This window comes from Streptomyces sp. NPDC002138, assembly GCF_040296485.1.
Lineage (GTDB): Bacteria > Actinomycetota > Actinomycetes > Streptomycetales > Streptomycetaceae > Streptomyces.
On the sequence record NZ_JBEOXE010000021.1, the window covers coordinates 1 to 113,351 of the forward strand.

Consider the following 113,351-nt stretch of genomic DNA (forward strand, 5'->3'; position numbering starts at 1 on the left):
CCCGCGCCCGCCCCGGCGCCCGCGGCCGCCCTGCCGCAGGCGGGCACCGCGCCGTCCTCCGTCGCCGTGGAGAGCGGCGCGCCCGCCCGAGGCTGAGGCCCTTCACCGCGCGCACGGGACATCGGGCCCGAGCGAAGAGCGGGCCGGTGCGGGGTCGGGACACCACGTGCGGGGTCAGGACACCGGGACGCGGTACGGCTCCTCGGCGGGCCGCGGGCTCGGCGTCCCGTCCTTCGGGCGTCCTGGCCGTACGGGCCACCACGTGGCCCGGCCGAGGAGAGCGGCCAGCGCGGGCACCAGGACGACCGACAGGACGGAGGCCGAGAGCAGGATGCCGAGCGCCGTGGCGAAACCGACCTGCCGGGAGCCCGGGTCCGGCGCGACCGCCAGGCCGGCGAACGACCCCGCCAGGACCAGGCCCGCCGTGAGGATGGCGGGCGCGGTGCTGCGTACGGCGCGGGCCACGGCCGCGCGGGCCGGGCCGGGGCGCTCCATCTCCTCCCGGATCCGGTCGCTGATCAGGATGTTGTAGTCGGTGCCGAGGGCGACGACGAAGAGGAACAGCACCAGCGGGAGGGTGAAGGCGACGCCCGGCTTGTCCAGCAGGTGCTGGAAGACCAGGGCGGAGGCGCCGAGCGTGGCCGCGAAACCGAGCCCCACGGAGACCATCAGGATCACCGGGGCGATCAGGCTGCGCAGCAGGACGACCAGGATCAGCGCGATCAGCGCCGCCGCGACCGGGAACACGATCCGCAGGTCGTGGTCGACGGCGGTGGCCACGTCCACGAACACCGCGGCGGTGCCGCCCACATGGGCCACCGTGCCCTCGGGGGAGTGGGCCGCGACCGCGCCGCGCACCGGACCGGAGACCAGGTCACGGGCCCGCCGCGTCTCCGGGTCGACCGTCAGGTACACATCGATACGAGCGGCACCGTGGTCCCCGTTCAAGACGGTCGGCCCGACCCGGCCGACGCCCTCGACCGCGCCTAGCGCCCGGGAGAGTCCGTCGAGCCGCCCGGTGGTGAGGGCGCCGCCGTCCCGCGCCGTGACGTACACGGTCGTCGGCTCCCACGCGCCCGTCGGGAGCGCCCGGCCGATCTCGTCGGCGGTCGCCGTGGCCGCGGTCTTCCCGCCCGCCCCGCCCCGCCCGTAGTCCATGGTGAGCCCGGCCAGGCCGGTGGCCAGCGCGCCCAGCAGGGCCACGGAGGCCAGGGCCAGAGCCACCGGCCGGCGCGCCACCAGCGCGCCGAACCGCCCGGCCGCGTCCTCGCGCGGGGCGCGCTTCAACGCCTTCGAGGGCCAGAACATCGCGCGCCCGGCCACCGCCAGCATGGCGGGCATCAGCGTCAGGCTGCCGACCAGCATCACCAGGACCGACACGGCGATCGCCGGGCCGAGCAGCCGGAACTGGCCGAAGGAGGCGATCCCGAGGGTCGCGAAGGCGGCCACGATGGTCAGCGCCGCCGAGGTGATCGCCGTACCCACCCGGACCGACACCTCGGCGGCGACGACGCGCGCGTCGCACTCCGGCCGGTTCCGCAGCCGCTCGCGGTAGCGGAAGAGCAGGAACAGGAAGTAGTCGATCCCGATGCCCAGCAGCACCACCGGGATCAGGCTCGGGGTGGAGCCGTCCAGCGTGACGCCCGTGAGCATCGCGGTACCCGTGACGGCCCCGCTCGCCGCGCCGCCGATGAAGGCGATCGCGAGCAGGGGCAGGATCACGGCGAGCACGCTGCGGAAGGCGAGCACGTTCAGCAGCACGATCAGGGCCGTGGTGAGGATGCTCACCACCAGCGTCCTGGTCTTCTCGGCGTCGGTCACGTCGGCCGTCGAGGCGATGCCCCCGGTGAATCCCGTACGGAACCCCGCGTCGGCGAACTCGGCGCGGGCGTCGTCGCGGAACGCGCGGAAGAGGTCGAGCAGACCGGGGTCCATGGAATTGCCGGTCAGCTGGACGGACAGCAGCTGAAAGCTGCGGTCCGGCGCCGTCATGGCCGGAGCGATCCGCGGGGTCTGCGCATGGTCGATGCGCAGGAAGGAGGGCGTGTCCTCCTTGGGCGGCGGCATCGCCACCCGGCGCTGCCCCAGCTTCTGCGCCCGCGCCCGGACGCGCTCCTCGTCGGCGGCGCTCAGCAGCGCTCCGTCGGACCGGGCGACCAGGACGGTCACCGTGTTCGCGTCGGGCTTCACCCCGAACCGCTCCTCGGCGACCTTCAGGGCGGCGGCCGAATCGTAGGTGGCGGGGAGGAAGTCCGCCGGCTGGGTACCGGTGACCCGGTAGACGAGGGCCTGATTGAGGAACATCAGGGCTGTTCCCACCACCGCCCAGACGGCGATCACCTTCCATGGGTTCCTGGTCGAGAAGCCGGTCAGGGCGCGGATCACGAATGTCCTCCGGTCGTACGGGGCGGGCGCTCCGGGTGGTCCCGGGCCCGTATCCAGACCATCAGCAGGAAGCCGCCCGGGCGTCCGGGCGCGGGATGAGAAGCGGGTGGGGACCCTGGTCCGGCGCGGGCCGCCGACCAGGACCCCGCTCCTGGTCGGCGCCTCCCCCCAGGGTCCGTGGCCCGTGCACGCGCCCGGTGCGAGAATGGACCGGGCGCGGTCGAGGCGCACCGGCACCGGGCCGGAAGGTCCGGCGGCCGGGGGAGGACCACCATGACGAGCCGTGACACCGGTACGCCGCTGTGGACGCGGGAGGACGGGCTCGTCGCCATCGGCGCGGTGGCCGTGGACCTGGTCGCCTACAGCATGGCGGGCCAGTCCCACGGGTGGCCCGTCACGGCGAGCGGCATGCTGCTCCTCGTCCTCTCGGCGGTCCCGTTGCTCGTCAGGCGCCGTCACCCGGTCGCCGTCTTCGCGGCGGTCATGGTCATCGAGACGGCGCTGCGCCTGGGCCTCACGGTCGCGCCGGGACTCAACACCAGCCTCGTGGTCGCCCTGTTCACGGTCGTGCGGACCGGTCGGCCGATGGCCTCGGCCGCGGTGACCCTCTCGACCGTGGCACTGGCCCTGCTCGGGCCCGTCCGCGGGCTCTCGCTCGGCTGGGCCGTGCTGGGGTACACGACCTCGGCCCTGCTCGTCGTCGCCACCGCCCTGTTGGTCAACCGCTGGCGGCGGGACGTCGAGGCCAACCGCAGGCTGCTGGCCGACCGGGCCGTCGCCGACGAACGCCGCCGCATCGCACGGGAGCTGCACGACATCGTGGCCCACCACATCACCGTCATGCAGCTGATGGCGGGCGGCGCCCGGGCGAATCTCGCGCACGCCCCCGAGGCCGCCCGCGAGGCCCTGATCACCCTGGAGGACTCCGGACGGCTCGCCCTCGGCGAGATGCGCCAGCTCCTCGACGTCCTGCGGGCCGACGACACGGCCCACGAGCCGCGGCGGCCGGGCGCTCCGGGCGCCGCGCCGGAGCCGCGGTCCCCGATGGCCGCGCCCGAGGCGCCCCAGCCCGGCGCCGATGACCTGGACCGGCTCGTCGCCGAGTCCCGCCAGGCCGGGCTGCCCACCGAACTGATCGTGCGGGGAACGCCGTACCCGCTGGCGCCGACCGTCGGCCTCACGGTCTTCCGGCTCGTCCAGGAGGGGCTCACCAACGCCCGCAAGCACGCGGGGGACGCGCGGGCCTGGGTATGCCTCGCCTACCACCCGGACCGGATCACCGTGGAGGTCCGCGACGACGGGGCGGGCGGTGGCTCGGCGGGCAGTGGCGGGGCGGGCAGTGGCGGCGCGGCGGCCGCGGCGCCGTCGGGCCGCTCCGGCCGGTCCGCGCGCGGTTACGGTCTGATCGGCATGCGCGAACGCGTCGCGCTGCAGGGCGGCACGCTGGAGGTGGGGGCCCTCGATGGGGGCGGGTTCCGGGTGGCCGCGGAGCTGCCGGTGGGTGCGGGTGCGGGTGCGGGTGGAGGTGGGAGCGTGGGCGTGGCTTTGGACGGGGGCGCGCGTGCGTCCGTACGAGAGGAGGCGCGCCGATGAGCACGGCCGCGCACGGGGTGTCGCCGGAGCCGATCCGGGTACTGATAGCCGACGACCAGCCCCTCGTGCGGCGTGGTCTGGCCCTGATCCTCGGGCCCGACCCCTCCGTCGAGGTGGTCGCCGAGGCCGGTGACGGCGAGGAGGCCGTCGCCCTCGCGCACCGCCACCAGCCCGACGTCATCGTGATGGACATCCGGATGCCGGTCCTCGACGGGGTCGGGGCCACCGAGCGCATCGCCGCGGAACTCCCCGGCTGCAGGGTCCTCGCCCTGAGCACCTTCGACCTGGACGAATACGTCGTCGCGGCCTTGCGCGCCGGTGCCTCCGGCTTCCTGCCCAAGGACGTCTCGCCCGAGGAACTGCTCGCGGCGATCCGCACCGTCCACACCGGCGAGGCCGCCGTCGCGCCGCGCCTGCTCACCCGGCTGCTCTCCGCCTACGTCACCGCCCCCGCCCGGCCGCGGCCGTCCGCCCCGGTGCCGCCGGCAGGCACCGGCGACCTCACGCCCCGGGAGGCCGAGGTGTGGCGGCTGATGGCCACCGGCCTCGACAACGCGGAGATCGCGGCGGAGATGGACATCAGCGGGTCCACCGTCAAGAACCACATCACGAACGTCTTCGGCAAACTCGGCGTCCGGGACCGCGCCCAAGCGGTGATCGCCGCCTACGAGTCGGGTCTCGTCGAAGCCGCCCGCACGGGCGACTTGGCTTAATCGTCGCGGCGATCCGGTGGGTTCGGGCCGTCCTGCCCCCTTCGTATGGCCGGAAATCGGCTGCCCGCTCCCGGGATTCCGCCCGGCGGATACGTTCCGTCCCCTGAGGGAGAGGGTGATCGGCGATGACCGAGACAGCGGCGGACCCGGTGGGCCGGGCGGACGGGAACATTCACGAACGGCCGTTGGCCGAGCTGTTCTTCGAGCGGGCCCTGCTGCACGCGGAGCGGACCGCGGTCGACGAGCCCGGTGGCGCGCGCTACACGTACGCCGAACTAGCGGACCGCGTAGGGGTGTTCGCGGCCGGGCTGCGCGCCATGGGGGTCACCTCCGGCGCGGTGGTCGCCGTGGCGGGCTCCCGAGGCCCGCAGGCCTGCGTGGCGCTGCTGGGCGTGGTGTGCGCCGGAGCCACCTACCTGCCGCTCGATCCGACACTGCCCGCCGCCCGGGTGACCGGCATGCTGGAGGACGCCTCTGCCGTCGCCGTCGTCCGGCTGCCCGGAGCGGGGTCGGTGGACCCCGAGACCGCTCCGACCTGGGACTACGAACGGATCCTGACCGCCGGACGGGCACAGTCGGGGGGTGCGGGCGAGGTCCTGGCTCCGGTGTCCGCCCATGTGCCGGCCGACGTGCCCGCCTACGTCATGTTCACCTCCGGCACCACCGGTCGGCCCAAGGCCGTCGCCGTGCCGCAGCGCGGACTGGTCCGGCTCGCCGTCGACAACGGCTTCCTGGACGTCCGCCCCACCGACCGGGTGCTGCACGCGGCCACGCTCTCCTTCGACGCCTCCGTGCTGGAGATGTGGCCCGCCTTGCTGAACGGCGCCTGCCTGGTCCCCGCCGACGCGACGCTGCTCCTCGCCCCGTACGCCCTCGCCGCCTTCCTGCGCGAGCAGGACATCAGCATCGTCTTCGCCACCACCAGCGTGTTCCACCACATCGCGCACGAGCGCCCCGAAACCTTCGCCGGCCTGCGCTACGTCCTCACCGGCGGCGAGGCCCTGCGCCCGGAAGCGGCCCGCCGCGTGCTGGAGCACGGGCGCCCGCAGCGGCTGGTCAACGCCTACGGCCCCACCGAGACCGCCTGCGTCGCGGTCGCCCACCGGGTGGAGACCGTCCCCGAGGGCGCGACCGGCGTCCCCATCGGCCGCCCGATCGCCGACACGGTGTGCGTGGTGCTCCGCGAGGACGGCACGCGGGCCGGGCCGGGGGAGGAGGGCGAGCTGTGCATCGGCGGCCCCGCCGTCGCCGCGGGCTACCTCAACAACCCGGCCGAGAGCGCCCGCCGTTTCGTCACCCTCGATGCGCTGGATGCCCTTGATGCCCCGGAGCCCGTCGATTCCGTCGCCGGGGCCCGGAAGTTCTACCGCACGGGTGACTTCGTACGCCACCACGCGGACGGGGTGATGGAGTTCCGCGGCCGCCGCGACGACCAGGTCAAGGTGCGCGGCTTCCGGATCGAGCCGGACGAGATCCGCGACGCCGCGGCGGCGCACCCGGAGATCACCGACTCCGTCGTCCTGGCCCGCGAGGACGGCGCCACCCGCCACCTCGCCCTCTTCGCGGCCGCCACCCGGCCCGGACACCACCCCGACGTACGGGAACTGCGCGCCCACCTGGCCGAGCGGCTCCCCGCGTTCATGGTCCCGGCGACGATCACCGTCCTCGACCGGCTGCCGCTGGCCGCGAACGGCAAGGTCGACCGGGGCGCGCTGCTCGCGCTGGCCCCGGCCCCGGCACCGGCGGCCGAGTCGGCGGCCCCGGCGGTGGCGGACGGCGAGGGGGAGACCATCGCCGCGCTCGTCTCCCGGATCTGGGAACGGACCCTCCCGCAGGACGTCGCGCACGCCCCCGACGACGACTTCTTCGTACGCGGCGGCAACTCCCTGATCGCCGCGCAGCTCGTCAACACCGTCCAGGCCGCCCTCTCCATCGGCGGCGCGCACAGCTACCGGCTGGTCGGCGATCTGCTGAACCAGCCCACGCTCAAGGCCTTCATCAGCGCCGTCGAAGCCACCGTCCTCGACCGGCCGACCCCGCGCAGGGCCCCCGTCGCGGGCCGCTGGCTCGCCGACCTGGAGCGGCCGGTGCCGCGCGTCACGCCCGTCCCGATCACCGCGCACGACCGGCCCGACTGGCGGGTGCCCCGCCATGTCCTGCTCACCGGGGCCAGCGGTTTCCTCGGCGCCCACATGCTGCGCGCGCTGCTCGACCGTACCGACGCCGAACTGCACCTGCTCGTCCGCGCGCGGGACCTCGCGCACGCCCACCGCAAGCTCGCCCGGGCGCAGCGGCGCCACGGCATCACCCGGCCCCTGCCCGTCGAGCGCGTCCATCCGCTGCTCGGCGATCTGGCCCGGCCGCGCCTGGGGCTCTCGACGGCCGAATTCGACCGCCAGGCCGCCCGGGCGGACGTCATCCACCACTGCGGCGCCGACGTCAACTTCCTCTACCCGTATGAGCAGTTGCGCCCCGCCAACGTCGACGGCACCGGGGAGCTGATCGCGCTCGCGGCGCGTCGGGGCGTACCGCTGCACTACGTCTCCACCATCGGCGTGGTGCACGGCTTCGGTGCGGCCGGGGTGCGCGAGGTGGCCGAGGACACCCCGCTCGACCACGTCGAGCTGCTCTCCATGGGCTACACCGAGAGCAAGTGGATCGCCGAGGAACTGCTGCGCAAGGCCGGGCGCGCCGGGCTGCCGGTGGCTGTCCACCGGCCGCACGAGATCACCGGTGACGCCCTGAGCCACACCTGGGACAGCGGGGCCGCCCTCTGTGAGCTGTTCAAGATCATTACGGAGCTGGGGCTGGCCCCCGACCTGCCCGTGGCCCTCAACCTCGTCCCCGTGGACCACGTGGCCGCATCGATCGTCCACCTCGCCGCGCACCAGGAGGCGCGGGGGCAGACGTACCACCACGTCAACCCGCGCGAGGCCCTGCTCGACGACCTCGTCCAGCGGCTGCGCGCCCACGGGCACCGGATCGAGACCGTCGCCCACCACCGCTGGACCGAGGCGATGCAGGCCCATCTGGCCGAGCGCCCGGGGCACTCCTTCGCGCCGTTCGCGCCCCGGTTCACCACCCTGGCGGCCGGCAGCGACCTCACGCTCGAGGAACTCTGCACGGCCGATCACTTCCCCGTGCTCGGCCGGGAGCGGATCGAGGCCGACCTCGAGGGCAGCGGGCTGAGCTGCCCGCCCGTCGACGCCGCGTTCCTCGACGCGTGCATCGGCTACTTCCACTCCTCGGGATTCATTCCCTCACCTGCGGGCTGACCCCCTCGCGGCGGCCCCGCGCACGGCAGTTGGGCTCCGGGCGGGGGCGTGGGCGAGGTAACGGGATGCCAACGGAGCGTGCGCCGTCGGCGCGCACCCCGTAAGGTCGGACGACTTGCAGGCCAGGCCCCTGGGGCCTGGCCTGAATTCACGTGCCGTTCACTTGCGCGGTTCCGGGGCTTTGGTCCGGATTGGCGGGGTGTTGTGCGTGAGGGGGGATATGTAACGCATGCCCCATGACCTGGGTGACATCGGTTCTGTGGAAGCTTGAGGGGTTCGGTGGTGGGGACAGCCACGTGGGCGCCGGCCGTGACGGGCGGCGGGCCCGGTGACGACGCACGCGGTGACGCGCGCGGCGACGCGGCGGGCGGGGCGGAGCGCGCCGGTGGGGTTTCGGCCGGTGCGGAGTCGGTCGGTACGGCGCCGGCTGGTACGGCGCCGGCTGGTACGGAGCCGGATGGTGCGGGACCGGTCGGTACGGCGCCGGTCGGTACGGCGCCGGTCGGTACGGCGCCGGACGGTCAGGTCGCGCCGAACGCGGCGCCGACCTATCAGGTCAAGCTGCTCGTCGACCCCCGCCGGATCCTGGGTGCCGACGGCACCCCGCTCGACCGGGCCGCCACCGCGCTCGGCCTCGGGCAGTCCAGCGGCTTCCAGGTCGCCCAGTACATGGACGACGCCGAGCTGAGCTTCGCCGGGCAGGGGTGGATCATCCGGTTCCGCCACGACGGGGCCGAGGACCGGCTGCGGCTGACCTACAAGACCCGCTTCGACATCGTCGGCGACGGGACCGACCGCGCGGCCGTCGAGGAGGCCCTCGACCGGGCCAACGCGCACAGTTTCGACTGCCGCGACACCAACTACGACCCGCAGGTCAACATCAGCTACTCGCGGGCCACGCTCGACTTCTCCAACAAGAAGCGCGAGCCCGCGCCGGACCTCGCGCCGGGCGCGCTGCCGGATCCGGACGCGTCCCGTGCGATCGCCCTGGACCGGCTGCCGGGCAAGATGAGGAAGTGGCCGGCCAAACCGGCGGGCTGGGCGGAGGCCGTCGCGGCCGCCCCGCTGATCCACGGGCCCGTACGGCAGACCAACTACCCCGGCGAGATCCTCGGCCACCTGATGGAGATGCAGATCACCCCGCTGTGCGACGCGGACGGCCGGGAGTCCTGGTTCACCGAGATCACCGCCAAGGCGGAGACCTTTGGCGAGTGCATGCGGCTGCGCGCCGACCTCATGCGGACGCTGCGCGCGGAGGGCTGGCTTCTGGAACGCAACGCGTTCAAAACGGACCTGGTCCTGGGCAGACACCGCGCCCGCTGACCGGGCCGGTGCCCCACCCTGGGTCCGGGAGGCAGCCCGATGCCGTGGCCGGTACCCCGTCCCCGGGGGCCGGTCGCGCGCCTGGTTACCGGCCCGCGCGCGCGGCTCGCCGTGCGGCTCGTGTTCGCCTCCGGCGGCGCCTCAATCGCCGGCGGGGCTGGGTGTGGCTGGGGTGGTGCGATGCGGCTCGCCCGGGGGAGCGATTCAGCCTGCCCGGCGTTTGAGGGCCCGCCGGAGGCGCGTCGCAGCGTGACCGGCTCCGGCCTGGCATGGCTGCGGGGGCCGATCCGGCCTGTTCTAGCTGGCCCCGCGCGTGGCTTGCCGGTGCGGCTCCTGTTCGCCTCTGGCGGTGCCTCAATCGTCGGCGGGGCTGGGTGTGGCTGGGGTGGTGCGATGCGGCTCGCCGGGGGAGCGATTCAGCCTGCCCGGCGTTTGGGGGCCCGCCGGAGGCGCGGTGCGGGGGGACCGCTCCAGCGCGGCACTGATCCGAGGGTCGGGACGGCATGCCCTGGGTGGCCCCGGAGCCCCGCAAGGCGGGGGTGGGTGGCCCGGTGTTCGGGCGCCGGGGCACGCCCGGTGAGCCGGGGCCGTGGCTCGGCGCGGCCGAGGGCGGCGTCGCGTCGCGGGTCGAATTCTGCCCGGGCCGTCCGTCGTAGGCTCCGCTCGGCCGATGGCTGTCCGGCTCGCCGCCCCGATGTCCGGGATCCGACCGCGCGAACCCCGCACCGCCGTTCGCCTCGGCATGCTGGCGACCATGACATCGCCGTTCATACCGGCCCTCGCAGCGCCGGGCTCCATCCGGGACGCAGGACGCGCAGATCAGCAGCCCCCCGCCCGTGCGGGCGACGTCGCGCCGCGCGAGGCCGATCCACCGCTGACGGGCGCGGCCGTCCGCGCCGGCGTCCCCACCAGCTGCGGCCACCACGCCCTCGTGACCGTCGCCGTCCCGGACCCGCGCGCCCCGGCCCGCGCGGAGCCGTCCGCAGGCCGCCCGCTCCCGCTCCCGCGCCGGTGGTGGGGGACCGGCCGCCTCCGGGTCTGCCGCGGGACCCGGCCCGCTGGACGCCGTACCACCCGCCGGAGCAACGTCAAGCCGGGGAGACGGGTTTCGGTCGGATGGGGCGGCCCCGCCGACCCCGCGCCCGCAGCCCCGGTGTGCCGCGGGCGAACCCCCGGCCGGAGGTGCGCGTGACACCCCGGGCCGGCTCCGCCCCCGTACCCCCCACCCCGGAGGGGCGGGTCCGGGTGGCGCATCTGGCCGATCTGCATGTCGGGTCGCCGCTGCGCGGGCTCGCCGGGTACCCCGGGGCTCCCGCGATCGACCCCGAGCAGGCTCCGTACGACGCGCTGGAGGCGCTCGTGCGGAGGGTACGACGGGGTGCTCGTCGCCGGGGACGTCTTCGACCGGCACCAGGCGGACGCGGCCGCGTTGGCGGCCTTCCAGGACGCGCTGGGCCGCTTCCACGACGCGGGTCTCGCGACCGTCGTCGTCTCCGGCAACCACGACGCCGAGTCGCCGCTGCCCCAGAAGCTGTACCTGCCGCCCTCGGTGCGCTGGCTGGACGCCCACGCGTCGGAGACCGTGCACTGGGAGGACCTCGGGATCGCCGTCCACGGCCAGTCGATCGCGGAGGCCCACGACCTCCGCGACATCGCGGCGGGCTATCCGCGCCGGATCCCGGGGCTGGTCAACATGGGTCTGCTGCACACGAGTCTGCACGGTGCGTGGAGCCGCAAGACCTGCGCCCCGACCGGTGTACGGACCCTGGCGGCCGCGGGCTACGACTACTGGGCCCTGGGCCACGTCCACCATCGGCTGGCGCCCGCGCCCGGTCTCCGCGCCGTGTACGCGGGCAACGCGCACGCGCGCGGCCCCGCCGAGAGCGGCGGACGCGGCTACGCCGAGCTGCTGATCGCCCCGGCCGGCGACGGAGGCGAGGGAAGCGGGGGAGCCGTGGCCGTGCGCCACGTGGACACGGCCCCGGTGCGCTACGAACCCCTGCGCGTGAGCAGAGCGGAGACGGCCGAGGCGGAGATCCGGGCCCGGTTCGCCGCGGTCGCGCCCCCGTCGGGGGCCGGGGCCGTCGTGTGGACCCTGTCCGGGCCGGCCGGCGAGGACCTGCTCCGGCTGGCCCGCGACCTGGCCGATGAGCTGGGGCGGCCCGAGTTCATGGTGTGCGACGGCCCCGCCGAGCGCCCTCGGTAGGCTCGGGCGCGAAGGCGATCACACGACGACCGGGGCGAGGCAATGACGGACGACCAGCAGGACGCGGGCGCGGGCGTGGTATCGGGAGTCGGAGCGACAGACACAGAGACCGGGCCCGCGACAGCGACAGCCACAGCCGTCGTACGGGGGTACCCGGCCACCGCCGACGGCCATGCCGCCCTCGCCGCGCTGCGCGCCCTGGCCGACCGGCGGCCCGACGACGTCGAACTGCTCGACGGGTTCCGGGATGCCGACCTCGACGCATGGCCCGTGCACGTTCCGGAAGCCGTCCGTATCGTGTTGCGCGAGACCGGCGGGCTGGAAGTGGACGACGTACGGATCGAGTTCGGCCCCCACGGCAAGCCCCACTTCACCGACGGGTGCTGGATCCTCGGTGAACTCGACGCCGGAGAAGGGTCGTTGATCGTCGGCGTGCCCGAAGCCGACGGACGCGATGAAGTCGGGGGTGGCGGGTGCGACGACTGGGGGCCCGTCCTCGCCGTCTACACCTGGGGCGAGCAGGAGATCACCGTCGAGGCGCCCGGCTTCACCGGCTGGCTGACCGGCCTCGCGACCCGCCTCGCGGAGGGCGCGGACCCCGAAGACCGGCCCGCGCCCCGGTTCTTCGTCCCCGCCCGCCCCAGCATCGAGGCGGCCGAGGGACCCGACGCCGAACTCGCCGCGCTCGTCGGGCGCGGCGACTCGCTCACCGATGTCGCCGATCTGCGCGACCTCCCCGGCCATCCCTGCGGAATCGGCTGGGAGCCGTACTTCTCCACCGCTTTCAACACCGCCGACACCGGCAGCAGCGAAGTCCAGTTCCGGCTGGCCGGAGGCGGCCGCGCCCTGCTGCTGCGCAGCGTGGTCTCGGGTGACTTCCTGGGCCGCCCGGTCCGACGCCACCGGGTACCGACCGATGCTGCGAGCCGGGCCGTGCGCGAACTCCGCTCACTGGCGGCGGAGTTGCCGGAGCTCGTGCGGCTCGACGAGGGCTGCTCCGACGCCGCGATGGATGCGTGGGAGGTGCCGGTGCCGGAGGAGATCCGTACGGTGCTGCGCGCGATCGGGGGCGTACGGATGGCCGGAGCGCCCCCGCTGCGCCTGCTGCCCGGGGGCGAGGCCGACACGGCGCACGCGGTCGACCCCGAGGTGCACCGGATGATGGGCGGCGACGGCACGTACCACCCCATCGCGCGCGTGGACTACGCCCGCAGCTCCGCCCTCGCGCAGATCCGCGTCGACCCGAAGAGCGGCCACTGGGGTGCGGTGGTCTCCATCCCCACCGACCTCCGGCAGCTGCGCACCTATCCCGAACTCTGCCTGCTCGCCGAGTCGTTGCCGGTGTTCCTGCTGACCCTGGTCCGGCTGGCGCGCCGGTCCGCGCGGACGGCCGACTTCGCGAGGGCGCTGGCCGGGGCCACGCACTGGATGTTCCCGAACACGGGGGAGGCCTGGACCCGGCCGGTCCCGGTCGCCGAGTGGGCCGGCTCCCCCGACCCGCTGCGGGCCGCGGTCACCGCACTGCCGGCCGGTGCGCACGCCGCCGACCTGCGGGATTCCCCGGCTCCCAGCGACCTGTGCTTCCACCGGGCCGCCCAGTGGCCGCGGCGCGGGATCCTGGACCGGCTGTACTTCCCCGGCGCCGGGCTTCTCGCGGCGGCGGTCCCGGTGGCCGCCCCGGCCGCCGCCCCGGTGGTTCCGTAGAGCCCGCCGACCGCGGGGCAGGCCGGGCGGTCCCCGCCCCGCCCCCGCGCGTGGCCGGAACCGGATCACTCGCCTCACCGTCTGAGACCCCGTGTGGAGGAAACGAAGAATTCTCGCCGTGCTGCTCGCCCTGCTCGCGACCCAGCTCGGCTCGCTCATCAGCCCTGCCTACGCCTGCGGTTGCGGTGCGATGATCCCCGACGGCCGGTCCCGGATCGGGGTCGGTCAGGAGAGTTCCGTGCTGCGCTGGGACGGCGGCACGGAACAGATCGTGATGCGGTTCACCGTGAGCGGCGACGCGCACCGGGCCGCCTGGATCATGCCGGTGCCCGGCCGGGCGACCGTCGAGCTGGGCAACCCCGCTCTGTTCGACGACCTCGCCCGGCTGACCCGGCCCGAACAGCGGACCCGGACGTACTTCTGGCCCCGGGAGGGCGACTGGCCGTTCGACGGGCACGGGGACGGTGTGGGCGGCGCCGCGCCCTCGGCCGGGGCGCCGCAGGTCGGCGTCGTGGGCCGCGAACAGCTCGGTGACTTCGATGTGGCACGGCTCACCGCGACCGATCCGCAGGCCCTGCGCGGCTGGCTGAAGGACAACGGCTTCGAGCTGCCCGACGGCCTCGCCACCGAACTGAAGCCGTACGTCGACCAGAAGTGGGAGTACGTGGCGGTGCGGCTCGCGCCGAAGGACAAGGGCCGGACCCTCGGCGGTGATCTGGACCCGCTCCGGATCCGCTTCGCCAGCGACCGGCTGGTCTACCCGATGAGGCTGTCCCGGCTCGCGAAGAGCCCGCAGTCCCTCGGCCTGTACGTCCTCGCGGAGCACCGGATGGAACCCGGCTCCGCCATCGGCGGGTCCGCCCCCGAGGTGTCCTTCGCGGGCCGTATCGACCCGCAGAGCGATCCCAGGAGCGACCCGAAGAGCGAGGCGGCGCTGGCCGAACTGACCGGTGGCAAGCCGGTGTTCCTGACCGCCATCGACCAGCGGTTCCCGCAGCCCGCCCGGATCAACGGGGATCACGAGCTGCGGGCGGCCGCCGCGGACACCCCCTTCCGGCGCGTCGTCTACACGGACCGGCTCCTGACCGCGGACGACGGGACCCCCGTGTGGCTGCTGACGCTGCTGGGCGCGGCGGTGGCCGTCGCGGCGGCGGGGCTGGTGGTGGCCCTGGGGGTACGACGGCGCCGACGGAACGCCGTACGCGCCCGGGCGTGAGGGAGCCCCGGGGGCAGCCCGCGGCCGCCCCCGGGGCCCACGTCCGTGGAACGGGGCCGGATCAGGTCAGCGGCGCCTTGCCGCGCAGCACGGTGAGGAACTCCCGCATCCACGCGGAGTGATCGGGCCAGGCCCGGGCGGAGACGAGCATGCCGTCGACGACGGCCTCGGAGTCCTCGAAGGTGGCGCCGGCGGCCGCCATGTCCGGGGCCAGCGCCGGATAGGCGGTCACCCTGCGGTCGGTCAGCCCGCCGCCGACCGCGGTGATCAGCGGACCGTGGCAGATCTGGGCGATCGGCCGGTCGGAGTCGGTGAAGGCGGCCACGATCCGCTGGACCTCGGGGTCGTTGCGCAGGTACTCCGGCGCCCGTCCGCCCGGGATGACCAGAGCGGCGTACTCCTGCGGGTCGACCTCGGAGAACGCGAGGTCCGCGGGCCAGGAGTAGCCGGGCTTCTCCGTGTAGGTGTCGAAGCCCTCCTCGAAGTCGTGTACGACGAAGCGGAGTTGCTTGCGGGTGGGGGCCGCGACGTGGACCTCGTACCCCTCCTCGCGCAGTCGCTGGTAGGGATAGATGACTTCCAGTGATTCCGCAGCGTCGCCGGTCACGATGAGGATCTTCACTGCCATGGGCTGCTCCTGGGAGGGCTGTTCACGGACCGCGGCCCGGGTGGGGCCACCGCCACCGTGCCCGCGCGGCGGGGTTCTGCCAAGAGGGCGTCACCCGCTCGGAGGCACGGCGCCGGCCCCGGTGGGGCCGCCGGGAAGATCCAGGCTCCCGACATGTGTTCTTCATCTGTTCGGCACATGACAATGTGAGCCTCGCTCTGCCACCTGATATCCCGCCAATTCCCCGGGCGGGAGCGGTGCGTGTGGAGAGGTACCCCCCACATGATCAGAACTTCGCGCCTGGCGCCGCTGGCCGCGGGCCTCGCGGCGACGGCCCTGCTGTTCGCTCCGGCCCACGCCTCGGCGGGTCAGGTGCCCGTCGCGGCCGCGCCCGCCGCCGCGCCCCTCGCGGGCTCCGTCTCGGTCGACGCGTACTACGCCTCCGCCGAAGGCAAGACCGGCCCCGCGCTCAAGAGCGCGCTCCACGAGATCATCAAGGTCCAGTCCAAGGTCACCTACGACCAGGTGTGGAACGCCCTCAAGGTGACGGACGAGGACCCGGCCAACCACAACAACGTGATCCTGGTCTACTCGGGCCGCTCGCAGTCCAAGTCCACCAACGGCGGCGGGGCGAACGACTGGAACCGCGAGCACGTGTGGGCCAAGAGCCACGGCGACTTCGGCACCGCGACCGGCCCGGGCACCGACCTGCACCACCTGCGGCCCGAGGATGTCACCGTCAACAGCACCCGCGGCAACAAGGACTTCGACAAGGGCGGCAGCCCGGTCGCCGAGGCCCCGGGAAGCTTCACGGACTCGGACTCCTTCGAACCGCGGGACGCGGTCAAGGGCGACGTGGCGCGGATGCTGCTCTACATGGCCGTCCGCTACGACGGCGGTGACGGCTTCGCGGACCTCGAGCTCAACGACAAGGTCAACAACGGCACGGCTCCGGCGATCGGCCGGATCAGCGTGCTGAAGCAGTGGAGCCAGCAGGACCCGCCGGACGCCTTCGAGCAGCGCCGCAACCAGGTCATATACGACACCTACCAGCACAACCGGAACCCGTTCATCGACCACCCGGAGTGGGTCGCCCAGATCTGGTAACCGGCCTCGGGCGCTGGGTCTCGGGCCTCGGGTCTCGGGCCTCGGTCCTTGGCCCTTGGGCTCCGAGCACCGAGCGTCCGGCGCCGGAGAGTCCGGTGGATGCCACCGTCTCCCCGGCCCGGACGCACGGGCCGCTCCCGCTCACGTCGTCGGTGCGTACGTCCCGACGGGTCGTGACGGTCAGCCGCAGGTGAGCCGGGGAGCGGCCCAGTCCGCGTGGTCGGAGTTGATGCCGTCGCCGCCGTCGGTCACGACGAGCTTGAGCGTCTGGCCGCCGGTCAGATCGGCGGTGAGCCTGCGGGCGGAGTCGGCCGTGGTGAGCAGACCGCTGTCGGCGGCCTTGACGGTGTCCCGGTAGATCTGGAAGACCACCGAGCCGTTGCTGCTCTTCTCGTCGTCGACGCCCACGTCCACCGTGAGCGTGCTGCACCTGCCGCCCAGGTGGTAGGTCACGGTGCTGGCCGCGTGCACGCCCAGGCCCTTGGCGTACGTCACCCCGCCCACGGTGAGCGTGCGACCGTCCCCGGCGGCCTGCTCGCCGTTGCTGCGGTCCTTCTCGGCCGGGCCCCAGCCGCTCGACGCGCCGGTCCAGGAGAGGTCGGAGAGCTGCGAGGTGCCGGCGGGCGGGACCGGGAGGGCGCCGGGGGTGATGCGCAGGACCGTGGTGGCGTGCGCGGCGACCGAGGCGCTCAGGCCCGGGCCGCTACTGGTCGAAGTGGCCTTGGTCCACAGGTCCTTGAGGGCGTAGGGGGCGCGGCCCCCGATGCCCAGGGCGTCCATGGTGGTGGACACCGTGGCGGTGGATCCCGTCTCGTTGGTCAGGGACACGGCCCGGTCGCCGTTCTGCAGCTCCTTGACCATGACCACCAGACCCCCGGTGGAGGAGACCACGGTGCCCTGGCGCCCGAGCGGGTCCTGGTCGACGGCGATGACATCGGTGTTGGACAGGGTCGCGAGGGTCTCGGCGCTCGCCTTGCGCAGATCGCTGCCGATCAGGAGCGGGGCGGCCATCATCGACCAGAGGCTGAAGTGGGTCCGGTACTCGGTGGCCGTCATCCCGCCGTTGCCGACCTCCAGCATGTCGGGGTCGTTCCAGTGGCCGGGCCCGGCGTACTGCGCGAGGCCCTGGTTGGTGTGCGCGATGTTGATCATCGAGGACCAGCTGTCGCTGATGTCACCCGTGGTGCGCCACAGATGGCCGACATCGGCCGCCCAGGTCCAGGGCTGGTTCTGTCCCCATTCGCAGAGGGAGAAGACGATCGGCCGCCCGGTGTTGCGGAGCGCGTCCCGCATGGCGGTGTAGCGCTTCCTGGCGTCCACGCCCTGGTTGTTGCAGTTGTCGTACTTGAGGTAGTCGACCCCGAAGGAGGCGAAGAGGTTCGCGTCCTGCTGCTCGTGGTTGAGGCCGCCCGGGAAGCCCACGGAGTCGCAGGTCTTGGTCCCGGCACTGGTGTAGATGCCGAACTTCAGCCCCTTCCCGTGGACGTAGTCGGCGACGGCCTTGATGCCGTTGGGGAAGCGGACCGGGTCGGGGACCAGGTCGCCCTGCGCGTTGCGGTTCGGCAGCGCCCAGCAGTCGTCGAGATTGACGTACTGGTACCCGGCGGCCTTCAGCCCCTTGGAGACGAACAGGTCGGCGATGCCCTTGACCATGCTCTCGTTGAACTCGGCCCTGCAGTGGGTGGAGTTCCAGTTGTTGAACCCCATCGGCGGTGTGAGCGCCTGGCCGTCGGGCAGGGCGGCCGCGGGTGACGCGGCGGTGACCACGGCGGCTCCGGCGAGCGCGGCGGCTCCGGCCGCGGGCAGCAGGAGCGGCAGCGCCGAAAGGGCCGCGACCAGGCGCCGGACGGCGGAGCCGCGTAACCGGGGCGAAGGAGACGAGGCAGGCGAAGGCGAAGGGGGTGACACAGGCACGGACGGCTCCTGGGGGCGAGATGTCGTATGTGTGAACGCGTCTCGGAATCCCGGGAGAAATCATCAGGATCGAACGGAATCCAACGAGACGGCACACATCACACTGCCGTTTCGTGAGCATGTCAATACAGCGGACGCTGGAAACAACAGCTCCGCTCGCCTCCAGGCCCGCCACCGCCCCGCCATCGCCCGCCTTGGCCGCCCGCCAGCCGCCCGCAGTGTTCTGTTGGAATCTGTTGACGCTCGAACAGGCCGTCAGGGTGCTCGCTCTACGGTCCGACCTCCTCGACCCCCGGGCCCACCTCCCGCCGCTCCGTTCGCGGGTACCACCGGTGCCACCAGTGCCGGCGCCGCGGGTGCACCGCCCGGCCGAGTCGGCGCCCGAGCAGCAGGTACCCGAGCAGCGCGCCCGACGTGTTGAGGATCACGTCGTCGATGTCGAAGGCCCGTCCCGTGACCAGGGCGCCCTGCACCAGCTCCACCAGCAGCATCACGGCCGCCGTGGCGAGTGCGACCCGCGCCAGCCCCCGGGCCCTGGGCAGCAGGACGGGCAGCAGGACGCCGAACGGGACGCCGAGGAGGAGGTTCCCGCCGAGCTGGCGCGCGGCCTCCCTCGCCGTGCCGTGGTCGATGTACGCGCGCATCGATCGTCCCGGATGCACATTGCTGTAGATCAGCCCTTCCGAGGCGGCCGAAGGCTCCAGCGTGAGGCGGGCCAGCAGCACGCTGAACGCGACCATCGCGGCAAAAGCCAGGAGCATCACCGCTGTCCGCATGATGAGACGTCGAACCGACCTGCGTTCCGGCTCCGCAGGGGCTTCTTCCGAGGGCTTGGCGCCCCAACTCCACTTCAGGGTCCGTGTCATGGCGCCCGTCTACCCGCGACCCGGTTCCTGACGCGGCCTCGCCCGCCGCTCGCCCCAAACGTGAACTGGATCACCATTGTGTTTGCACATTCGCAGACAGGGCATTTGCGCCCCTTGAGCGAACCCCGGTCCGGTGCTGTCTGCCGGTCCGGGACGAAGCGGGCGGATCCCGCATCGCTCCACGGTCCGTCGGCCTTCCGGCCGGTATGCCGTGCCCACTACGACCCGCGAGGTACATGTGTCCAGGCTCCAGACCGAACACGTCTACAAAGTGTTCGGAAGACGACCCGAAGAGGCGGTGCGCTCCCTCGAGAGCGGCGCCGACCGCGACGATCTGCGCGCCGACGGAACGACGGCAGCGGTGATCGACGCCTCCTTCAGTGTCGAGCCGGGCCAGATCTTCGTCGTCATGGGCTTGTCCGGATCAGGAAAGTCCACTTTGCTGCGCATGCTGAACGGGCTGTCGGAGCCGACGGCGGGGCGCGTGCTCTACGACGGCCAGGACCTCACGGCGCTCAGCCCGAGTGAACTGCGCCACGTCCGCTCCACGAAGATCAGCATGGTCTTCCAGCACTTCGCGCTGTTCCCGCACCGCGATGTCCTGGAGAACGCCGCCTACGGCCTCGAGGTCCAGGGCGTCCCCCGGGCCGAGCGCGAGCGCCGGGCCACCGAGGCCCTGGCCCTGTGCGGTCTGGAGGGCTGGGAACGCTCCTGGCCCGACGAACTCTCCGGCGGCATGCAGCAGCGCGTGGGCCTGGCCCGCGCCCTGGCCACCGACGCCGACCTGCTGCTGATGGACGAGTCCTTCAGCGCGCTGGACCCGCTGATCCGCCGCGACATGCAGGACCAGCTGCTGGAGATCCAGGCCCGGCTGAAGAAGACCATCGTCTTCATCACCCACGACCTGAACGAGGCGATGCGCCTCGGCGACTCCATCGCCGTCATGCGCGACGGACGCATCGTCCAGCTCGGCACCGCGGAGGACATCCTCATGCGGCCCGCCGACGACTACGTCGCCTCCTTCATCCAGGACGTGGACCGCTCCCGCGTGCTCACCGCCGAGGCCGTGATGACCGGACCGGGCCGCCCCGGCGGCACCGAGGACCGCCACAGCGGCGCCGAGGACCGCGCCGGCGGCGCCGAGGACCGCGCCTGCGCCTGCCCCACCGTCAGCACCGACACCCCGCTCGCCGAGCTGTGCGCGGTCAGCGCCCGGGTTCCGCATCCCGTCGCCGTCACCGGCGCGGACGGCGCCGTCGTGGGCCGCGTACCGCAGTCCCGCCTGGTCGCCTTCATCGGCGACGAGCAGCGGCCGCCGCTGAGCTGTGACCGTACGGCCGTACCGCGCCAGAAGAAGGAGGTGACCGTCTGATGCCCCGCCTCCACCTCGGCGTGTGGGTCGACCACGCGGTCGACTTCCTCCAGAGCCACCTCTCCTGGCTGTTCGACGCGATCAGCACCGTCGTCACCGGCCTGTACGACGGCATCGACGCCGTCCTGTCCTTCCCGCACCCGCTGCTCTTCGCCGGCATCCTCGCCGTCGCCGCCTGGTGGCTGCGCGGCCTGCTCGCCGCCCTGCTCGCCTTCGCCGGGCTCGCCCTCATCGACTCCGTCGAGCTGTGGGACGAAGCGATGTCCACCCTGTCCCTGGTGCTCGTCGCGACCCTGGTGACCCTCGTCATCGCGGTCCCGCTCGGCATCTGGGCCTCGCGCTCCGCACGGGTGAGCGGCGTACTGCGCCCGGTCCTGGACTTCATGCAGACCATGCCCGCGATGGTCTATCTCATTCCCGGGATCATCTTCTTCGGCGTGGGCGTGGTCCCCGGCATCATCGCCACCATCGTCTTCTCCCTGCCGCCCGGCGTACGGATGACCGAACTCGGCATCCGTCAGGTCGACGGGGAACTCGTCGAAGCGGCCGAGGCCTTCGGCACCACCCCGCGCAACACCCTGATGAAGGTCCAGCTGCCCCTCGCCCTGCCCACGATCATGGCGGGCATCAACCAGGTGATCATGCTGAGCCTGTCGATGGTCGTGATCGCGGGCATGGTCGGCGGCGGTGGTCTCGGCGGCGCCGTCTACCGCGCCATCGGCAACATCGACATCGGCCTCGGTTTCGAGGCGGGCATCTCCATCGTCATCCTCGCCATGTACCTGGACCGGATGACCGGCGCCCTCGGCCGTCAGGTCTCGCCGCTCGGCCGCCGCACCCTCGCCAGGGCCCGTGCCCTGGCCGCCGGCCCGAAGAAGGTGTGGAACCACCGTCCGCAGCCCGCCTACGCCCTCACCGGCGTGGTGGTCCTCGCCCTGGTCGCGGGCGGCCTCAACGCCTTCGGCGGCCCCGGCAAGAGCACCGTCGACGCGGCCGACGACATCGGCAAGGGCCGCAAGATCAGCATCGGTTACATCCCGTGGGACGAGGGCATCGCCTCCACGTTCCTGTGGAAGGAGCTCCTGGAGCGCCGCGGTTTCCAGGTGGAGGCCCGCCAGATCGAACTGGGCGCGCTCTTCACCGGCCTCGCCGGCGGCCAGGTCGACTTCCAGACCGACGGCTGGCTGCCGGTCACCCAGGCCGAGTACTGGGCGAAGTACGGCAACAAGCTCGACGACCTGGGCTCCTGGTACGGGCCGACCTCCCTGGAGCTGTCGGTCCCCTCGTACATGAAGGACGTCAAGTCCCTCGCCGACCTGAAGGGCAAGTCGGCCGAGTTCAAGGGCCGCATCATCGGCATCGAGCCCAGCGCGGGCGCGATGGGCCTGCTCAAGAGCAAGGTGCTCAAGGAGTACGGTCTCGACGGCGAGTACGAGGTCGTCGACGGTTCCACCCCCGGCATGCTCGCCGAGCTCAAGCGGGCGTACGACAAGAAGGAGCCCGTCGCGGTCGTGCTCTGGTCCCCGCACTGGGCGTACGCCTCGTACGACCTGACCAAGCTCGCGGACCCCAAGGGCGCCTGGGGCAAGGGCGACGGCATCCACAGCCTCGCCCGCAAGGGATTCGCCACCGACGAGCCCGAGGTGACCTCGTGGCTGCGCGACTTCAAGCTGACCGAGCAGCAGCTCACCGGCCTGGAGGCGAAGATCCAGCAGACGGGCAAGGGCAAGGAGCAGGAAGCCGTGCGCGCCTGGCTGAAGGAGAACCCCCAGGTCGGCGGCAAGGCGGCGGTCGCGGCGCACTAGCGGCTCACGACGACGGGGGGCGAGGCGGGGGCGCCGGGCCCGGCCCGTCCTCGGCGGACAGGATTTCCGTCCGGCCGCCGAGGACGCCGGGTCCGGGCCGCGGGGAGCGCAAGGGAGGGGCCCGATTACCCCTGACCGGCCACGTTCGGCAGGATGAGGGGCATGACCGAGATCCGCACCCCCCGACTCCTCCTCCGCCGCTGGAACGACGACGACCTCGTCCCGCTGTCGGAGATCAACGCCGACCCGGAGGTGATGCGCTGGATCGGCGACGGTTCCGTCCGTGACCTGGACGAGACGGCCGGGGACATCGAGCGCTACGAGGAGGAGTGGGACGACGAGGGCTTCGGCCTGTTCGCCGTCGAGCTGCTGGCCTCGGGAGAACTGATCGGCGCCGTCGGGCTGACCGTGCCGGTCGACCTGCCGGAGTTCGCGCACGAGGTGGAGATCACCTGGCGGCTCGGGCGGCCCTTCTGGGGCCAGGGTTACGCCTCCGAAGCGGCGCACGCGACGTTGGAGTTCGCGCTCCAGGACCGCGGCCTCGACCGGGTCATCGCCATCAACCGCGCGGGCAACGACGAGTCCGAGAACGTGATCCGCAAGCTGGGCATGGAGTCGGACCGCGACGTGACCCACCCCGCCCAGGGCCACCTCCTCCAGGTGCACACCATCGACCTGACCGAGTACGACGCCTGACGGGGCGCGACGCGCGCCGCGGTGGTCCACGCCATGGGCCGGTGCGGCCGTGACCTGCAACTAAGGTGGGCCCATGAGTGCCGACGGCGTCAGCCCCGCAACCCAGTGGCCGCCGACCCCGGCCTGGATGTCCGACTGCGCCGAATGTGTCCGGCTGCACGCGACGATGCGGCAGTTCCACGTGGTGGGCGACGGGTCGAGGGACGTGGCCAGGGTCTCGCGCACCCGGCTGGCCCGGCACCTGGCCAACATGCACCTGGAGCACATCCCGCACTGGACCCCGGGCTGCGAACCGTGCTCGGAGCACCGTCAGGCCCTCGCCCGCGCCACGGCGTCGGGGCTGCTGGGCGCGGGGGTGTCCTGGCTGGCGGCGGAACACCGGGCCTCGCACCTGTTCGCACCGCGCGTCTGAACGGGATCGCCGCGTCCTGACGCAAGTCGGATATTCAGGGGCGTATTCCAGGGAACCAATGGGTGCCCCCAGGTCTCTACATGATCGAGTGGCCCTCCCGCGGGGGCGCCACCGACACCAAGAGGCAGAGGGCGGGCTGGTGTCCCGGCCGGTACAAGCTAGGCGGCACGACGGATGAAGGCGGTATCAGTGGCGGGCGAGTCGTCCGGCACGTCGAAGAGCGCGCAGGGTTCGACCGCGGACACGGCGGACACGCCCACCCCGGAACCGGCACCCCCCGAAGCCACCCCGGCCCCTGCCCCGGCCGACCCCGACCCGTCACCGGCCCCTGCCCCCGCCCCGGGCGACTCCCGGTCCCCGGAGGATGCGTCGCCGGACCCCACCCCGGCCGACGCGGGCTCGTCGGATGCCGACGCGGTGGACCCCCGGTCTGCCGCGCCCGCGGTGGAGACGGCACCCGTCCCGGACTCGGACTCGGATACGGAACCGAAGCCTGCGCGGCGGCCGGAGCTGGAGCTGGAGCCGGGGTCCGCGGACGGCGCGGAGTCGGAAACGCTGCCCCCGCGCGAAGCCGCCCGCGCGGCGGAGCCGGAGCCCGCGTCCGGAGCCCGAGCGCTGCCCGATGGCGACGACGATGGCGATGCCGAAGACGAGGGCGACGGCCCCACCGAAGACATGCCCGCAGCAGCCGAGATCCCCGAGCCGGAAGCCGAGCCGTCCGAGCCGGAATCCGAGCCGGAATCCGTGCCGGATGCCGCGTCGGGCTCCGAGGCTGAGGCGGGTACCGAGCCGGGTTCGCGTGCCGGGGCGGACGCCGGGCCGGAGGCTGCCGGTGAGGCCGGGTCCGCGGCCGGGTCCGCGTCGCGCCCGCGCGCTGGGGCTGGATCCGGTGCCGATGTCGCGCCGGGCTCCGGGGATGAGGCGGATGGCGAGGCGGGTTCGCGTGCCGAGGCGGAGGACGCGCCGGAGGGGGTCGGTAAGGCCAGCTCCGCGGCCGCCACGCGGTCCGGGGGTGAGGACGAGGGTGAGGACGGCGCCGTACCGGAGTCCGACAGTGAGCGGACGAGCAAGTTCATCACCCTGAAGCCCCTCGAGGGACCCGGGGCTCCGGCCGGGGCGCCGGATCGCGACGCCGCCCCCGCCTGGCCCAAGGTCCCGGCCTCGACGCCGACCTGGGCCAAGGGCCCGGCCCGGACCACCGCCCCGGCCCCGACCGGGCCCCCGGCGAGCCAGGCCAAGGGTTCGGCATCCGCCCCGACTGGGGCTCCGGCGACCCGGGTCAAGGGTTCGGCATCCGCCCCGACCGGGGCCCCGGCAGCCACCCCGGCCAAGGGCCCGGCCGCGCCCGCGGCCCCGGCGTGGGCCAAGGTGGCGGCCCCGGCCAAGGGAGCCGTGGCCCCGCCCCAGACCGCGCCCCCGGCATCCGCATCCGCATCCGTCTCCCCGCCGCTGCCGCCCCTCGATCTGCTGGCGCAGCTCACCAACACGCCCCCGCCGGCCGAGACGGCGGCCCGTACCGTCGTCCGCCGGTTCAAGATCTGGACGCCGGTCCTGCTCGCGCTGATCGGCGCCGCCGTGGTCGCGCAGACCGTACGGCCGCTGCCGGCGCCGACCCTGGCCACCGGCGAGGCGGCGGTCTCCTTCACCTTCGACGGTACGTACACGGCCCCCTGGCCGGCCGCCGGCCAGGGCGCGATCCGCGTCGTCGGCACCGGCGACGTCGGTTCCTTCGGGGAGCAGAAGCCCGTACCGATCGCCAGCGTGGCGAAGGTGATGACGGCGTACGTCATCCTCACCGGCCACCCGTTGAAGAAGGGCGAGGCCGGTCCGCTGATCGAGATCGACGCCAAGACCGTGGCGGACGGCACGTCCGCGGACGAGTCGCGCGTCGAAGGCCTGACCGTGGGAGCCAAGTTCAGCGAGCAGGACGTGCTGGAGATGCTGCTGATCCCGTCGGCCAACAACGCCGCCCGGCTGCTCGCGCGATGGGACACCAACAGCGACTCGGAGGGCGCGTTCGTCGAGAAGATGAACGCCGCCGCCAAGCAACTCGGCATGAAGGACACGACGTACACCGACCCCAGCGGGCTGGACGCCGGGACGCGGAGCACCGCGGAGGACCAGCTCAAACTGGCCGAGGCGGTCATGCGGATCGACGCGTTCCGGGCGATCGTGCGGCTGCCGAACGCCACGGTCAACGGCCTCAAGACGCCCCTCGACAACAACAACGGCAACCTGCTGCTGTCCGGACTCAACATCATGGGCATCAAGACCGGCTCCAGCTCGGCCGCGGGCGGCGCGCTGATGTGGGCGGCGTACAAGTCGGTCGGCGGCAAGGACCAGTTGATCATCGGGGCCACGCTGGAGCAGCGCGCCCCCGCACCCGACAAGGACGCCATCAACAGCCTGGCCCTCGTGAAGGACAACAGCAAGAAGATCATCGAGTCGGTGCGGGCCGCCCTGACGGCGGCCGGAGCCGTGAAGAAGGGCCAGGTCGTCGGGTACGTGGACGACGGCCTCGGCAAGCGCACCCCGCTCGTGGCGACGCGCGACGTCCAGGCGGTCGGCGTACCGGGCCAGAAGGTGCGACTGCGCCTCGCCGACGGCGGCAAGCCGCTGCCGCACGCGGCCAAGGCGGGTACCCAGGTCGGTGAACTGGTGCTGGGCGACGGCCCCGGGGCGAGGGCCGTGCCGCTGGCCCTGAAGGAGAGCCTGGCCGAGCCGTCGTTCGGGGCCAAGCTGCTGCGCATGCCATAGGACGTACGGCCTCCCGCCCCGGCCGGGGTGCGCCCGACGGCGTACCCCGGCCTTCCGCGTACCGGAACCGCGTACCGGAACCGCGTACCGGAACCGCGTACCGGAACTGCGTACCGGAACCGCGTACGGGAGCCCCTGGCGGGCCGGTCCACGGGCCCCGTGTCCACGGACTGGATCCGGAGCGTCCCGCGGATTTCCGGAAGCGACGGAACGGGAGTGACGTTCGCCACGGGATCCGTCGCCGCACGGCCGCGCGGGGACACCCGGGTGGTGGTGGAGATGAGCGTGGAGTGACGCCACGAGGCCCACGGGGACAAGAGGAACGTCGAAATCCGGACAGCTTACGGCCCCGCGCGGGCCACCGCGCTCCGGTGGCGGGAATCGTGTGGCAGGCCTTCCGGCCCCGCGCCGCCGCACATCGGCACCTGATCGGCCTCCGTTTGCAACCGCTGTTGTCGGGCAAGGGCGGGACGCGCGGAACCCGGCTCTCCGCCCGCATCTCCCGCACCCCGGCGCACGGCGCGCCGCGGACACCGGGGGAGGGTGTGCGGGGCTGCGGGCGCACCTGCGTGACCTGACATTCCGATCGCCGTTATCCGGACACTCCCGTATACGTTACAGAGCGCCCGAAGAGGAGCAACCGCAGGCCGCGGGGCCCTTGGTGACGGGTTCGGTTGCAGCGGGCGGCGGTGACCCATCTCACTGTTCGAAACATTGCCAGGCTTGCCGCGCTCCTCGAATATCGACCCGGGATGCAGTCCGGCGCGATCGTGATCCGATTGCCGGGCAGCTCAACGCCATTGATTCTCGGGGGAGTTCGTCATGACCACGGCCCTTGATCTTCACGCATGGGAACTTGCGGAACAGGGTTGCACTCTGCTCACAGGCATCGAATCGGACGAGCAGGCCGCCGAGGTGCTCAGCGCCTTCGGCGAACTCGTCCCGCAGTACGACGGATCGCTCCGCTACCAGGTCAAGGCGGCTCCGGGCTTCGAGGAGCGCCGTTACTCGAAGAGCGTCAACACGATCCTGGTCCACACCGAGGCGCCGGGCTGGAATCCGACGCCCAGCTACCTGGCGCTGCACTGCCGCGTCCAGGCGACCTGCGGCAGCGGCCACACCGAACTGGCCGACATGCGACGCTTCGTGGACTCGCTCGCCGAGCAGGACCGGGCCGCCCTCTACGAGCGCGACATCGACTGGGTCGGCCACAACACCGGTGGCGTCGGGACCGAGGGCGTACGCCGTCCCGTGGTCGAGCGCACCGAAGGCGGCCGGGAGATCGTCCGCTTCAGCTACAACCTGCTGACCACCGGGCAGTACGACCCGCCGGTCGACGCCTCCGTCGACCCCGCGGACCTGCCCCTCGGCAGCTTCGGCATCCACCTCGCCGAGCAGGCCGAAGCGTTCTTCCGTGAGCAGAAGCAGTCCATCCTGATCCCCGAGGACGCGGTCCTCATCTGGGACAACCAGCGGATGGTGCACGCCCGTTCCGCCTACCGCGACGCCAAGCGGCACCTCACCCGGTACTGGATCGCGGCCGAGCACTGATCGCCCGGCGCCGACGCCGGCCCCGAGCCACCCAGGACACCAACGGGGCCTATGACGTCTACGGGCCGACGCCGAGCCCCAGGGAAAGCCGCCGTCCGCCACGCACCGCCCGCCGAGCACGCGCGGTCCGGCGCCGGCCGCCCCCGGCGCCCGACCTCCGTGCTCCGCCACCGTCGGCCACGCGCCCCGCCGGTCACCCGACCCCTCGCCGCACGCCGTTCCGCCCCGCCCCGCCCCGCGCCGGAACGGCCACCGCACCGCGCACCCCGGAACACCGATCACATAAGGCTGGACCATGACCACCATCGCCCAGAACGTCCCGCTCTCGGAGAAGGAAGAGGAGGCCACCGAGGAGTTCCCCACGGGTCTGCCGGAAGAGCTGCGGGGACTGCCCGAGGGCGTGCCGCGGTACAACCCCGACGACCAGGTCGAGACCGCGGTGATCCGCCGCCTCGTCGGCAACTGGCACCGCCGGGCCACCGTGAAGCGCGACGAGCCGGACCTCGACGAGCTGTTCGAGATGGACCGGCCCGACTACCCGGAGGGCATCCTGCCCTTCCACGACCACCCCACCTACCAGGCGCTGGACCCGGCGAAGAAGTCGGAGCTGATGAGCTGGGCGTGGATCGCGTACAACCGGCACACGATCATGGCCGAACAGAAGGTGGCCAACCCGGCGTTCGCCCTCGTCATGGAGGGGGAGTACCCCATGCTCCAGGACGAGGCGCTGAACATCTCGCTGGCGCAGGCCATGGTCGACGAGCAATACCACACGCTCATGCACCTCAACGCGAGCGCGCTCACCCGCCGTCGGCGCGGCCGGGCCATGCCCGACAACGAACTGCCCGTCTCGCACACCGCCCGCGAACACCTGCGGCTGCGCGAGGGCGCCACGCACCGCTGGCAGAAGTCACTGACCACGCTCGCCTTCGCGACCGTGTCCGAGATCTCGATCAACGCCTACCTCGACCTGCTGGCCGACGACCCGCACATCCAGCCGGTCAACAGCAGCACCGCCAAGCTGCACAACCGCGACGAGTACTGCCACGCCTCGATCTCCGCCGTCCTGGCCGAGATGGTGCACGACAAGCTCGACGCGGAACAGGGCAAGTTCTTCCGCGACATGCTCTTCGAGGGCCTGGAGGCGTTCGTCGCCACCGACTACACCACCTGGCACCGGATCATGGACCTCGCCGAGGTGGAGGGCGGCCACGCGATGCTGGCCGATTGCCAGGCCGAGACCAGCCGCAAGCGCCTCGTGCGCGACTACACGGGGCTGCACACCCTCATCGAGCGGATGGGCGTGCAGGACCTCGTCGAGTTCGACTGGTCGAAGTCGCACGTCGCCACGCGCTGACCTCGAAGTCCCGCGTCCCGCGTCGCACGCCGCCGCCCCGCCGATGCCGTCGCAGCAGAAGCAGCAGAAGAGGAATTGAGACTTCCGGTGAAACACTACGCCAATGAGCGCCTCGCTCAGCTCGCACAGGACCGCGGCATGCCCGTGGAGTACGTGCGTGATCTGCGCGTGGTCGGCAGCGTGCTGCCGTTCAAGGTCAACGAGTACGTGGCGGACGAGCTGATCGACTGGTCGGCCGCGCCGGACGACCCGATCTTCCGGCTGACCTTCCCGCACCGCGACATGCTCCCGGCGCACGTCTTCGACCGGATGGCCGCGCTGCTCGACAACGGCGCCCCGCGCGCCGAACTGCGCCTGGCCGCCGCGGCCGCGCAGCTCGAACTCAACCCGCACCCGGGCGGCCAGCTCGAGGCCAACGTCCCCGAGCTGGACGGCCGCCGCCTGGACGGGCTCCAGCACAAGTACGCCGAAACCGTGCTCGTCTTCCCCTCGCAGGGCCAGACCTGCCACTCGTACTGCGGATACTGCTTCCGCTGGGCCCAGTTCGTCAGCCAGGCCGAGCTGCGCCAGGCGCTGCGCGACCCGGCCGACCTCACCGGCTACCTCGCCGGGCACCCCGAGGTCACCGACGTGCTCTTCACCGGCGGCGACCCCATGATCATGCGTACGGACGTGATCCGCCGCTGGGTCGAGCCGCTGCTGGAACCGGGCGCGAACACGGTGCGCACCCTGCGGTTCGGCACCAAGGCGCTCTCGTACTGGCCGGCCCGCTTCACCACCGGCGAAGACGCCGACGACCTGCTGCGCCTCTTCGAACAGGCCGTCGCCGCGGGCCGCCACGTGGCCGTCATGGCGCACTTCTCGCACCCCCGGGAGCTGGAGACCGACGCGGTACGGGAGGCCATCGCCCGGATCCGGTCCACCGGCGCGGTGATCCGCGCTCAGGCCCCCCTGGTGGCGCACGTCAACGACGACGCGGCCGCCTGGGCCCGGATGTGGCAGATGCAGGTCGACCTCGGCATCGTCCCCTACTACATGTTCGTGGAGCGGGACACCGGAGCGCGCAACTACTTCGGTCTGCCGCTGGTCCGTGCGCTGGACATCTACACCGAGGCCCTGCGCGGGGTCTCCGGCCTCGCCCGCACCGCGCGCGGCCCGGTCATGTCGGCCGGACCCGGCAAGGTGATGATCCACGGCACCGCGGAGGTCGGCGGCGAACGCGCCTTCGTCCTCAGCTTCCTGCAGGCCCGCCGCCCCGAGTGGGTCGGCCGTCCCTTCTTCGCCGCCTACGACGAGCACGCCCAGTGGTACGACGACCTCAAGCCGCTGTCCGCCTCCGGTGCCTCCTTCCCGCCGTTCCCGGAGCTGGGCGCATGAAACTCGAAGTCCACGAGATCCGGCTCACCGACCACGACGTCTGGCGCAGCGCCCGCGAGGCCATCCCGGTGCAGCCGGGGCTGCTGATCGAGCTGTCCGCGGGCGGCCGTTCCGGTTTCGGCGAGGCCTCGGCCTTCATGACCGACCGCTACAACTCCTCGCTCGCCGCCATGCACGACGACCTGCGGCGGGTCGCGGCCACCGTGCGCGCGCTGCCCGCCGACGACCCCGAGGGGAGCTGGGCCGTCCTGGCCCCGCTGCTCGCGGGTTCGCCCTTCCTGCTGGCCGCGCTCGACGTCGCCGCGCACGACCTCGCGGCCCGGCTGGCGGGCGTACCGCTCTGGCGGCACCTGGGCGCCGACGAGCCGCAGGCCCTGCACTCCAGCTACAGCATCGGGCTGGACGAGCCCGACGTGATGGTGCGCAAGCTCCGCGAACAGCCGGGCTGGCCCGCCTACAAGGTCAAGCTCGCCGCCCCCGGCGACCTGCACATCCTGCGGGCGCTGCGCGAGCACACCGACGCCCCGTTCTTCGTGGACGGCAACTGCGGCTGGGACCTCGCCGGTACGCTCGGCGCGCTCGACGCGATGCGCGAGCTGGGCGTGGAACTCCTGGAGCAGCCGTTCCCGCGCGAGTGCTGGGACGACGCCCGCACGCTCAAGGCGGCCTCGCCGATCCCGGTGTACGCCGACGAGAGCATCACCGGGCCGCACGACCTCGACGCCTGCGCCGAGGCGTTCCACGGCGTCAACCTCAAGCTGATGAAGGCCGGCGGGATCACCCCCGCGCTGCGGATGCTGCGCCGGGCACGCGCGGCGGGCCTGGGCACGATGCTCGGCTGCATGCCGGAATCCAGCGCGGGCGTCTCGGCGACCGCCCACCTCGGTCCGTACGTCGACCACCTCGACGCGGATTCCATCGCCCTGCTCGCGGTGGACACGGGCGTCGGGGCGCTGCTCGACGACCGGGGCCGGATCACCCTGCCCGACGCTCCGGGCACCGGCTTCGTCCCCGCGTTCGAAGGGCCGGCCTTCACCGTCCGGCCCACCCTGGCCGGGCGCGCGGGATGGGACGGCGGCGGGCTCACCGCCTACCGCGAGGCGGCCCCGGTCGCCTCCCTCGTCGAACGCCGCCGGCCGCTGCCCGGCCACGAGCCGAGCGACGCGGTGCGCCGGCTGACGGAGCTGTCCGTCGAGGACGGGACGAGCGCGGAGGAACTCGCCGCGCTGCTCCGCACCGCCGTCACCCGCGCCGTCGCCGAGGGCGCCGACACGGTGTGGATGCGCTCCGACCGCACCGTCCCGGCGTTCCCCGAGGCGGCCCGCACCACCGGCTTCGCCGCCGAGGCCCCGGTCGCCGAATCCCTCTTGGTCTGGAAGGCACCCGCATGACCAGCGTCCCCGCATCCCCGGCCGTCGAGGCCCCCACCGCCGGGGCCGCCACCGAGGCCCCCGCGCTGGTGACCGCCGCCGCCGCCACCGCCACCGCGATCGCCGCGCTCCGCGCCGCGGGCGTCCCGGAGGACGACGCCCGCGACGTGGCCGCGGCCCTCACCGAGACCTCGCTGCGCGGCATCGACACCCACGGCCTGCGCCTGCTCCCGCAGTACCTCACCGAACTCGAGGAGGGCATCGCCACCGCGCGCCCCGACATCACCGTCGTCCGGGACTCCGGCGCGGCCGTGATGCTCGACGCCGACGGCGCCCTCGGCGTGGTCGCGGGTCTTGCCGCCGCCCGGATCGCCGCCGAGCGCGCCCGCGCCCACGGCGTGGCCGCCGTCGGCGTGCGCAACTCCAACCACTTCGGCGCCGCCTCCGTCTACAGCCGCCACCTCGCGGCCCAGGGCCTCGTCGGCATCGTCACCACCTCCGCCGCCTCCCGCGTCGCGCCCTTCTCCGGCACCACCCCGCTCTACGGGACCAACCCGCTCAGCTTCGCCGCCGCCCACGACGGCGACGAGTTCGCGCTCGACATGGCCACCAGCCAGGTCTGCTTCGGCGAGATCAAGGAGCGCCGCAAGCACGGCCGGGCCCTCGACCCGGGCTGGGCCACCGACGCCGACGGCCGCCCCGCCACGGACCCCGAGGACGCGTACGCCCTCTCCCCGCTCGGCGGTTACAAGGGCCAGGGCCTCGCCATGGTCGCGACGCTCCTCGGCGCCGTCCTCACCGGATCGCCTGCGGACTGGCACCTGGAGCACATCGGCGAATCCGCGCCCGGCCGCAGCCGCCAGGTCGGGCACTTCCTGATCTGCCTGGACCCCGCCGCGTTCGGCGGCGCCGACAGCTTCGCGGCGGGCTTCGCCGACCTGGTCGGCACCACCCGGGGCACCCGGCCCGGGGTCGAGGCGACCGAGCCCGTCCAGGTCCCCGGCGACCCGCAGCGCCGTCACGCCGAGCGGCGCGCCGCCGACGGCATCCCGCTGGACCCGCACACCGCGAACGCCTTCGCCACGCTCGCCGCACACCACGGAACCGGAGCGGACGCATGATCCTGGTCCTGCTCAGCCCGCGCAACGCCGGACTGCCCTTCGCCGAATGGCTCGGCGAGGAGGCGGGCCGGCTGCTCGCCGTGACCGCGCACGGCGTCGACCCCGGCCCCGGTTTCCACGCCGTCGAAACCGTCGCCGACTACTTCGACGACGCGGCCGTACGGGAGGCCGCGCGCCGCCTGTGCGAGCGGTACGAGGTCACCCGCGTCCTCGCGCTGGCCGAGGTCGACGTGGAACGCGCCGCCGCCCTGCGCGAGGAGTACGCCCTGCCCGGGCAGCGCCCCGAGAGCGCCCGCGCCTACCGGGACAAGGTCCGGATGAAGGAACTCGCCGCCGCGGGCGGGATCCGGGTTCCCGCCTTCGCCCCCGCCGACTCCCCGGCCGATGTCCTCGCCTTCATGGAACGCCACCCCGGCCCGGTCGTCGTCAAGCCGCGCGGCGGCTCCGGCTCCACCGGCGTGGCCGTCCTGGACACCCCCGACGACCTCCCCGCCGTCGCCGACCGGATCCGCTCCGGCGGCCACGAGGTCGAGGAGTTCGTCGCGGGCCGGTTCTTCCACGTCGACGCCCTGCACGCGGGCGGCGAACCGGTCGTCTCCGTCCCCTCCCTCTACACCGACGGCGGCTGCCTCTCCCACTGGACCGACTCCGGCAACGGCAGCTGGACCCTGGAACGCGAAGACCCCCTGCACCGGCGGCTCGTGGACGAGACCTGGCGGCTCGTGGCCGCTCTGCCCGCCGCGCCCGCGCTCTTCGTGCACGCCGAGTTCTTCGTGACCGACGCCGACGAGATCGTGCTGTGCGAGATCGCGGGCCGGGTCGGCGGCACCCCGATCCCGGCGATGCTGGAGGCCGTACTCGGTCTCGATCCACGGCACTTGTGGGCCAGGATCGAATGCGCGCTGCCCGTGGACCTCGACGCCGTCCGCGCGCACGCCAGCAGCGCCCCGCTGGTCGCCAACTTCGGACTGCCGCCGCGCAACGGGCGGATCACCCGCGTGCCCATCGAAGCACCCGACGGCACCCGGGACTTCGCGGTCCTGGCCGAGCCCGGTGAGGACTGGGGCGGCGCGCGCTACACCGGCCGCAAGTCCGGCGACTTCATCGCCACCTGGCTGGTCACCGCCGCGAACGAGGGGGAGCTGCTCGCCCTCGTCGCCAAGACCGAGGCCGACACCGAAGCCGCCTTCGGCTGGGACCTGGTCACCGCAGCGGCAGAGGAGGAGCGGTGAAGTACTCCGCCAAGGTCCTCGACGCCACGAGCCGCCCCACCGCCGCGGACTTCCCCGCCCTGGAGCGGCCCCCGGTCATCTGGGACGACGACCGCTGGTGGCGGTTCACCGAGCGCACCGACCTCCACGAGACCCACTACCTCGCCGTCCACGCCGCCGACGGCGCCCTGGTGGCCCTCGCCCCGCTGCTCCTCACCCGCGACGGCGGCGGACTGCTCTTCTACGACGCGCCCAAGATGACCGGCAACCTCGGCGCCTTCGGCGACCCCGACCACCTCACCGAGGCCGAACGCGCCCGCTGGGACGAGCTGAGCGCCGCCCTCCCGGAGGCCCGGCGCGCCCAGTACCCCTCCGTGGCCCTGTCCGTCTTCGGCTCCCACCACGGCATCGTCCACGCCACCGGACGCACCGAAGCCGAGCGCCGCGAGGTCCTCGCCGAACTGCCCCGGCTGCTCGACGACGCGGCCCGCTTCCTGGGCTGCGCCAGCCACGCCCTGCTGTACGTCACCGACGAGCAGGCCGCGATCCTCGGACCGGCGGCCGCGGACCTCGGCCACGTCCCGGCCGTCCTCGGCGCCGAATCCGTACTGCGCCTCGACGCCCCCGACTGGGACGCGTACCTGGCCGGCCTGGTCAGCCGCAAGCGCAAGCGTGCCAACCGCGAACTGCGCGAGTACGCCGAGGCCGGCTTCACCACCGTGATCCGCGAGGGCGCCGACGCCCTCACCGGACCGGTCGTCGACCTCCAGGTCGCCCTGCGCGCCAAGTACGGCCTGCCCGGTGGCCGCCCGCGCGTCGAGCGGGACTTCGCGGCCCTGCGCGAGACCGTCGGCGACAGCGCCCTCGTCCTGAGCGCCGAACGCGACGGCGAGACCCTCGGCTTCGTCCTCTACCTGCGCTCGGGCGACGCCCTGTTCGGGCGCACGGCGGGCTTCGACGACGACCGGGCCAAGGGCGTCTACTTCGCCCTCACCTACCACGAGACCATCCGCTGGTCCCTGGCCAACGGAGTCCGTGACATCTGGTACGGCCTCGCCGCCTACGACGCCAAGAAGCTGCGCGGCTGCGACCTGGAGCCGCGCCACGGCTGGTTCCACTTCACCGGCGAGGGCCACCGGGTCCTCACCGAGACCGTCCGCCTCCAAGGAGACGGCGAACACGGCCGGCTGCGCGGCCTCGGCCCGAACAGCACCACCCCACAAGGAGACTGAGCCGACATGCCACTGACCCCGACCCCCTTCATCTGGATGGACGGCGAACTGGTCCCCTGGGACGAGGCCCAGGTGCACGTGCTCACCCCGAGCCTGCACTACGGCTGGGGCGTCTACGAAGGCGTCCGCGCCTACGAGACCGAGACCGGCCCGGCCGTCTTCCGGCTGCGCGAACACATCGCCCGGCTGCGCGACTCGGCCCGCGTCTACCTGATGGAACTGCCCTGGACCGACGAGCAGTTGATCGAGGCGGTCCTGGAACTCGTCCGCGTCAACGGCCAGCCCTCCTGCTACATCCGGCCCATCGCCTACCTCGGCTACGGCGAAATGGGCGTGGCGCCGAACCTCGACGCCGTCCGCATGTCCATCGCGGTCTGGCCCTGGGGCTCGTACCTCGGCGACAAGGCGGAGAACGAGGGCTGCCGCCTCATCGTCAGCAACTGGCAGCGCAACTCGAACCAGACCGTGCCCCCGCTGGCCAAGGCCACCGGCGCGTACGTGAACAGCGCGCTCGCCAAGGTCGGTGCGCAGCGCGCCGGTTACGACGACGCGCTGATGCTGACCGCGGGCGGCCACATCGCCGAGGCCTCGGCCGCCAACCTGTTCATGCTCCGGAACGGCGAGCTCGTCACCCCGCCGGTCAGCGACGGCATCCTGCCCGGCATCACCCGCGACTGCGCCCTCACCTTCGCCCGCGACCTCGGCCTGACCGTCGTCGAGCGCAGCATCCCGCGCAGCGAGGTGTACATGGCCGACGAGGCGTTCCTGACCGGGACCGCCGCCGAGATCGTGCCCGTGGCCTCCGTCGACGACCGGCCCGTCGGCAACGGGCGGGTCGGCGCCGTCACCAAGGAACTGCGCGGCCTCTTCCAGGACGTCGTGCGCGGCCGCAACCAGGCGTACGAGCACTGGCTGGAGCGCGTGTGAGCAGCGTGTACGAGCTGCCGATCGGCGAGGAGCTGCGCCTCGCGCGGGCGGCGGTGGCACAGCTGGAGACGGCCGCCCTCGCCTTCCCGGCCCCGCACGGCGTCCCCCCGGGGCGCACCTCCCTGGACGAGGAGGTGTGCGACCGGCTCATCGACCTGGCCGCCGCCCGCGCGTGGCTGCGGGCGGCCGGAGCGCGGGCGCCGCAGGACGCCGACGACATCGACGAGGCCATGCGGGGCTGCGTCCGCTGGGCCGTGCAGGAGGACGTCGTCCGGGCCCGGGCGGACTTCGGTCGCGGGGCCACCGCGACGGCCGTGCGCGAGGGGCTGGCCACGGAGGCGGGCCACCGCCTGGTCACCGTCCTGGTGGCCGCCTTCGCGGACGGCGCGTACTACGACGCGATGACCGGGCGACTGCGCGCGGCGCTCGGCCCGCGCCCCGGCGGCCGGGCCGCCGCCGCCTGGGACATCGCCGAGGAGGCCCTGCGCGGACTCGGCCTCACCCGGGACGAATGGGTGGGAGCGGACCCCGCCGTCACTGTCGCGGGCGGCTGGGTCCTCATCGAGCGCATCGCCCGGATCCAGCTGGCCGCCGCGCTGCTGGCCGAGGCCGGGACGCACGCGGACCCGGAGGAAGCCCTGCTGTGCGTCAACGCGGCCCGCCGCCACACCTGGAACCGGCTGCGCCTGCCTCCGCCCGAGGCGGCCACCGAGATCCACGTCCGGCGCACCGGCGAACTCACCGCGTGGCTGCGCGCGGCCCCGCCCGCGGCAGAGCCGGGGCGGGACGCATGACGGACCGGACCCAGCCCGCCGGGCGGCTCGCCCGCTTCCTGGTCGCGATCCTGCCCAGGACCCCCGCCGGGCGCAAGCTCGCCGCGGGCGCCGCCGTGGACTCGGTCGGCTCCGGCATGTTCCTCGCGGCGTCGACCCTGTACTTCGTCACCGTGGTCGGGTTCCCGGCCGAGCGGGTCGGCCTGGTGCTCGCCGTCGCGAGCGTCGTCGGCCTGCTCAGCCCGGTCCCGCTGGGCCGGCTCGCCGACCGCATCGGTCCGGCGAAGGTGTACGTCGCCCTGCTCGCGGCCCGCGGCATCGGCTACGCCGGCTTCGCGCTGGTCCACGACTTCTGGCCGTACGCACTGCTGACCTGCGTCCTGACCGCGCTGGACCGGGGCTGTTCGCCGCTCCAGCAGGTCGTGGTGGGACTGATCGAGGGCGGCGAGAACCAGACCCGCACGATGGCCTCGATCCGCTCGGTCCGCAACATCGGACTGACGGCCGGGTTCCTGCTGGCCGGCGCGGTGCTGGCGGTCGAGAGCCGGGCCGCCTTCGTCGCCCTCTTCCTCGGCAACGCACTGACCTTCTTCGTCATCGCCACGGTGGTGGAGCGGCTGCGGCGCCGGGCGGGGACCGAGACCGACGCGCGCCCGGCGCCCGTCACGAAGGACACCCCGCAGGAAGCCCCCCAGGACAGCCGGGAACAGCCGGACGCGGCCCCGGTCCAGCCCGTCCGCAGCCCCTTCCGGGACCTGCGGTTCATGCTGTTCACCCTCTCCAACGGCGTGCTGTCCCTGCACGACTCGGTCCTGTTCGTGCTGCTGCCGCTGTGGCTCACCACCGCCACCACGGCGCCGGCCTCGGCCGTCTCGGTGCTGCTCGCCGTGAACACCGTCCTCACCGTGCTGCTCCAGGTGTACGTCTCCAAGTTCGCGGAGAGCACCGCCCGCGCCCTCAAGCTCATCTGGGTCGCCCTGCTGCCGCTGCTGCTGTCCTGCGGCCTCTTCGCGGGCGCCGAGCACGTGTCCGTCTGGCCCGCCGCGGCCTGCGCCGTCGTCGCGGTCGTGCTCCTCACGGTCGGCGAGAACCTGCATTCCGTGGCCGTCTGGAACCTGTCCTACGACATGTCCCCGGCTCCGGCCCGGTCCCGCTACCTGGCCACCTTCAGCCTGGGCGTCACCGGCCAGCAGATCGTGGGCCCGGTGCTGATGACCTCGGTCATGCTCCCGCTCGGCAGCATAGGCTGGGCGCTGCTCGCCGGGATCTTCGCGCTGGCCGCACTCGTCGTACGGGCCACGGGCGGCCCGCGTCCGGACCCCGACGGCACGCCGCACGCCGACCACCAGGGCGACCCGGACGCCGACCGCGGGGCGACGCCCGCCGCCCCGTCCACCCCCGTAACCACCGAGGTGACCACATGACCGAGCACGTACTCATCGTCGGCGGCGGCCGCGAGGTCCCCGGGCTGATCCGGGACGTCGGCGGCCCGGACGTGGCCACCACCATCCTGTGCCGGATGGACTTCGTCCCCAAGATCCGCAAGCCCGGACAGCACGACCGGGTCCTCGCCCTCCGCAGCGACGCCCCCGACGAGGAGTGGATCGCCCTGGCCGCGGCCGTCCACGCCCGTCATCCCTTCACCCGGGTCGGCACCTTCGGCGAACGCGACCAGGACCGCGCCGCTGCCGTGGCCGAGGCGCTGGGTCTGGACTGCCACAGCCCGCGGACGATCGCCTACGTGCACGACAAGCACGCGATGCGGCGCAGGCTCGCCGAGACCGGGGTCGACGAGACCCCGGTGGCCCGGGTCGCCGACGCGGCCGAACTGCGCGCCTTCCTCGCCGAACACGGCACCCCCTGCGTGGTCAAGCCGACCCAGGGCGCGGGCAGTTTCGGCGTCTCCGTCGTCCGCGACGTCGAGGAGGCCGACGCGGCTTTCGCCCGCGCCGCGCGCGACTTCGAGGTGATCCCCGACGCCGGCGTCCTGGTCGAGCGCTTCCACGTGGGCCCCCAGTTCAGCGTCGAGGCCTTCTCGGAGGACGGCGAGCACGAGATCCTCGCGATCACCCGCAAGTACTCCGACCCGGTCGGCTTCGTCGAGGTCGGCCACGTCGTCCCCGCCGAACTCGACGCCGAACGCACCGAGTCGGTGCACACCTACGTACGCCGCCTGCTCGACGCCCTCGACATCCGCTACGGCGTCACGCACACCGAGGTCGTGCTCACCGACGCCGGGCCGCGCGTCATCGAGACCCACGTCCGGCTCGCCGGGGACGAGATCCCCTACCTCGTCCAGGACGTCACCGGGGTCGACCTCGTCGACTGCGTGGTGCGCCAGACCCTGGGCCAGTCGGTGCTCGCCGACATCCGCAAGACCCTCGCGGACCCGTCCGTGGACCGGCGCCCCGAGGCCATCTGGTTCGCCGTACCCCGCGCGCGCGGCACCCTCACCGCGATCAACGGCCTGGCCGAAGCCGCCGGGCTGCCGGACGTCGTCGTCGCCGAGGCGCTGCTCGACGCCGGGGACACGGTCGGCGACCTCGACAGCTCCGAATCCCGCGCGGCCTTCGTGCGGGTCCGCGGCGCGAACGCCGCCGAGGCGGTCGCCCGCGCCCAACAGGCCGTTGCCGGACTGGAGTTCGCCGTCCGGGTCGTCGGCGGCGACCGGGCCGGCGTCGGCGAGTGGGTCTGAGGAGGCACCGATGACGGACATCACGGCGGGCCCGGGACTGGCGGACCGCGCCCGCGCTCAACTCCCGGCCGCGGCCTACGACTTCTATGCCGCGGGCTCCGACGAACAGATCAGCACGGGCGAGGCGGCCGGGGCCTGGCGGACCCGGCGGTTCGCCCCGCGCGTGCTGCGGGACGTGTCCGCGGTCGACACCTCCGTGGAACTGCTCGGCAGCGCCCTCTCCTCGCCCGTGCTGGCCGCGCCGACCGCCTTCCACCGGATGGCCCACGACGAGGGCGAGGTGGCCACGGCGGCGGGCGTCCGGGCCGCGGGCTCGCTCATGGTGCTCTCCTCCCGGGCCACGCGGTACCCGGAGGACGTCGCGGCCGCCGCCGGGCCCTGGTGGTACCAGGTCTACTGCCTGCGGGACCGGGACATCACCCGCCGCCAGGTCGAACGGGCCACCGCGGCCGGAGCCCGGGCGCTGGTCCTCACGGTCGACGCGCCCTACGTCCCCCCGAAGCCGACGGCGGGCGCGCCGCTGCCGCTGCCCCAGGACGACGAACTGTGCCGGTCGGTCGGACTGGGCACCCGTACGCCCGGCTGGGAGCAGGACCCGTCCATCGGCCCCGAGGTGATCGGCGAGCTGGCGCGGCTCTCCGGGCTGCCCGTGCTGGTCAAGGGAGTGCTGCGGGCCGACGACGCCAAGGCCTGCGTGGCCGCCGGAGCGGCCGGTGTCATCGTCTCCAACCACGGCGGCCGCCAGCTCGACCGCGCGGCCGCGACCGCCGAGGTGCTGCCCGCGGTGGTCCGGGCCGTGGGGGACGCGGTACCGGTGCTCGTCGACGGGGGCATCCTCACGGGAACCGACGTCCTGGTCGCCCTCGCCCTGGGAGCCCGCGCGGTCCTGGTGGGCCGCCCGGTCCTGTGGGCGCTGGCCCTGGGCGGCGCCGACGGGGTGGCCGCCCTGTTCGCCTCGTACCGCGAGCAGCTCTCGCTGCGGATGGCCCTGGCCGGGGCCGCGACCATCGGCGAGATCGGCCCGGACCTGCTGCACGGATAGACCGGGACCCGCCGGAAAGCGATGAGGCCCCCTCGACGTGAACGTCGAGGGGGCCTCATCCATGAGTAGCGGGGACAGGATTTGAACCTGCGACCTCTGGGTTATGAGCCCAGCGAGCTACCGAGCTGCTCCACCCCGCGTCGGTAAACCTCACTCTACGCGAGTTTCCCGGCCCGGTTCACCACAGCGTTCCTCCAGCGGCTCTGGACCGGATCCGGACCGCTTCCGGACCGCCTCCGTATGCGTTCCGTAGGGGAGTGTGTGCAGGTCAGAGCGTTTCGTGCGGCGCGGCACCGGAGAATGCCGAGCCGCCCGGGACCGGCTCTCGAAGCGATCTCGAGGCATATCTGAGTGGCCGTCAAGTGATCGCCGTCATGGTCGGACGACCGAACCGTGCTGCACGGCCCGTCGCCCCGCTCGACGAGTGGCGCCGGGCCCGGCGGATGGAGGACGCCCCCGTGACCATGAACGCCGCCCGACCGCCCGTACTCGCCCCGCCCTTACCCGGCCCCGAGGAATTCGCCGCGCTCAGCCCGTCCCGGCGCGAGGAGGCGGTGCGCGCCACCCCCGGCAGCTCCGGCTGGGGCGAGACCGTACGGATCGCCCTGCTCCTGGGCCGGCCGCGGACCTGCGTCCCCGGGATGCTGACCTTCGCGCTCGGCTGGACGGTGGCGGGGGGCCGGTTGTCCGGGCTCTTCTTCGCCGGGCTCGGCATCTCCCTGGTGTACGGACTGCTGGCCAACACCTACAACGCCTACACCGACCTCGCCGAGGACAGCCGCAACCTCCCCGGCCGGGTCTGGCAGGTCATGCGCATCGGTCACCGCCGGCTGCTGTGGATCAGCCACGCGATGAGCGCCGCGCTGATCGGCGCCTCGCTGTTCTACAGCTGGGCATACGTGGTGCCGATGACCCTGGCGCTCGTGGGCGCGCACCAGTACTCCTTCCTCCCCGGACGGCTCAAGGCCCGCCCCGTGACCGGGCTGTTCGCCTTCAGCCTGGCCGTCTTCGGTCCGTACCTCCTCGGCTACTTCGCCGCGCCCACCGGGGTGCGGCGGCTGACGGCGGACGCGTGGGCGATCCTCGCCTTCCTGATCGTCTGGTTCGTCGCCAAGGGGATGGTCAAGAACCTCCCCGACTACGAAGGCGACCGCGACGCCGGACTGCGGACCTCCGCGACCGTCTTCCCCGACCGCACCTCCGCCGCCCGGGCAGCGACGGTCGTCACCCTGATCGGGTACCTCTCCCTGACAGGCTTCGTCCTCGCGGGCGCCCTGCCCCTGCGCACCCTGGCGGCGCTGCCCTGGGCCGTCGCCGCCTTCCAGCAGTGCCGGGCGATGATCCGGGCCGTGGACAACCGAGCGGCCAACGCCGTGCTGAAGGCGGACATGCTGCTGTCGACGGCGTTCCTCGCCTCCGTGCTGGTGCTGCGCACCCCGGGCTGGGTGACCGCCCTGTCCGTGCTGATCGGCGCCGCGATCCTCTTCGGCAGCGACTCGCTGGCCCTGGACTCCCGGCGGGGACGCGACGGCGCCCCCGCACCACGGTCCGCCTGACGGCCCTCCGTCTCCTGATCCCCTCCCGCCCCGCTGATACCTGCCCGCCCCCCGATCCCCCTTCCTCCCCCTGCGCCCGAAGGAGTTCCCGCATGCCCGCTGTCCCCGGACCGCGCACACCGGCCCAAGTGGTGCGCACCGTCAGAGCGTTCCAGCGCTCGCTGCCGGAAGGGCTGGAGCACCTCAAGGACGAATACGGTGAAGTGAGCGCCTTCGGCCTGGGCCCCACCCGCACCTACTTCCTCTTCGGGCCGCAGGCCAACGCCCTGGTGATGCGCAACCCCGACAACTTCCGCTTCGCCGGCGCCTACGACATGCTCCGCCCCATCGCCGGAGAGACCGCCCTCGTCGTCACCGACGGCGCGCCGCACGCCCGCCGCAAGCGCAAGGCCCTGCCCTCCTTCCAGCGGCCCGGCGTCGAACAGGCCACCCGGCTGATCGTCGAGGCCGTGGACAAGGCCATCGACGGCTGGCGTCCCGGGCAGCGCCTGGACATCCACGCCGAACTGCGCGAGGCGATCCGCGGCGCGATGCTCCTGCTCTTCTGCGGGGAGCGGCTCGCCGCGCAAGCCCCGTACATGATCGGCCAGTTGGACCAGATCCACGAGCTGATGGACAACCCGCTGCCGCAGCAGATGGTCGCCTGGAGCCTGCCGACCCGCGCCCGAAGGCGCGCCCTCGACGGAATCGCCGCCGTGGAGGAGCGCATCTACGAGGAGATCACCCGCAGGCGCCGCACCGGCGAGGCCGCGACGCGCGGCGGCGAGGACCTCATCTCCGTGATGCTGGCCGACGGCGGCGCCGTGATGTCCGACCAGGAGATCCGCGACATGGTCGTGAGCGCGCTGATCGCGGGCTACGACCCGGTGGGCTCCGGAATCGGCTGGGCCGTCTACAACTCCCTCGCCCACCCCGGCGTCTGGCAGCGCCTACGGGCCGAGGCCGAGGAGGTCCTGGACGGCGCCCCCGCCACCCCGGTCGCCGTCCGCGCACTGCGCTACACGGGCCGGGTCGTCCAGGAGAGCCTGCGCCTGCACCCGCCCGTGGTGATGAGCCCGCGCCGCTGCGTCAAGGCGTTCCGGTACCGCGGGCACGTGATCCCGGCGGGCAGCACCGTGGCCGTCAGCGAGTACATCACGCACCGGCTGCCCGCCGTCTGGGACGCCCCGGACGCCTTCCGGCCCGAGCGCTGGGACACCGGGCAGGAGGGGTACCAGTCCCCGTCGCCGTTCGAGTACCTGCCGTACGGGTACGGCGCCCGCCGCTGCATCGGGGCCGGGATCGCCGGCGCCGTGCTCCCCGCCGTCCTCTCGCGGCTGGCCCAGCGCACCGAACTCGACCTGCTGACGCTCCGGCCGCAGTACGGCGGCATCCCGGCCCTCATCCCGCGCGGCGGGCTGCACGTCCAGGTCGCCGAACTGCCCGCCCGGGAACGCGCCCGCGGCCGGGCCGGGGCCCGCGACACCGACTCCGGCCGTGACACCGACCGTGGCGGCGACCGCGCCCGCCACACCGACCGCACCCGTGACCTGGTGGAGGAAACCCGATGACGAGCCAGACCATCCTCCGGGCCGGGAGGGTCGCCGTCCCCGACGGCGCCCAGGCACGGCACGCCTGGCGGATGCGCGAAATGATCTACGGCCAGCTGCGCTCCCGCGCCATCGGAGCGATGGCCGAGCTCGGCCTCGCCGATGTCCTCGGCGACGGAGCGCTGACCGCGGCCGAACTCGCCGAGAAGGTCGGCGCCGACCGCGCCCTGCTGCCCCGACTGCTGCGCGCCCTCGCCTCCTTCGAGATCCTGCACCTCGAACGACGGGACGGGCGCGAAGAGTTCTCGCTGACCCCGCTCGGCGAGACGCTCCGCGCGGACGACCCCGGCTCCGCGCTGCCCACGGCCCTCCTGGTCGCCGGCACCGTGGCGCCCGCGTGGGAGCGGCTCACCCAGGTGGTCCGTACCGGCCGCGCCGCATTCCCCGAGGTGTTCGGCCAGGACTTCTTCTCCCACCTCGGCGACGACAGCCGACTGCGCCGGATCTTCGACCGCTCCCAGGAGACCGGCCTCGCCCTGGAACTGGAAGGGCTGCTGGGCGCGGTGGACTTCACCGGCCCGCTCACGGTGGTCGACATCGGCGGCGGGGACGGGGCCCTGCTCACCGGCCTGCTCGCCGACCGGCCCGAGCTGCGCGGCACGCTCGTCGACCTCGCCGCCGCCCTCCCGCCCGCCGCCCTGCGCCTCACCGGCGCGGGTCTGGCCGACCGCTGCGAGCTGCGCGAGGGCAACTTCTTCGAGGCCCTGCCGGGCGGCGCGGACCGGTACGTCCTGCGCCACATCCTGCACGACTGGGACGACGACTCCTGCGTCGCCATCCTGCGCAACGTCCGTGCGGCGATGGGTCCCGGCGCCCGGCTCGTGCTCATGGACCACCTCGCGGCCGCGGATCCGACCGGCGACGCGGGAGAGGGCTCGGGCGGGCAGTGGGGCGGCCTGATGGACCTCTACATGATGTCCCTCTTCGACGGCGGGCGGGAAAGAACCCGGGAGGAGACCGAGGACCTGCTGCGCGAGGCGGGCCTGGCGGCGCTGCGGGTGACCCGGCTGCCCGGCGGCACCGGCGTGGTCGAGGCGGTGACCGATGACGCCTCATGACGCGCTCGCACCCGTCGCGGTACTGCCCGCGGCGTGCCCGGCGTCCGACACGGCGCGGGCCGAGGCCGTGGTCCAGGACTGGCTGCGCGACTACGTGAGCCGCCCCCACGAGCAGCTCGGCCGCGGCGGGGACGTCTGCCCCTTCGTGGAACCCGCCGCGCGGGCCGGGACCCTGATGATGCACACCCGTACCGGTCTGGCCGATGCGGACGGCGCCGAACTGCGCTCCCTGGTACGGGACATGGCGCGCACCTTCCGCACCACGCACTGGCCGCGCACCAACCCCACGATGTACGCCTACGTCCTGATCCTGCCCGACCTGCCGCGCGCACAGTGGGCCGAACTGGACGCGGTTCAGGCCGCGCTCAAGGCGGAACTGGCCGAGGGCGGGCTGATGCTGGGGCAGTTCCACCCCGAATGCCCCGAACCCGCCGCCCGAAACCCGCAGTTCCCGGTGTCGCGGAGCCCCGTACCGCTTCTCGCCATGCGGAACATGGCGCTGCACGACGTGCTGTTCCTGCACAACGACAGCCGGCTGTTCGCGGAGTACCAGCACCGCTTCGGCGGCCGCTACGAGCGGGGAGCGGTCGCCGACCCGCTGCTTCGCTCCTCGTACGAGGCGGGCTCCACCGTCGGCTGACCCCTGACCCCTGACCCCTGACCCCTGACCCCTGACCCCTGACCCCTGACCCGTGCCCCGTGACCTGTAACCCATGACCCACACCCATATACCCGCACCATCGAGGAGATTCGTCATGAGGGAGTTCGACCAGCGCTTCGAGGAATACATGCGCGGGCACACCAGCGAAGCGAGCCGCTGGATGCACGTCGTGGGCATGTCCGCCGCCGCGGCGGCCGCGGTGACCACCGTGCGGCGCCGCAGGCCCAAGCTGTTGTGGACGGTCCCCGCGGCCTTCTTCGCCTTCGCCTGGAGCGGCCACTTCGTCTTCGAACGGAATCTGCCGGTCGGGTTCACCGACCCGGGAGCGGCCTTCTCCGGTGACCTGAAGATGATCTGGATGATGGCGACCGGACGCAACGGCCAGTTGAAGGAGCTGCTGGCGCGCCTCGAACAGGAGGCGGCCGCCGCCGAGTTCACCGAGGACGCCGCCGCGGCGCAGACGGCCGCCGACGCCGGATGCCCCCGGTCCCTGGACCACGCGGCCTGACGCGCGGGACGGCCCGGCCGAGGGGAACCCGGCCCCGGTGACGACGCGGATCGCCCCCCGCGCATAATGCGCAGGGCGGGCCACGGCCCCGGAGGACCGGAGCGAGGACACGAGGAAGGGACCCCCATGGCAGAGGCAGTCGGTACGGAGTTCGTCGAGGACGGCCCCACCTCGGCGGAGCGCGAGGCGTGCGACGAGGTGCGGCGGCGGGCCACCGGCATGTCCCACCACGAGAGCGCCGAGGCGCTCGAAGAGGCCGAGCGGGCCGCCGCGCAGCTCGACGGGGCCGCCGGGGACGAGGCTGTGGACGCGGCCGACGTACGGACCCGCGCCGCGCTGGCCGAGTGGGAGCGGATCACCGACGTGCTCTCCGCCCACGGAGGCCCGTACGCACCGGAGACGGACCCCTATGTCCAAGGCCAGCTGGCGGGCCGCAGGAACCGGCGCGGTGCCGGTTCGGGCCGGGTCGGCTGAACGGCAGCGGCGGCCGCGCCATGCGGCCGCCCCGCCCGCCCACATGTCAGACGGTGACCTGGCCGGTCAGCATGCCCAGCAGCTGGTCCATCTCGGTCCGCCAGAGACGGTGCACGTTCATCCGCGTCGGCTTCGGCTGACCGGGCAGCTGGATGCGGAAGGAACTCCACACGGCGTTGCGGTCGACACCGGAGACGATGCCGACGGCCTGGTTGGCCGGGATCGCGAAAGCGATCTCCTGGGGGCGGTTGCTCATCCGGCTCGCCTTGTGTATCACCACGGCCTGCTCGGTGACGGTGACGAAGTAGTAGGTCAGGAACGCCTGCCCGATCAGACCGAGCATGCTCATCAGCCACACGCTGGGTCCCGCGATGGCCTGGACCGTAACGACGGGGCGGTCGGCCGGGTTGACCTGCGCGATGGCTTCCGCCACCTGCTGCTGAATGGTGGCCTTCTTGACGGCCATGGGGTTCCTCCTGAGCGGAATGAGTGCCCCCGGTCTTCGAGGGCATCGCAGAGTACCCGCCCTGCCCCGGGTCCTCGCGCCCGGCCCCCAAAGGTGAACCGGGAGGCGGACGCGGGCGTCACACGGGCGCCGCGCACTCCCTCGGCGCCGGCGCCCTGCGCAGCGCCCACAGGCTCGGGGCGGCGAAGAGCACCGCGGTGGCGAGGGTCATCGCCAGGGCGGCGGCCCGCAGGACGGGCGCCGCTCCCCAGGAGGCCGCCGCGGCCCCGACGAGGAGGTAGCCCATCGGGACGGCCAGCCGCTCTCCGATCGAGCTGAACGAGTTGAGGCGCCCCAGCAGTTCGCGCGGCAGCTGCTGCTGCATCACGGTGTTCCAGCACACGATCGCGACATCGACCCCCGCCCCGGCGAGGGCGGCGGACAGCGCGAGGAAGGGCAGCGGAGCACCCGCGGCCAGAGCGAGCAGGGGGAGCGCCAGCGGCAGATTGGCGGCCACGCACACGATCATGATGCGGGACGGCTTCCAGCGCAGCGAGAGCACCCCGCCGAGCACGAGCCCCACCGCGAAGGAACCCTGCACGATGCCCCAACCGGCCGCACCGAGCTCCGTGTCGTGGGCGACGAGCGGGCCGAGGAGCCCGTATCCGCCCAGCCAGAAGGCGACGACGAAGGTGCCGGACAGGGTGTAGGACCACAGCCAGAACCGCCCGCGGAACTCGGTCCAGCCGGTACGGAAGTCACTCAGCGCCGACCCCTTCGCGGCGACCGGCCCGGCGATCGCGAGCCGGCCGTACAGGACCGCGGCCACGGCGAAACTGGCCGCGTCCCAGGCGAGGGTGAGCTGCGGCCCGACGAGCGCGACGAGGGAGCCGCCGAGCGCGGGCGCGAGGATCCGGACGAGGTTCGTGGGGAGGCGGAGCAGGGCGTTGGCCTCTTGGAGCCGCGGCGCCTCGACGAACTGGGGCAGCAGGCTGTTCATCGCGGGCGACGCCAGCGCCGAGGCGCCGCTCGCGACGGCCGCGAACACGGCGACCCGGGTGGTCGTCGCCGCCCCCTGGAACACGAGCAGGGCGACCGTCGCCTGGGTCAGGGCCGGGATCACGTTGCCGATCACGATCAGCCGCCGCCGGCTGAAACGGTCCGCCGCGACCCCGCCGATGAGGAGCAGGATCAGCTGGGGGGCCGTGCTTCCGGCGAGGACGATCGCCAGCGAGCCCGGGCGGTCGTCGAAGCCGAGCACGGTGAAGGCCAGCGCGACCGGGGCCATGGCGGAGCCGCTCGCTGAGATCAGGCTCGCGAGCAGGAGCGTCCGGAAGCCCTTGTCACGCAACAGGGGCGGTGGTGTGGGGATTTCCATTCGCCGGAGGCTACCGCGCGCACCGGCGGGCCCGGCGGCGGGTGCGCGGCCGGGGCCGCCGCCGGGCGCGCCGACCGGCCTCAGATGTCGCCCTCCACCAAGGCGTGCAGGTGCATGTCGTGCCATCCGTCCGCGTGCAACACCGCCTCGCGCATGGTGCCTTCTAGGGTGAACCCGGCCTTGTCCGCCACGCGGCAGGACGCCGGGTTCTCCACCGCGTGCAGCAGTTGGAGCCGGTGGAGCCCGAGTTCGTCCAGGGCCCAGCGGCAGACGCGCCGCGTGGCCTCGACGGCGAGCCCGCCCCCGCGGGCCGGGGGCAGGATCCAGTACAGGATCTCGGCGGTGCCGGACGCGAGATCGATGTCGTTCCAGCCGACCAGGCCGACCGCCGCACCGCCAGCGCACCCGCGTCCTCGGCCCGCCACGGGCGCAGCTCCATCCCGCTCGGCAGGTCGAGCACGGGCTGGTCGGTGCCGGCGATCCTGCCTTCGGGAACCACCGGGAGGACGGGCTGATGGGAGATCATCACGGCATCCTGCCGCAGGGGTTCGTGCACGCGCTATCTCCCCCCGGCCTCCGCCCCGGCCTCCGCCCCGGCCTGAGCGGCGGCCGCCGCCCCGGCCGTGCTCTCGGCGCGGGAGCGGCGCGGCCGCCGCCCCTCCAGGGACGCGACCGCCGACAGCAGCGCGGGAACGGCCACCAGCGCGAAGCACCACGCGACGGGGACCCGCTCCACCAGCAGGACGGCGACGGCGCTGCCGCCCGCAGTGCCCGCGTTGAGCGACGTGTTGACCCAGGCGCCCGCCCGGACCCGGGTGGCGGGGGTGACCGACTCGTCCGCGATCAGGTAGGCGGTGGTGATGGCGGGCGCGATGAACGCGCCCGCGAGAGCCGCCAGCGCGACCAGCGCGTACGCGTTCGGCGCGAGCCCCGTGGCGGCCAGGGTCACGGCCAGCGCCGCCGTGATCAGCGGCAGCCGCCGCCGTCCGGGCCACCGCCACGAGACGGCGCCGTAGGCCAGGCCCCCGAGTGCGCTGCCCGCGGACGACGCGGCGAGGACCCAGGGCACCGCCCCGGGCTGGTGGCGCTGATCGGCGAGGGCCACCACGAGCAGCTCGAAGGCCCCCAGCCCGACCCCCATGCCGACCGCGACCGCGACCACGCCGCGCAAGCTGGAGGACCACAACCGGGGCCGCTCATCGGCGGGTTGACCAGCAACCACATCGGGGCGCGCGCCCCGGCCCAGGGATCCGGCGGACCCCATCACGCTCCGGGCGACGGGGGAGGAGACCAGAGCGAGCGTGCCCACCAGGACCAGCGCCGCGCTGACCGCCACACCCGTGGCCGGTGTGGCCCAGCGCACCAGCAGGCCGACGATCAACGGCCCGCTGACGAAGAGCAGTTCCTCGGCGACACCGTCCAGGCTGTAGGCCCGTTGCAGCATCAGACGGTCGGGCAGCATCACGCTCCACAGCGAACGCATCACCGGCCCGAGCGGTGGTGTGCAGCACCCGGCAGCCATGGCCAGGGCCATGAGGGCGGTTCCGGAGGCGCCGGGATGCCGGCTCAGCCAGGCCAGGGCCGCCAGCAGCAGTGCGTACGTACCCGCCATCGGCACCAGGGCCCGGCGCGGCCCGTACCGGTCGACCAGCCGGGCCCGGACGGGGGAGAGGGAGACGCTCGTCAGACCGAAGAGGGCCGTGACGGTCCCCGCCACCTGGTAGGACCCGGTGGCGTCCTTGGCCGCGAGCAGCAGGGAGAGGACGACCGTCCCGTAGGACAGCCGCCCGAGCAGGGCCGAACCGAACGTACGGCAGGCGTGAGGGGTGCGCAGGACAGCGCGATAGGAAGACATGAGAACGAAGGATTTCCTCGGGAAGGCGGCGCGCGCGGAGGCGCCGCGGACGTGCGGGGACACCGGAGGACCGCCCTGGCGGGTGGTCGGCGCGGGATCCTAGGCACGGAGGAAAGACATGCCGATCATGCTAGCAGGAGCAGCGGTGCGGCGGTCGGGGAACAAAACCTTGCCGTGGAGTGCGCTCCAACTCCTAGAGTGCAGCGCCATGACCATGACCTACCGCAGCCTCGGCCGTACCGGCATCGAGGTGAGCGTGCACTGCCTCGGCACCATGATGTTCGGCGCCGTGGGGAACAAGGACCACGACGACTGTGCGCGGATCCTGCACGCCGCGCTGGACGCGGGGATCAACTTCATCGACACCGCCGACATGTACTCCGCGGGGGAGTCCGAGGAGATCGTCGGCAAGGCCCTCGGCGGTGGCCGCCGGGACGAGGTCGTCCTCGCCACCAAGTTCCACTTCCCCATGGGCGAGGGGCCCAACCGGGCCGGAAACTCCCGGCGTTGGATCGTCAGGGCCGTGGAGGACAGCCTGCGACGGCTGGGTACCGAATGGATCGACCTCTACCAGGTGCACCGCCCCGACCCCGCGACCGACATCGAGGAGACCCTGGCGGCCCTGGGCGACCTGGTCCGCGCGGGGAAGATCAGGGCCTTCGGCTGCTCCACCTTCCCCGCCGAGGAGATCGCCGAGGCCCATCACGTCTCCGAGCGGCGCGCGTTGCCGCGCTTTCGCACCGAGCAGCCGCCGTACTCGGTCCTCGCGCGCGGCATCGAGCGCGACGTCCTGCCGGTCGCGCGCCGCCACGGCATGGGCGTGCTGACCTGGAGCCCGCTGGCCTCCGGCTTCCTCAGCGGGAAGTACCGGCCCGGCGGCCCGGTCGACCTCACCTCGGGCCGGCCCGCGCTGAACCCCGCGCGCTTCGATCCGGCGATCCCGGGCAACCAGGCGAAGCTGGAGGCCGCGGAGCGGCTGATCGAGCTGGCGGACGGGATCGGGTGCACCCTGCCCGAACTGGCCGTGGCCTTCCCGGCCGTGCACCCGGCGGTCACCTCGGTGATCATCGGCCCGCGCACGATGGACCAGTTGCAGTCCCTGCTGAAGGGCGCCTCGCTGACCCTCGACGACGCCGCGCTCGACCGGATCGACGAGATCGTGCCGCCGGGCACCAACCTCTACCACCCGGACGGCGTGTGGCGTCCGACCGCGCTGACGGATCTGGCCCAGCGCCGCCGCCCGACCGCGGAGCGGGCCGCGGGGTAGGCCGTGGGGTGAGCCGTGGGGTGAGCCGTGGGGTTGGCCGTGGGGTTGGCCGTCTCCTTCGGATCCTTCCCGGCCCGCGCGGCGGTGGACGCTCGCGCGGGCGGCGGGGATCATGAAGGCCACGCCGGCCCGTCGGGGCCCGGCGCCCGCCGCTCCGCCCTGGAGGTACCTGTGTCTGCCGCGTCGAGCTATGCGTCCGGAGCCTGCGAAGTACCCCTGCTGGGCGACACGATCGGGGAGAACCTCGACCGTACCGTGCGCGGCTTCCCCGGCCGCGACGCCCTCGTCGAGATGGCCACCGGGCGCCGGTGGACGTACGCGGAGCTGGCCGCCGATGTCGACGCCCTCGCGCTCGGACTGCTGGACCTGGGTATCACGAAGGGGGACCGGGTCGGCATCTGGGCCCCGAACCGCGCCGAGTGGACCCTGGTGCAGTACGCCACCGCGAAGATCGGCGCGGTCCTCGTCACGGTGAACCCCGCCTACCGGGCGCACGAGCTGGAGTACGTCCTGCGGCAGTCCGGGATCCGGCTGCTCGCCGCGGCCGAACGGTTCAAGACCTCCGACTACGCGGGCATGATCGAGGAGGTCCGGCCGCGCTGTCCCGAGCTGGAGTTCTTGGTCCTGCTGGAAGGGCCCTTGTGGTCCTCCCTGCTGGAGCGCGGACGCGCGGGCGACCCCGCCGAACTGGCGCGCGTACAGGCGACGTTGAGCGCCGACGACCCGATCAACATCCAGTACACCTCGGGCACCACCGGCTTCCCCAAGGGTGCGACCCTCTCGCACCACAATATCCTCAACAATGGTTACTTCGTTGGCGAGTTGTGTCACTACACGGAACAGGACCGGGTCTGCATCCCGGTCCCCTTCTACCACTGCTTCGGCATGGTGATGGGCAACCTCGCCTGCACCAGCCACGGCGCCGCGATGGTGATCCCGGCCCCCTCCTTCGACGCCGGCGCCACCCTGGCCGCCGTCGAGGCCGAGGCGTGCACCTCGCTGTACGGCGTCCCCACGATGTTCATCGCCGAACTGGCCGACCCCGGCTTCGACGCCTACGACCTGTCCAGCCTGCGCACGGGCATCATGGCCGGTTCGCCCTGCCCGGTCGAGGTGATGCGGGAGGTCATCGAGCGGATGGGGATGGCGGAGGTGTCCATCTGCTACGGGATGACGGAGACCTCACCGGTGTCCACCCAGACCCGCGCCGACGACTCGGTGGCCCGCCGCGTCTCCACCGTGGGCCGGGTGGGCCCGCACCTGGAGGTGAAGGTGGTCGACCCGGACACCGGGCGCACCCTGCCCCGGGGCGAGCCGGGAGAGCTGTGCACCCGCGGCTATTCGGTCATGCTCGGCTACTGGGCCGAGCCCGAGCGGACGGCGGAGGCCATCGACGCCGCCCGCTGGATGCACACGGGTGACCTGGCCGTCATGGACGACGAGGGCTACCTGAGCATCACCGGCCGGATCAAGGACATGGTGATCCGGGGCGGTGAGAACGTCTACCCGCGCGAGATCGAGGAGTTCCTGCACACCCACCCGGACGTCCTGGACGTCCAGGTCATCGGCGTGCCCGACCCCAAGTACGGGGAGGAACTGATGGCCTGGGTCCGCATGCGCGAAGGAACGACTCCCTTGACCGCGGACGCCGTCCGCGCGTACTGCGCGGGCCGGCTCGCGCACTTCAAGGTCCCGCGCTACGTCCACGTGGTGGAGGAGTTCCCGATGACCGTCACCGGCAAGATCCGCAAGATCGAGATGCGCGAGCTGTCGGTCGCCCTGCTGGCCGACTCCGAGTAGACGGCCCGGGGGTTCCCACCCCGGCACCACTCGCCCTGCTCACTTGTGACCCTCCGCGCCACCGAAATCGAATCCCCTGCCCAGCCAGTCCAAGACCTTCGTCTCGGGCGCGTCGCCGCGCATCCCGTCCGCCAGGCGCGGATCACCCGTCATGATCTCCCGCGCCAGGCGCTCGGCCTGCGCGTGGGGGGCCTCGTCGGTGACCTGCCGTATCATCCCGAACTCGCCCGTTCGGCGCAGCGGGCCGTCGGGCGCGGGATCGGGCTCGTACTCCACGAGGAAGAGGCGCACCTCGTCCGGAACATGCGGCGACGACCATACGGCGCCGAGTTCGAACCCCCGGTCGGCGAGCCGGTCCGCGTCGGCACGCAGGAGGTCGCCGAGCACCCGGGCCACGCTCTGGGCAGGCCATTCCCAGCCGAAGTCCGTCGTGGCCCGCTCCACTTCGGCGTCGTACTGCGCCGCGGCGAACCGGTACTCGCCCTCCCACGACGGGTGGAGGTCTTCGTTCTCCTTCCACTCCCAGACCACCACGTCACCGTCGCGCCGCATCGTGACGTCGATCAGGGAATGACACCCGCACGCCGTCGCCATCTCGATGACCTGCGGCCGCCTCCCCACGGCGAACGGCCCGTCGGGGACGAGCCAGCGGCGCGCGTCGCCACAGACCGCCACGTGGTCCTGCCCGATGACGTCCACCCCGTTGATCAGCGGCCGGACCTCGGGCATCCCCTCCCCGTCGCGCTCATGGGGATCCGCGGGGATCACTCGAATACCGAAAATATCCAGACGTTCGCTCATTTCCCCACCTTCACCCGCTGCCGCGCCGACTGTCACCGCACTTTTCTCCGGCAGGGGTACTTTCCGCCACCTCCCGGGACATCCGGCCGGTATGAACCGGCCTTCGCTCAACGGGGTTACCGCTTCGCGGAGCTCGACAACCTCGGGTGGAGCCGTGGGAGCCGTGCTATGGTCTGAGTAAGTCAGCCGACTAACTCACTTAGGGGAACGCGATGATCGTAGTAACGGGCGCGACCGGCAACATCGGACGGACCTTGGTGGCGCTGCTGGCCGAGGCGGGCGAGGACGTCCTGGCCGTCTCGCGCCGTCCGCGGCCCGAAGGGCTCCCCGCCGGGGTGCGGCACGCCCAGGCCGACATCGGCGACAGTGCGAGCATGCGACCCGCCCTCGAGGGCGCCGACGCCCTCTTCCTCCTGCTGGGCGGCGAGCTCAACGGTCACGGCGAAGACCCGAATGCCCTGATCGACGTGGCCCTGGGTGCAGGAGTCAAGCGGCTCGTTTTGGTCTCCTCCCAGATCAACTCCACCCGCCCCGAGGCTCTTTCACACACCCGGCTGCGCGCATTCGAAGCCGCCATACGGGCATCCGGAGTGGACTTCACGATCCTGCGCCCGGGTGGATTCGCCTCCAACGCCTTCGCCTGGGCGGAGACGGTCCGCACCAAGCGCACGGTCTTCGCGCCGTTCGGCGACGTGCCCCTGCCCGTCGTCGACCCGGCGGACATCGCCGCGGTCGCCGCGGCCGCGCTGCGCGAGGAGGGGCACGCGGGTCGTACGTACGAACTGACCGGACCCGAGGCCATCACCCCGCGCGAGCAAGCCGCGGCGATCTCCCGGGCCTTGGGTGAGGAAGTCGCCTTCGTGGAGCTGTCCCGCGCGCAAGCGCACGCCCACATGGCGCAGTTCATGCCCGAAGAGGTCATCGACGGCACCCTGGACGTCCTCGGCGTCCCGCTGCCGGCCGAGCAGGTGATCAGTCCCGAGACGGAGAGCGTCCTCGGCCGTCCGGCGCGGCCCTTCGGGCAGTGGGTCGCGCGCAACCTCCCGGCCTTCCGGTAGTTGGTCGGCGCAGCCGGTCGCCCGCTGCCGACTGCCGACTGCCGACTGCCGACTGCCGACTGCCGACTGCCGACTGCCGACTGCCGACCGTTATCACGGCGGGCCCGCGCCCCGCCACGCCCCTTTTCCCCTTCCCGCCGCAGGGCCCGGAATAAGGACAACGGCGGCCCGAGTTTCCGGAGTTCCACCGGATCCGGTGAAGCGCCAGGCCGGACGCTGTGTGGGGGTGATGCGGGGGAGTGGGTGCCGGATCACCGAATCGAGCGTACGTACGAACGCCATCGTTCCGTTCCTGCTGGCCAGCCGCCCGGCGACCGGCGCGCGACGCGGCGTGCCGAAGAGGGGCCGGATATCGATGGCCCCTGAACCGATTGAGCACGATCTTCCGTCTCATGGCACCGACAGGCCGGTGACCGCCCGTTCGACGCCCCGTGCGCGACGCGACCCGGTAGCGCATCGGCAGTCCCCCGCGCCGCCCGGCGCGAGGGCCCACGAGGGAGGCGCGATCGTGCGTAGAGACAACCGCCCACAGAGCCCGCGGACCACGAAGACGCGACGACAGCCACGGCGGTGGATCATCGCCCTGGTCGCCGTACTGAGCGCGACGGCGGCCCTGCTGACCGTTCCGCTGACCGCCGCGCCCGCGCACGCGGTCGACCGCGACGGCAGCTCGCCGTTCGCCACGTACAACATGCACGGCTCGGACAACGGCGCGCGGTGGACTTCGGAAGTCCAATCACTCGTCGCGAACCACCCCGTGGTGATGCTGCAGGAGGCGGGCAGTGGGCCACCCGCGGCGGTGGACGACCGCCGGACCAATTACCGGGAGATGCGGATCACTCCGAGCCGTGACCCCCAGCCCAGCAGCTACACGCTCTCGACCTGGGCGGGTGGGCCGCGGCACGAGAACCGCTTCGTGTACTACCTGCAGACCGACCCCCGCAGGATCAGCGGAACCAACGACGACACCTGGGTCGGCGGCCAGATGAACCTGGCGACGGTCACCGACACCCAGGCCCATGAGGTCCACGTCCTGGAGAACCAGTACTACGACCCGGATCCCAACGCCCCCAACAACCGCTACCGGGCACGCCCCTTGCTCGGACTGCGGTTCGGCAACACCTGGTACTGGAACACGCACGCCCGCGGCGAGGACGTGACCGCGGACGCGACCAGGCAAGGACTGCTCGACCAGGTCCGCACCTTCATGGCCGGCGCCGAACAGCGCGGCCGGAACTGGGTCCTGGCCGGCGACTACAACGTGAACATCCTCAACCGCGACAACGACCAGGCCCGCCAGTCACTGCACCTGCGCGCCGGCGAGACCCTGCTGCGCACCGGCCAGCCGACCTTCATCAACGGCGACCGTCCCAGCGAGCTGGACTACGCGGTCGCCGGCGGTCTGCCCGGCGGCTTCACCGCGAGCCGCTCGGACGGCGCGGGATCCGACCACGTGGCCGTCACCTTCGCGCGGACACCACCACCCGTGGCGCAGAACCGTCCCGCACACGTCTTCGCCACCAGGCTGGCCACGCCCAACGGCAACTCGCTGCGCGAGAACGCGAACAGCTCGATGGAGATCGGCAGCCCCGGCAACGACGACCGCGACACCTGGATCCTCTCCACCAACGGCAACGGCTCCACCCACAACCTGCAGAACCGCGCCACCCACCACTGCATCGCGGCCCCGACGGGCACCCGCCGGGGCACGTCCTCCCAGGTCGTCGTCGGCGACTGCGCCGACCCGCGAGCGCAGTGGACGATCAGCCACCTCGAGGACGACCCCGCGTGGAACGGCGACAACGGGGGACCGCAGCGCTGGCAGAACGTGGCCTTCCCCGGGATGTGCCTCACCCCCTCCAACAAGCAGGTGACCGTGGAACCCTGCACCGAGGACCCCGCCCAGCGCTGGTGGGAGACCTCCGCCGCACTGCCCAAGGACTGGCCGACGACCACCGGCAACGTACGCCTGGAGAACTCGGCTCTCGGCACCCGCCTTCGACGCTCCGGCGCGGTGCCCGGCACCGGGGTCTACACGGCGCAGACACCGCCCTGGTGGTGGTGGGTCTACTGGCTGGCCTACGAGCAGAAGGACTTCGGCTGGAACATCCAGCGGATCGACACGGGCGACAACCTGGTCCGCCTCCAGAGCATGGACGGCGACAACCGGTGCCTGGGCGCCCGCGACGAGCACGCCACCTCGGCAACGGATGCCGTGCTGCGCACGTGTGACGACGCGCGCGGCGTCGACGCGGCCGGCCAGCGCTGGCTGGCCGAGACCTACGCGGGCGGCACCGTCCGCTACCGCAACGAGGCCAACCACCTCTGCCTCCTGGCCCCGCCCGCCGTCACCGGCTACGCCACGCTCGTCGCCTGCAACGACATCCCGTCCGAGCGCTGGAGCGTGGTGAACCCGTGACCCCGTAACCCCGTGGCCCTATGAACCGTGACCCCGTGGACCCCCTCTCGGACGTCCGAGAGGGGGTGCCGGGGCTACGGCGTACGCGGACCGGTCACGCCCCGGCCTCGATGCCGAGCTCGGGGAGCAGGACGCGGACGCGTCGTTCGATCTCGTCGCGGATCGGCCGGACCGCCTCGACTCCCTGGCTGGCCGGGTCCTCCAGCTGCCAGTCCAGGTACCGCTTGCCGGGAAAGCACGGGCAGGCGTCCCTCATCGCGTCCACCACGGCCGCGTTGACGCTGTCGGCCGGTGCGGAGCCGGCGGAGCGGACCTGGACGCGGTCGCCGCCGAGGTGACTGAGGAAGGCGGCGGCCATCTGGGAGCGGCCCGCGTTGTGGACGCAGACGAACAGCACGGACGGCGTGGCGGACGTGGCGGAGGTGCTCATGAGGTCAGGGCGCTTTCATCGGGGGAGCGGAGAGGAGCAGCCTGTCGCTGCCTGCCGTGGGGGAGGGGGCTCCGGCTCCGGCGCCTGCCTCGTGCACGGAGTGGGGGCGGCCGAAGCGAGATCATCCGAAGCGAGATCATCCGAAGCGGAGCTGACCATCTCCTTCGCCGCTGCTCATGTCGAAAGGCGGGGACGCCCGTACCGCGGCCGTCCGCGTCGGCGGGTCCGCGGGCTTCGAGGGCCCCGAGGCGCCCCCTAGACCTGCGGAACCGCGGCGTCCAGAGCGGCGGTGAGCCGGCGCAGGCGGTCCTGGAGGTCACGGATCTCGCCGAGCTCGAAGCCGGTCGCGGCGGCGATGCGCCGGGGGACCTCGACGGCCCGGGCGCGCAGGGCCGTACCGGCCCCGGTCAGCCGCGCGTGCACGGACCGCTCGTCCTCGGCGCTGCGCTCGCGGGAGATCAGGCCGGCCGCCTCGAGGCGCTTGAGCAAGGGGGAGAGCGTTCCCGAATCGAGCCGCAGGTGCTGTCCGAGCTGCTTGACGGGCATCTCGCCGTGCTCCCAGAGCACCAGCATGACCAGGTACTGCGGGTAGGTCAGGCCGAGGTCCTTCAGGACGACGCGGTAGAGGCCCCCGAAGGCGCGGTTCGCCGCGCCGAGCGCGAAGCAGATCTGGCCGTCGAGGCGGAGGAAGTCCTGGTCGGAGAGGGTGTCGATCGGCTGCTCGGTCATGGGACCCAGTGTACCCGGGGCCCCCCTGTCAGCAACTGAATTGTGCACAACTCAATTGTGTGCCATATTGATGGAGCGAGGTCACCGACCGATGGCCCCGCCTCCGCCTTTGAGAGGAACCACCGAGATGGACGCGATCTACACCGCTGTCGCCACCGCCAACGGCCGCGAAGGCCGTGCCGTCAGCACCGACGGTCAGATCGACCTCGCGCTGGCCATGCCCCCGGCCCTCGGCGGGAACGGTCAGGGCACCAACCCCGAGCAGCTCTTCGCGGCGGGCTACGCGGCCTGCTTCGCCAGCGCCCTCGGGCTGGTCGGCCGCCAGGCCAAGGTCGACACCAGCGACATCTCCGTGACCGCCGAGGTCTCCATCGGCAAGGACGGCGCGGGCTTCGGACTAGCCGTCGTCCTGCGGGTGGAGCTGCCCGACGCCCTGGACGGCGAGACCGGCGCGCTGCTCGTCAAGCAGGCGCACGAGGTCTGCCCCTACTCCCGCGCCACCCGCGGCAACATCTCCGTCGAGCTCGTCGTCGAGTAGTCGCCGGCCTTCGCAGTCGCCGGTCCCTCGCGGTCCTTCACGAGCGGCCGTCCCCACCGTCCGTCCGACGCACCCGTGGTGCGAGCGGAACGGGCGGTGGGGGCGGCCGCTTTGGCGTTCAGTCGCTTTGGCGTTCAGCGGCGCCCGGAGCCGGGGCCGCCGCCACGCCTTCCATCCGTCCCTCATCAGTCCCTCATCCGTCCCTGTGCGCAAGAGCGTTGGCCCCTCCGGAAGGCGCATGGCATCTGCCAGGTGAGACAGCTTGTTCTCACCGTAGATGAGCGGCTCCCTGCCCAGGTCGCGGACGGCCGTCGTCATCGGCGCGGCCGGACTCCTCGTCGCCCTGGTGGCGCCGCTCACCGCGGCCGCCGACCCCGCCGCCGCGGCCGGACCCTGCGGCCCCGCGGGCGTCTTCACCGCCTCGCCGCCCAGCTGTACGTACGCCACCCCCGGCACCGACGTCTTCACCGTCCCGGCGGGAGTGCGCTCCCTGGCCGTCGACCTGTACGGGGCCGAAGGCGGCAGCGCGGCCGGATTCGTCGCCCCGAACCCGCCGAACGCGGGCGCCCCCGGCGGTCTCGGCGGCCGGACCAGCGCGACCCTGGCCGTCACCCCCGGCCAGACCATCCAGATCACCCGGGGCGGCGTCGGCAGCTCCGGCACCTCCCGCCACGGCGAATACGCACGCCCCGGCGGCACCGGCCACGGCTCCGGCGGCGGCGGTGCCCACGGCGGCGGCGGCTCCGGCGGCGGCGCCACCGACCTGCGCACCGGTGACTTCGGAGCGGCCGACCGGATCCTGGTGGCCGGCGGCGGGGGCGGCGCCGGCGCCGGCAACGGCGGCCCCCTGCTGCGCGGCGGCAACGGCGGCGGGCTCACCGGCGAGGACGGCGGCCAGGGCGGCGGACCCGAGCTCTCCGGCGCCGGCGGTACGGGCGGTACGCAGACCACGCCCGGCACCGGCACCCGCACCTCCCCGCTCGGCGGTCCGGGCGGCAACGCGAGCGACATCGACCAGTACACCGGCCTGCCCAACCCGGGCAGCGGCGGTACGGGCGGCAACGGCGCCCGTGGCGGCAACGGCGGAGGCGGCGGTGGCAGCGGCTACGCGGCCCCGGCGACGGCCGGCGTCCAGGACGCCTCCCTGCTGCCCGGGATCCAGCACGGCGACGGCAAGGCGGTCCTCTCGTTCCGCTTCGGCACGTCCACCTCGCTCGTCGCGGACACCTCCACACCGCTCTTCGGGCACGCCGTCGCCCTGACCGCGACCGTGGACTCCGCGAACCCCCTCGCGGCCACCCCGGGCGGCAGCGTCACGTTCTCGGACGGGGCCACCCCGCTCGCCACCGTGCCCCTCGCCGCCGGAACCGCCCGCTTCACCACCAGTGCGCTGCGCCCCGGAGCCCACCGGATCAGCGCCGCGTACACGGCGGACGCCGACCACACGGCCAGCGCCACGGCCCAACCGGCCGAGCTCACCGTCGGGTTCAGCCGGCCCTGCACCACGACGGCCTCCCGCGGTCCGCTGACCGTGGCGGCCGGACAGTCGCTCTGCATCGGCCCCGGCGGCAGTCAGACCGGCCCGGTGACCGTCCGGCCCGGAGGAGCGCTCGCCGTGTCGGACGGCAGGATCGCCGGTCCGCTGTCCGCCGACGGCGCGCTCGCCGTGTCCGTCTGCGGATCGCGGCTGACCGGCCCGGTCGGCGTCCGCGCCACCAGCGGTTCCGTGCTGATCGGCGCGGGTCCGGATGCGGGGGCAGTGGACTGCGCGGGCAACACCCTCACCGGTCCGGTCTCCGTGGTGGGCAACACCGGAGGCGTCGAGCTCTCGGCCGACCGGATCACCGGACCGCTGAGCTGCGAAGCCAACGCACCGGCGCCGCGCGTCGTCGCCACCACCGTCGTCGGACCCCGGTCCGGCCAGTGCCGATGACCGGGGGAGCCGCCCGCGGCCTGTAGTGAACGCGCTGGCCGCGGCCGTCCGTTGACGGCCGCGACCAGCGCGTCCCTTCGCGGCGGCCTTCTACGGGACGCCGCCGCCCCGCGTCATCCGGGCGCCCCGCGTCATCTGCCGTGCGTCACGGGCCCGCCCGGTCGAAGAGCTGTCCGTACCCGGTGACTCCGTATCCGGCGACTCCGTGGGCCGGGCTCCTGCCCCAGTTGGCTGAGCGTGTCGTCGAACCACGGCGGATCCACGAGGGCGAGCCGCCCGGCGCCCAGGACGCGCAGCGCTTCGACGGCGGCCGCGCAGGTGGCGACCACGGGGAGCCCCTGGGTCCGCCCCTCCAGCCGGGCCGGCATGTGCGCCTCGCCCCGCGGCCCGATGGCGTACGCGGAACTGGTGAAGGCGAACGCGATCGCCGCCACCGGCGAGGCCGACAGGAGGGCGGCGGCGTCGTCCACCCGCGGGGGCTCCGCAACGCCGCTCGTCCCCCGTCGGCACCCGTCGTGGGTCAGGAATTGCGCTTGATGGTCTTGCGGATCCAGTCCGCGTAGGCGGGCACGTTGCCGTAGAGGCCCGGCCCGGCGGAGCAGACGACCCCGGGGGCGCCCGGGCCCGACGTGGTTCCGATGAGCTCCCAGCGGCCGTTCCGGCCCTTCTGGAGCTGCGGACCGCCGGAGTCCCCGAAGCACGCCATCGCGTCGGGTACACGGCTGATCGTGCACAAGCGGGTCCGGTCCGCGTAGCCAGGGGCGCACTCGGCTTCGGCGCCCCGGCGCGTATCGAGCTCCTGCATGCGCGGCGCGAAGGTGAACGAGGAGTCGACGGTGGTGCCGAAGCCCAGGATCCGGGTCGGGGTACCGGGCCGCCCGGGCCGCTCCGCGATCCGGACGGGCTGCTCGGTGACCGGGCGGTCGAGGCGGACCAGCGCGATGTCGTCCTTGTTCGCGGCCCGGCCTTCACCGTTGACGTAGCCGGGGTGGACGACGGTCCGCTCGATGGCCCGCACGGTTCCCCCGGACTTCCGCTGCTCGCTGCCGATCCGGACGGTGCCTTCCAGTTGGAGGCCGTCGCCCTGGACGCAGTGGGCCGCCGTCAGCACCCACTGCGCGTCGATCAGGGAGGCCCCGCACGTGCCGTCGAGCACCCCCTGCTCGGGGGCCGACTCCGGGATCGTCGCCATGAACGGGTAACGCTCGGTGGAATCACGGCCGTTGACGATCGCTTCGGCGCTGCCGGTCATCAAGGTGGCGCACGTCGCGACGGCGAGGGCGCCGACGAGCGTGGTGTGTGCCGTGCGGCGGCGAACCGACTTCAAGCTGAACACAAGGGTTCCTTCCCTGAGAAATCCGGACGTGTCCACCCTGCTCGTGCGTGATCCACCGGGCCATCCGGGTAACGGGCCCGCGTGCGGTGGGGCTACCCCCACCCTCCGCGGCCGGGGGATCGGGCCTGGTCCGGGCTCAGGCCGGGCGCGGCGCGGGCGCGCCGCCGAGGAGGCGGTCCACGAGGAGTTCCGGGTAGCCGGAGGCCGGCGGGTCGATGCCGAAGATCGCCCGCAGACAGAGCGGTGCGACGAGCTGGTCGAGGATCTGATCGAGCGGCGGGGGAGTCTCACCGCGGGCGGTGGCGCGCTCGCGGATGCGCTCGATCGCGCCGATGCGGCGCTCGAACTGCCGCGCGCGTTTACCCTGGGCCGGGGCGCTCCGCGGCATCGACAGGGCGACCGCCCGGATGAGCAGGCGCCCTTCGGGCGTGCGGATGCTCGCGACGCCCGCTTCAGCGTCGAGCGCGGGTACACCGTCCTGACCTTCGACGGCCCCGGACAGCCCGGCCCCCGTCACCACCAGGGCATGGTCTTCTTCCGCTCTGACTGGCAGAGGGTCATCACCCCGGTCGTCGACTTCGCCGAAACGCTGCCGGAGGTCGACAACGACCGCATCGCGCTCCTCGGCAGCAGCATGGGCGGCGTACTCGCCCCCAGGGCGGCCGCCTTCGAGCACCGCCTCGCCGCCCTGATCGGCGTCGACGGCGTCTACGACCGCCAGATATCCGTCCGCACCATCCCCGGCGACCGCGACCAGGCCGAACGGCTCCTGCGCGCGGACTCCGCACCCGAACTCGACGCGCAATTCGAGCAGATCATGCCCCAGGACGCCACCGCCCGGTGGGCCGTCAACCACGGGATGTACGTGATGGGTGTCGACACCCCCCGCGCCTTCAGCGCCTCCTACCTCGACCACACGCTCGACGGCGGCATCGCCGAGCTGATCCAGTGCCCCACCGACGGTGATCCTCAGCTACCTCCCGTGACCCCCCGCGCCCCGGCGGCGGTCACGGCCGGGCGGCGGGCAACAGGGCCGCCGCGCACTCCTCGGTGAGGTCCTCGGCGTAGGGAGGCAGTGGCTCCTCGGCGCGCAGGTGGCGGCGGACCACGGACAACGGCAGGTCGATCAGGGCCAGGACGACGCGGTCGTGGTCCCGGGGATCCGCCGCGCCGAGGGCTTCGGTGAGGGTGCGGAGGGAGCCGAACACGCGCTGGTTTCCCAGGTCGGCGCGCTGCCCGTGTTCGTCGGCCCAGTCGGCGCGGCCGAACTCCGCGGCGCCGTAGAGGAGGAGCGAGGCTTCCTGCGCGTGGGCGCGGCTCCAGGAGACGACGTGCCGGGCGGCCGCGCGGGCGGCCGCCCGCGGGTCGGGGTCGCTGCCGAGCGCGGCGAGGTACCCCTTCTGGAAGCGCCCCACGGTACGCAGCCACACCTCGGCGAGCAGCGCCGTACGGCCGGGAAAGCGGTGGTACATGGACCCGCTCGGTGCGCCGATCGCCTGGGCGACGGCGGACATGGTCACGCCCGCCGGCCCGGCGGAGGCCGCCAGTCGGACGGCGGCGTCGAGGATCTGGTCGGTGTCGAAGCGGGGTGGTCTCGCCATGAATCAGAGAGTACCCTCCAGATTATTAGAGGATGGTCTCTAATAACCTCGAAGGGAGGACGCATGGGCGTCTACAACGTGCACGAACGCCTGCTGGCCGCCAAGGAGGGTGCCGTGGGCGCGCTCATCGACGGCCTCTCCGGCGGCGAGGCGGACCGGCTCTGGCCGCACCCGGACTGGCCCGCGATGGAGTTCGACCGTCCGCTGACGGCCGGTGCGACCGGCGGCCACGGCCCGGTCCGCTACACGGTCACCTCGTACGTGCCCGGGACCTGGGTCCGCTTCGCTTTCAGTGGGCCGCGCGGATTCCACGGCTTCCACGAGTACGCGGTGGTACCCGTCGACGAGGAACGCACCGTGCTGCGGCACACCCTCGCGATGAGGGCCGGCGGCCTGGCGCGCCTGACCTGGCCCCTGGCCTTCCGCCACCTGCACGACGCCTGCTTGGAGGACAGCCTGGACCGCGCCGAGCTCGCCTGCACGGGCACGGTGGCCCGCCCGGCCCGCTGGACGCCGTACGTACGCCTGCTCCGCGCGCTCGCGCGCTAGATCGTCCCTCTCGGATCCTGCGTCCGTGGCGGCCGGCCGTCGAACCGCACCGACGTGGCGCGCAGGTCCCGCACCGTGCGGTCGAGCAGGACCATGGAGCTGATGCCGGGCGTCGCGGACAGGCCGTCGCGCTCGACGCGCGCCAGCAGCCTCGCCAGTCCCCGCTGGTGGATGCCGAAGACGCGGGGGGAGGCGAGCCGGCGGCGGGCGTGCTGTCCGGACAGGGCCTCGTGGGGACCGACGTCGAGGACCACCATGTGCACGGGACGCCCCGACCGGTTCGCCGTACGGGCGAGCCATCGGCGCAGCCACGCCCTGCTGCCGCAGTCGTGTATGAGCACGGGACGGCCACGCCTCATCTCGGCGCGTATCAGGCCCATGTGACGCAGCCGCGCCCAGGGCCGGTACGCCTTGTAGGGGAGCCAGTCCGGCATCCGCGCCTCGAAGGCCGTACGGGTCGCGCGCGGATCGAGGACGGTGGCCGCCGGGGACCACGCGCGGAGCAGGGTGCTCTTCCCGCTGCCGGGAAGTCCGGCGACGACGACCGCCGCGTTCGCCGGGTAGGCCAGCCTCACCGCGCTGTCGGTCCGGCCCCGCAGGTCGACGACTCCGCGGGGGGCCATCTCGACGTCCCGGAGCCCTGTGGTCGGTCGGCCGGCTACGCGGCGATGGTGCAAAGTGCTCACAGGTGACAGGCCGCCCGGGGGAGAGGAAGAGGAGACTCCGAGGCTACGCGACCCGCCCGCCGGGCCGTCCGCAGGCCACCTCCCCACACGGCCGGACGGTCGTCCGACGGCGACGGTTTACAGTCGGCGGATGGAACTGCGTCAGCTGAGCTACTTCGTCACCGTCGCCGAGGAATTGCACTTCGGCCGTGCCGCTGACCGGCTGCACATCGTCCAGTCGGCGGTCAGCCAGCAAGTGCGGCGGCTGGAGAAGGAGTTGGGAGCCGCCCTCTTCGACCGCTCGCCGCGCCACGTCCGGCTCACCGGCGCGGGGGAGCGGCTGCTGCCCGAGGCGCGGGCCGTGCTCGCCGCCGCCGAGCGGGCCAGGGCCTCCGTCCGGGAACGGACCACCCTGCGCCTCGGTACCAGTACGGGCCTCGGCGCACACCTGGACCGCGTGCTCGGCGACCTGGCAGTCCTCGCCCCCGGCACCGCGGTGGAGCTGGTCTCGGCCGCGACCCGCGACCGCCTGGCGCAGGTCGCGGACGGCCGTCTCGACGCCGCGTTCATCCGTTCCCTGGAGCCCGCCCCGGGCGTGCGGATCCTGCCGCTGTGGGAAGACCCCCTGGTGGCGGCCCTCCCGGCAGGTCATCCGCTCGCCCGTGAGAAGGAACTGGCCGTCGCCGACCTGGCCGGTCTGCGGCTCTGCATCACCGCCCGCCGCAACCACCCGGCCCTGGTCGACCTGGTGGTCGGGGCCTGCCACGCGGCGGGTTTCGAGCCGCTGCCCGGCCCGGTCGGCGGCTCGCTCCAGGACACCCTCGCCACCATCGGCGCCGGCGCCGTACCCATGTGGACCGTGGTCTACGCCGCCCACGCACGCGCGCTGCACAGCCCCCGGGTCGCCTTCCGCCCATTCCGTGGCGCGGGCCTCGCCCTGCCCACCGGCCTGGCCGTCCACCGCGAGCGCCCGCCCGCCACGCTCGACGTCCTTCTGAAGGTGCTCACCGCCCTCCCGACCAGCAACGATCACGAGAGCTGATCGCTGCTGTCGCGGTCTGCTCCTTGGTCGGGCAGCCCGGATCCGATGGACTGGGGTCACGCCGGTGAGCGACCCGGAAAGACCGGGAAACCGCCGCTGACAAGGGAGTTCGGTCATGCCCATCGTCACCATTCAGCAGGGTCCCCGCGGCATCGAGCTGAAGCGCGAGCTCGTCAAGCGGGTCACGGACGCCTTCGTCGACGCGTACAAGATCCCGGCGGAGACCGTCCAGGTGTGGATCCACGAGGTCCCGGCGGACAGCTGGGGGGCGGCCGGCACGCTCATCGCCGACAAGTAGGCCGGTCGGCGCCGGGCGTCACCGAGGCGATCCGGTTCCGGCAGGCGGTGGTCCCCACCGGGCGCCGCATCGCCGCCGCCGGAGACCCGCGACCTCGCGCGGGCCGGCGGACGGCTGAGGTGTGTCAGGCGTGAGGTGTGTCAGGCGCGGAGCCGGGCCGCCGCCAGGGCGTCCTTCACCTCGCGCACCACGCGCGCCGCGTCCTCGGGGTTGTTCACCACGTCCGTGTGGTTCATGTCGATGACGAGGACTTCGCTGGCCGAGTAGTGCTTGTGCACCCAGTCGTCGTAGCCGGACCACAGCGTCCGGTAGTACTCGATGAGCGTCTCGTCCTGCTCGAACTCGCGGCCCCGCAGGCCGATGCGGTGCAGCACCGTCTCGAAGTCCGCCTTGAGGTAGAGCATGAGATCGGGTGCCTTGCGGTACGGCAGGCCGTCGATCTCGCGCATCATCTCGTTGAGCAGTCCCTCGTACACCCGCATCTCGAGGGAGCTGATCCGCCCCAGGTCGTGATTGACCTTGGCGAAGTACCAGTCCTCGTAGATGGACCGGTCCAGGACGTTGTCGCCCCGCTTGTACGCCTCCTTGATGGAGGCGAACCGCGTCTGCAGGAAGTACAGCTGAAGCAGGAAGGGGTACCGCTTCGCCTGGATCTCCTCGGGGCTCGCCGTGTAGAAGAGGGGAAGGATCGGGTTGTCTTCCACGCTCTCGTAGAAGACGTCGCTGCCCAGCTCCTTCGCCAGCAGTTCGGCCACGCTCGTCTTGCCGATGCCGATCATGCCTCCGACGCAGATCACTGGCATTCCTCACTTCTCCCTGGGGGTCTTCTACTCGTGGGCGGTCGGGCGCGCGGGTGGGCTGGGCACCCCGCACCACCGAGACGGACGACGGCGGTCAGCCGGGTCCGTCGACCGGTCGGCCCGACCGTTCCACGGTGGCCGTACACAGTGACGAGCCACCGCCCCGAGGCCGCCTTGAAGCATAAATCACGCCTCGCCCGGCTCCGGCCAGAGCGCCGGCACCCACCTCACCCGCCTCACCCGCCACTCCCGCCTCCCCCGTCTCACCGCCGGATCGGGGTGAGCCACGTCTCACCCCGGCCGTGCCACTTGTCTATGCAACGAAGTGCATAGAAAGATCGCAGCATGGCGCTCGAACACGCGATCCTCGTCTCCCTGCTGGAGAAGCCCGGCTCCGGCTATGAGCTGGCCCGGCGCTTCGACCGGTCCATCGGATACTTCTGGACCGCCACCCACCAGCAGATCTACCGCGTGCTCAAGCGCATGGCGGGCGAGGGCCTGCTGGCCGTCCGCGACGTGCCGCAACAGGGCCGTCCCGACAAGAAGGAGTACGCGGTCGCCGATCCCGGCCGCGCCGCCCTCTCCGAGTGGCTGCACGAACCGATCGAACCCGAGAGCCTCCGGCACGACCTCGCCGTGAAGATCCGCGGTGCGGCCTTCGACGACCCGGCCGCGCTGGTCCGCGAGGTCGAGCGGCACCGCCGGGTGCACGGCGAACGGCTCGCCCACTACCTCGCCGGCGAGCTGCGCGACTTCACCGGACCCGAGGCCCCGGCACCGCTCGACACCGGTCAGGAACTCCAGCACGTCGTCCTGCGCGGCGGCATCGCGTACGAGCGGATGACGATCGCCTGGCTGGACGACGTACTCGCCACGGTCCACCGCCTCGGCGCGGCACACCCCCGCGGCTGAAGCCGGCCGTCACCCCCCCTCGCACCGCGCGCACCCCTCACACCTCTCGCTCCCCTCGAATCGATTCCTCGGAAGGCGGACCTCCATGGCCGACGCCCTGCTCTTCAACCCGCGCACCTACGACCCGGCACACTTCGACCCCGAGACCCGCAGGCTGCTGCGCGCCACCGTCGACTGGTTCGAGGAGCGTGGCAAGCGCAGGCTGATCGAGGACTACCAGTCCCGCGCCTGGCTGGGGGACTTCCTGGCCTTCGCGGCCAAGGAGGGCCTGTTCGCCACCTTCCTCACCCCCGCCGCCTCCGCCGCCGACGGCAACGGCGACCAGCGCTGGGACACGGCCCGGATCGCCGCCCTCAACGAGATCTTCGGGTTCTACGGCCTCGACTACTGGTACGCCTGGCAGGTGACCATCCTCGGCCTCGGCCCGGTCTGGCAGAGCGAGAACGCCGCCGCGCGCGACCGGGCGGCCGAACTCCTCGCCCAGGGCGAGGTGTTCGCCTTCGGTCTGTCCGAGAAGACGCACGGCGCGGACATCTACTCGACCGACATGCTGCTGGAGCCCGACGGTGACGGAGGCTTCCGGGCCACCGGCTCGAAGTACTACATCGGCAACGGAAACGCCGCCGGCCTGGTCTCCGTCTTCGGCCGTCGCACCGACATCGAGGGCCCGGACGGGTACGTCTTCTTCGCGGCCGACAGCCGGCACCCGGCCTACCACCTCGTCAAGAACGTCGTCGACTCCTCGAAGTACGTCAGCGAATTCCGCCTCGAGGACTACCCGGTGGCCGCCGCGGACGTCCTGCACACCGGTCGCGCCGCGTTCGACGCCGCCCTCAACACGGTCAACGTGGGCAAGTTCAACCTCTGCACCGCCTCGATCGGCATCTGCGAGCACGCGATGTACGAGGCCGTCACCCACGCGCAGAACCGCATCCTCTACGGCCGTCCCGTCACCGCCTTCCCGCACGTGCGCCGCGAGCTGGCGGACGCGTACGTCCGTCTCGTCGGCATGAAGCTGTTCAGCGACCGCGCCGTCGACTACTTCCGCTCCGCCGGCCCCGACGACCGCCGCTACCTGCTCTTCAACCCGATGACGAAGATGAAGGTGACCACGGAGGGCGAGAAGGTCATCGACCTGATGTGGGACGTCATCGCGGCCAAGGGCTTCGAGAAGGACACCTACTTCGCCCAGGCCGCCGTCGAGATCCGCGGGCTGCCCAAGCTGGAGGGCACGGTCCACGTCAACCTCGCGCTGATCCTCAAGTTCATGCGCAACCACCTGCTGGCCCCGGCCGATTACGCGCCCGTCCCGACCCGGCGCGACGCGGCCGACGACGCGTTCCTCTTCCGGCAGGGCCCCGCCCGCGGCCTGGGATCCGTACGCTTCCACGACTGGCGCCCCGCCTACGACGCGTACGCCGCGGTGCCGAACGTCGCCCGCTTCCGCGAACAGGCCGACGCCCTCTGCGCGTTCGTGACCACTGCCGCGCCCGACGAGGAGCAGAGCCGCGACCTCGACCTGCTGCTCGCCGTCGGCCAGCTGTTCGCGCTGGTCGTCCACGGCCAGCTGATCCTCGAGCAGGCGCGCCTGACGGAGCTGGACGAGGACGTGCTGGACGAGCTGTTCTCCGTCCTCGTACGGGACTTCTCGGCGCACGCGGTCGAGTTGCACGGCAAGGACTCCGCCACCGCCGAACAGCAGGACTGGGCGCTGGGCGCGGTCCGGCGTCCGGTGATCGACGCGGCGCGTTCGGCGCGGGTGTGGGAGCGCGTGGAGGCGCTGTCCGGGACGTACGAGATGGCCCCGTAAGCACGTAGCCGCAGTCGGCACCGGAGCGGGGCGGCCCCGGTCAGGGGCCGCCCCGCTCCCGGCTTTCGTCCGGCAGCGCCGTCAGGGGGACGGGGACGGGGGCGGCGGCGGGGACGGGGATGGGGGCGGGGGCGGCTTCGGCCGGGTGGTCCCGGGGAGGCAGGTGATCGCCGGGTTGTACGTCGCGAACGTCCCCGCGGGGTTCTTCTTCCAGAGCCACAGATGCAGGGCGTAGTGGATCGGCTGGCCGGGGAAGTGGCCGAGGTGCGGCCCGGTGAAGGAACGGCCGAACAGCTTGGGGCGGTCCTGGTCGGTCGTCGCGTCCTGGTCGCGGTCGTAGACGACCCATTGGACGCCGACGAGGCGTTTGCCCCCGCGCCCGTCGTCCTCGTAGAAGAGCGCGGCGGGCTTCGCCGGGTCGACGGAGTTGTCGTAGGCGTGGTTGAAGTGCGGGTAGCCGAGAGCGCCCGATCCCGCCCGGTCCTCGATGCAGTACTTGTCCGGGACGTAGCCCGCCTTCACCGCGAGGGCGTGCTGCTGGAACGGGGCGGTCGCGCGGTAGGCGGTCGCGCGGTCGGTGTCGGCCCTGCCGGTGCCGGTGCCGGCAGGGGAGGCGGAGGCGGAGGCCGGGGCGGTGACGGCCGCCAGGGCGAGGGCGGCGGCCGCCGCGAGGGCCGGGACGGGACTGCGGACCATGCGCTGACTCCTCGGTGGCGGGCTCGTAGCGAGCAGGATGTCCCCGGCCCGTCGGCCCCGCCACACGGCCGGACCGGACGGCTGACCCCCTGCCTCGAACGCACCAAGGACCGTTTCGCGAGCGGCCCCCGGGGGGAACGGTGTCCCGTCCACAGAACACCGATGTGACGCCACGGAGGACGCGGAACATGACGCAGGAGAAGGCGGTACCGGCCAGCGGCGAAACGCTGCAGGACCTCGTGTCGGCCGTGTCCCGGGGGGCGCCGGAATTCCGGGCGTGCCCCTTTCCGGCCTACGCCGCCCTGCGCGAGCAGGATCCGGTCTGCCGGCTGACGCCTCCGCACGGGGTCGAGACGTATCTCATCACCCGCTACGACGACGCCCGTGACGCCCTGTCGGACCGGCGCTTCAGCAAGAACATGCGCGGGGCCATCGACACCTACCACGCCGTCTTCGGCAGCTTCTTCGACGCGTTGGACGACAACGTCCTCTTCTCGGACCCGCCCCGCCACACCCGGCTCCGCCGCGTCCTCAGGAGCGCCTTCACCCCCCTGCGGGTGGAGGAGATGCGACCGAGGATCACGGAGATCACCGAGGGCCTCCTGAGGGAATGCCGCAAGAACAACACGGTCGACCTGATGTCCTCCCTGGCGTTCCCCCTTCCCATCGCCGTGCTGTGCGAGCTGATGGGGATCGAGGAGGCCGACCGGCCCGAGATCCTGGAACAGTTCGGGGTGGTGACGCGGTCCAGGTTCAACCCCAAGCTCAAGGCGGAACTCAAGGCGGCCGAGGCGTGGCTGCAGAAGCGGCTGGGGCAGCTCGTCTCGCACAGGCGGGCCAACCCGTCGGACTGCTTCCTCAGCGACCTCATCACCGCGGAGGAAGCCCTTGACGACGCGGATCTCGTCGCGTCGATGTGGGTGCTGTTCTTCGCCGGGCACAAGACCACGGCGTTCCAGATCGGAAACTCCGTCCTCGGCCTCCTCCTCCACCCCGATCAGCTGGAGAAGCTCCGCAGGGACCCGTCGCTGATCCCCGGCGCGGTCGAGGAATTCGTACGGTACGAGGGATCGGTGGAGACCTCGACGTTCCGGTACGCGGCCGAGGAGGCCGAGATCGGGGGAACCGTGATCCCCAAGGGCGCGCTCGTGCAGATCGCCCTTTCCTCAGCGAACCGGGACGAGGAGAAGTTCGAGTCCGCCGACGTCCTGGACGTGACGCGCGAGGGGATCCGGGGCACGCACCTGGGATTCGGGCACGGGACGCACTACTGCCTGGGGGCCCCGCTGGCGCGGCTCGAACTCGAGATCGCGCTGGGCTGCCTCCTGCGGGAGTTCCCCGAGATGGAGCTGGCAGCCGAGGAGGAGAGCGGGGGCGTCTGGCTCAAGGGCCCCGTCGCGGCGTTCCGGGGGCTCGAGCGGCTGCGGGTCGTCCTGGAACCGTCGCGACCGGCCGGCGATCTCGAAATGAGCCCGACGGTCTCCGTCAAGTAAACCCTCGGGCAAACCGTCAGGTAAGCGGTCAGGTAAGCCGTCAAGCAAACGAGACCGACGGGTGGTGGAGTGGCATGCCGAATTCCAGGAACGCCGGCGAACGCGTGCACGCGACAGGGGGTGAAGCGCCTCCCGTCCATGACCGCGGTCACGCGACGCAGCCGAAGATCGACATACACCACCACTTCTGCGCACCGGAATGGCGTGAGTGGGCCGTACAGCACGGGCTGATCGATCCGGCGCAGCTGCCCCGGTGGGCGAACCTCGGCGCCGAGGACGCGGTCCGCTTCATGGACCGCGCGGGGATCGAGACCGCCGTGCTCAAGCCCATGCTGCCGGCGCGCTACCGGTCATCGGCGCAGTTGCGCGAAGCCATCAACATCACCCTGCGCTCGATGATGAACGTGGCGCAGGCCTACCCGGCCCGGTTCTCGTTCTACGTCCCGCTCTTCCTGGACGACCTCGAGGCTTCCTCGTGGGCCGTGCGCCGCGGACTCGGCCAACTCGGCGCCGTCGGCGTGAACGTGACGGCCAACTACGGGGGCGTGTACCTGGGAGATCCCGCCTACGACCCGATCTTCGCCGAGCTGAACGAGTTCTCGGCCGTCGTGGACACCCATCCGCACCATCTGCCGGGTGGCAGGCCGGGGGCGATGACGGTCCCGGGCATCCCCAACTTCATGTGCGACTTCCTGCTGGACACCACGCGAGCCGCCGTCAACATGATCAGCAAGCGGACGCTGGACCGCTTCCCCGACATCTCCGTGATCCTGCCCCACGCCGGCGGCTTCCTGCCGTACATCGCCCCTCGTCTGCAGGCTCTCGGGCGGTTCTGTGACCCGCCGGTCGACCCGGGCGCCGTCAGCCACCATCTGCGGCGCTTCTACTACGACACGGCGGGCCCCATGGCCCCGGCCGCGACGCTCCTGGCCCACGTCCCCGCCGACCGCATCCTCTTCGGCACCGACTGGCCCGCCGCGCCCGAGGACACCGTGATGGACTTGGCGCTCCCCGCTCTGGAGGCGGACCCGGCCTTCACTCCCGAGCAACTGCGGGGGATCTACCGCGAGAACGCCCTGAGCCTGATCCCGCAGCTGGCCACGGTCTGACCTCGACGGGGCCCCGACCGGCTGCCTGACCGAACCCCGCGCCGCCATCGGGCGCGGGGTTCGGCGTGTACGGGTCCGGCGTGTACGAGTACGGGGGGCCAAGGAGCGGTTACTCCGGCCCGCCGGGCGTGGGGCCGGGGACCGCCGGGGTGGGGCGGCCGGGGAGGAAGAGGGAGCCGAAGGCCGCGCAGGCGGTGAAGAGTGCCGCGAAGAGGAAGGCGCGGCCGTAGCCGGCGGTGAGGGCCTGCACGCCGGGGCTGACGTGGCCGCCGGCGGTGTGGGAGGCGATGGCCGCGAGGATCGCGAGGCCGAGCGCGCCGCCGACCTGGCGGGAGGTGTTCACCAGGCCGGAGGCCAGTCCCGCTTCGCGCCGGTCGATGCCGGTGGTGGCCGCGGCGGTGACGGGCAGCATCGCCAGCCCCAGACCGAGGGCGCAGAGCACGAAGGGTGATGCCACGTCGGTGGTGAAGGTGCCGCCGACGGCGATGCGCGACAGCCACAGGAAGCCGAAGGTGCTGAGGGCCATACCGGTGAGCAGCAGGGGGCGCGGACCGGTGCGGCGGACCAGGTGCGTGGAGGTCCGGGCGCCGACGATGACCGCGAGGCAGCCGGGCAGGAAGCACAGGCCGGTCTTGAGGGCGCTGAAGCCGAGGACCTGCTGCGTGTACAGGGAGAGCAGGAACCACATCGCGAACATCGCGGAGCCCAGCCCGATCATGACCAGGTTGGCGATGGCCAGCGTACGGCGGCGCAGGACGGCGAGCGGGACCAGCGGGGCGGCGACCTTCGACTCGATGCCGACGAAGGCGGCCAGGAACACCGTGCCGAGGGCGAGGGCCGCCCAGACGTGGGGGGAGGCCCAGGAGGAGCTCTCCGTGGAGATGATCCCGTAGACGAGCGCGGTCAGGCCGACGGTGACCGACAGCGCGCCGGGCAGGTCCAGGCGGCTCAGGCCGCCGCGGCTGCCGTGCGCGGCGGGCGCGTAGAAGAGGGCGGCGCCGAGGATGGCGATCCCGATGGGAACGTTGACGAAGAAGACCCAGCGCCAGCCGGTGTACTCGGTCAGCAGCCCGCCGACCAGCGCGCCGGCCGCGCCGCCCACGCCGTTGACCGAGCTCCACGCGCCCATCGCGCGCGTGCGGGCGCGGGGCTCGGTGAAGGTGGTCATGATCATCGTCAGGGTGGCGGGGGCGAGGACCGCGCCCCCGATGCCCTGGACCGCTCGGGCCGCGATCAGCGTCGCGCCGTCGGAGGCGAGTCCGCAGGCGAGCGACGCGGCGGTGAAGGTGCAGAGACCGGCCAGGAAGGTGCGCCGGGCGCCGACCAGATCGGCGGCCCGGCCGCCCAGGAGCAGCAGCCCGGCGAAGCCGAGGGTGTAGGCGTTGACGATCCACTGCTGCCCGGCCGGGCTCAGGCCGAGGGAGGCCTTGATGTCCGGGAGGGCCACGTTCACGATCGAGACGTCCAGCACGACCATGAACTGGGCCGCGCAGGCGATCACCAGGATCATCGCCGTCCACGCGCCGGGGCGCGTGGACGGTCCGGGTTCGGTGCTGAGCACGGGCGGAGCACTGGGCATGGAGTTCCTCAGGGGCAGGGGAGGGATGCGGGTCGGGAACAAACCCGACCGAATATCTGCCCCCGCACAGCACCGCCGTCACAGCCGCGCGGCAACCGGGTGACCGACCGCGACCGGGTGACCGACCGCGACCGGGGAAGGGCCGTCGGCCGGAATCCCGGCCGCCGGCCCCGAGGGGCCCTGGGCACAGGGCGGTACGAGCCCGCCCGAGCCCGCCCGAGCCTGGCCCGAGGCCAGCCACTACCTGAACATGCGGCCCCTACCTGAACATGCGGTCACCGCTGGTGGCCATGCGGTGGGTGGTGCCGTGACGGTTCACCCAGTCGCGGATGAGGTTGATGGCGTTGGCGCACTGCCAGCTGTCGTCGTACTCACGCACACCGGTGAAGGCGCCGTAGCCCGCGATGATGCCGTCCACGCGCGCGTCGCCCAGCAGCTTGTCGACGTACCACGGGTCGTTGTAGGTGGTCGTCCAGGACAGGGTGGCCGCGAGCTGACCGGCGGCGCGGTCCCCGGCGCCCTTCTTCAGCTCCGCGCAGGTGTTCCAGGTGGCTTCCGTGCAGTTGCCGAACCCCTTGGTGATGTCGGAGTCGCCGTAGTCCATCGCGCGGTGACCGGCCGGGAATCCGGAACCGGACCGGTTGAAGGCGGCCTGGGCCTGATCGCGGGTCCCGGTCGTGGTGATGCCCTCCAGGCTGCCGAGCTTGCCCTCCAGGCTCTTCCAGCCCCGGCCGCCGATGTCCGGAGTGCTGCCGCCGTGGTATTCGAAGAATCCGTAGATCACCTGGATGCCGGCAGCGGTCAGCCTCTGCGCCTTGTCACGGAGTCCGGCGACGCTGCACCCCCGGTTCTCCTTCTCCCCGCAGTAGTTCGGGTCCTTGATGTCCAGCCAGACCACCGCCAGCCGGCGCCCTGCGTCGGCGTGGGCGACGATGCGGTCGATCATGCTGTCGAAGCTGGGTCCCAGCCGGTTCTCACCGGCCGAGGAGCAGTCGTGGTAGGCGCGCCATTCGTTCGGGTTCCACCACGCGCAGACGTCGATCTCGATGCCGTTGGCGCCGTGCTTGAGCGCGGCGTCCACGCCGTTCAGGGTGTCGACCCGGTGCGCGATGGCGTAGATCGCCTGGCGCTGGTCGGCCGCGGCCGCCGGTGTCGTACCGAGCGTGGTGGCGCCGAGGATCGCGCACAGCGCCGCCACCAGCGCCAGTAACATCCGCGGGCCGGAGCCCTGTCGGAGAGGAGTGGTCAAGGAAGGTGCTCCTTCGTGTCGGCGTCCTGAAGCCGGACGGTCGATCTCGCCCACCGCGTGTTGAGATGTGATGAATGGGTGATTAACGAGATACGGGCAAGGGCCATGATCGGCTGGGCCGCCCCTTCTGTGCCCCCTCGGCCGTCATCCTGGCCCGATATCACCAACCGCCCGCGCTCCTCCTCCGCTCGGCCCGAGACCGCGAAGCGCGACAAGAGCGGCGCTCACAAGGAAATCTGGAGGAACCCACCTTCCTCTGCTCCGCCGCGGCTTCCGGCCTCCGTGGTTCCGGAGAGACACCGGTGATTGGCGGGAACGGGTCATCCGGTGTGAGCGCCCGGGCCGCGTGACCGCCGAACCGCCCGGCGGCAGCCGGGACCGAACCGCGCCGTGGACTCGATCGGCCGGGACCAAGGGCGAGGATGGGCCCATGGCTGACACCTTCATCTCGCGCACCCTCGACCTCACCACCGGGGACCGGGAGGCCGTCTACGACCTGACCGCCGACTGCGCCGCATTCCTCGGGGAGGTGGCGCGGGGCCGCAGCGGGCTGCTCAACATCTTCACCCCGCACGCCACGGCCGGGCTCGCGGTCATCGAGACGGGAGCGGGCAGTGACGAGGACCTCCTCGCCGCCCTCCACTCCCTGCTGCCCGCCGACGACCGCTGGCGGCACCGCCACGGTTCCCCCGGCCATGGGCGCGACCACGTACTGCCCGCGATCGTGCCGCCCCACGCGACGCTCCCCGTGATCGACGGCGTGCTGGAACTCGGCACCTGGCAGTCCGTCACCCTGGTCGACACCAACCGGGACAACCCGCGCCGCCAGGTCCGGCTGTCGTTCCTGGCGGGCTGACCCGGCAGGGCGGCAGCGGGGATGGCGCCCGCCCGGGGCCGGCCCCCACGGCCTCCGCCGGCCGGCAGCTCACCGCGGGAGGTCTGTTCCCGCTGCCCGCCACCCTGCCCGTCACCTCGGTCGGCGTGCTCGTCCTGCTCTCACCGCCGGTCGCCGCGGTGCCCGGCGCCATCGTGCTCGGCCAGGTCTTCGGTCCGGTGCGGCTCCTGGGCTTCGTGCTCGCTCTCGCCGTGATCGTCGCGGGGACGGCTGCCCGCCCGCGGCGCCCTCACCCGCGGGCGCTCCCACGGCTGAGACCTCGCTCCGGCGTCCCGTTCGCCTCCAGATGACCACCATGCCCACGAGCAGGATCAACAGGCCCGCGGCCACGATCGCGGCCTTCGTGAGGTAGTCGAGGACGAGGTGGTGGACCAGGCCGTCCGCTTCGCCGGCCGCCGCGCCGGCCAGGGCGAGGGTTCCGGTGGCCGTCACCGCCGGGCGTCCCGTCCACGGCCGCGGGGGCGACCACGACCGGCGCCGCGCTCGGCGAGCAGCCGGGCGGTATCCCGCACGAGGGGGGTCGCGTGGCGGCGTAGGGCGTCCAGCTTGCCCTTGCGCTTGAGGGCGACCGCGACCGCGAAGACGGCCAGGGCCAGGACCACCGCGACACCGGCGATCACCGCGAAGCGGATGAGCAGCAGATCGAGGACCGTTTCCATGGTCTCTCCCGGGTCCGAAGGAAATATCACGACCGTGATAAAAAACAACGTATCACGGTCGTGATAGAAAGAGGTATGCCGAAGGTCGTGGATCCCGTCGCCCGCCGTGAGCAGGTCGTCGATGCCCTCTTCCGGATCGCGATCAGGGAGGGGCTGCAGCAGGCCTCCCTGCGCAACGTCGCCGACGAAGCCGGCTTGAACATCGGGTCGGTGCGGCACTACTTCGCCACCCACCAGGAGCTGATGATCTTCGCGATGCGGTCGATGGTCGGCCGGGTCAGCGGACGCCTGCTGCGTCACGTCGACGCGGCTCCGGACCTGCGGGCGTGCTCCCGGGAGGAGCGCCGGAAGGTGGTGGCGGCCCTGCTCGAGGAGCTTTTGCCTCTCGACGACGCGCGGCGGGCCGAGGTCACCGTATTCGTCGAATTCGCGGCGGCGGCCAGGACGACGCCCGCACTGGGCGCCCCGGCCCGGGAGGCCGCCGCCGGCACCAGGGCCCTCATCACGCGCGTCCTCACCCGGCTCGACGAGGCCGGGGACGTGCGCCCCGGTCTCGACCTGGCAACGGAGACCGTGCGGCTGTGGGCACTGCTGGACGGGCTGAGCCTCGACGCGGTGCTCCACCCGGAGCTGATGAGCGGGGCCGACTGCGTGGCGGCGCTCCGAGCCCACCTCGACGCTCTGGGACCCGCCGCGGCCGGATGACCGAGCTGCCCCAGGGCGGCGCGCACCGGCACCGCGTGCGGGCTCGCGTGCCTTCTACCGGCGGGCCGGGCCGGTATATCGCCTGGCGGCGGCGCTCCGCGTCGGGCAGGGTGCCGGGTGATGAGCGATGAATACGAGACTTACGCCCCCTTCGACTCGGTCGAGGGCCTGCTGCAACGAGGGCGCGGCCTGGGCGCCGTACGGGCACGGCAGGACCCTGAGGGCGCCGCGCCCTTCGTGTACGACGGGATCCGGCGGGACTGGCGGTGGGACGGCTGCGACGAGCGTGCCCGCTACCTCGCCGGGCTGGTCCGGGACCTGGGACTGTCGCCGACTCCGGTCGTCGAGCTGCTGGACGGGGACGACGGGCAGTTCGAACGGGCCGCCGCTGTACTGGAGTTGCTCGCCCTCGGCGGTTGTGACGAGGCGCGGGAGGCCCTCCGCGCCCACGTCCGGGAGGGGGCGCACTGGATCCACGTACTGGAATCGGTCTCCGACCTCTGGCCCGCGGAGTGGTGGGAGGACCTGGGCGAGGTCGCGCGGGCACGGATCGGCGGTGAGCCGGAGCCGCCCTGGTTCACCGAGCCGTGGACCCGCTTCGGGATCGAGGTCCAGCGGTGCGACCCGGGACCGGCATATGAGGATCTGACCGGCCTGTCGGACGGCGAGCTGCTCGATCTACTCGCCGGAGTACGGCCCGGAGCCGGCAGCAGGGTCGCCGCCCTGCGCGAACTCTCCCTCCGGGAGCCGGTCGAGGGGCTGATCCCGCTCGTTCCCTCCCTTGTCACCGGGGACGGCGGCCGCCCCCTGCCCCTGCTCGGACGGGCTGTCGGCCACCTGGGTCCGCTGGCCGTTCCGGCCGCCCGGCGCTGGGTGAACGACGAGCGGGAGTGGCTGGCCCGGCTCGGCTCGGACATCCTCGCCGATCACCTCGGCCCCGAGGTGATACCGGTCCTCGTGGCCGAACTCGCCGACCAGTGGCGGGCCCGCGCCTGGTGCGGCCCGCACGCCACGGCGCGGCGGTTGGCCCGCTTCGGACCGGCGGCCGCCGCGGCGGTGGCGGACCTGCGACGCTTCTGGCTGCGCACCCCGCACTCCTACGAGCGAACCGACTACCTGAAGGCACTGGCCGCCATCGACCCGGAAGGCGTGGCCCGCGCCCACACCGAGTCCCTCTGGGACTGCGAGGAGGAAGCGCGCCTCCTGGGCATGGCCCATGCGCCGGACGGGCCCGAAACCCTGGAGCGGATCACGGCACTGCGCGAAGACCCCATGGAGGCACCTGACGTACGACAGGCCGCCGCAGCACGGCTGGTGGCCGCCGCGGCCACTCGGATCCCTTCCACGGCGCCCGACGAGCCCAGCTGTTGAGCCGCGCCGCGCCATGCCGCCGGGAGCGGAGCGGCACGACGCGTACCCGAGCAGCGTGCGTCCTCCTCGTCTGAGCGCCCGTCAGCAGGGCCCGGGAGCCGGTCGGTGGTCGGCGGTGACGTGCTCGTCGTGCCACTGCGGCGCCGAGACGGTGCCGTCCCGCCAGTCCCGGCGGAGAATGGCATATCCGACCGCGTCATGGACCGTGCCTCCCGCCCCGGGCCAGGCGTCGCGGTAGTGGGCCTCTTTGGCGTAGCCGCACCGCTCGAAGGTCCGCCGCATCGCGGCATTGTCCTGGCGAGTGGTGCCTTCGATCCGTCGGACCCGCGGGAACTCCTCGAACACGTACGTGGTGATCCAGCGCAAGGCCTGACTGCCGAGGCCCTTGCCCCGGTCGCGGGAACGGATGCGCAGGTCGAACAGCGGGGTGTCGTCGCCCAGGTCCATCAGGCGAACCAGCCCCACGGAGCGCTCGCCCGCGACGATCCAGAAGGTCCGGCTCTCCTCGCCCTCGTACCTGCCCTCGGAGATCCATCGCTGGACCTGATCGCGTTCCAGGACGTCCGAGCTGTGGAAGGGCCACGTTTCAGCGGTCAAAAAGTCGACTAGGGCATCGCCTTCGGCAGGGACGAAGCGACGGCATGTGATCTCCATTGGCCCACTCTACGGAGCAGCCGCCCGCGGCCGGGTCGGTATACGCGGTGGTGCGGGCCATGCTCAGCGATCCGCGTCGGCCGAGTCGGGCCGCAGGCGCATGGAACGGGCGGCGCCGGACACACGTATGCCAACTGGCCTGCAGACAAAAGCAGTCGGGCCGCACATCCCTACGCCCACGGAGGAAGTGACACCTCATGCCGCTGACTTTCCGCAAGAGCTTCAGGATCCTGCCCGGCGTCCGGCTCAACATCAACCGCAAGTCATGGTCGATCACCACCGGTGGCAAGCACGGCCCCCGTCGCACCCACAGCAGTACGGGACGCCGCACCACCTCGGTGGACCTGCCCGGTCCCTTCGGCTGGCGCAAGACCAGCCGCGGCTGATCGGAGAGCTGCGCGCGGCGACCGGGCCGCCCCCGCCGGACAGGCTCCGGACAGGCTGGGGACGGCCCGGCTAGCCGAGCTGGTGGCCCGCGGCATCGCCGCCCGGGTCGTCGGCCAGTACCACCGCGACTTTGATCCGCTTGCCGACCGGCTCGCGGTGCACCTCGAGGCTCCGGCAGAGCGCCATGACGATCTCGAGCCCGTGCCGGCCCACCCGTTCAGGGTCAGGGGCCATGGGGGTCGGCAGGACCGGAGCGCTGTCCCACACCGTCACCTCGACGGCTCCGCCGCTCAGTTCGAGCGTCAGCAGATAGGGACCTGGAGCGTACGTACGGGCATTGGTCACCAGCTCGCTGACCACGAGTTCGACGACGTCCCGCGCAGGCTCGGACACCGGTAACCCGTGCGCGGCCTGCACATGGGACAGGAACGACCGCGCCAGAGCGCGGGCTTGGGCGATCTCGTCACTGCTCTCGAATGCGGCGGACACCGCGACGGGCTGGTCGAACAGGAAGTGCCGACCGTTACCGGCGTCCGCCTGTCCCATGCTTCCCGCCTCGGCTCGCGTACCCAGCTGGTCGGATCCGCCTACCCGGTCCGGCGTGAAGCATGCGGTGCGGATCGTCCGCGAAGCCGCGGCGGCGCCTACGAACTGCCCGGCAGGCCGGGCCGTGACTCCCCGGCAGCGGCAGCGGCAGCGTCAACTCCAGCGGCAGTCGCGGGGGCAGCCGCATAGCAGCGCACGGTGACCGTCTGCCCCGGGTCCCACCGCTGCTCGACCGTGGCCAGCAGCTCCCAGCCCAGACGTTCGTAGAGAGCGGCTGCCGATGTGTCGGAGGCGACGACGTCGAGCACGGGATGCAGGTCGCGTTCCCGCGCGGCACGCGTGACGTGATCCATCAACAACGCGCCGATCCCCTGGCCTCGGGCGGTCGGAGCGACGAACAGACGGTTGACCACGGCGGCCGCCGCACTGCTCTCCCCCTCGCGCCTGCTCCACAGGGCCGCCGCCGCGTCGTCCGCCGCACCGTGGGACAGGCCGATGTGCCCCACGATCCGCCCGTCGACTTCCACCACCCAGGCGCCGAACAGCGACGGTGGGGTCAGCCAATCACCGGGGGAGTCGGGCCAGTTCATCGGGTAGCCGTCCCGCGCATGGACTGCAGCGAGTACCCGGACGCACTCGTCGAGGTCGGAGTCGGTTCGCGGCCGAACACGGCGCGTCGGGCCGGGGGTCGGCTGTTGCCGGCGGCGGCTCGGGGCCAGGTGGACCAGGTGGGCCAGCAGTAGTTCGGTGAGGCGCGCGGGTGTGCGCAGCGGCAGATAGTGGTCGGCTCCGGACACCAACTCGCGTCGGGCATCCGGGATATCGGCGACGAGCCGGTCGGCGATGACCGCGATCTCGGGATGGTCGTGATCGCCATGGATGACGAGGGTCGCCGCGGAGACCTGCTCGAGGACGGCAGCCGCGTCGCGGTCCAGATCCGCGAAGTGCCCTTCGCTCACGATGCGCCGCTGCGCGTTGTCCTCGATCATCGACCTGATCAGCTCCCCGCCCGGGGCGGTGTCGCCGAGGGGTGCCCAGATGGACAGCTCCAGCTCGGCCAGCCGTGCGGCATCCCGGTCGCGGCGGGCCGCGGAGTACGCCGCTGAGTCAGGATCCCGGGGCCAGTCATGTCCGCTGACCGAGGCGGCGACCAGCACCAGGGCAGTGACCCGCCCGGGGTGGGCGAGGGTGAAGTCGAGCGCCGTCTCCCCGCCCATGCTCAGCCCGACCAGCGCGGCTTGATCGAGCCCGAAGTGGTCCAGGACGGCGAGGAGATCCTCCACGTCGTCGAACGGAGCCTCCGGTGACGTGGAGCGGCCCAGGCCGCGGGCGTCGAAGCGAACCACGCTGTGGTGAAGGGCCAGCTCGGGGACGACGTGGTCCCACAGGCGCGCGTCCATCCCGGCGCCGTGCAGCAGGACCACCGGGCTTCCCGCTCCGCGGTGTTCGGCCCACAGCCGACCGTCACTGGAGACCGGAACGCCATGTACGTCGGGGCCCTGCGCGCGAGCCGGTTCATCGGTCCTCTGCCTCATCAGGCGATCATCCCAGAGGGTCCGGTCAGGGTTCCGCCCCGGCCCGTACGGGTCGCCCGGCCCTGGCCGGGCGACTGCGCACCGTCTGAACCGGATCTTCGATCCGTCAGTACACGAGCTTGTACGTCACGTCCTTCGTCGGGTGCGGGCCCGGCACGGTGTCGGTGTAGACGAGCCTGATCATGGTGAACCGACGGACGTCGGGGTGCTGGGGCCAGGCCTGCGGATCGCTCAGCGTCACCGTTACCGGGTAGGCGCGGAAGCGGCCGGCGGCGCAGTAGGGACGGCAGTCGTTCACCATGTCGGTGCCGGTGGCCGTCGCGGTCCTCGACCCCCAGGAGTTCCACCGGAGCTCGACGAGGCGGTTGTTTCCGTCGCCACAGGCCAGGAGGTACTCCTGGGGACGCATCTGGGCCTGCGAGAAGCAGTCGACGACCACGACCGGATCCCGTGGATCCCGTGGATGCAGCGTCCGGGCCGATGTCGTCGTACCACCGGTGTGCGCGGCGGCCGGGGTCACCGCGGCCGGGATCACGGCGGCAGCCATGGCCGCCGCCGTACACAGCAAGGTGGTCATCCGTACCCTGCACCGGGATGCACGCGCGGGACGGCCGACTGCTGAATCGTTCACGACGGGCCTTCCTCGCCACTCTGCCTGCCGCGACACTGCGGCCACCCCAGCTTCCCCCATCGATGGGGACCTCGCACCCGCTGGGAACACGCCGCTGACGCTGTTGACCCGTCCCGGCGGGAGCGTCAGCGGGGCCTGCTGCCGCCCGCGCAAATGTTCACGCTAACATCGTTGGATAGACTGGGGGAGAAGAGTCTCGGAGCGGCGTCGATACCATCACGAGGGGCCACGCCCCGCCCGCTGTCAGAGCCCGGTTCGGAGGTCCGGTTCACATGCCGCGCGAAGTCGGAACAAGAGCGTCACGAGCCCGCCCGCTTCGGCAGTCGCCGTCCATGGCCGATGTCGCCGCCATGGCGGGGGTCTCCTCGCAGACCGTGTCCCGCGTGGCCAACAACCGGGAGAACGTCGACGCGTCCACGCGCGAGCGGGTGCTGGCCGCGATGAAGATGCTGGGGTACCGGCCCAATACCGCGGCGCGGGCGCTGGTCAGCGGCAGGTTCGGGACGCTGGGCGTGATCAGTTTCGACATCAGCGCGTACGGGAACGCCAGGACCTTCGCGGCGATCTCCGACGCCGCCCGCGAAGCCGACCTGTTCGTGAACTTCATGGGCGCGCGGGCACAGACCGGAGCCGCCGTCCGTCAGGCGTTCCAGCAGCTGATGGTCCAGTCGGTGGACGGCATCATCCTGATCGAGTCGCAGATCCTCGACACCCCCGAACTGCGGCTGCCGTCCGCCGTCCCCGTGGTCTTCGCGGACGGAGACACCGGCCACCGTTACGCGAACGTCGACATCGACCAGGCCGAGGGCACCCGTAGCGCCGTCGGGCACCTGCTGGGGCTCGGACACCGGACGGTGTGGCACGTGGCGGGTCCGCGCGATTCCTACGCCGCGCGACGACGGGCCGAGGCGTGGCACCGCTCGCTCAAGGACGCCGGAGCGCTCCCCCCGCCCCTGCTGTACGGGGACTGGTCCGCCGCATCGGGGTACGAGGCCGGGCGCGCGCTGGCCGCACGCCCCGAAGTGACGGCGATCTTCGCCGCGAACGACCAGATGGCCCTGGGCGTGATGCGGGCGCTGGGCGAGGCGGGGCGGCGGGTGCCTGACGACGTGAGCGTGATCGGCTTCGACGACATCCCGGAGGCCGCGTTCTTCCCCGCGCCCCTCACGACGGTCCGGCAGGACTTCGACGCCGTGGGGCGGCACTGCGTCACGCTGCTGCTCGAACAGATCGGCGGGACGGACACCACGCGGCAGGCGTCCGTGGCACCGCTGCTGGTGGTGCGCGAGAGTACGGCGCCCCCAGCGGCCTGACGGCCCGCCCGACCCCTCAGGCGTTGAGCAGGTCGGCCGCGGCTGACTCGCCAGAGGGCAACAAGAGTAAACATTTTCCCAATGACTGTGGAGCGCCCTGGCGCCGGGCGTGGCGGCCCGCCACGCTGTCGCCCCGCTCGCCGGACCGGCCGCTCGCTCGCTCGGCGGAGCGGCCCCAAGCGTCCTGCTTCGGCGAAGAAAACCCCAGCTCACATGCCTTTCTAGGGGCTGTCGGGGGGAGCGGGGCGGTCGAGCCGCGGTCCGGCCTGTCCGAGGGGGGAAGGTCACAGGGGTGCATCGATCGGAAACCTCCGGTTCACTCTGTTGACTTATGAGTGAATCAGCGCTTTTCTCTGTGGCATCAAGTGCGAAACAGGCCGACTGTGACGGAACTTCAGATGCGGACCGTCAGCCGAATCGCCCACCCACCCGCCTGCCTGCCCACCCGCTCGCCTGCCCACCCGCCCGGCCGAGGGCGGCTACGTGGCGAAGGCCGGGCCGTGCTCCCTCGCTCGCGCACCTCATCGGTCGCCCCGTGCGACCCGTCAAGCAAAGGGAATGACATGCTCACTCACCACAACCGTCGACCGGTGGCGGCCGCGGCTCTGGGCCTGGCCGCGATGCTCGTCCTTTCCGCGTGCTCCAGCGGCCAGGAGACGACGACCGGGTCTCCGCAGGTGGACAAGGTCGACGGAAAGATCACCCTGACCTATCTGCAGAAGCAGGGTGACCAGGAGTACTTCATCGGCGAGGCCGCCGGAGCCAAGGCGAAGGCGGCCGAGCTCGGCGTCGACCTCAAGGTGGTGAACCTGGGCAACGACGCCAACAAGACCGTGAGCGAGGCCCAGGCGGCCATCTCGCAGAAGAGCAACGGCCTGATCGTCGTCGTTCCCGACCCGGCCGTGGGCCCGCAGGTGGTCCAGCTGGCGAAGAGCGCCAAGGTGGCCCTGCTGACTTCGGACGACCAGATATGCAGCACCGGCCCGAACCCGTCGTCCTGTGGCGCTGACGCCCTCGTGCCGCGCATCGGCTTCAGCGGTGCCCAGATGGGCGGCGAGGTCGGCAAGCGCGCCGGCGAGGAATTCAAGAAGTCCGGCTGGAACCCGGCCGAGACCCGCACGCTCTCGGCGTGGAAGCAGGACGTCACCGTCTGCACCGACCGGGTCAGCGCCTCGAAGAAGGCCTTCACGGAGACCTCGGGCGCGACGGTGCAGAACATCGACGTCGCCACGGACAACACCCCGACAGGCGCACAGGACAAGATCGCCGCCACGCTCACGGCCAACCCCTCGGTGAAGCACTGGGTGGTGTGGGGCTGCAACGACGAGAACGTCCAGGGCGGTGTCACCTCCCTGGAGAACGCGGGCTTCACGCCGGACAACGTGATCGGCGTGGGTCTCGGCGCCTACCTGGCCTGCAAGAACTGGAGTTCGGGCAAGCCGTCCGGCATGAAGGCGGCGCTCTTCATCAACGGCAAGGACGTCGGCGCGCTGGCCGTGCAGACGATGTACGACAAGCTGAAGGACGGCAAGGAGTTCCCCAAGGAGGCCTTCGCCCCGACCAAGATGGTCGACGCCTCCACCTGGAAGGACGCCGGCGTCACCTGCGGCTGAGCCCCACCCCGCTCCCGCCGGGTGCGGCCGCCACCGCGACGGCCGCACCCGCCTCGACCACAGCCGGCCGGCGGTGTCGCCCGGTCGGCGCACGGAACCTCAGCTTGCGAGGCCCACATGACCACAGCCGAGACAGGACCGCCGGCTTCCCGTGGCTCCGCCCAGGACCCCGGCGAAGACATTTCCGTCGAGAACATCACCAAGCGCTTCGGTGCGGTACAAGCACTGAGCGGCGTCACCCTCACCTTCCCCAGGGGCCAGGTGACCGCGCTCATGGGGGAGAACGGCGCGGGCAAGTCGACCCTCCTGAAGATCCTGACGGGTGACCACCAGCCCACCGAGGGAACCGTCCTGTGGGCCGGGCGCCCGCTCCCGCTGTCCTCACCGCACCAGGCGCGCCAGGCCGGCATCCGGATCATTCCTCAGGAACCCGAGATCATCCCGCACGTCTCCGTCGCCGAGAACGTGTACGCGGGGTCCCTGCCGCACCGCGCCGGGCGCCGCCTCGACCGCACCGAGCTGCGCCGTCGCATCACCGCCGACCTGGCCCGGCTCGGCTTCGAGAAGGTCATCCACCCCGACCAGCTCGGATCCGAACTCACCCCGGCGCAGCGCCAGTTGGTGGAAATCCTGCGTGCGCTCACCGGCGAGGCCAAGGTCATCGCCTTCGACGAGCCCACCTCCTCCCTCTCCGAGAACGAGGTGGAAGCACTCTTCGGCCTGATCAGCCGGCTCCGCGACCAGGGCATCGCCGTCATCTACGTCTCCCACCGCATGAAGGAGATCTTCCGGCTCGCCGACCGCATCGCCGTCCTGCGCGACGGAGCGGTCGCCGGCGTGCTCGACGCCGCTCACACGGACGAGGGCGAGGTCGTCCGGCTGATGGTCGGCCGGGACCTGTCCACCCTGTTCGTACGTCAGGACGTCGCCCGGGAGGACGTGGTCCTGCGCTTGGAGGACGTCACGACGGACGACGTACGCGACATCAGCCTCCACGTGCGCGCCGGAGAGGTGGTCGCCCTGGCCGGCCTCATGGGCGCCGGCCGGTCCGAGCTGGCCCTGGCCCTGGCGGGCGACCGGCCGATCCGCTCGGGACGGGTGTCGGTGAACGGCCGCCCGCTGCGCCTGCGCAGCCCGAAGGACGCGATCCGGGCGAGCATCGGACTGGCCCCCGAGGAGCGCAAGGCGCAGGCGCTGTTCCTCCACCGCTCCATCCGGGACAACACCTCGCTCGTGAGCCTGGACCGGCTGCGCCGGTGGCGCTTCGTCCGCAGCGGGGAGGAGAAGGCGGTGGCACAGGACTTCTCGGACCGGTTGCGTGTGCGCGCCCCCTCGATCGAGCACGAGGTGCGCAAACTGTCGGGCGGCAACCAGCAGAAGGTCGTCCTGGCCCGATGGCTGTTGCGCAAGCCCAAGGTCCTCATCCTCGACGAACCCACGCGCGGCATCGACATCGGTGCCAAGGCGGAGATCTACCGCATCATCGCGGACCTCGCCCGCGAGGGCGTCGCCCTGCTGGTCATCTCCTCCGAACTGCCCGAGGTCCTCGGCCTCGCCGACCGGGTCGTCGTCATGCAGAACGGCCGCGTCACCGGCGAGCTCAGCCGCGCGCGGGCCACCGAGGAAGCCATCCTCAACCTCGCCATGGCCGACGACCTCGCGCCCGTGGCATCCGACCGCCCGCTGACAGACTCCGCCGATGGAGACGCTCGATGACCACCACCCAGACACCGACGACGACCGATGACGCCCCCGTGCCGGTGCGCCGCCCGACGACATCCGTGCTCTCCTCGCTGGGTGGTCAAAACCTCAGCCTCATGGGCGCCCTCGTCGTGGTGCTGGCACTGTTCGGCACGCTGAACGACAACTTCCTCAGCCTCGCCAACATCCAGGTCATCGGCGAGGCCGCGACCATCACCGGCCTGCTCGCCGTCGTCCAGACGGTCGTCATCATCTGCGGCGGCCTCGACATCTCCGTCGGTTCCCAGGCCGGCCTGGCCTCGGTCGTGAGCGCCATGGTGTTCACCTCCGCCGGCTCCAACCCCTGTCTCGGCATCCTCGCCGCGATCGGCGTCGGCATCCTCGTGGGCGTGCTGAACGGCCTCGTCATCGTCTACGGGCGGGTCAATCCCACCATCGCGACCCTCGCGGGGCTGGCCGCCTACAAGGGCGTGGCCCAGCTCGTCTCCGGTGGCCGGGCCCAGGGGTACGTCCTCAACGACCCCTTCTTCATCTTCCTCGGCCGGGGCAAGATCGCCGGTGTCCCCGCGATGATCTGGATCCTCGTGATCGTCGCGCTCGCCGTGCACGTCCTGCTCAAGTACACCGACATCGGCCGCAATCTCTACGCCATCGGAGGCAACGACACCGCCGCCCGGCTGGCAGGCATCAACATCAACAAGTATCTGGTGGCCGTCTACGCCCTCATCGGCGTCGTCGCGGCCGTCGCGGGCATCCTGCTGACCGCCCGGACCGGCTCCGGGCAGCCCGTCTCCGGCAGCGAGGGCCTCGAACTGAAGGCCATCACCGCGGCGGCGCTCGGCGGCTGCGCCCTCAAGGGCGGCAAGGGCGGCATCGGCGGCACCCTCTTGGCCGTCGCCCTCCTCGGCGCCCTGGAGAACGGACTCACCGTCCAGGGCATCAACACCTTCTGGCAGAACGTCGCCCAGGGCGCCCTCCTCGTCGCGGCCGTCGTCATCCAGCAGCGCCGCAGCGGCGAACGCGCCGTTGGACTGCCGCACTGACACGCGCGTACGACGACGACGCGCCCCAGGGCGCAGGGCCGGGTGAACAGCCCGGCCGGTCCTCAGCGTTTTGTGTCAAGGTGGGTGCGGGTACAAACAATTTCCAGCATCGAGCATGCGTGGGAGAAACACCGGGTGGAATCGTGACGGAGTCGACACCGCTGGCGGCCCAACGAAGGGAACTGATCCTCGACACCGTGCGCCGCGAAGGCGCGGTGCGCGTCGCCGTGCTCGTGGAGCAGCTCAAGGTCTCCGACATGACCATTCGCCGCGATCTGGACGTGCTGGCCAAGGCCGGAGCCGTCGAGAAGGTCCACGGCGGAGCGGTGAGCACCTCCGGCACCACCGGCGACGAGCCGGGCTTCGAAACCAAGTTCGCCCTCGAGGCGACGGCCAAGGCGGCGGTGGCCGGTGCCGCGGCCGAACTGGTGAAGCCGGGCAGCGTCGTCGCGATCGCGGGAGGAACGACGACGTACGCCGTCGCGCACCGGCTGCGCGACATCGCGGGGCTGACCGTGGTGACCAATTCCCTCCCCGTGGCGGAGCTGCTCCGCCGGCCCGGGAGGGAGGAGGGGGCCGCCGGTCCCACCCTGCTGGTCACGGGTGGCGCGCCCACCAAGTCGGCGTCGCTGGTCGGGCCGTTGGCGGATCAGGCGATCCGGTCCCTGCAGGTGGACCTGCTGATCGTCGGCGCGCACGGCGTTTCCGAACGGGCCGGCGCGACCAGCCCCAACCTCGCGGAAGCGGAGACCAACCGGGCCCTGATGTCCGCGGCGACGCGGGTGGCCGTCGTGGCCGATCACAGCAAGTGGGGCGTCGTCGGGCTGAGCCGGTTCGCCGGACTGTCGGACATCGACTATTTCGTCTCCGACGACGGTCTCGGCGCGCAGGCGCGCGCGATCCTCGAAGAGAAGGTGGGCCGCCTGATCCTGGCGGACACACGGGTGCCGTAAACGATTTCCGTACGACCTGCGGCACCGCTGCCCCCTTCGGCACGGCACGGCCGTGTGCGTTGACTTCCGTTGATTCTTGTTTACTCTTGTCGATATGTGACTCCCGGAGTCGCCGAACATTCGAGAGACAGGCACGTTCCGTGAAGACAACCACGACGAAGCTCGCGGACGGCCGCGAGCTGATCTACTACGACCTGGACGACGGCGTCGAGCGGGACGCGGTCGACCGGCGTCCGCTGGCGCCCGTGGAGAGCCGGCCGGAACTGCGCCTGGACCCCGCCACCGGCGACTGGGTGACGATCGCCTCGCACCGACAGGGACGCATCCACCTCCCGCCGACCGACGCGTGCCCCCTGTGCCCCTCCGGGGACGGGCACCACAGCGAGATCCCCGCCGCGGACTACGACGTGGCCGTGTTCGAGAACCGCTTCCCCTCCCTGGCCGGGCCCGTCGGCCGCTGCGAAGTCGTGTGCTTCACCTCCGAGCACGGAGCGAGCTTCGCCGACCTGACCGAGGACCGGGCGCGCCTGGTCCTCGACGCCTGGACGGACCGCACCGAGCGGCTGATGGCGCTGCCCGGCGTCGAGCAGGTCTACTGCTTCGAGAACCGGGGCGCCGACATCGGCGTCACCCTCGCCCACCCGCACGGCCAGATCTACGCCTTCCCCTTCGTCGCGCCGCGCACCGCCAAAATGGTCGCCGCGGCCGCCTCGCACCGGGACGTCACCGGCGGGAACCTCTTCGAGGACCTGCTGGCGCAGGCCCGCGCGGCCGCCTCGCGCGTCGTCCTCGCCGGTGAACACTGGACCGCGTTCGTGCCGTACGCCGCCCGCTGGCCCTACGAGGTCCACCTCTACCCCCACCGCCGGGTCCCCGACCTCACCCGCCTCACGGAGGCGGAACGCGCGGAGTTCCCCGGCATGTACCTGGAACTGCTGCGCCGGTTCGACCGCCTGTTCCTCGGTGAAGGGGCCACCACGCCGGCGCCCCCCACCCCGTACATCTCCGCCTGGCACCAGGCGCCGAAGTCCGTCGGCGCGGAACTGGCCCTGCACCTGGAGCTGTTCACCGTCCGGCGAACGGCCGACAAGCTCAAGTACCTAGCCGGGGTGGAATCGGGCATGGACTCCTTCGTCAACGACGTGGTGCCGGAAGCGGCGGCCGAGCGGCTGCGGGAGGTCGCGTCATGAACGCCGTCGACGCCCCGGACAACGCCCAAGGCCGCTCGGTCCGCCCCGTGGAAGAGGTCTTCCGGCGCGTCTTCGGCGCGCACCCGGAAGGGGTCTGGGCAGCGCCCGGCCGGGTCAACCTGATCGGCGAACACACCGACTACAACGACGGGTTCGCCCTGCCCATCGCCATCCCGCAGCACACCCTGGTCGCGGCGAAGCGGCGCCGGGACGGACGGCTGAGACTGCACAGCGAGCAGGGTGAGGGCCCGGTCATCGACCTCGCCGTCGCCGACCTGGTGCCCGGAGCCGTCACCACGTGGGGCGCGTACCCGGCCGGAGTCGTCTGGGCGCTGCGCGAGGCCGGGTACGAGACCGGGGGCGCCGACCTCCACATCGACAGTACGGTGCCGACCGGAGCCGGACTGTCGTCCTCGGCCGCACTCGAATGCGCGGTCGCCTTCGCCTACGACGACCTCTACGGGCTCGGCCTCACGCCCGCCGCACTCGCCCTGATCGCCCAGCGCGCGGAGAACGGCTTCGTGGGCGTCCCGTGCGGGGTGATGGACCAAATGGCCTCCGCCTGCTGCGCCGAGGGGCAGGCCCTGCACCTGGACATCCGGGCCGGCGCTCACGAGCACGTGCCGTTCGCCCCGGGCGCGGAGGGGCTGCGCCTGCTGGTCGTCGACACCCGGGTCAAACACGACCTCGGGGACGGCGCGTACGCCGCGTTGCGGGCGGGGTGCGAGCGGGCCGCGCGCCTGCTCGGCCTGGCGGCGCTGCGGGACCTCGCGCCGGAGGACCTGCCCCGGGCCGGGCGGCTGCTTCCCGCGTCCCTGGTGCCGCTGGTCCGGCACGTGGTGACCGAGAACGCCCGCGTCACCGAGGCGGTTTCGCACCTCCGGGCGGGGCGCGTCGCGGCGCTGGGTCCGATCATCTCGGCGGGCCACGCGTCACTGCGTGACGACTACGCGATCTCGTGCGCCGAGACCGACCTCGTGGTGGACACGGCCCTCGAGCACGGCGCCCTGGGAGCACGGATGACCGGTGGCGGCTTCGGCGGATCGGTCATCGTGCTGGTCGCCGAGGAGCGGGCGAGCGCCGTGGGAACCGCCGTCACCGGAGCCTTCCGGACGGCCGGGTACCAGGAACCCCACCTGTTCGAGGTCTCACCGGCGCCCGGTGCCCGGCGCATCGCATGAGAACCACCACGGGGGCCGGGGGCCGGCGACGTAGACTGTTCGTTCGTGAGGGTCGCCGGGTGTTTTTCACGTCGGACCCGGTCGGCGGAGAAGCGGGGACGAGATCGTGACGGACGTAGCGCGCCTTGCACCCCAGCGGAGGGCGCTGATCCTCGACATCGTGCGCCGCGACGGCGCGGTGCGCGTCGCCGAGCTCGTGGAACAACTGGGTGTCTCGGACATGACCATCCGCCGGGACCTGGACGTACTGGCCGGCCGAGGCTCCCTGGCGAAGGTGCACGGCGGTGCGATCCGAGCCTCCGCCACCACCGGGGAGGAACCGGCCTTCGAAACCAAGGCCGGCCTGGAATCGCGGGCCAAGGCGGCGGTCGCCGAGGCCGCGGCGGCCCTCGTGAAGCCCGGCAGCGTCGTGGCCATCTCCGGCGGGACGACCTCCTACGCGGTGGCGAGTCGGCTCCGGCACGTCGAGGGCCTGACCGTGGTGACGAACTCGCTGCCGGTCGCGGAGTTGCTGCGGCCGACGGGGGCGGAGGCCGCCTCGGCCGGCCGTACGGTGCTCCTCACCGGCGGCACCCCCACGAAGTCCGCCTCGCTGGTCGGTCCGCTGGCGGACCAGTCGATCCGCTCGCTCCAGGTGGACCTGCTCGTCATCGGCGCCCATGGCGTTTCCGAACGCGCCGGTGCGACGACCCCGAACCTCGCGGAAGCCCAGACCAACCGCGCGCTGATCGAATCCGCCACCCGGGTGGCCGTGGTCGCGGACCACACCAAGTGGGGCGTGGTGGGCCTCAGCCGGTTCATCACCCTGTCGGAGATCGACTACTTCGTGTCGGACGACGGGCTGGACGCCCAGGCCCGCTCGGTCCTCGGTGACACGGTGGGCCGACTGATCCTGGGCTCCACCCCACCGTAGCCCGGCCACCGCGCCGCCGTGGGGCTTGCCATCCTCATGATGTTTACGTAAACATAACGGCATGCCCTTGCGTACCCCGCGTACGCCCTCTTCAGTCGAGGAGCACGACCGCATGCCTCTTCTCCAGACCGATGACGAAGGCTTCCGGCTCGACGGCGAGCCCTTCCGCATCCTCTCCGGCGGGCTCCACTACTTCCGTGTCCACCCCGACCAGTGGGCGGACAGGCTGCGCAAGGCCCGCCTCATGGGGCTCAACACGGTGGAGACCTACGTACCGTGGAACCTCCACCAGCCCCGGCCGGGCGAGTTCCGCATGGACGGCGGCCTCGACCTGCCCGCGTTCCTCGACCTCGCCGCCGCCGAGGGGCTGTACGTACTCCTGCGCCCGGGCCCCTACATCTGCGCCGAATGGGAGGGCGGCGGCCTTCCGTCGTGGCTGCTGGCCGAGCCCGACATCCGGCTGCGCAGCCGCGACCCCCGCTTCCTCGCCGCGGTCGACGACTACTTCGCCCGGCTCCTGCCACCGCTGCGCAGCCGGCTCGCCAGCCGGGGCGGGCCCGTTCTCGCGGTGCAGGTGGAGAACGAGTACGGGGCGTACGGAGACGACACGGCCTACCTGGAGCACCTGGCCGCCTCGCTCCGCCGCTGCGGCGCCGACGTGCCCCTGTTCACCTGCGACCAGCCCGACGACCTGGAACGCGGCGCCCTGCCGGGCGTCCTCGCGACCGCCAACTTCGGCAGCGGGTCCGCGCGGAACCTCGCCGCCCTCCGGGCCGTCCGGCCGTCCGGGCCGCTGCTCTGCACGGAGTTCTGGATCGGCTGGTTCGACCGCTGGGGCGGCCACCACGTGGTCCGCGACGCGCAGCAGGCGGCGCGGGAGCTGGACGAACTCCTGGCGACCGGCGCGTCCGTCAACTTCTACATGTTCCACGGGGGCACGAACTTCGGCTTCACGAACGGCGCCAACGACAAGCACACCTACCGGCCGACCGTCACCTCGTACGACTACGACGCGCCCCTCGACGAGGCCGGCGACCCGACGGAGAAGTTCCACGCCTTCCGCAAGGTGATCGCCGCGTACGCTCCCGTCCCGGAGGACGCCCCGCCCGTCCGCGGGGAGCGGTTCACGAAGGAGGGGGTGGTCCTGGACCAGAGCATCGGCCTGCTGGACTGCGCACCCGTCCTGGGGGAGGCCGTCGCCTCCGCCCGGCCCCTGATGATGGAACAGCTCGGCCAGGACTTCGGGTTCGTCCTGTACGAGACGGAACTGCCGGCCGCCGGTCCGGTACTGCTCGAACTGGAGCAGGTGCGCGACCGCGCGCAGGTCTTCCTCGACGGCCAGCCCGTGGGCGTCCTGGAGCGGGAAGCGCACGAGCATTCCCTGACCTTCACCGTCCCGCGCCCGGGCTGTGTTCTGAGCGTCCTGGTGGAGAACCAGGGCCGGGTGAACTACGGACCGGGCATCCACGACCGCAAGGGGCTGGCCGGCGCCGTCCTGTTGAACGGGCTTCCGCTCGAGGGGTGGACCAGCAGGGCGCTGCCCCTGACCGGCCTGGCGGACGTGCCGTTCGGCCACGGGCCGGCCACGCCGTCCGGGCCGGCCTTCTACCGCGGGACCTTCGACGTGGCGCGGACGGCCGACACCTTCCTCCACCTCGACGGCTGGACGAAGGGCAGCGCGTGGGTCAACGGCTTCGCGCTGGGCCGCTATTGGTCCCGCGGCCCGCAGAGGTCGCTGTACGTACCCGCACCGGTGCTGCGCGCGGGCCGCAACGACGTGGTCGTCCTCGAGCTGCACGCCCCCGGCCGCGGGCGGGCGGTCGGCTTCCGGGACGCCCCCGACCTCGGCCCCACGCAGGAGTGAGCGCGCGGGACGGCCGTACCCCCCGCCGCGGCGGCAGGGGGCGGGCGTCATCAGACCGCCGTGCGGAGCCACTTCTGGTTGGCGCCGGAATTGCAGGTCCACTGGATGAGCGGCACTCCGTCCGTCCGGGCCTGGTTGCTGACGTCGAGGCACTTGTCGCTGTGCTGGGCGATCAGCCGCAGGCCGTCCGACCCGGCGGCCGTCGTGCGCCACCGCTGGCCGGGCACGTCGGCGCAGGTGGTCTGGACGACGGCGGCGCCGTCATCGGCCGACGCGTCGCGCACCGCGAGGCACTTGCCGCTGTGGCGGAGCATGATCCGGAACGTGCCCGATCCGGCGTCCTGGAACCACATCTGCTGGTTGACGCTCCCGGCCGTACAGGTCCACTGAATGAGGGCGGCGCCGTCCGCCACCGACCATCCGGCCGCGTCGGCGCACTTGCCGCTGTGCGCGGCGGTCAGCGTCGTCCAGTCGCCGATGCCGCTGACGGTGCCCGCCTCCGTGGCGATGCTGATCTGCGGGAAGTAGTCCATGGAGAGCGTGGTCCGGGTGGGGAAGGCGAGCGGCAGCCAGATGTACTGGGAGTCGTTGACCGTGCCGCCTGTGGAGTTGCCCCAGCGGTCGCCCATGTACAGGTAGCCCGTGTGTCCCGACGTGCCCTCGACGGGGAGCACGTAGGCCGTCTGGGAGCCGTACGTCCGGCTGTCGCCCAGGTCGCGCAGCGAGCTCCAGGTGCCGGTGATGCTGTCCGCCGTGCCGTACTTCTGCTGGTTGGGCGACCATCCGGTGGCGCCGGACGTGACGAGGAAGTAGACCCCGTCGCGCTTGAACAGGGCGGGCGCCTCGCGCGACTGGCCGGCCCAGAGCTTCTGCACCTGCGCGTCGATGCCCGTGTAGGAGGCGCTCAGCCGGTAGACGTGCAGGTCCGCGTTCTGGTTGGCGGCCGAGATCATGTAGCCGGTGCCGTCCGTGTCGACGAAGGTCGTGAGGTCACGGGACATGTGGCCCAGGGGCCGGAAGCTCCCGCGCCAGGCGTAGTCGCCGTCGACCGTGGAGGACACGGCCACCGCGGCCCGGGCTTCGCTGTAGTCGCTCGCGCTGCCCTCCTTGTGCATCCACATGACGAACTGTGCGGTGGCCCGGTTGTACATGACCTTGGGGCGCTCGATGTTGGCGCCCGCCAGCTCGGGATCGGTGGCCCGGGTGAGGACGTGGTGGCGGAACTCCCACGTCTTGAGGTCCTTGGACCGGTACGCCGACACGTACTGGAAGCTGTTGTCGCGATTGCGGTCCTCGCCGAACCAGTAGTAGTACCCGTCGACCTTGATGACGCCTCCGCCGTGGGCGTGGACGGGGTTTCCGGCGGGATCGGTGAACTGCGTGGCGTTCGTGACGGTGACAGGGGCGGCGAGGGGGGACGGCGCTGCCGCGGCCGTGCCGTGGCCGCCGGGGCCGCCGAGGAAGCCGAGGAGGAGGGCGGCCACGAGGGCGAACAGGGCCGGTGTGCGCGGGGGGCGAGGTGGCCTATGAGGTCGCATGGTTCCTCCCGGGTATGTTTACGTGAACACGCGGTGGCTGCGAGTGTGGAAGCCGCCCCAGAGCGTGTCAAGCGTCCGGACGGAAATGGCAGGAGGGTGCGGTCGCGTGACACCTTGACGCTCCTCGGCGGGGGTGCCACCATCACGCTACTGATGATTACGTAAACATCGTGCGCCAGGCTCTGCCCCATGCGGTCGTTCCCGGCCCCGGAGGCGTCCTCTCCCTCCGTTGCGGACCTGTCGGTCACCGACACAAGGACCACCATGACGCTCTCGCCGTCTCCGGCTCAAGCAGTCTCCCGTCCCCGCCCACGCCCCCGTATCCGTCCTCGCCACGGCCCTGGCCCCCGCAAGCGCTCGCGCGGTACCGCCCTCGTCGGGTGGGGGTTCATCGGACCGTTCGCGGCGGTGTTCGGGCTCGTCTTCCTCGCCCCCATCGGGTACGCCTTCTACCTCAGCCTGATGCGCGACCGGCTCATCGGGGGCACCGCCTTCGTGGGCGCGGACAACTACGTACGGGCCCTGACCGACCCCCAGTTCTGGGACGCCTCCGCGCGGGTCGGGCTGTTCCTCCTCGTCCAGGTGCCGCTCATGCTGGGCATCGCGCTCCTGGTCGCGCTCGCCCTCGACAGCGGCAGGCTGTACGGCCGGGCCTTCTTCCGGGTGGCGGTCTTCCTGCCCTACGCCGTGCCCGCCGTGGTCGCGAGCCTGATGTGGGGATTCATGTACGGCGCCCGGTTCGGCCTGGTGGGCAACCTGAGCGAATCGCTCGGACTCTCCCTCCCGGATCCGCTCTCCCCGGCGCTGGTGCTGGCGTCCATCGGGAACGTCGTCACCTGGGAGTTCGTCGGCTACAACACCCTGATCTTCTACGCGGCGCTGAAGGTGGTGCCGCGCTCCCTCTACGAAGCGGCCGCGATCGACGGAGCGGGGGAGTGGCGGACCATCGCCGCGATCAAACTGCCCGCCATCCGCGGTGCGTTGGCCATCGCCACGATCTTCTCGGTCATCGGCAGCTTCCAGCTGTTCAACGAGCCGAACATCCTGCAGAACCTCGCCCCCAACGCGATCACGAGCGCGTATACCCCGAACCTCTACACCTACTCGCTGGCGTTCTCCGGTCAGCAGCACAACTACGCGGCGACCGTCGCCCTCGTGATGGGCGCCCTCACCGCACTCATCGCCTACGCGGTCCAGCTGCGCGGCATGAGGAAGGGCTGAGCGTGATCACCAACACCAACACCAACACCGACGCCAACACCGGTGCGCGTGCCAGTGTCCGTGCCGACGCCGACGCCAACTCGGCCGCCGCCGCCGCGGGTGACGGGTCACTCGCGACCGGCAGCCCGCCCGCCGCGCGCCCGCTCCGCGGGCGCCTCCCGCGGATCCCGCGGACCCCCCACACCCCGCTCAACCCCAGGCCCAGCATCCCGCTGACCCTGATCACCGGACTGGCCCTGGTCTACACCCTCCTGCCGCTCGCGTGGCTGGGCATCAACGCGACCAAGGACCAGGAAGGTCTCTTCAGTTCCTTCGGCCTGTGGTTCGGCAAGGACTTCCACCTCTGGGACAACATCGCCCGCACGCTCACCTACGACGACGGCGCCTTCGTGCGCTGGACGCTGAACACGCTGCTGTACGTCGCCGCCGGCGCCGGAGGCGCCACCCTCCTCGCCGTCCTCGGCGGATACGCCCTGGCCGTCTACCAGTTCCCCGGCCGCCGAGCCGTGTTCGCCGTCGTCATCGGGGCGGTGGCCATCCCGGGTACGGCCCTCGCCGTCCCCACGTTCCTGATGTTCAGCGGCATGGGCCTGGCCAATACCCCGTGGGCGGTGATCATCCCGTCCCTCGTCTCTCCCTTCGGCCTGTACCTGATGTGGGTGTTCACGGCCGAGTCGGTCCCGCCCGAACTGCTCGAAGCCGCCCGGATCGACGGCGCCGGCGAGATGCGCATCTTCTTCCGCGTCGCCCTGCCCCTGCTGATGCCCGGAACGGTCACCGTGCTCCTCTTCGCGGTGGTCGCGACCTGGAACAACTACTTCCTGCCCTTGATCATGCTCAAGGATCCGGACTGGTACCCGCTCACCCTGGGGCTCAACGCGTGGAGCGCCCAGGCCCACACCGCGGGCGGGCAGCCGGTCTTCGACCTCGTCATCACGGGCTCCCTGCTCACCATCGCGCCCATCGTCGTGATCTTCCTCCTCCTCCAGCGGTACTGGCAGTCGGGCCTCGCCGCGGGCAGCGTCAAGGAATGACGCGTCCGGCCCCCTTCCCTCCCCTCCTCTTCCGCACACCGAACCAGGAGCACTACCACCGATGAGAACGAACAGCAGCCGCCGGAGCCGCCGAATCGTCGCCGCCCTGGCGGCGACATGCGTCATCGCCCTGGGCACCACCGCCTGCGGGTCTTCCGACACCGCGGCCGACGGCGACGCCAAGGACGTGGCGTCCGCGCTCGAAGCGGGCGGCAAGGTGACGGTGTGGGCGTGGGAGCCCACCCTGAAGAAGGTGGTCGCCGACTTCGAGAAGAAGTACCCGAAGGTCGACGTCGAGCTCATCAACGCCGGTACGGGCGACAAGCAGTACACGGCGCTGCAGAACGCCGTCGCCGCGGGCTCGGGCGCCCCGGACGTGGCGCAGGTGGAGTACTACGCCCTCGGTCAGTTCGCCATCGCCAAGTCGCTGGAGGACCTGTCCCGTTATGGCGCCGCCGCCCACGACAAGGCCTTCACCGCCGGGCCGTGGAACGCGGTGCGGTACGACAAGAAGGGGGTCTACGCCCTGCCCATGGACTCCGGCCCCATGGCGCTGTTCTACAACAAGAAGGTCTTCGACCGGTACGGCGTCGCGGTCCCCACCACCTGGGACGAGTACGTCGAAGCGGCGCGCGCCCTGCACAAGGCCGACCCGAGGATCTCCATCACGAACGACACCGGGGACGCCGGGGCCACGACCAGCCTCATCTGGCAGGCCGGGGGGCGGCCGTACACGGTGGACGGCGACAAGGTCGGTATCGACTTCGGCGACGCGGGGACGCGGACGTACACGAGTACCTGGCAGAAGCTGCTCGACGAGCACCTGCTGGCACCGGTCAGTTCCTGGAGCGACGAGTGGTACAAGGGCCTCTCCGACGGCAGCATCGCCACCCTGTCGATAGGCGCCTGGATGCCGGCCAACTTCGCCTCGGGTGCTCCCGGCGCGGCCGGGGACTGGCGCGTGGCACCGCTGCCGCAGTGGGCGAAGGGCGCCAAGGCGGGCGCCGAGAACGGCGGTAGCTCCCTGGCCGTCCCGAAGGCGTCGAAGAACAAGGCGCTGGCCTACGCCTTCATCGAGTACGCGACCACGGGGGCCGGAGCCACATCACGGGTCGCTGAGGGCGTTTTCCCCGCCACGCGCGCGGACCTGGAGTCCAAGGCCTTCCTGGAGACCCCGTTCCCGTACTTCGGTGGTCAGCAGGCCAACCAGATCTTGGCCGACGCGGCCCGTGACGTCGGGACGGGCTGGTCGTACCTGCCGTACCAGGTGTACGCGAACTCCATCTTCAAGGACACCGTCGGCAAGGCCTACGTCTCCTCGACGCCCCTGACCGAGGGCCTGAAGGCCTGGCAGGCGGCCAGTAGGAAGTACGCCAAGGACCAGGGGTTCACCGTCACCCCGTAACCCTGCCCCCGTACGTCCCCGTGTATCCCCGTACGTCCCTCCTTCCTCGTCCCTACTTCTTGCCGTCCTCCTCCGCCTCGCGTTCGCCCTCCGCCTGGGAGGGCGTGCCGCGCCGCGTCTGGGCGTGCCGCTGCTTGAGCTGTGCCTCGTCCATGTCTTCGTCCAGCCGCTCGCCCTCGGCCTGCGACGGCGTGGAGTACTCGTCGTACTGGCTCATGGCAGCCTCCTCTTCGCCGATGACTCGATCGTCGGCAAACCGGTGGAAACCCTCGTACAAGCAGCGTAACGCTCAGCCCCGGACCGCGGTCGGCGGCGGTCCGGGGCTGAGCGGGTCAGGTGGAGGTGGAAGCGGGGCCGGGCGGCAGATGGACGGTCATGATGAGGTGGCAGGTTTCGGTGCCGGCGGCGCGGTAGGTGTGGGGGGCGTCGCCGTTGAAGGTGGCGGTCTGACCGGCTTCGACGGGGTGTTCGGCGCCGTCGACGACCAGGGTCATCCGTCCGGCGGTGACGCTGACGGTCTCGGTGACACCGGGCTGGTGGGGGTGGCTGGGGTAGGCGTCGCCCGGCTGGAGCTCCCAGCGCCAGACCTCGGTCGGGGCCGGTCCTGACGTCGTCAGCATGAGCCGGGCCGTGCTGCCGTTGGCCCCGGTCCACAGGGGCATCACGGTGTCGGCGGACACGACGCGGACGCGGCCCTGCGCGGGGCCCTCCATGAGGGCGGACACGGAGACCCCGAGGGTGTCGGCCAGCCGCACCAGGGTGGCGAAGTTCGGGTTCCCCTGGGCTTTCTCCAGGGCCACGAGGGCGCCCTTGCTGACCTGGGCGCGTCGGCTGAACTCATCCAGGGACAGGCCCGCGCGGGTGCGGGCCGCCCGGACGTTGCCCGCGAGCGTGCGCAGTGCTGCCTCGGTCTCTGTCATCCGGTTCCTTCCTTACTGGCCTCACTGGGCGACGGCCGTCACGGCGGACCATTGCACTGCACCAGACGGTCATTCGATTGACACATCCCGGTCGGTCCGTTGTACGCTTCGGTCGTTCCGTTGATAGTAAGGGATGTAATCGTGATCGCTCTGCTGCTGGCCCTGGGCAGCTCCGTGGCCTACGGCTGTGCCGACTTCCTCGGCGGCCTGGGTGCCCGCAAGGCCCACGTCCTGCGCACCGTGCTGATCGCCGCCCCGGCCTCGCTCGCGGTCGAACTGCTGCTGTGGCCCGTCCTCGGTGCTTCTTTCAGTGCCGGTGCCCTCGCCTGGGGCGCCGCCTCCGGCGTGGCCTCGGCCGTCGCCTTCGCCCTGCTGTACAAGGCCCTGGCGATCGGCCCGATGAACGTGCTCTCGCCCGTCACCGCACTGGTGTCCGCCGCGCTGCCCGTCGGCGTGGGGCTGCTCCAGGGCGAGCGCCTGGGCCTGGCGGGACTGCTCGGCCTGCCGCTCGCGCTCGTCGCGGTCGTGCTGGTCAGTGCCGGACACGGGGCCGGTTCCGCGCGGCCGTCCCGTACGGCCCTGCTGACGGCCCTCGGTGCGGGCACCGCCATCGCCCTCCAGCTGATCTGCCTGCACCAGGCGCCCTCCGACAGCGGCGTGGCCCCGCTGATCATCGGCAGGGCGGTGGCCTCGGCCGTCACCCTGACAGCCGCCGGTCTGCTGCGCCGCAGGCTCGGTACGGAAAGGCCCGCCTACGCGATGTCGGCCGCCGCGGGCGTGCTGGACTCGCTGGCGAACCTGATGTTCCTGCTCGCCGCCCGCAGCGGGGACCTCGCCGTCGTCGCCGTGATCACCGCCCTCTACCCGGTCGGCACCGTCCTGCTCGCCCGCGGCGTCCTGGCCGAGCGCATTTACCGCGGCCAGCTCATCGGCCTGGGCGCCGCCGCCGTCGCCGTCGGCCTGCTCGCCCTGCCCTGACCGCCGCGCCACCCGACCACGCACCCACCGGACGCACCGAGAACCGGAGCCCCACCATGACCTTCCGCATCGACCCCGCCGTCGCCGATGCCTTCCCCGACACCCTGATCGCCGTCGTCACCGCCACCGGACTGCGCGGGCGCGAACCCTGGGCCGCCGCCACCACCGCCGTGGAGGAGTTGGAGAGGCGGCTCGCCGACGGCACCTGGGTCCCGGCCGACGAGGACGACCCGCGCATCGAGGCATGGCACACCGCCTACCGCTCCTTCGGGACCAACCCCCGCCGGATCCGCCCCAGCGTCGACGCGCTCGGCCGCCGCATGGCCAAGAGGGGCACGCTGCCGCGCATCAACCCGGCCGTCGACTCCTACAACGCCGTCTCCGTCCGCCACGGCCTGCCCGCCGGCGCCTTCGACCTCGACCACGTCACGGGCGACGTCGACATCCGGTACGCGGACGGCAGCGAGACCTTCACCCCGCTCGGCGAACCCGGCGCCGTCGAGAACCCCAAGCCCGGCGAGGTCGTCTACGCCGACACCACCGGCGTCCTGACCCGCCATTGGAACCACCGCGACGCCCACCGCACCCGCGTCACCGAGGACTCCACCCACGTCGCCTTCATCCTCGAAACGCTCCGCGCCACCCGCGACGGCCACCTCCTCGAGACCGCCGCCGCCGAACTCCAGGACCTGCTCACCCCGCACGCCGAACGGACCACCGTGCACTACCTCACCTCGGCCGGCACCGCCGCGCCCGGCACGGACGAGGGGTGACGACCTATGCTGGTGGGCATCGAGTGGCCCGTGGTCGTCGAGCGGGCCGCGCCCGGCGATCTGCTGCGGTTCAGGTCGGACAGGGCGGCCCGCATCTGGCCGGCCCGGGACGCCGCACGCTTCGTGAGCGAGGTCGGGGTCCCGCACTCCCGGGGGCTCTTCCGCATCCTCGAGGAGCTGGCGGACCGTAACCCGTCAAGTCCGGAGGCGGCCTTCACGCAGGACGTGGACCCCCGGCCCGCCGATACCCCGCACGGCAGACTGCAGCCGTTGGGCACGCTCCTGCAGGCAGTCGTCTTCGTGCACCTCGGAGACGGAACGATCTGGGTCCGCGACCCCGACTCCGAGATCGAGTACGAGGTGATCCACGGGGACGTCTCGTCGCTCGGGTACCTCGTCTACAAGGTCGAGGTGGAGCGGCCCGGGCCGGACGAGCGCCCGGATCCCAACGACTGGGCCGCCGTCGAGGAAATCGTCCGCGAGGGGATGGAGCGCTGGGATCCCCTGCCGTTCAAGAGCGTGTTCTGGACGTCGTTCCTCGACTCCTACCCGATGCTGTAGGCCGCCCGGAATGCGGGGAGGGCGGGGCGGCGCGGCGGGCGCGACGGGCGCCCCCTCGCTCTGTGCGCGTCCTCACCGCGCGCCGCGCCCGGCGGCGTTGGCCTGCCAGGTGCGCCCGATGGTGCGCATCAGCGCGGGGTACACCCCGATGTAGCGGAACGGTTTGATGCCGAGCATGTACAGGCTGCCGAGCCGGCCGTTCGGCTTGACCAGGACGGCCATCTGCCCGCGATGGCCCCCCGAGCCGTCGGTGACCCAGCCGAGGTGCAGCACCGCGTGCACGGTCTTGTTGGCCATCTCGGCGGCCCACTCGTCGCCCGTCTCGTAGAGCGAGGTGAACGGGGACGAGTCGAGGTCGGGGCCTCGTGGCCCTTCGCGCAGGTCGACGGGCATGCGGTCGCGCAGCGAAGCCGTACGGGCGCCGACGCCGGCCGCGGGTTTGTCCCAGCCGAGCAGCGCTCCGAGCTTCCAGCGGACGGAGAAGAGCAGGCGGGAGAGCGGAGTGTCTCCGCTCACGCCGCCCCGGATCCCCTCGGCGATCTGCCGCACCAGCTCGGGCAGATCGTCCGGGCCGCCGGGCGTGGGCAGGGCCCACACGTCCTCGACCGTGAAGCCGTCGGCGATCTCATGGATCCGCCAAGGGCGGCGGGTGTGGGCGGTTCGTGGAAGTCGCATGGGCTGGACCCCTGTCTATACGCTGCCGTATAGATCTGAGCGTAGCCCCATCTATACGCCCCCGTATACTCGGCCGGGACGTGAGGAGCCGCACACCATGGGAACGACCCGCACCCCACGCGCGAAGTGGATCGAGGAGGGCCTGCGCGCCCTGACGGCGGGCGGGCCGGACGCCGTCAGGATCGAGGCGCTGGCGCAGGCACTCGGCGTCAGCAAGGGCGGCTTCTACGGGTACTTCCGCAACCGCGACGCCCTGCTCACCGAGATGCTCGACACCTGGGAGTACGAGGTCGCCGAGGGCGTGATCGAGCAGGTGGAGAGCGCGGGCGGCGATGCCCGGACCCGGCTGGACCGCCTGTTCACCCTGGTGGCCGCCACGGTCGAGGGACCGGTGCGGGGCACCACCGCCGACATGGCCGTCCGCGACTGGGCCCGCCGCGACCCGGACGTCGCCGAGCGCCTGCGCCACGTCGACAACCGCCGCATGGACTACTTGCGTGCGCTGTTCTCCGACTTCTGCCCCGACGAGGACGAGGTCGAGGTCCGCTGCCTGATCGCCGTCTCCGTGCGCATCGGCAACCACCTCGACGCCGCCGACAACGGCAAGCGCAGCCGCGCCGAGGTCATGGAAATGATCAGACAACGCCTGCTCGCGTAGCGACCGTTCGGCGGGCCGCGATCAGGCGGAGTTCCTCGTCCGTGAGGGCGATGCCGAACACCGCGCACAGCGTTCCGTCCAGGGCGTCCGGCGCGATCTCCTCGGTGGTCCTCGTCCCGTCGGGGAGGGTGGTGACGAGGGTCAGGTCGTCCAGGCTGTGGTGAGCGGCGGGGGTCATGCGCTGGGCGAAGAGCCGGCGGACGAACGGGGAGCGCGCGTGCGTGCCCACGAAGTGGCTGCCGACGACGTAGTCGATCGGGTACTGCGCGGTGAGGGTGAAGGTGTGCCGGTCGATCCAGGGGGTCCGGGGCCGCTCGGGGTCGTCGTCCGGCCCGGACGGGCCCGGCGAGGTCTGATACAGCCACCACTGGTCGATGCCGTGGGCGCCGGGCCGCCGCTCCAGCCGGTGCTGCCAGCCCTCGTACGCGATATGAGCCCCGTCGGCGAGTTCGATCGGCCCGAGGGGACCCGCCCCGAAGCCGACGTCGCACAGCCACTCGCGGTCGTCGTCCCGGGCGGTCACCGCGAGAAGCCCGTGCGTGGCGGGGAGGACCTTGGGCGCGCCGAGGCTGACCCGCCCGATCAGCCCCGTGACGTGGAACCCGAGGCGTTCGAGGCCGGCGGCGAAGAGGAGGACGTGCTCGAAGCAGTAGCCGCCGCGCCGGTCGCCGACCAGGCGTGCCTCGACGGAGGGAAGGTCGAGCGGCAGGTCGCGGCCGAGGACGGCGTGCACGTTCTCGAAGGGGATGCCGGTGGTGTGGGCGCGCTGGAGATCGCGCAGGACGCCGAGGGTGGGCTCGCGGGGGCCGTCGTACCCGATCCGGAGCAGATAGGCGTCGAGATCGAGCGCGGCGCCGGACCATCGGTCGGGCTGGTGGTCGGTGGGGCTGGGAGTGGGGACGGCGGTCTCGGTACCCCCGGCGCCGACTGGCTGAGTGTTCATGGTCCCAGCCTCGTTCCTCGACCCACCCCGAGGTCAAGTCGGATTGCGGGCGTGCGTCACCATCGCAGGCCAAGCGGCCCGGTGGCTCGGAGCGCACTCCCCTCGACGACCTCCGTTGACCCGTAGGCCTGAAGGCCGGGGCGGCCGCGCTTACGGCGTCGGCGGTGTTGGAAGGGACGGGGCATGCCGTTTCTTCGCGCAGGAGACCTGAATCTCTACTACGAGGTCGTCGGGGAAGGCGAACCCCTCGTCTTCGTCCACGGCTCGTGGAGCGACCACACGTCGTGGCAGCCCGCGATCGAGGCCGACGTCCGCGCGTCGTTCCGGGTGCTGAGCTATGACCGGCGTGGTCACGGGCGGAGCGAAGCGGGGACGGGCCAGGGCACGCGGAGGCAGGACGAGGACGACCTGGCGGCCCTGATCGAACAGCTCGGCCCGGCGCCCGCACACGTGGCGGGCAATTCCTTCGGCGCGTCCACCGCCCTCGGCCTGGCCGCCCGTCGGCCGGAACTGTTCCGCAGCATCACTCTCCACGAACCTCCGCTCGTCGCGATCGTCGCCGACGACCCGGCGGCGATGGAGGACATGGGGCCGGCGAAGGCCTCGATCGAGGCCGCACTCGGTCTCCTGCGCAAAGGTGAACACGAAGAGGGCGCACGGCTGTTCGTGGAGGAGGTCGCGATGGGCCCCGGCACGTGGGACCGACTGCCGGCCCAGGTGCGTGACACGTTCATCCACAACGCCCCCACCTGGCTGGACGAACAGTCCGACCCCGACTGGGCGGGGATCGACCTCGACGCCCTCGCGCACCTCGACGTACCGGTCCTGCTGAGCGGTGGCTCGGAGAGCCCGGCGTGGCTCTCGCTCATCCTCGACCGCCTGGCCGACGCCCTTCCCCGGGCCCGCCGCCAGAGGCTCGAAGGCGCGGGCCACATCCCCCACGTCACCCACCCCCACGAGTACGTCGCCGCCCTGACCCGCTTCCTGCGCCGGCCCTGACGAGGTCACCGCTCGATCAGTGGTCGCAGCGGCCCTGGTGCGCGGGGTGGCGGCTGAACAGGCTAAATTGCTCGGATGAGTCTCCTGGATGATGTGGCCGAGCGTGACGGCTGGCGGTGCTGGGTGTGCGACGAACCGGTCGACCCCGACAAGTCTGTGAACGACCAGCAGGGGCCCAGCGTGGACAGCCGGACCTCCGACCGGAAGGCCAAGGTCGCCGAGCGCCTCGCGCACCGCGGGTGCAACAGCCGCAAGGGCGCGGTCAAGGTGGAGATCGCCTGGCCGGACCGCCCGTACGTGGCCGAACCCGCGCCGCTGATCGCCGTCGCCGCGCGGCTGGAGCGCAAGGGAGGCCGCGAGGTGGTCGGGCGCTGTTCGACCAGGCAGGACGCCCGGGAAGCGACCGAATGGCTGGTGGACCGGTTCTCCCGACTGGTACCGGGGCTGCCGGTGACCGCCGACATCGAGGCGGGCGGCGGCCAGTTCCTCGTCATCCTGTCCACCGGCCGCCGCTGAGGCCGTCGCCCTGGCCGCGGGGCGACCGGCATGACCGATATCAGCCACACGGCGGCCGAGCGGTCCCTGGTCCGCCCCGGCCGGCGCAGGACAATCGTCGTATGCCCCTCTCGAATATCGCGCTTCCCGCTGCCATCGGCGCCGTGATGGCCCTGGTTCCCCTGGCGCATCCCGTCTCCGCCGCCGAGGCCTCCGCCTCGGCGGCGTCGGCCCCCTGCAAGGGCGCCGCCACCTGCTACGTCGACGTGTCCGTCGCCCAGGTCTGGGAGAGCCCCGACAAAGTGCGGCCGGTGGACGCGAAGGCGCTCACCAACCCGGTCGACATCCGGGGCTGGTTCGCCGCCATGGCCCCCGACATCAACCTGCGCCGCGACGTCCCGGGCGAGACGCAGGCCCTGTACGGGGGCCGGGTCACCGTGGTCGACACGATGACCAAGGACGGCGTGCTCTGGGACAAGGTGGTGGTCCACGGCCAGCCCACGCCCAGGAACGAGGCGGGCTACCCCGGCTGGGTGCCCGACCGGCAGCTGACGAAGCACCGGAAGAAGGCCCTGCCCGGCACGACCGCGGAGCGGATCACCAGCCCCACGGCCCGGGGATACGGCTCCCGTCAGGCACTGGAGGCGGGGGCGCCGTCCAAGGGAGGCACCGAGTACTCGTTCAACACGGAGTTCGCCGTGAAGCCGGTCCCGGGCGCCCCGCGCGTCGTGGAGGCCCGGGCCAATGACGGCACTCCGATCTACTTCGCGCGCGGTGATCTCGCGAAGGTCCCGACGTCGGGGGTGACCGGGGACGACGTGGTCGCCGAAGCGCGCAAGTTCCTGGGCCTGGAGTACCTGTGGTCCGGCACCGCCGGGTTCGGCTACGACTGCTCCGGCCTGACGAGCCAGGTGTACTCCGCCCTCGGCATCACCATCCCGCGCGACAGCCAGCCGCAGTACGACGCGGGCGGCGGCGCGGCGCCCGCGGGCTCGGCCGTGGGAGAGCGGATCACCTCACCGGCCGACCTCCGGCCCGGCGACGTGGTGGGCTTCGGCACCAGCACCTCGAACGTCACCCACATCGGCATCTACGTCGGCAGGAACGCCCAGGGCGAGCCGATGATGATCAACTCGCCCAGGACCGGGGAGAAGGTCAGGGAGGAACCCCTGACGAACCGCCCGTTCGTCGGCGCCACCCGCTTCATCGGCTCCTGAACGGCGCCGGCGGACCCGCGGCCGCCACGAGCTGCCGGAGTCACGAGCGCGCGAGCGGGTGCGGGTGATGCTGGCCGGCCAACTCATCCCCGAGAGGGCTACGGCGGTACAGAACCTGCCGTCCGTCGCGAGCCCGGGTCAGAAGCCCCGTGGCGTGCAGCACGCGCAGGTGCTGGGACACGGCACTCGGGGTGACCCGGAAACGACGAGCGATCTCGGCCGTGGACAGCGGTTCATCGAGGAGGGCCAGCAGCTTCGCCCTGGGGGCGCCGAGCAGCGCCACCAGGGCCGGCGCATCAGGGGTGGGCGCCGGGGCCCACAGTGTCGCCACTCCGCGGCTCGGGTACGACAGCACCGGCGGTTCCTCCGGGCTGACCGGGGGCGCGGGTTGGTGAGCGAACACCGAAGGCAGGAGCAACAGGCCCCGGCCGGAGGCCGCGACGCGGTGCCTGCTGATCATCTTGTCGATGTGCAGGACCCCGTCCCGCCAGCGCAGGTTCGGGTGCATGTCCGCGAACAGCAGGCGGGCGCCTCCCACGGCCAGTTGCCGTGCGCGATAGGTCATGTCGGCTTCCAGAAGCAGTCGCATCTGCGGCCACACCGGCTCGATGGCGATCTCCCAGTACTGCCGCAGGAGCGCGCAGATCGCATCGCGGAGTGCGATGACAGGCTCGTCGTCGTCGTCGGCGGCGGCGGCGGCGGCGGTGGCGTCGCGCAGCGCTTCGGGAAGTGGGTCCGGCGCGTGCGTGGCCGTCAGATCGCGCCGCACCGTCTCGGGGGAGGTCCGGCGGACGACGGCCAGTTCTTCCTCGAAGGCCGGGGCGAAGCCGCTGGGCCGCGGCGTCAGGAAGTCGGGGAGGGTGCGCCGGGCCGCGACCAGGGACATCAACAGGCGGGTGTCGAGGGCGCCGAGCCGGCCGAGGACGGATCTGCGCCACGGGAGGTGCAGCGCGGAGAGGCCCGGATCCCGCAGCACCCGCAGGCTGACCACGGTTTCGTGCAGGGGCGAGACGGCGAAGCGAGTGTCCGCGAGATCCTCGACGTCGAGCACAAAGCTGATCATTAAGCTCCACGCTACATCGATTGGAAACGGCACGGAGGTGCCGTGAACTTCAGCGCATGACGCACACAACTCCTGCGCGGCGCAGCGTGATCGGCACGGCGGACCCGGGATGAACCGCCGGATGACCCTGACACTGGCCATGACCTGCGCGGTGGCCGTGGGCAACGTGTACTTCCCGCAGGCGGTCATCCCGCTGGTGGCCGCCGGGCTGCACGCCTCACCCGATGCGGCTTCCCTGGCCGTGACCGCGACCCAACTCGGCTACACAGCCGGTCTTTTCCTGCTGGTCCCGCTCGGCGACCGGTTGCCGTACCGCTCGCTCCTCGTCACCCTGCTCGCCCTGACGGGCCTCGGTCTGCTCGTCGCAGGCTGCGCACCGGACCTGCCGACCCTCGTCGGCGCCGGCGCCCTCATCGGCCTCACCACCGTGGCCGCTCCGGTCGTCGGCCCGCTGGCAGCCGGACTGGTGACCGCCGACCGCCGCGGAGCGGTGATCGGCACACTGCTGAGCGGATCGATCGGTGGCATGCTGCTCGCCCGGGTGTTCAGCGGCTCGCTGGGCGAATGGCTGGGGTGGCGAGTTCCCTACCTGGCGGCCGCGGCCCTGACCCTGCTGCTCACCATCATTCTGGCCTTCACGATGCCCGCGACGATCCCGCCCTCACGTCAGTCGTACCCAGCGCTCCTGGCCGGGTCACTGCGCCTGCTGGGCACCGAGCCGGACCTGCGTCGCTCCTGCTTCTACCAGGCGATGGTCTTCGCCGGCTTCTCGGCCGTGTGGACGTGCCTGGCCCTGCTGCTCCACGGTCCGGTGTACGGCATGGGCGCCCAGGCCGTCGGACTGCTCGCCCTGGTCGGTGGCGCGACCATGTTCTGCACCCCGCTCGCCGGACGCCTGGTGGACCGCCACGGCCCGGACCCCGTGAACCTCGTCTGCATGCTCGCGGTCCTCGGCTCCGCCGCGGTCCTGGCGGTGGGTGCCCGGGGAGACGTACTCGGGCTGACCGCCCTGGTCATCGGTACGCTGCTGCTCGACATCGCGATGCAGTCGGGCATGGTGGCCAACCAGGCCCGCGTTTACGCCCTGCGTCCCGACGCCCGCAGCAGGCTCAACACCGCCTACATGACCTGTGCCTACCTGGGCGGCAGTGCGGGTTCCTGGTGCGGCGTACGCGTCTACGAGGTGGCCGGGTGGCCGGGCGTGTGCGCGCTCGTGGCGTCGCTCGCCGCACTGGCTCTGGCCCGCCACCTCGTGGCGCTGTCCAGGTCGCTTCGTTTCCACCCGACGGGGCCTCACTAGCCGGTAAGGTTTCGAACGCCAAGGCGATTCCCTTTTCCGGAGAGGGTGCTTGCGATGGCTGGTATGGCAGCACATCCCTGTGCCGACTGCGGGCACCCGCGGGGGCTGCACGTCCCCTCGCTCCGGCGGTGCCTCGGCCCGTTGGACGCCCTCGCATGTGACTGCCGGCTCTTCCGGCGTGCGGACGAACCCGTGGACGAAGGCGTGCGGAGCGCCGCGTGGAAGCCGGCGTCGAAGGACGTGCCGTGTGCGGAGTGCGGCTCGCCGTACGGCCGTTGCCGGTGCGAGTCCTGGTGGGAGCGCGAGCGCCGGCAGGGACCGTTCGCTCCGTGCGGCGGATGCGGATGCGGAGGCTAGCGCGGTGACGGGAGGCGACTGGGTCCTGGTGGTGATGGCCACCACGCCGCTGGCCCTGTTCGCGGTCGGGCTCACCCTGGACACGGTGTTCAGCTCGCGGAAGGCCCCGTGCGCCCGCTGCGACCACGCTCGTGAACTGCACGGCCCGGCCGGCTGTGGTGCCGTCGGCGGGACGTGTGACTGCACACGCTTCGTCGATCCGCCCCGCGAGGACCCGAACCACCTCTACGCCTGCGGCGGTTGACGGCGGTTGACGGCGGGGGAGCCGCGAGTCGCCCGCTCCCGGTACGGGTCGACCCGCGGCTCCCCGGCTCGGGCGCGGAGGCTCAACGGCAGAGGCTCAGCGGCAGAGCCGGGCCACCTGTTCCAGTTCGTCGGCGAGCAGTGCGGGGTCGCGGGGACCGATGTGCGGGGCCGCCAATGACCGTACGCGGAAGGGGTTGCCCGGGGTCATCTCGTCGGCCTCCCGGATCATCAGGTCCTGGAGCGCCGGGGGGAGCGTACGGTCCTCGGTGAACCGTACGAACGTACGCGGGACGCGGCCCCATTGGTGAGGCAGGCCGCGGCCGTCGGCGGCCCCGATCGCGGCCGACTCGTCCGGTTCGAGGATGTTGAGCATCGTCCGGATCTCGGTGTCGGAGTAGTCGGCGCCCATCGCCTCCTTGGCGATCCGGAAGAACGACGGGTCGTTGCTCCGCCAGTTGACCCGGGTGATCCCGAGCTCCGGCGGGGTCGGGACGGCGGTCAGCTTGAAGATGTAGCTGTCGGCTGCCTCCGGCGTCGCCAACAGCTCGCTCACCGAGGCCCGCTTCGCCGGGCACAGGGCCGAGACGTACACCAGGTGTGAGATCAGCTCGGGTATCAGGTCGGCCACCGCGTTGAGGGTGACGCCGCCCAGACTCTGGCCGACCAGGACCACCGGGCCGTTGCGGTGCGCCCTGCGCACTACCGAAGCCACGTGCGCGGCGCAGTCGGCCAGGGTCGTCCCGGCGATGGGGGAGGGCTCCGTACGCAGTCGCTCCAGGTCCTGCGGTGCCTGGTAGGAGAGCGGGAAGTAGGCTCCGGGGCCGTGGCCGGGCAGGTCGACCGCGACGGCCGGCCGCCCCCGCAGCCCGAGTTCGGCCACGACGGGAGACCAGCCGTAGGCGTTGCTGCCCGAGCCGTGGACCAGGACGAAAGTGACCGGCGGTTCATCCGCACCAGTTAAGTTACTCATGAGTAGATCATAGGGCGCGCTGTGTACCTGGCCGAGCGGCAGGGCCGATCGGCGGTTCAGGGGGGCGGCGGCTCAGGTGGTCGTGGCGGACGCGACGGTGATCTCCGCGCAGCGGGTGGCCACCTTGGCGAGGTCGCCTTCGGTGCGCAGGAGTTCGCGCTGGACGCGCGCCCCGTTCCCGTCCCGCAGCAGCGCGGTGAGGCCGTCACGGACCAGGGCTTCGTCGCCGTGGTCGCGGAGCGCGTCGCGTACGTGCCGGTGGAGGGCCTCCACCACCTCCTCGGGCGAGGCCTCCCGCATCGTCTCGGGATGCAGCAGGGAGCCCTCCAGCCCTGACCGGCCGGCCTGCCAGGACGCCAGCCGCAGCAGGCTCGTACTGACCGGGGCCGGTGCTTCCCCCGCGCGCCAGGCACGCGCGGCCGTCTCGACCAGGGCCCGTACGAGGGCGGCGAGCAGGACCGGCGTCGAGGCGTCCAGGCACACGTCCGCGACCCTGACCTCCACGGTGGGGTAGGCGGCCGAGAGCCGGGCGTCCGACCAGATCATCCCCTCGTCGCGGAGCACACCGCTGTCGACCATGGCCCGGACCTGCGCGTGGT

Annotated in this window: 102 protein-coding genes, 1 tRNA gene and 1 pseudogene (1 of these 104 running past the window's edge); 70 read left to right on the forward strand and 34 right to left on the reverse strand. The window is 72.3% G+C overall.

All coding sequences use genetic code 11. The features are described from left to right. Positions 1–174: 174 nt before the first annotated feature. Entirely contained in the window at positions 175–2,385 is a 2,211-nt protein-coding gene (locus tag ABT084_RS15920; protein WP_351043386.1) for an MMPL family transporter, read from the reverse strand. A gap of 273 nt (positions 2,386–2,658) precedes the next feature. Between ABT084_RS15920 and ABT084_RS15925 the strand changes: the two genes are divergently transcribed. The 7 genes from ABT084_RS15925 to ABT084_RS15955 all read left to right on the forward strand — a co-directional run bounded on the left by ABT084_RS15925 (position 2,659) and on the right by ABT084_RS15955 (position 14,415). Next, entirely contained in the window at positions 2,659–3,978 is a 1,320-nt protein-coding gene (locus ABT084_RS15925) for a sensor histidine kinase (RefSeq protein WP_351043389.1), read from the forward strand. Then, complete coding sequence (locus ABT084_RS15930) at positions 3,975–4,691, forward strand: response regulator (RefSeq protein ID WP_351043392.1); 717 nt, start codon at positions 3,975–3,977, stop codon at positions 4,689–4,691. Before ABT084_RS15925 ends, ABT084_RS15930 begins: the two co-directional genes overlap by 4 nt. A 125-nt stretch (positions 4,692–4,816) precedes the next feature. Then, entirely contained in the window at positions 4,817–7,966 is a 3,150-nt protein-coding gene (locus tag ABT084_RS15935) for an amino acid adenylation domain-containing protein (RefSeq protein ID WP_351043394.1), read from the forward strand. 282 nt (positions 7,967–8,248) lie between these two features. Beyond that, complete coding sequence (locus ABT084_RS15940) at positions 8,249–9,289, forward strand: hypothetical protein (protein ID WP_351043397.1); 1,041 nt, start codon at positions 8,249–8,251, stop codon at positions 9,287–9,289. Positions 9,290–10,556: 1,267 nt separating this feature from the next. Then, positions 10,557–11,495 (forward strand): metallophosphoesterase family protein, encoded by a 939-nt coding sequence (locus ABT084_RS15945; protein ID WP_351043400.1) that lies wholly within the window; start codon positions 10,557–10,559, stop codon positions 11,493–11,495. Between the two features lie 42 nt (positions 11,496–11,537). Then, positions 11,538–13,199 (forward strand): hypothetical protein, encoded by a 1,662-nt coding sequence (locus ABT084_RS15950; protein ID WP_351043403.1) that lies wholly within the window; start codon positions 11,538–11,540, stop codon positions 13,197–13,199. A 121-nt stretch (positions 13,200–13,320) separates the two neighbouring features. Beyond that, positions 13,321–14,415: a DUF2330 domain-containing protein gene (locus ABT084_RS15955; protein WP_351043678.1), complete on the forward strand. Its 1,095-nt coding sequence runs from the start codon at positions 13,321–13,323 to the stop codon at positions 14,413–14,415. A gap of 61 nt (positions 14,416–14,476) precedes the next feature. Here ABT084_RS15955 and ABT084_RS15960 read toward each other — a convergent pair whose 3' ends face one another. After that, positions 14,477–15,043 carry a DJ-1/PfpI family protein gene (locus ABT084_RS15960; RefSeq protein ID WP_351043405.1) on the reverse strand — a complete coding sequence of 189 codons (567 nt, stop codon included), beginning with the start codon at positions 15,041–15,043 and terminating at the stop codon, positions 14,477–14,479. A gap of 261 nt (positions 15,044–15,304) precedes the next feature. Between ABT084_RS15960 and ABT084_RS15965 the strand changes: the two genes are divergently transcribed. Continuing rightward, on the forward strand, positions 15,305–16,129 hold the full coding sequence (locus tag ABT084_RS15965) for an endonuclease I family protein (protein WP_351043408.1): 825 nt from the start codon (positions 15,305–15,307) through the stop codon (positions 16,127–16,129). 180 nt (positions 16,130–16,309) lie between these two features. On the opposite strand, the gene ABT084_RS15970 is transcribed toward ABT084_RS15965, so the two are convergent. Together ABT084_RS15970 and ABT084_RS15975 are read right to left on the reverse strand one after the other, a co-directional pair. Beyond that, positions 16,310–17,836, reverse strand: coding sequence for an NPCBM/NEW2 domain-containing protein (locus tag ABT084_RS15970; RefSeq protein ID WP_351043681.1), 1,527 nt, complete (start codon positions 17,834–17,836; stop codon positions 16,310–16,312). Positions 17,837–18,312: 476 nt separating this feature from the next. Beyond that, a complete protein-coding gene (locus tag ABT084_RS15975) occupies positions 18,313–18,804 on the reverse strand; it encodes a VanZ family protein (protein ID WP_502968948.1) in 492 nt (163 codons plus the stop codon). Between the two features lie 343 nt (positions 18,805–19,147). Between ABT084_RS15975 and ABT084_RS15980 the strand changes: the two genes are divergently transcribed. The 17 genes from ABT084_RS15980 to ABT084_RS16060 all read left to right on the forward strand — a co-directional run bounded on the left by ABT084_RS15980 (position 19,148) and on the right by ABT084_RS16060 (position 40,607). Beyond that, entirely contained in the window at positions 19,148–20,281 is a 1,134-nt protein-coding gene (locus tag ABT084_RS15980; RefSeq protein ID WP_351043412.1) for a quaternary amine ABC transporter ATP-binding protein, read from the forward strand. Then, the gene (locus tag ABT084_RS15985; protein ID WP_351043415.1) at positions 20,281–22,086 is read left to right on the forward strand and encodes an ABC transporter permease/substrate binding protein; all 1,806 of its coding nucleotides are present in this window, start codon (positions 20,281–20,283) and stop codon (positions 22,084–22,086) included. Before ABT084_RS15980 ends, ABT084_RS15985 begins: the two co-directional genes overlap by 1 nt. A 162-nt stretch (positions 22,087–22,248) precedes the next feature. Then, positions 22,249–22,782, forward strand: coding sequence for a GNAT family N-acetyltransferase (locus ABT084_RS15990; RefSeq protein WP_351043418.1), 534 nt, complete (start codon positions 22,249–22,251; stop codon positions 22,780–22,782). 73 nt (positions 22,783–22,855) lie between these two features. Next, entirely contained in the window at positions 22,856–23,194 is a 339-nt protein-coding gene (locus tag ABT084_RS15995; protein WP_351043421.1) for a hypothetical protein, read from the forward strand. Between the two features lie 174 nt (positions 23,195–23,368). Next, positions 23,369–25,951 carry a serine hydrolase gene (locus ABT084_RS16000; RefSeq protein ID WP_351043424.1) on the forward strand — a complete coding sequence of 861 codons (2,583 nt, stop codon included), beginning with the start codon at positions 23,369–23,371 and terminating at the stop codon, positions 25,949–25,951. Positions 25,952–26,773: 822 nt separating this feature from the next. Then, a complete protein-coding gene (locus ABT084_RS16005; protein WP_351043427.1) occupies positions 26,774–27,502 on the forward strand; it encodes a TauD/TfdA family dioxygenase in 729 nt (242 codons plus the stop codon). A 295-nt stretch (positions 27,503–27,797) separates the two neighbouring features. Then, positions 27,798–28,859: a diiron oxygenase gene (locus ABT084_RS16010; RefSeq protein WP_351043430.1), complete on the forward strand. Its 1,062-nt coding sequence runs from the start codon at positions 27,798–27,800 to the stop codon at positions 28,857–28,859. A gap of 87 nt (positions 28,860–28,946) precedes the next feature. Further along, the gene (locus tag ABT084_RS16015) at positions 28,947–30,236 is read left to right on the forward strand and encodes a KamA family radical SAM protein (RefSeq protein WP_351043433.1); all 1,290 of its coding nucleotides are present in this window, start codon (positions 28,947–28,949) and stop codon (positions 30,234–30,236) included. After that, positions 30,233–31,627 carry a dipeptide epimerase gene (locus ABT084_RS16020; RefSeq protein ID WP_351043435.1) on the forward strand — a complete coding sequence of 465 codons (1,395 nt, stop codon included), beginning with the start codon at positions 30,233–30,235 and terminating at the stop codon, positions 31,625–31,627. Before ABT084_RS16015 ends, ABT084_RS16020 begins: the two co-directional genes overlap by 4 nt. Next, on the forward strand, positions 31,624–32,727 hold the full coding sequence (locus ABT084_RS16025) for an Ldh family oxidoreductase (RefSeq protein WP_351043438.1): 1,104 nt from the start codon (positions 31,624–31,626) through the stop codon (positions 32,725–32,727). The genes ABT084_RS16020 and ABT084_RS16025 overlap by 4 nt, the downstream gene beginning before the upstream one ends. Then, a complete protein-coding gene (locus ABT084_RS16030) occupies positions 32,724–33,959 on the forward strand; it encodes an ATP-grasp domain-containing protein (protein WP_351043440.1) in 1,236 nt (411 codons plus the stop codon). Before ABT084_RS16025 ends, ABT084_RS16030 begins: the two co-directional genes overlap by 4 nt. Continuing rightward, complete coding sequence (locus ABT084_RS16035) at positions 33,956–35,170, forward strand: GNAT family N-acetyltransferase (protein ID WP_351043443.1); 1,215 nt, start codon at positions 33,956–33,958, stop codon at positions 35,168–35,170. Before ABT084_RS16030 ends, ABT084_RS16035 begins: the two co-directional genes overlap by 4 nt. 6 nt (positions 35,171–35,176) lie before the next feature. After that, complete coding sequence (locus ABT084_RS16040; RefSeq protein ID WP_351043446.1) at positions 35,177–36,097, forward strand: branched-chain amino acid transaminase; 921 nt, start codon at positions 35,177–35,179, stop codon at positions 36,095–36,097. Further along, positions 36,094–36,891, forward strand: a complete 798-nt coding sequence (locus tag ABT084_RS16045) for a hypothetical protein (RefSeq protein WP_351043449.1) — start codon at positions 36,094–36,096, stop codon at positions 36,889–36,891. Before ABT084_RS16040 ends, ABT084_RS16045 begins: the two co-directional genes overlap by 4 nt. Further along, positions 36,888–38,294: an MFS transporter gene (locus ABT084_RS16050; protein WP_351043452.1), complete on the forward strand. Its 1,407-nt coding sequence runs from the start codon at positions 36,888–36,890 to the stop codon at positions 38,292–38,294. The genes ABT084_RS16045 and ABT084_RS16050 overlap by 4 nt, the downstream gene beginning before the upstream one ends. After that, positions 38,291–39,565 carry an ATP-grasp domain-containing protein gene (locus ABT084_RS16055; RefSeq protein WP_351043455.1) on the forward strand — a complete coding sequence of 425 codons (1,275 nt, stop codon included), beginning with the start codon at positions 38,291–38,293 and terminating at the stop codon, positions 39,563–39,565. Before ABT084_RS16050 ends, ABT084_RS16055 begins: the two co-directional genes overlap by 4 nt. Before the next feature lie 10 nt (positions 39,566–39,575). Continuing rightward, a complete protein-coding gene (locus ABT084_RS16060) occupies positions 39,576–40,607 on the forward strand; it encodes an alpha-hydroxy acid oxidase (RefSeq protein WP_351043458.1) in 1,032 nt (343 codons plus the stop codon). A 66-nt stretch (positions 40,608–40,673) separates the two neighbouring features. Here ABT084_RS16060 and ABT084_RS16065 read toward each other — a convergent pair. Further along, a tRNA-Met gene (locus ABT084_RS16065) sits at positions 40,674–40,747 on the reverse strand. Between the two features lie 234 nt (positions 40,748–40,981). On the opposite strand from ABT084_RS16065, the gene ABT084_RS16070 reads away from it, so the two are divergent. From ABT084_RS16070 to ABT084_RS16095, 6 genes are all read left to right on the forward strand, one after another. After that, a complete protein-coding gene (locus ABT084_RS16070) occupies positions 40,982–42,163 on the forward strand; it encodes a UbiA family prenyltransferase (RefSeq protein WP_351043461.1) in 1,182 nt (393 codons plus the stop codon). A 92-nt stretch (positions 42,164–42,255) separates the two neighbouring features. Beyond that, positions 42,256–43,713 carry a cytochrome P450 gene (locus ABT084_RS16075; RefSeq protein ID WP_351043464.1) on the forward strand — a complete coding sequence of 486 codons (1,458 nt, stop codon included), beginning with the start codon at positions 42,256–42,258 and terminating at the stop codon, positions 43,711–43,713. After that, positions 43,710–44,810 carry a methyltransferase gene (locus tag ABT084_RS16080; RefSeq protein ID WP_351043467.1) on the forward strand — a complete coding sequence of 367 codons (1,101 nt, stop codon included), beginning with the start codon at positions 43,710–43,712 and terminating at the stop codon, positions 44,808–44,810. Before ABT084_RS16075 ends, ABT084_RS16080 begins: the two co-directional genes overlap by 4 nt. Further along, positions 44,797–45,450, forward strand: a complete 654-nt coding sequence (locus ABT084_RS16085) for a DUF6875 domain-containing protein (protein ID WP_351043470.1) — start codon at positions 44,797–44,799, stop codon at positions 45,448–45,450. The genes ABT084_RS16080 and ABT084_RS16085 overlap by 14 nt, the downstream gene beginning before the upstream one ends. 115 nt (positions 45,451–45,565) lie before the next feature. Beyond that, on the forward strand, positions 45,566–45,979 hold the full coding sequence (locus ABT084_RS16090) for an Mpo1-like protein (protein ID WP_351043473.1): 414 nt from the start codon (positions 45,566–45,568) through the stop codon (positions 45,977–45,979). Positions 45,980–46,105: 126 nt separating this feature from the next. Beyond that, positions 46,106–46,453, forward strand: coding sequence for a hypothetical protein (locus tag ABT084_RS16095; RefSeq protein ID WP_351043475.1), 348 nt, complete (start codon positions 46,106–46,108; stop codon positions 46,451–46,453). Between the two features lie 46 nt (positions 46,454–46,499). On the opposite strand, the gene ABT084_RS16100 is transcribed toward ABT084_RS16095, so the two are convergent. The 4 genes and pseudogenes from ABT084_RS16100 to ABT084_RS16115 all read right to left on the reverse strand — a co-directional run bounded on the left by ABT084_RS16100 (position 46,500) and on the right by ABT084_RS16115 (position 50,131). Beyond that, a complete protein-coding gene (locus tag ABT084_RS16100) occupies positions 46,500–46,919 on the reverse strand; it encodes a hypothetical protein (RefSeq protein WP_351043477.1) in 420 nt (139 codons plus the stop codon). A 118-nt stretch (positions 46,920–47,037) separates the two neighbouring features. Next, on the reverse strand, positions 47,038–48,276 hold the full coding sequence (locus ABT084_RS16105; RefSeq protein ID WP_351043480.1) for an MFS transporter: 1,239 nt from the start codon (positions 48,274–48,276) through the stop codon (positions 47,038–47,040). An 80-nt stretch (positions 48,277–48,356) separates the two neighbouring features. After that, a pseudogene (locus ABT084_RS16110) lies at positions 48,357–48,802 on the reverse strand (GNAT family N-acetyltransferase). A 33-nt stretch (positions 48,803–48,835) separates the two neighbouring features. Then, positions 48,836–50,131 (reverse strand): MFS transporter, encoded by a 1,296-nt coding sequence (locus tag ABT084_RS16115; protein ID WP_351043483.1) that lies wholly within the window; start codon positions 50,129–50,131, stop codon positions 48,836–48,838. Positions 50,132–50,345: 214 nt separating this feature from the next. Between ABT084_RS16115 and ABT084_RS16120 the strand changes: the two genes are divergently transcribed. Together ABT084_RS16120 and ABT084_RS16125 are read left to right on the forward strand one after the other, a co-directional pair. Then, the gene (locus ABT084_RS16120) at positions 50,346–51,398 is read left to right on the forward strand and encodes an aldo/keto reductase (protein ID WP_351043684.1); all 1,053 of its coding nucleotides are present in this window, start codon (positions 50,346–50,348) and stop codon (positions 51,396–51,398) included. A 159-nt stretch (positions 51,399–51,557) separates the two neighbouring features. After that, positions 51,558–53,198 carry an AMP-binding protein gene (locus ABT084_RS16125; RefSeq protein WP_351043687.1) on the forward strand — a complete coding sequence of 547 codons (1,641 nt, stop codon included), beginning with the start codon at positions 51,558–51,560 and terminating at the stop codon, positions 53,196–53,198. A gap of 39 nt (positions 53,199–53,237) precedes the next feature. Here the strand turns inward: ABT084_RS16125 and ABT084_RS16130 are convergent, their stop codons facing one another. Further along, positions 53,238–54,035, reverse strand: a complete 798-nt coding sequence (locus ABT084_RS16130; protein ID WP_351043486.1) for a hypothetical protein — start codon at positions 54,033–54,035, stop codon at positions 53,238–53,240. 176 nt (positions 54,036–54,211) lie between these two features. Between ABT084_RS16130 and ABT084_RS16135 the strand changes: the two genes are divergently transcribed. Together ABT084_RS16135 and ABT084_RS16140 are read left to right on the forward strand one after the other, a co-directional pair. Beyond that, complete coding sequence (locus ABT084_RS16135; protein ID WP_351043490.1) at positions 54,212–55,057, forward strand: NAD(P)H-binding protein; 846 nt, start codon at positions 54,212–54,214, stop codon at positions 55,055–55,057. A gap of 508 nt (positions 55,058–55,565) precedes the next feature. Further along, positions 55,566–57,476, forward strand: coding sequence for an endonuclease/exonuclease/phosphatase family protein (locus ABT084_RS16140; protein ID WP_351043493.1), 1,911 nt, complete (start codon positions 55,566–55,568; stop codon positions 57,474–57,476). A gap of 94 nt (positions 57,477–57,570) precedes the next feature. On the opposite strand, the gene ABT084_RS16145 is transcribed toward ABT084_RS16140, so the two are convergent. Both ABT084_RS16145 and ABT084_RS16150 read right to left on the reverse strand, forming a co-directional pair. Next, entirely contained in the window at positions 57,571–57,906 is a 336-nt protein-coding gene (locus ABT084_RS16145) for an arsenate reductase/protein-tyrosine-phosphatase family protein (RefSeq protein ID WP_351043495.1), read from the reverse strand. A gap of 255 nt (positions 57,907–58,161) precedes the next feature. After that, a complete protein-coding gene (locus tag ABT084_RS16150) occupies positions 58,162–58,635 on the reverse strand; it encodes a MarR family winged helix-turn-helix transcriptional regulator (protein WP_351043498.1) in 474 nt (157 codons plus the stop codon). A 127-nt stretch (positions 58,636–58,762) separates the two neighbouring features. On the opposite strand from ABT084_RS16150, the gene ABT084_RS16155 reads away from it, so the two are divergent. Together ABT084_RS16155 and ABT084_RS16160 are read left to right on the forward strand one after the other, a co-directional pair. Beyond that, positions 58,763–59,173 (forward strand): organic hydroperoxide resistance protein, encoded by a 411-nt coding sequence (locus ABT084_RS16155; RefSeq protein WP_351043500.1) that lies wholly within the window; start codon positions 58,763–58,765, stop codon positions 59,171–59,173. Between the two features lie 277 nt (positions 59,174–59,450). Continuing rightward, entirely contained in the window at positions 59,451–61,106 is a 1,656-nt protein-coding gene (locus ABT084_RS16160; protein ID WP_351043503.1) for an Ig-like domain-containing protein, read from the forward strand. A 131-nt stretch (positions 61,107–61,237) separates the two neighbouring features. Here ABT084_RS16160 and ABT084_RS16165 read toward each other — a convergent pair whose 3' ends face one another. From ABT084_RS16165 to ABT084_RS16175, 3 genes are all read right to left on the reverse strand, one after another. Beyond that, positions 61,238–61,576, reverse strand: coding sequence for a hypothetical protein (locus tag ABT084_RS16165; protein ID WP_351043506.1), 339 nt, complete (start codon positions 61,574–61,576; stop codon positions 61,238–61,240). Between the two features lie 50 nt (positions 61,577–61,626). Then, entirely contained in the window at positions 61,627–62,442 is an 816-nt protein-coding gene (locus tag ABT084_RS16170; RefSeq protein WP_351043509.1) for a S1 family peptidase, read from the reverse strand. 136 nt (positions 62,443–62,578) lie between these two features. Beyond that, entirely contained in the window at positions 62,579–62,962 is a 384-nt protein-coding gene (locus tag ABT084_RS16175) for a TetR-like C-terminal domain-containing protein (RefSeq protein ID WP_351043512.1), read from the reverse strand. Between the two features lie 6 nt (positions 62,963–62,968). On the opposite strand from ABT084_RS16175, the gene ABT084_RS16180 reads away from it, so the two are divergent. Next, positions 62,969–63,496 (forward strand): alpha/beta hydrolase family protein, encoded by a 528-nt coding sequence (locus tag ABT084_RS16180; protein ID WP_351043515.1) that lies wholly within the window; start codon positions 62,969–62,971, stop codon positions 63,494–63,496. Here ABT084_RS16180 and ABT084_RS16185 read toward each other — a convergent pair. Further along, on the reverse strand, positions 63,450–64,043 hold the full coding sequence (locus tag ABT084_RS16185) for a TetR/AcrR family transcriptional regulator (RefSeq protein ID WP_351043518.1): 594 nt from the start codon (positions 64,041–64,043) through the stop codon (positions 63,450–63,452). The genes ABT084_RS16180 and ABT084_RS16185 overlap by 47 nt on opposite strands. 63 nt (positions 64,044–64,106) lie before the next feature. Between ABT084_RS16185 and ABT084_RS16190 the strand changes: the two genes are divergently transcribed. Continuing rightward, positions 64,107–64,592, forward strand: coding sequence for an SRPBCC family protein (locus ABT084_RS16190; RefSeq protein ID WP_351043521.1), 486 nt, complete (start codon positions 64,107–64,109; stop codon positions 64,590–64,592). Here the strand turns inward: ABT084_RS16190 and ABT084_RS16195 are convergent. Next, positions 64,589–65,215: a P-loop nucleotide/nucleoside kinase family protein gene (locus tag ABT084_RS16195; RefSeq protein ID WP_351043524.1), complete on the reverse strand. Its 627-nt coding sequence runs from the start codon at positions 65,213–65,215 to the stop codon at positions 64,589–64,591. The two genes, ABT084_RS16190 and ABT084_RS16195, sit on opposite strands and share 4 nt — an antisense overlap. Positions 65,216–65,408: 193 nt before the next feature. On the opposite strand from ABT084_RS16195, the gene ABT084_RS16200 reads away from it, so the two are divergent. After that, complete coding sequence (locus ABT084_RS16200; RefSeq protein WP_351043526.1) at positions 65,409–66,299, forward strand: LysR family transcriptional regulator; 891 nt, start codon at positions 65,409–65,411, stop codon at positions 66,297–66,299. A 115-nt stretch (positions 66,300–66,414) separates the two neighbouring features. Then, positions 66,415–66,597 (forward strand): 4-oxalocrotonate tautomerase DmpI, encoded by a 183-nt coding sequence (dmpI, locus tag ABT084_RS16205; RefSeq protein WP_351043529.1) that lies wholly within the window; start codon positions 66,415–66,417, stop codon positions 66,595–66,597. A 140-nt stretch (positions 66,598–66,737) separates the two neighbouring features. On the opposite strand, the gene ABT084_RS16210 is transcribed toward dmpI, so the two are convergent. Further along, entirely contained in the window at positions 66,738–67,400 is a 663-nt protein-coding gene (locus ABT084_RS16210; RefSeq protein WP_351043531.1) for a deoxynucleoside kinase, read from the reverse strand. A gap of 342 nt (positions 67,401–67,742) precedes the next feature. On the opposite strand from ABT084_RS16210, the gene ABT084_RS16215 reads away from it, so the two are divergent. Both ABT084_RS16215 and ABT084_RS16220 read left to right on the forward strand, forming a co-directional pair. Further along, on the forward strand, positions 67,743–68,309 hold the full coding sequence (locus ABT084_RS16215) for a PadR family transcriptional regulator (protein WP_351043533.1): 567 nt from the start codon (positions 67,743–67,745) through the stop codon (positions 68,307–68,309). Positions 68,310–68,394: 85 nt separating this feature from the next. Further along, positions 68,395–70,119, forward strand: a complete 1,725-nt coding sequence (locus tag ABT084_RS16220) for an acyl-CoA dehydrogenase family protein (protein ID WP_351043535.1) — start codon at positions 68,395–68,397, stop codon at positions 70,117–70,119. An 81-nt stretch (positions 70,120–70,200) separates the two neighbouring features. Here the strand turns inward: ABT084_RS16220 and ABT084_RS16225 are convergent, their stop codons facing one another. Continuing rightward, entirely contained in the window at positions 70,201–70,815 is a 615-nt protein-coding gene (locus tag ABT084_RS16225) for a hypothetical protein (protein ID WP_351043538.1), read from the reverse strand. 188 nt (positions 70,816–71,003) lie between these two features. Between ABT084_RS16225 and ABT084_RS16230 the strand changes: the two genes are divergently transcribed. Beyond that, a complete protein-coding gene (locus ABT084_RS16230; protein ID WP_351043541.1) occupies positions 71,004–72,308 on the forward strand; it encodes a cytochrome P450 family protein in 1,305 nt (434 codons plus the stop codon). Between the two features lie 74 nt (positions 72,309–72,382). Next, positions 72,383–73,417, forward strand: coding sequence for an amidohydrolase family protein (locus ABT084_RS16235; RefSeq protein WP_351043543.1), 1,035 nt, complete (start codon positions 72,383–72,385; stop codon positions 73,415–73,417). A 109-nt stretch (positions 73,418–73,526) separates the two neighbouring features. Here the strand turns inward: ABT084_RS16235 and ABT084_RS16240 are convergent, their stop codons facing one another. Then, positions 73,527–74,996 (reverse strand): MFS transporter, encoded by a 1,470-nt coding sequence (locus ABT084_RS16240; RefSeq protein ID WP_351043546.1) that lies wholly within the window; start codon positions 74,994–74,996, stop codon positions 73,527–73,529. 259 nt (positions 74,997–75,255) lie between these two features. Next, entirely contained in the window at positions 75,256–76,209 is a 954-nt protein-coding gene (locus tag ABT084_RS16245; protein ID WP_351043549.1) for a PI-PLC domain-containing protein, read from the reverse strand. A 466-nt stretch (positions 76,210–76,675) separates the two neighbouring features. Here ABT084_RS16245 and ABT084_RS16250 point away from each other — a divergent pair, with 466 nt between their 5' ends. Continuing rightward, positions 76,676–77,101, forward strand: a complete 426-nt coding sequence (locus tag ABT084_RS16250) for a YjbQ family protein (protein WP_351043552.1) — start codon at positions 76,676–76,678, stop codon at positions 77,099–77,101. Positions 77,102–77,568: 467 nt separating this feature from the next. On the opposite strand, the gene ABT084_RS16255 is transcribed toward ABT084_RS16250, so the two are convergent. After that, the gene (locus ABT084_RS16255) at positions 77,569–77,799 is read right to left on the reverse strand and encodes a hypothetical protein (protein WP_351043554.1); all 231 of its coding nucleotides are present in this window, start codon (positions 77,797–77,799) and stop codon (positions 77,569–77,571) included. 75 nt (positions 77,800–77,874) lie between these two features. Between ABT084_RS16255 and ABT084_RS16260 the strand changes: the two genes are divergently transcribed. After that, positions 77,875–78,504: a TetR/AcrR family transcriptional regulator gene (locus ABT084_RS16260; RefSeq protein ID WP_351043557.1), complete on the forward strand. Its 630-nt coding sequence runs from the start codon at positions 77,875–77,877 to the stop codon at positions 78,502–78,504. A gap of 120 nt (positions 78,505–78,624) precedes the next feature. Further along, entirely contained in the window at positions 78,625–79,875 is a 1,251-nt protein-coding gene (locus ABT084_RS16265) for a hypothetical protein (RefSeq protein ID WP_351043559.1), read from the forward strand. Between the two features lie 81 nt (positions 79,876–79,956). Here the strand turns inward: ABT084_RS16265 and ABT084_RS16270 are convergent, their stop codons facing one another. After that, on the reverse strand, positions 79,957–80,529 hold the full coding sequence (locus ABT084_RS16270) for a GNAT family N-acetyltransferase (RefSeq protein WP_351043562.1): 573 nt from the start codon (positions 80,527–80,529) through the stop codon (positions 79,957–79,959). 197 nt (positions 80,530–80,726) lie between these two features. On the opposite strand from ABT084_RS16270, the gene ABT084_RS16275 reads away from it, so the two are divergent. Further along, on the forward strand, positions 80,727–80,915 hold the full coding sequence (locus ABT084_RS16275; protein WP_351043565.1) for a DUF4236 domain-containing protein: 189 nt from the start codon (positions 80,727–80,729) through the stop codon (positions 80,913–80,915). A 70-nt stretch (positions 80,916–80,985) separates the two neighbouring features. On the opposite strand, the gene ABT084_RS16280 is transcribed toward ABT084_RS16275, so the two are convergent. The 3 genes from ABT084_RS16280 to ABT084_RS16290 all read right to left on the reverse strand — a co-directional run bounded on the left by ABT084_RS16280 (position 80,986) and on the right by ABT084_RS16290 (position 83,544). Further along, complete coding sequence (locus ABT084_RS16280; protein WP_351043568.1) at positions 80,986–81,462, reverse strand: ATP-binding protein; 477 nt, start codon at positions 81,460–81,462, stop codon at positions 80,986–80,988. A 98-nt stretch (positions 81,463–81,560) separates the two neighbouring features. Continuing rightward, complete coding sequence (locus ABT084_RS16285) at positions 81,561–82,997, reverse strand: alpha/beta fold hydrolase (protein ID WP_351043571.1); 1,437 nt, start codon at positions 82,995–82,997, stop codon at positions 81,561–81,563. A 106-nt stretch (positions 82,998–83,103) separates the two neighbouring features. Then, positions 83,104–83,544, reverse strand: coding sequence for a hypothetical protein (locus tag ABT084_RS16290; protein ID WP_351043574.1), 441 nt, complete (start codon positions 83,542–83,544; stop codon positions 83,104–83,106). A gap of 416 nt (positions 83,545–83,960) precedes the next feature. Between ABT084_RS16290 and ABT084_RS16295 the strand changes: the two genes are divergently transcribed. The 9 genes from ABT084_RS16295 (at position 83,961) to ABT084_RS16335 (ending at position 95,399) form a co-directional block, all read left to right on the forward strand. Next, positions 83,961–84,941 carry a LacI family DNA-binding transcriptional regulator gene (locus ABT084_RS16295; RefSeq protein WP_351043577.1) on the forward strand — a complete coding sequence of 327 codons (981 nt, stop codon included), beginning with the start codon at positions 83,961–83,963 and terminating at the stop codon, positions 84,939–84,941. Positions 84,942–85,504: 563 nt separating this feature from the next. Next, on the forward strand, positions 85,505–86,554 hold the full coding sequence (locus tag ABT084_RS16300) for a substrate-binding domain-containing protein (RefSeq protein ID WP_351043580.1): 1,050 nt from the start codon (positions 85,505–85,507) through the stop codon (positions 86,552–86,554). 117 nt (positions 86,555–86,671) lie between these two features. Next, on the forward strand, positions 86,672–88,270 hold the full coding sequence (locus tag ABT084_RS16305) for a sugar ABC transporter ATP-binding protein (RefSeq protein ID WP_351043583.1): 1,599 nt from the start codon (positions 86,672–86,674) through the stop codon (positions 88,268–88,270). Continuing rightward, entirely contained in the window at positions 88,267–89,298 is a 1,032-nt protein-coding gene (locus ABT084_RS16310) for an ABC transporter permease (protein ID WP_351043586.1), read from the forward strand. Before ABT084_RS16305 ends, ABT084_RS16310 begins: the two co-directional genes overlap by 4 nt. Positions 89,299–89,441: 143 nt before the next feature. After that, positions 89,442–90,251 carry a DeoR/GlpR family DNA-binding transcription regulator gene (locus ABT084_RS16315; protein ID WP_351043588.1) on the forward strand — a complete coding sequence of 270 codons (810 nt, stop codon included), beginning with the start codon at positions 89,442–89,444 and terminating at the stop codon, positions 90,249–90,251. A gap of 140 nt (positions 90,252–90,391) precedes the next feature. Next, positions 90,392–91,441 carry a galactose-1-phosphate uridylyltransferase gene (gene galT / locus ABT084_RS16320; RefSeq protein ID WP_351043590.1) on the forward strand — a complete coding sequence of 350 codons (1,050 nt, stop codon included), beginning with the start codon at positions 90,392–90,394 and terminating at the stop codon, positions 91,439–91,441. Then, positions 91,438–92,622 carry a galactokinase gene (galK, locus tag ABT084_RS16325; protein WP_351043593.1) on the forward strand — a complete coding sequence of 395 codons (1,185 nt, stop codon included), beginning with the start codon at positions 91,438–91,440 and terminating at the stop codon, positions 92,620–92,622. Before galT ends, galK begins: the two co-directional genes overlap by 4 nt. A gap of 106 nt (positions 92,623–92,728) precedes the next feature. After that, entirely contained in the window at positions 92,729–93,535 is an 807-nt protein-coding gene (locus tag ABT084_RS16330; protein ID WP_351043596.1) for a DeoR/GlpR family DNA-binding transcription regulator, read from the forward strand. A gap of 112 nt (positions 93,536–93,647) precedes the next feature. Then, positions 93,648–95,399: a glycoside hydrolase family 35 protein gene (locus ABT084_RS16335; RefSeq protein WP_351043598.1), complete on the forward strand. Its 1,752-nt coding sequence runs from the start codon at positions 93,648–93,650 to the stop codon at positions 95,397–95,399. 50 nt (positions 95,400–95,449) lie between these two features. Here ABT084_RS16335 and ABT084_RS16340 read toward each other — a convergent pair whose 3' ends face one another. After that, positions 95,450–96,937, reverse strand: coding sequence for an RICIN domain-containing protein (locus ABT084_RS16340; protein ID WP_351043601.1), 1,488 nt, complete (start codon positions 96,935–96,937; stop codon positions 95,450–95,452). Positions 96,938–97,201: 264 nt separating this feature from the next. Here ABT084_RS16340 and ABT084_RS16345 point away from each other — a divergent pair, with 264 nt between their 5' ends. From ABT084_RS16345 to ABT084_RS16355, 3 genes are all read left to right on the forward strand, one after another. Beyond that, positions 97,202–98,158 (forward strand): carbohydrate ABC transporter permease, encoded by a 957-nt coding sequence (locus ABT084_RS16345; protein WP_351043605.1) that lies wholly within the window; start codon positions 97,202–97,204, stop codon positions 98,156–98,158. Between the two features lie 164 nt (positions 98,159–98,322). Continuing rightward, a complete protein-coding gene (locus ABT084_RS16350) occupies positions 98,323–99,192 on the forward strand; it encodes a carbohydrate ABC transporter permease (RefSeq protein WP_351043690.1) in 870 nt (289 codons plus the stop codon). Positions 99,193–99,253: 61 nt separating this feature from the next. After that, positions 99,254–100,597 carry an ABC transporter substrate-binding protein gene (locus ABT084_RS16355; RefSeq protein WP_351043608.1) on the forward strand — a complete coding sequence of 448 codons (1,344 nt, stop codon included), beginning with the start codon at positions 99,254–99,256 and terminating at the stop codon, positions 100,595–100,597. Positions 100,598–100,649: 52 nt separating this feature from the next. Here the strand turns inward: ABT084_RS16355 and ABT084_RS16360 are convergent, their stop codons facing one another. Both ABT084_RS16360 and ABT084_RS16365 read right to left on the reverse strand, forming a co-directional pair. Continuing rightward, positions 100,650–100,814, reverse strand: a complete 165-nt coding sequence (locus ABT084_RS16360) for a hypothetical protein (protein WP_351043610.1) — start codon at positions 100,812–100,814, stop codon at positions 100,650–100,652. A 115-nt stretch (positions 100,815–100,929) separates the two neighbouring features. Then, the gene (locus ABT084_RS16365; RefSeq protein WP_351043613.1) at positions 100,930–101,517 is read right to left on the reverse strand and encodes a helix-turn-helix domain-containing protein; all 588 of its coding nucleotides are present in this window, start codon (positions 101,515–101,517) and stop codon (positions 100,930–100,932) included. A gap of 141 nt (positions 101,518–101,658) precedes the next feature. On the opposite strand from ABT084_RS16365, the gene ABT084_RS16370 reads away from it, so the two are divergent. From ABT084_RS16370 to ABT084_RS16380, 3 genes are read left to right on the forward strand one after another with little or no spacing between them, the layout of a single operon-like run. Beyond that, positions 101,659–102,495 (forward strand): EamA family transporter, encoded by an 837-nt coding sequence (locus ABT084_RS16370; protein ID WP_351043616.1) that lies wholly within the window; start codon positions 101,659–101,661, stop codon positions 102,493–102,495. Positions 102,496–102,551: 56 nt separating this feature from the next. Further along, positions 102,552–103,268, forward strand: coding sequence for a B3/B4 domain-containing protein (locus ABT084_RS16375; protein ID WP_351043619.1), 717 nt, complete (start codon positions 102,552–102,554; stop codon positions 103,266–103,268). A gap of 6 nt (positions 103,269–103,274) precedes the next feature. After that, the gene (locus ABT084_RS16380; protein WP_351043622.1) at positions 103,275–103,829 is read left to right on the forward strand and encodes an SUKH-4 family immunity protein; all 555 of its coding nucleotides are present in this window, start codon (positions 103,275–103,277) and stop codon (positions 103,827–103,829) included. A 72-nt stretch (positions 103,830–103,901) separates the two neighbouring features. On the opposite strand, the gene ABT084_RS16385 is transcribed toward ABT084_RS16380, so the two are convergent. Then, a complete protein-coding gene (locus ABT084_RS16385) occupies positions 103,902–104,504 on the reverse strand; it encodes a DUF2867 domain-containing protein (protein ID WP_351043625.1) in 603 nt (200 codons plus the stop codon). A 97-nt stretch (positions 104,505–104,601) separates the two neighbouring features. Between ABT084_RS16385 and ABT084_RS16390 the strand changes: the two genes are divergently transcribed. Beyond that, on the forward strand, positions 104,602–105,162 hold the full coding sequence (locus ABT084_RS16390) for a TetR/AcrR family transcriptional regulator (protein ID WP_351043628.1): 561 nt from the start codon (positions 104,602–104,604) through the stop codon (positions 105,160–105,162). On the opposite strand, the gene ABT084_RS16395 is transcribed toward ABT084_RS16390, so the two are convergent. Further along, entirely contained in the window at positions 105,140–106,105 is a 966-nt protein-coding gene (locus ABT084_RS16395; RefSeq protein ID WP_351043630.1) for an arylamine N-acetyltransferase family protein, read from the reverse strand. The two genes, ABT084_RS16390 and ABT084_RS16395, sit on opposite strands and share 23 nt — an antisense overlap. A gap of 183 nt (positions 106,106–106,288) precedes the next feature. Here ABT084_RS16395 and ABT084_RS16400 point away from each other — a divergent pair, with 183 nt between their 5' ends. The 3 genes from ABT084_RS16400 (at position 106,289) to ABT084_RS16410 (ending at position 108,816) form a co-directional block, all read left to right on the forward strand. Next, complete coding sequence (locus tag ABT084_RS16400; RefSeq protein ID WP_351043633.1) at positions 106,289–107,104, forward strand: alpha/beta fold hydrolase; 816 nt, start codon at positions 106,289–106,291, stop codon at positions 107,102–107,104. Between the two features lie 75 nt (positions 107,105–107,179). Then, on the forward strand, positions 107,180–107,620 hold the full coding sequence (locus tag ABT084_RS16405; protein ID WP_351043636.1) for a hypothetical protein: 441 nt from the start codon (positions 107,180–107,182) through the stop codon (positions 107,618–107,620). 101 nt (positions 107,621–107,721) lie between these two features. Then, positions 107,722–108,816, forward strand: a complete 1,095-nt coding sequence (locus ABT084_RS16410; protein WP_351043639.1) for a C40 family peptidase — start codon at positions 107,722–107,724, stop codon at positions 108,814–108,816. Between the two features lie 40 nt (positions 108,817–108,856). On the opposite strand, the gene ABT084_RS16415 is transcribed toward ABT084_RS16410, so the two are convergent. Then, positions 108,857–109,879: an ArsR/SmtB family transcription factor gene (locus tag ABT084_RS16415; RefSeq protein WP_351043642.1), complete on the reverse strand. Its 1,023-nt coding sequence runs from the start codon at positions 109,877–109,879 to the stop codon at positions 108,857–108,859. 121 nt (positions 109,880–110,000) lie between these two features. Here ABT084_RS16415 and ABT084_RS16420 point away from each other — a divergent pair, with 121 nt between their 5' ends. Next, positions 110,001–111,179, forward strand: a complete 1,179-nt coding sequence (locus ABT084_RS16420) for an MFS transporter (protein WP_351043645.1) — start codon at positions 110,001–110,003, stop codon at positions 111,177–111,179. A gap of 361 nt (positions 111,180–111,540) precedes the next feature. Next, positions 111,541–111,780: a hypothetical protein gene (locus tag ABT084_RS16425; RefSeq protein WP_351043647.1), complete on the forward strand. Its 240-nt coding sequence runs from the start codon at positions 111,541–111,543 to the stop codon at positions 111,778–111,780. Positions 111,781–111,876: 96 nt separating this feature from the next. Here ABT084_RS16425 and ABT084_RS16430 read toward each other — a convergent pair whose 3' ends face one another. Then, positions 111,877–112,752 carry an alpha/beta fold hydrolase gene (locus ABT084_RS16430; protein ID WP_351043650.1) on the reverse strand — a complete coding sequence of 292 codons (876 nt, stop codon included), beginning with the start codon at positions 112,750–112,752 and terminating at the stop codon, positions 111,877–111,879. Positions 112,753–112,824: 72 nt separating this feature from the next. Further along, a protein-coding gene (locus ABT084_RS16435) for a glutamate--cysteine ligase 2 (RefSeq protein WP_351043653.1) crosses the window boundary here: on the reverse strand, positions 112,825–113,351 show its 3' portion. Its footprint extends 601 nt past the window's final position; only the last 527 of its 1,128 coding nucleotides appear in the window; its start codon lies off the right edge, out of view; it ends in the stop codon at positions 112,825–112,827.

Coding starts and splice junctions, on each gene's coding strand:
- ABT084_RS15925 (WP_351043389.1), top strand. CDS start 2,659: ATGACGAGCCGTGACACCGGTACGCCGCTGTGGACGCGGGAGGACGGG.
- ABT084_RS15930 (WP_351043392.1), top strand. CDS start 3,975: ATGAGCACGGCCGCGCACGGGGTGTCGCCGGAGCCGATCCGGGTACTG.
- ABT084_RS15935 (WP_351043394.1), top strand. CDS start 4,817: ATGACCGAGACAGCGGCGGACCCGGTGGGCCGGGCGGACGGGAACATT.
- ABT084_RS15945 (WP_351043400.1), top strand. CDS start 10,557: ATGTCGGGTCGCCGCTGCGCGGGCTCGCCGGGTACCCCGGGGCTCCCG.
- ABT084_RS15950 (WP_351043403.1), top strand. CDS start 11,538: ATGACGGACGACCAGCAGGACGCGGGCGCGGGCGTGGTATCGGGAGTC.
- ABT084_RS15960 (WP_351043405.1), bottom strand. CDS start 15,043: ATGGCAGTGAAGATCCTCATCGTGACCGGCGACGCTGCGGAATCACTG.
- ABT084_RS15965 (WP_351043408.1), top strand. CDS start 15,305: ATGATCAGAACTTCGCGCCTGGCGCCGCTGGCCGCGGGCCTCGCGGCG.
- ABT084_RS15970 (WP_351043681.1), bottom strand. CDS start 17,836: ATGGGGTTCAACAACTGGAACTCCACCCACTGCAGGGCCGAGTTCAAC.
- ABT084_RS15975 (WP_502968948.1), bottom strand. CDS start 18,804: ATGCTCCTGGCTTTTGCCGCGATGGTCGCGTTCAGCGTGCTGCTGGCC.
- ABT084_RS15985 (WP_351043415.1), top strand. CDS start 20,281: ATGCCCCGCCTCCACCTCGGCGTGTGGGTCGACCACGCGGTCGACTTC.
- ABT084_RS15990 (WP_351043418.1), top strand. CDS start 22,249: ATGACCGAGATCCGCACCCCCCGACTCCTCCTCCGCCGCTGGAACGAC.
- ABT084_RS15995 (WP_351043421.1), top strand. CDS start 22,856: ATGAGTGCCGACGGCGTCAGCCCCGCAACCCAGTGGCCGCCGACCCCG.
- ABT084_RS16000 (WP_351043424.1), top strand. CDS start 23,369: ATGAAGGCGGTATCAGTGGCGGGCGAGTCGTCCGGCACGTCGAAGAGC.
- ABT084_RS16005 (WP_351043427.1), top strand. CDS start 26,774: ATGACCACGGCCCTTGATCTTCACGCATGGGAACTTGCGGAACAGGGT.
- ABT084_RS16010 (WP_351043430.1), top strand. CDS start 27,798: ATGACCACCATCGCCCAGAACGTCCCGCTCTCGGAGAAGGAAGAGGAG.
- ABT084_RS16020 (WP_351043435.1), top strand. CDS start 30,233: ATGAAACTCGAAGTCCACGAGATCCGGCTCACCGACCACGACGTCTGG.
- ABT084_RS16025 (WP_351043438.1), top strand. CDS start 31,624: ATGACCAGCGTCCCCGCATCCCCGGCCGTCGAGGCCCCCACCGCCGGG.
- ABT084_RS16030 (WP_351043440.1), top strand. CDS start 32,724: ATGATCCTGGTCCTGCTCAGCCCGCGCAACGCCGGACTGCCCTTCGCC.
- ABT084_RS16040 (WP_351043446.1), top strand. CDS start 35,177: ATGCCACTGACCCCGACCCCCTTCATCTGGATGGACGGCGAACTGGTC.
- ABT084_RS16050 (WP_351043452.1), top strand. CDS start 36,888: ATGACGGACCGGACCCAGCCCGCCGGGCGGCTCGCCCGCTTCCTGGTC.
- ABT084_RS16055 (WP_351043455.1), top strand. CDS start 38,291: ATGACCGAGCACGTACTCATCGTCGGCGGCGGCCGCGAGGTCCCCGGG.
- ABT084_RS16060 (WP_351043458.1), top strand. CDS start 39,576: ATGACGGACATCACGGCGGGCCCGGGACTGGCGGACCGCGCCCGCGCT.
- ABT084_RS16070 (WP_351043461.1), top strand. CDS start 40,982: ATGGTCGGACGACCGAACCGTGCTGCACGGCCCGTCGCCCCGCTCGAC.
- ABT084_RS16075 (WP_351043464.1), top strand. CDS start 42,256: ATGCCCGCTGTCCCCGGACCGCGCACACCGGCCCAAGTGGTGCGCACC.
- ABT084_RS16080 (WP_351043467.1), top strand. CDS start 43,710: ATGACGAGCCAGACCATCCTCCGGGCCGGGAGGGTCGCCGTCCCCGAC.
- ABT084_RS16085 (WP_351043470.1), top strand. CDS start 44,797: ATGACGCCTCATGACGCGCTCGCACCCGTCGCGGTACTGCCCGCGGCG.
- ABT084_RS16090 (WP_351043473.1), top strand. CDS start 45,566: ATGAGGGAGTTCGACCAGCGCTTCGAGGAATACATGCGCGGGCACACC.
- ABT084_RS16095 (WP_351043475.1), top strand. CDS start 46,106: ATGGCAGAGGCAGTCGGTACGGAGTTCGTCGAGGACGGCCCCACCTCG.
- ABT084_RS16100 (WP_351043477.1), bottom strand. CDS start 46,919: ATGGCCGTCAAGAAGGCCACCATTCAGCAGCAGGTGGCGGAAGCCATC.
- ABT084_RS16105 (WP_351043480.1), bottom strand. CDS start 48,276: ATGGAAATCCCCACACCACCGCCCCTGTTGCGTGACAAGGGCTTCCGG.
- ABT084_RS16115 (WP_351043483.1), bottom strand. CDS start 50,131: ATGTCTTCCTATCGCGCTGTCCTGCGCACCCCTCACGCCTGCCGTACG.
- ABT084_RS16120 (WP_351043684.1), top strand. CDS start 50,346: ATGACCTACCGCAGCCTCGGCCGTACCGGCATCGAGGTGAGCGTGCAC.
- ABT084_RS16135 (WP_351043490.1), top strand. CDS start 54,212: ATGATCGTAGTAACGGGCGCGACCGGCAACATCGGACGGACCTTGGTG.
- ABT084_RS16145 (WP_351043495.1), bottom strand. CDS start 57,906: ATGAGCACCTCCGCCACGTCCGCCACGCCGTCCGTGCTGTTCGTCTGC.
- ABT084_RS16150 (WP_351043498.1), bottom strand. CDS start 58,635: ATGACCGAGCAGCCGATCGACACCCTCTCCGACCAGGACTTCCTCCGC.
- ABT084_RS16155 (WP_351043500.1), top strand. CDS start 58,763: ATGGACGCGATCTACACCGCTGTCGCCACCGCCAACGGCCGCGAAGGC.
- ABT084_RS16160 (WP_351043503.1), top strand. CDS start 59,451: ATGAGCGGCTCCCTGCCCAGGTCGCGGACGGCCGTCGTCATCGGCGCG.
- ABT084_RS16180 (WP_351043515.1), top strand. CDS start 62,969: ATGGTCTTCTTCCGCTCTGACTGGCAGAGGGTCATCACCCCGGTCGTC.
- ABT084_RS16185 (WP_351043518.1), bottom strand. CDS start 64,043: ATGGCGAGACCACCCCGCTTCGACACCGACCAGATCCTCGACGCCGCC.
- ABT084_RS16190 (WP_351043521.1), top strand. CDS start 64,107: ATGGGCGTCTACAACGTGCACGAACGCCTGCTGGCCGCCAAGGAGGGT.
- ABT084_RS16195 (WP_351043524.1), bottom strand. CDS start 65,215: ATGGCCCCCCGCGGAGTCGTCGACCTGCGGGGCCGGACCGACAGCGCG.
- ABT084_RS16200 (WP_351043526.1), top strand. CDS start 65,409: ATGGAACTGCGTCAGCTGAGCTACTTCGTCACCGTCGCCGAGGAATTG.
- dmpI (WP_351043529.1), top strand. CDS start 66,415: ATGCCCATCGTCACCATTCAGCAGGGTCCCCGCGGCATCGAGCTGAAG.
- ABT084_RS16210 (WP_351043531.1), bottom strand. CDS start 67,400: ATGCCAGTGATCTGCGTCGGAGGCATGATCGGCATCGGCAAGACGAGC.
- ABT084_RS16215 (WP_351043533.1), top strand. CDS start 67,743: ATGGCGCTCGAACACGCGATCCTCGTCTCCCTGCTGGAGAAGCCCGGC.
- ABT084_RS16220 (WP_351043535.1), top strand. CDS start 68,395: ATGGCCGACGCCCTGCTCTTCAACCCGCGCACCTACGACCCGGCACAC.
- ABT084_RS16225 (WP_351043538.1), bottom strand. CDS start 70,815: ATGGTCCGCAGTCCCGTCCCGGCCCTCGCGGCGGCCGCCGCCCTCGCC.
- ABT084_RS16230 (WP_351043541.1), top strand. CDS start 71,004: ATGACGCAGGAGAAGGCGGTACCGGCCAGCGGCGAAACGCTGCAGGAC.
- ABT084_RS16235 (WP_351043543.1), top strand. CDS start 72,383: ATGCCGAATTCCAGGAACGCCGGCGAACGCGTGCACGCGACAGGGGGT.
- ABT084_RS16240 (WP_351043546.1), bottom strand. CDS start 74,996: ATGCCCAGTGCTCCGCCCGTGCTCAGCACCGAACCCGGACCGTCCACG.
- ABT084_RS16245 (WP_351043549.1), bottom strand. CDS start 76,209: ATGTTACTGGCGCTGGTGGCGGCGCTGTGCGCGATCCTCGGCGCCACC.
- ABT084_RS16250 (WP_351043552.1), top strand. CDS start 76,676: ATGGCTGACACCTTCATCTCGCGCACCCTCGACCTCACCACCGGGGAC.
- ABT084_RS16255 (WP_351043554.1), bottom strand. CDS start 77,799: ATGGAAACGGTCCTCGATCTGCTGCTCATCCGCTTCGCGGTGATCGCC.
- ABT084_RS16260 (WP_351043557.1), top strand. CDS start 77,875: ATGCCGAAGGTCGTGGATCCCGTCGCCCGCCGTGAGCAGGTCGTCGAT.
- ABT084_RS16265 (WP_351043559.1), top strand. CDS start 78,625: ATGAGCGATGAATACGAGACTTACGCCCCCTTCGACTCGGTCGAGGGC.
- ABT084_RS16270 (WP_351043562.1), bottom strand. CDS start 80,529: ATGGAGATCACATGCCGTCGCTTCGTCCCTGCCGAAGGCGATGCCCTA.
- ABT084_RS16275 (WP_351043565.1), top strand. CDS start 80,727: ATGCCGCTGACTTTCCGCAAGAGCTTCAGGATCCTGCCCGGCGTCCGG.
- ABT084_RS16280 (WP_351043568.1), bottom strand. CDS start 81,462: ATGGGACAGGCGGACGCCGGTAACGGTCGGCACTTCCTGTTCGACCAG.
- ABT084_RS16285 (WP_351043571.1), bottom strand. CDS start 82,997: ATGAGGCAGAGGACCGATGAACCGGCTCGCGCGCAGGGCCCCGACGTA.
- ABT084_RS16290 (WP_351043574.1), bottom strand. CDS start 83,544: ATGGCTGCCGCCGTGATCCCGGCCGCGGTGACCCCGGCCGCCGCGCAC.
- ABT084_RS16295 (WP_351043577.1), top strand. CDS start 83,961: ATGGCCGATGTCGCCGCCATGGCGGGGGTCTCCTCGCAGACCGTGTCC.
- ABT084_RS16300 (WP_351043580.1), top strand. CDS start 85,505: ATGCTCACTCACCACAACCGTCGACCGGTGGCGGCCGCGGCTCTGGGC.
- ABT084_RS16305 (WP_351043583.1), top strand. CDS start 86,672: ATGACCACAGCCGAGACAGGACCGCCGGCTTCCCGTGGCTCCGCCCAG.
- ABT084_RS16310 (WP_351043586.1), top strand. CDS start 88,267: ATGACCACCACCCAGACACCGACGACGACCGATGACGCCCCCGTGCCG.
- galK (WP_351043593.1), top strand. CDS start 91,438: ATGAACGCCGTCGACGCCCCGGACAACGCCCAAGGCCGCTCGGTCCGC.
- ABT084_RS16335 (WP_351043598.1), top strand. CDS start 93,648: ATGCCTCTTCTCCAGACCGATGACGAAGGCTTCCGGCTCGACGGCGAG.
- ABT084_RS16340 (WP_351043601.1), bottom strand. CDS start 96,937: ATGCGACCTCATAGGCCACCTCGCCCCCCGCGCACACCGGCCCTGTTC.
- ABT084_RS16345 (WP_351043605.1), top strand. CDS start 97,202: ATGACGCTCTCGCCGTCTCCGGCTCAAGCAGTCTCCCGTCCCCGCCCA.
- ABT084_RS16355 (WP_351043608.1), top strand. CDS start 99,254: ATGAGAACGAACAGCAGCCGCCGGAGCCGCCGAATCGTCGCCGCCCTG.
- ABT084_RS16360 (WP_351043610.1), bottom strand. CDS start 100,814: ATGAGCCAGTACGACGAGTACTCCACGCCGTCGCAGGCCGAGGGCGAG.
- ABT084_RS16365 (WP_351043613.1), bottom strand. CDS start 101,517: ATGACAGAGACCGAGGCAGCACTGCGCACGCTCGCGGGCAACGTCCGG.
- ABT084_RS16375 (WP_351043619.1), top strand. CDS start 102,552: ATGACCTTCCGCATCGACCCCGCCGTCGCCGATGCCTTCCCCGACACC.
- ABT084_RS16380 (WP_351043622.1), top strand. CDS start 103,275: ATGCTGGTGGGCATCGAGTGGCCCGTGGTCGTCGAGCGGGCCGCGCCC.
- ABT084_RS16385 (WP_351043625.1), bottom strand. CDS start 104,504: ATGCGACTTCCACGAACCGCCCACACCCGCCGCCCTTGGCGGATCCAT.
- ABT084_RS16390 (WP_351043628.1), top strand. CDS start 104,602: ATGGGAACGACCCGCACCCCACGCGCGAAGTGGATCGAGGAGGGCCTG.
- ABT084_RS16395 (WP_351043630.1), bottom strand. CDS start 106,105: ATGAACACTCAGCCAGTCGGCGCCGGGGGTACCGAGACCGCCGTCCCC.
- ABT084_RS16400 (WP_351043633.1), top strand. CDS start 106,289: ATGCCGTTTCTTCGCGCAGGAGACCTGAATCTCTACTACGAGGTCGTC.
- ABT084_RS16405 (WP_351043636.1), top strand. CDS start 107,180: ATGAGTCTCCTGGATGATGTGGCCGAGCGTGACGGCTGGCGGTGCTGG.
- ABT084_RS16410 (WP_351043639.1), top strand. CDS start 107,722: ATGCCCCTCTCGAATATCGCGCTTCCCGCTGCCATCGGCGCCGTGATG.
- ABT084_RS16415 (WP_351043642.1), bottom strand. CDS start 109,879: ATGATCAGCTTTGTGCTCGACGTCGAGGATCTCGCGGACACTCGCTTC.
- ABT084_RS16420 (WP_351043645.1), top strand. CDS start 110,001: ATGACCCTGACACTGGCCATGACCTGCGCGGTGGCCGTGGGCAACGTG.
- ABT084_RS16430 (WP_351043650.1), bottom strand. CDS start 112,752: ATGAGTAACTTAACTGGTGCGGATGAACCGCCGGTCACTTTCGTCCTG.